The sequence below is a fragment of the Streptomyces sp. NPDC005181 genome, from assembly GCF_040608395.1.
Lineage (GTDB): Bacteria > Actinomycetota > Actinomycetes > Streptomycetales > Streptomycetaceae > Streptomyces.
Window position 1 is genome coordinate 1 of sequence record NZ_JBEXID010000011.1, and the last position, 115,343, is coordinate 115,343.

Below are 115,343 nucleotides of genomic sequence, written 5' to 3' on the forward strand. Positions count from 1 at the left end.
TGACACCCCCGCTCCGACAGCCGCTGACCACTCGGTCACCAGCCGTCACCACACACCCGAAACCGTCACACGCTGCGGTCGCACTGAATGTTTGCCAACGAAGGCGTCGGCGACGGCCAACCGGGGCGAGACCTTGGCCAGTTGCTCCTGCACCTCGGGGCCCGGGCGGTAGGAGAGGGCGAACGGGAGATCGAGCTCGGCAACGTCGATGAGGTCGGTCTCGATGCCCGGGTGGTCTGCGGTGCGGGAGAGAAACCAGTCGGCGATCACGGGGGCGAAGCGGCCCTCGCGGTTGCTGGCGAGGATGACCGCGGCCTTCAGGGGCGCAGCGGTGACGGATGCGGCAGGGACAGGTGTCATGAGGTCCATGCAGCGAGACTCATATGTCAACCATGGTTGAGGTCAAGCGTCATCGCTCACCCCTTCAGCATACGGTGGAACACATGACGACCGCCGCACCCCTGTACGCCGAGTTCAACGGACACGCCGCGACGGAGGCGGATCTCCGGATCCCTGCCTTCTCCAACTACGGCCACTTCACAGCCATGCAGGTCAGGGACGGAAGGGTACACGGCCTCGCGCTCCACCTGGCCCGGCTGGACTCCGCAAACCAGGAGCTGTTCGACCACGGTCTGGACGGGGAACGGATCCGCGAGCTCATCCGGCACGCGCTCGACGGCGCGGGGGTGCGGGACGCCTCGACGCGGGTGTACGCCTTTCTGCCGCCCGGCGACACGGAGACGACGCTCATGGTCACGGTGCGCGGACCGGCGCAGAAGTCCCCCGAGCCGCACAGCCTGATGTCCGTTCCGTACGTCCGCACCGTGCCGCACATCAAGCGCCCCGGCGAGTTCGGCCAGACGTATTACGGACGGCTCGCCGCGCGCTCCGGCTTCGACGAGGCGCTGCTGACCGCGCCGGACGGGACGGTGACCGAGGGGGCTATCACCAACATCGCTTTCTGGGACGGCACTTCGGTCGTCTGGCCCGCCGCACCGGCACTCCACGGCATCACCATGGCCCTATTGGAACAGGAGCTTCCGGAGGCCGGACTGGCGTCCGCACGACGACCGGTGACACTGGACGGGATCGGCGCCTTCCGGTCGGCGTTCCTCACCAACTCACAGGGCATCGCACCGATCCGACGGATCGACGACATGGAGTTCACCGTCGACGAAGAGCTGATGAAACAGGTGGGACTGGCGTACGAGGCCGCGCCCTGGGACACCGTCTGAGGCCGCCCACGCGACGGGTCCGGGGCGCCCGGCCGACGGCGTCGCGGTCGGCCGGACCGCGCAGCTTCGTCCCAGGAAAACCGCCTCCATCGGGCCCAGTGGGGGTGGGCCCGATGGAGGCGGCGGCCGGGCGGCCGGAGGGAGCCGTCCCGTGGGGGGGTGATGTGCGTGTGCCCGGGGCCGGCGAGGCCATGCCTGTGACGTACACCACGCGCACATCGAAGGTCGTCACCCAATCGGCACGGCGTGTCGCGGGACGGGCCAAGCCCTCCTCAATCGGGGCTTTGACCTGCAGATATACCTTCCGGCAAGGAGGCGGGGCCGGACCGATCGAGTGAAAGCTGACTCGACGTCAGCAGGCGTGGGTGGCGGGCCGCCCGTTAGCTCGGAGTCAGGAGACACCAGCCAGCGCCTTCGCTCGGAGGAACCCCCCATGCCCAGTCCTGCCCGCCTCGTGACCGGCACCGCAGCCGCAGCTCTCACCGTTGCTGCGTTCGGCCTCTTCACCGCCGCACCGTCGGCGTACGCAGGCGACCTGGGTTCACTGGAGATATCTCCGGCCGGCGTGCCTCCGGGGAGCACGGTCACGGTGAAAACCACCGCCTGTGGGAGCGATGCGAAGGCCACCGGACATGCGAACGTGTTGGAGGCAGGGGTATTCACGCTGGCACCGTCCACCGGTAGGGAGGCGCTCGTCGGCATGTTCAAGGTGCCGACGAAGGCCGACGCAGGCCCGTACAGCGTCGGCGTGTCCTGCGCGAACGGAAAAAGGATCACCGGAGGTGTCGCGGTGACGGCCGCAGGCACCGGTCAGAGCGCCGGGAAGGCCATCGGACGGGACGACGGCAAGGACACCGGGCAGGACAACGCCTCCGGCGACGACCCGGGCACCGGATCCGGGGTGCCTTCTCTGGACGACCTGGCCGCCAGGGGCGAGAGCCTCCTGGGGAACCAGAACCCGTTCGGGCTCGGTAACTCCGCCGGGCGCGACACCGGAAACGAGGCCGAGCGCGACACAGGGGACGGGGACGGCGGACGCGACACAGGAAACGGCAACAGCGGACGCGACACAGGGGGCGGGGACGGCGGACGCGACACAGGAAACGGCAACAGCGGACGCGACACAGGGGGCGGGGACGGCGGACGCGACACAGGAAACGGGGACGGCGGTGGCGACACCGGGGGCGGGGACGGCGGACGCGACACAGGAAACGGGGACGGCGGTGGCGACAGCTTCGACTCGCCCACCGGTCCTTCCGGGCACGTCAAAACTGGTGTAGGCGGCTCCGTCCGCTCGGACACCACCCAGATCGCGGCGGGCGCCGGCGTTCTCGCCGCATCCGCCGTCGGCGGAGCCTGGCTCCTGCGTCGCCGGGCGAGCGGCACGCAGGCCGGCAGCTGACGGGGCGTATCCACGCCCCGTCACCGCCAGGATTCCGTCCCGGTGGCCTCGCGCCACCGGGACGGGACCCATTTCCACCTTCCCCACCCCGGAGGACAACCGTGTCCCAGAAGGCCAAGGGCTGGCTGGTCGCCGTCGGAGTGCTGGCCGGTATCTGGCTGATCCAGAACGGCGCCGAAACCCAGCTGGTGCCCCCGCAGCCGACCGCGGCCCAGGCTTTCGCGGCCGGTCCCGAAGTGCAGCCCGGCTCACCGGTCGCCGAACCGCTGCGCCCTTCGACACCCGTCCGCCTCCGTATCCCCAGCATCAGTGTGGACACCCCGATGATCCGGCTCGGGCTCAGGGCCGACGGCAGTCTCGACGTACCGCCGGCCGAGAACCGTAACGTCGTCGGCTGGTACAAGGACGGCACCCCGCCCGGCGCCAAGGGCACCGCGCTCGTCGCCGGTCATGTCGACAACGCACAGGGGCGGTCCGTCTTCTACAACCTGGGGTCCCTGGCGAAGGGCAGCACCATCGAGGTGGACCGCCGGGACGGGCACACCGCCGTCTTCTCGCTCGACGCCATCGAGGTGTACGCGAACAAGGACTTCCCCGACCAGCGGGTGTACGGCGCCTCGCCGAACGCCTCGCTGCGGCTGATCACCTGCGGCGGCGGCTTCTCGCCGACCACCGGCTACCAGGGCAATGTGGTGGCGTACGCGCACCTCACCGGCGTGCGGTGAACCCCGCCCGCACCCTTACGACCACTGGTCGAAGGCGAGTCTCGCGACCAGCGACAACACCACGACCAGCAGGACGCCCCGGACGAACTCGCTGCCCTTCCGGAGCGCCGTCCGCGCGCCGAGCAGCCCGCCCGCCAGGTTGAACACCGCCATCAGCGCAGCCAACTGCCACATCACATTGCCCTGGAAGGCGAACATCACGAGGGCTCCGCCGTTGGTGCAGACGTTGACGATCTTGGCGGTGGCGGACGCCGTCACCAGATCGAGGTGGAGCACGGCGGTCAGCGCGAGCACCAGAAACGTGCCGGTGCCGGGCCCGAACAGCCCGTCGTAGAAGCCGATGCCGCCGCCGACCAGCACGATCGCGGTGACGGTACGAGCCGGAGTGACCTTGCGGTCCGTGGCCTCGGCGGCCTCCTTGCCGAACTGGGGCCGCAGCATCACGAACGCCGCAACCGCCAGCAGCACCACCATGATCACCGGGCGCAGCACGTCACTGCTGATCCCGGCGGCGAAGAAGGCTCCGGTCATCGATCCGGCCAGCGCCATGAGCCCGATCCGGACGGCCGTCCCGACCTTTACCGGCGCCTTGCGCGCGTAGGTCACGGCGGCGCCCGCCGTGCCGACGATCGCGACCGCCTTGTTGGTGCCGAGGACATGCGCGGCCGGGACGTGCGGCAGGCCCAGCAGCAGCGCGGGCAGCAGAAGCAGCCCGCCGCCGCCGACCACCGCGTCGATCCAGCCCGCGGCGGCAGCGGCGAGGCAGAGGACTACAAGGGTGGTCAGCGTGATGTCGGGCATGGTCGCGACTGTAAGGACGAGATACGTGTCCCGTCCAACTGTCTCGTCCGGATCCCCGGAAAGTTGAGCCAACTCTGAGGTTCCCGGACCGCGACGCCCTCACAGACCGCTTCCGGAGGCGCTGAGCGCAAGGTTCCTCCCGGGAAACAGCGGGGATCCGGTCGGGTAACACCCGCCGCACAGGCTGCTCACCATGACGAACAAGACGGCGGACGCGGCACATGTGGTGGTGATCGGCGCAGGGATGGCGGGCGCGCGGCTCGCCGCCCGGGTGCCCGGTGTCACCGTCATCGGCGAGGAGACGCACGCCCCCTACAACCGGGTGCTGCTGGCCGAGGTGCTGGCCGGACGGTACGCGGCCCAGGTCATCGCCCTGCCCCCGGCCGAGGTGTGGCGCGGGGTACGGGCGGTGCGGATCGACCGGGCGGACCGGCTGGTCCACTGCGACGACGGAAGCGTGGTGCGGTACGGGCGGCTGGTGCTGGCCACCGGGTCGAACCCGGTGCTGCCACCGCTGCGCGGGCTCGGCAGCACGATGCCGGACGGGGTGCATGCGTTCCGTACGCTCGACGACTGCCTTGCGCTGCGGGAAGCGGTGCGGGCCGGCACCGGAACTGTGCGCGCCGTCGTCATCGGCGGCGGCCTGCTCGGCGTGTCCGCCGCCCGGGCGCTCGCCACATCCGGTGCGCAGGTGGTGCTGGCCCAGCAGGGCGAGCACCTCATGGAGCGGCAGCTGGACACCGAATCGGCCGGGCTGCTCCGGCGCCACCTGGAGGGTCTCGGCGTGGAGGTCCACACCGAGTGCCGGGTCCGCGGGCTGCGCTGCGCCGACGGCGCGGTGCGGGCGGTGGAGCTCGCCGACGGCTACGAGCTGGCGGCTGAGATCACCGTGCTGGCCTGCGGTGTCCGTCCCAGGACCGGGCTCGCCCAGGCAGCCGGCCTGGACGTGCGCAAGGGCATCGTCGTCGACGACGAACTGCGAACCGGTGATCCGTACATCCATGCGGTCGGCGACTGCGCCGAGCACCGCGGCACCGTGTACGGCCTGGCCGGCCCGGCGCTGGAGCAGGCCGACGTGCTCGCCGAGGTGCTGGCCGGGCGGCCCGCCCGCTACGAAGGCACCCGCGCCTTGACGCGCCTCACGCTGCACGGTCCGGCCGCCGGCCCTGCGGGCCCCTTCGATCTGGCCGCGTTCGGGGAGTCCCGGCCGCTGCCCGGCGACGACGTCATCCGGCTGGCCGACGCCACGCGTGGGGCGTACCGCTCGGTCGTCGTGCGCGGCGACCGGCTGGCGGGCGGCGTGCTGCTCGGCGATCTCGCCGCGGTCGGCACGCTCGCCCGGACCTGGGAGGACGACGAACCGCTCCCCGCCGAAACGTCCCTGCTCCATCTGCTCACCAACGACGGAGGCTTCTGAGATGCCGGTGTCCACTCCCCCGACCGACCACACCGTCCCGGTGCCCACGATCGTGGTCGTCGGACACGGCATGGTCGGCCAGCGGTTCCTCGAGGCGCTCGCCGACCGCGGACTGACCGCGACCGCGGGCACCGCCCGGGTCGTCGCCCTCTGCGAGGAACCCCGCGCCGCCTACGACCGGGTCCAGCTCACCTCGTACTTCGCCGGGCGGACGCCGGACGAGCTGTCGCTCGCCGAGCCGGACTTCATGGACCGGCACGGCTTCGAGCTGCATCTCGGCAACCCCGCCGAGAGCGTGGACCGCGAGGCCCGTACGGTCACCGCACGCTCCGGGGAGACCTTCGCGTACGACACGCTGGTGCTGGCCACCGGCTCGTACCCGTTCGTGCCGCCGGTCCCCGGCAAGGACGCCGCGGGCTGCTTCGTCTACCGCACCATCGAGGACCTCCTCGCGATCGAGGAGTACGCGAGGACGGCGACCACCGGTGCGGTGGTCGGCGGCGGGCTGCTCGGGCTGGAGGCGGCGGGCGCACTGAAGGGGCTCGGGCTCGACACGCACGTCGTGGAGTTCGCGCCCCGGCTGATGCCGGTGCAGGTCGACGAGGGCGGTGGCGCGGCGCTGCTGCGCACCATCGAGTCCATGGGCCTCACCGTGCGCACAGGCGTCGGGACGCAGGAGGTCACCGCGGGCGAGGACGGGGCGGTGAACGGCATGGCGCTCTCCGACGGTTCGTCGCTCGCCACCGACCTGGTGGTCTTCTCGGCGGGGGTACGCCCCCGGGACCAGCTGGCCCGCGACTGCGGTCTGGCGGTCGGGCAGCGCGGCGGAATCATCGTCGACGAGGAGTGCCGCACCTCCGACCCGGCGGTCTTCGCGATCGGCGAGTGCGCACTGGCCTCGGACGGCCGGGTGTACGGACTCGTCGCGCCCGGTTACGAGATGGCGCAGACGGCCGCCGAGGTGATCGCGGGCAAGGAGGCGGCGTTCACCGGCGCCGATCTGTCGACGAAGCTGAAGCTGCTCGGGGTGGACGTGGCGTCGTTCGGCGACGCGCACGGCACGACCGAGGGCTGCCTCGACGTGGTGTACGCGGACTCCCGCACCGGCGTCTACAAGAAGCTGGTGATCAGCCGGGACGGCACCCTGCTCGGCGGGGTTCTGGTCGGGGACGCCGAGCAGTACGGCACGCTGCGGCCGATGACCGGTACGGTCCTGCCGGTCGCCCCGGAGCAGCTGGTGCTGCCGGCCGGTGCGGGCGGCCCGGTCACGCTCGGCCCGTCCGCGCTGCCGGACGACGCGGTGATCTGCTCCTGCCACAACGTCACCAAGGGCGCGATCTGCGAGCACACCACGCTGCCCGAGGTGAAGAAGTGCACCAAGGCCGGCACCGGCTGCGGCAGTTGCGTGAAGGTGATCGGACAGCTGCTGCCGCAGAGCCAGGACAAGGGCCTGTGCAGCTGCTTCTCGTACACCCGCAGCGAGCTGTACGAGATCGTCCGCACCCTCGGAATCACCTCGTACGCAGAACTGCTCGACGCGCACGGCCGTGAGGCCGCCCGCGGCGGGGACGGCTGCGAGATCTGCAAGCCGACGGTCGGTTCGATCATCGCGTCGCTGGCTCCGACGCTCGGCGCGAGCGGCTATGTGCTGGACGGCGAGCAGGCGGCGCTGCAGGACACCAACGACCACTTCCTGGCCAACCTCCAGCGCAACGGCTCGTACTCGATCGTGCCGCGCATCCCGGGCGGCGAGATCACCCCGGAGAAGCTGATCGTGATCGGCGAGGTCGCCCGCGACTTCCGCCTCTACACGAAGATCACCGGAGGTCAGCGGATCGATATGTTCGGCGCCCGCGTCGACCAGCTTCCGCTGATCTGGACGCGTCTGGTGGACGCCGGATTCGAGTCCGGGCACGCGTACGGAAAGTCGCTGCGTACGGTCAAGTCCTGTGTGGGGCAGACCTGGTGCCGGTACGGCGTGCAGGACTCGGTGAAAATGGCGATCGACCTGGAACTGCGCTACCGCGGGCTGCGCTCGCCGCACAAGCTGAAGTCGGCGGTCTCCGGCTGCGCCCGGGAATGCGCGGAGGCCCGCGGCAAGGACTTCGGGATCATCGCCACCGCGGGCGGCTGGAACCTGTACGTGGGAGGCAACGGCGGCGCCGAACCGCGCCACGCCGACCTGCTCGCCCAGGACCTCTCCGATGCCGAACTGGTGCGTCTCATCGACCGGTTCCTGATGTTCTACATCCGTACCGCGGACCGCCTGGAGCGCACCTCGACGTGGCTGGACCGCATCGAGGGCGGTCTCGACCACGTACGGGACGTCGTCGTCCATGACTCGCTGGGTCTCTGCGACGAGCTGGAGCGGCTGATGGCCGACCATGTCGCAGGCTACCGGGACGAATGGGCCGAGACCATCAACGACCCGGAGCGGCTGCGCCGGTTCGTCACCTTCGTCAACGCACCCGACGCACCGGACCCGTCGGTGAAGTTCGTCCCGGAACGCGACCAGGTCAGGCCCGACCTGGACATCCTCGCCGGACCGGTGCTCGCTGTCCGCACTCTCGAAGGGACCTCCTCCCGATGACCGCACAGACGATGGAGACGGCGCAGCAGTCCCCGGTGGTCCAACTCGCCGATGGGGACAACTGGTTCACGGTCTGCGAGCTGTCGCGGCTGACTCCGGGGCGCGGCGTCGCCGCGCTGCTCCCGGACGGCAGGCAGGTGGCGCTCTTCGTCGACCGGGCAGGGCGTGCGTACGCGATCGACAACCGCGATCCGTTCACGGGGGCGTACGTCCTCTCGCGCGGCCTGGTCGGGTCCGCCGAGGGGCGGCCGTTCGTCGCCTCGCCCCTGCTGAAGCAGCGCTTCGACCTGGCGACGGGCGCCTGCCTGGAGGACGACGAGGTGTGCGTCCCGGTCTTCGCGGTGCGCGCCGCCTGACGAGCACGTACCGCAAGGACCGGGACGGGACCGCCCTCAGCCGATTCCGGCCGACGGGTTCCGGCCGTACGCTTGATCCATGACCCAGGGCTGGAACGCGAGCGACATCCCCGACCAGAGCGGCCGTACGGCCGTGGTCACCGGAGCCAACAGCGGCATCGGACTCGTCACGGCACGGGAGCTGGCGCGCCACGGCGCGCAGGTGCTGCTCGCGTGCCGTGACGAGAGCCGCGGCAAGGAGGCAGAGTCGCGCATCCGGGCGGAGGTGCCGGGCGCGCGGGTGGAGTTCGCCCCTCTGGATCTGGCCGATCTGTCCTCCGTACGGGAGTTCGCCGCGGCGTATCCGTCCGACCGGCTGGATCTGCTGATCAACAACGCGGGTGTGATGGCCCTGCCGTACGGGCGGACGGCCGACGGCTTCGAAACCCAGTTCGGCGTCAACCACCTCGGGCACTTCGCCCTCGCCGGCCTGCTGGTACCGAAGTTGCTCGACACCCCCGGGGCCCGGGTGGTGAGCGTGTCCAGCGCTATGCACGCCGCGGCCAACATCGACATCGGCGATCTCAACAGCGAGCGCAACTACCGCCGTTGGATCGCGTACGGCCGCTCGAAGACCGCGAACCTGCTCTTCGTCCATGAGCTGGCGCGCCGGTTGGCAGCGTCCGGCTCCGACATCGTGGCCGCCGCCGCACACCCGGGTTACGCGGCGACCAATCTGCAGACCGCGGGGGTACGGATGGAGAACCGCAAGGCGGCGGAACGGGTCTTCGAGCTGGGCAACCGGATCGTTGCCCAGCCCGCGTCGTCCGGGGCGCTGCCGACGCTGTATGCGGCCACCGCGCCCGGCGTGCGTCCTGACTCGTTCACCGGTCCGAAGCTGCTGGGCTGGCGAGGTGCGCCCGCCCCGTCCTGGCGGGCGCGCTGGACGCTGAACGATGTGGCGGGCGAACGGCTGTGGATGGCGTCCGAGCAGCTCACGGGGGTCACCTGGCCGGACCTCAAGTCCTGACCGGGCCCGGGCCCGGCGCTGCGGCTCGGCCCGGGACGGCTCAGTCCTGGCTCTGGACTGCAGCCGGGTCCATCCACATGACCTCCCAGATGTGGTGGTCCGAGTCCTGGAAGGACCGGCCGTACATGAACCCGTGGTCGATGGGGTCATTGGCGGGCGATCCCCCGGAGGCGAGTGCCGCGTCGGCCAGCTCGTCGACCTTCTCGCGGCTCTCGGCGCTGAGCGCGATGATCGCCTCGGTGGTCCTCGAGGCGTCGGCGATCTCCTTCTTGGTGAACTCCTTGAAGCGCGGCTCGCTGATCAGCATGACGAAGATCGTGTCGCTGATGACAAGACACGCGGTGCTCTCGTCGGTGAACTGCGGGTTGCACGAGAAGCCGAGCTTGCCGAAGAAGCCCTTGGCCGTCTCCAGGTCCTTGACCGGCAGGTTCACGAAGATCATCTGGGGCATGTCCGTCTCTTCTCCTCGGTGGCGCTCCGTGCGAGCGCTGTCGAGGGGTAGACGGCGGGGCGGCGCGGAACTCATCGCGGACGGCAGGAAATCTTCCGGAGCGGTCCCCCCGGCTCTGGGGCGGCCTGCCCCCACCCGTCGAGCCGGCCGTCCCCACCTGTCATGAGAGCGCGAGCGGTGCGCCTCCTCTGAGGAGCGAGCCGCCCAGCGGGGTGAGCGTGTGCAGGACCGAGCTGCCGTGCCGCAAAGTGAGCACGAGCCCCGCCTCGCGCAGCACGCACGCATGCTGACTGGCGGAGGCGAGGGACACCCCGGCCCGGCGGGCGAGCTCACTGGTCGTGCAGCCCGTCCCGATGGCCTGGAGGACCGTCGAGCGGGTGTTGCCGAGGAGCCGGCCGAGCCAGGGGCCCGGTCCCGGCTCGGCAAAGACCGGGGCGGCGGAGTGGGTGACCGGGTACACGAGGACGGGCGTGAGCTCCGGGTTGCGGTAGACGACCGGGGTGGAGCGGCAGAAGAACGACGGCTGGAGCAGTAACCCCCGCCCGCCCAGGTGCAGTTCACGGTCGACGGGATAGTCCGCCTCCAGCACCGGGGCTCGCCAGCGGATCATGGACGGGAGGGAGGCGAGAAGTTCGTCGGCGCCGCCGTCGAGGAGGGCCCGGCCACGGACGGCCCGGTCGGCCTCGATGCTGGCCTGGATGTGCGCCCAGTACGGCTCGACGGCGGCGCGGTGATAGCCGCGCAGGGCGGTGATGAGCCGCCCGAGAGGCTCGGTCCGCCCCTCGGAGAGCGCGTCCAGCCGGACGGGCGGCACCGGCCGGCCGTCCCCCGGCCGGCCGCCCGCGGGCCGTACGCCACCGGACCGCACCCCGCGCCCGGAGCCGTGCCCGCCGCAGTGCCGCCCGCCCAGCGACAACGGCCGTCCGGGCGCGCGCAGCAGGCCCAGTTCGGCGTGGAGCCGCTCGGGCGGGGTGTCGCGCAGCGCCTCCATTCCGGCATCGAAACTGTGCGGCTCACTGCCTTCCCGGGAGGGCGTCAGAAAGTCCGGGAAATAGCCGCGGGGTGGCACGAGGGCTGCCAGCAGGCGTGTCTCACCATTCAACCGGGGCCGGGTTTCCGTACGCCATTTCCCGAACACCGTGGAAGCGCGCCGGTCCCTCAGCCGGTGAAAACTCAGAATGGTTTCCCACAATGCGTCCGGCCGTGTGGCCATCCGCACCTTGGAAAGGTCCATCCCGGACACATGGATACGCAGCACCGAACCCCCACCTGTTGCATCCGCAATTACCCGCACCCAAGGGTATGCGCACCGTCACAGGACGTCACCACGGGGTTTCGGCCAGAGGTGAAACGTCTCGCCGAACCCCACCGTCACCGGAAAAGCTGTACGACGTCGGGCACGAACCTGAGCCGACCGTAAGAGCGAGTGAAGGCCGTGGGGGGTTTTGCTCGTTCGGCGGCGGTCGGCGGACGGTGCGGCTCCATGTCCGACGGGGGTAAGCCGGGTGCGGCCCATGGGTGGGGATCCATGGGCCGCACCCCGGTCCGTTCACCGCCTATATCTTTGCGTATTGAACGATGCAATGGGCCGATGAGTGAACGGCGAACACCGAAAGCGCTTGTGCCCTTTTTTCTTTGCGCGAGGCCGAGTGACCCATTCGCCCACGGCCACTCACGACCGACCGTTTCCGCACACTGTCCGTCCTACGGAACCCGGCACCCGCCCTGGCGGCTGCCGGACATGACGAAGCGGCGGCACCCCCGCACAGGGTGCCGCCGCTTCCGGGTGGCCCGGGGCTGTCGTCGAGTCGGTGAGGGTCCGGGTGAGCCGACGACAGCCCTGGAGTCCGGGATGGATTCAGGTCAGCGGCTGTCGCTGCCCTTCGACTCGGCGGCAGCCCTGCCCGCCTCCAGACGCGCCACCGGGATCCTGAACGGCGAGCAGGAGACGTAGTCGAGGCCCACCTCGTGGAAGAAGTGCACCGACTCCGGGTCGCCGCCGTGCTCGCCGCAGACGCCGAGCTTGAGGTCCGGGCGGGTGGCCCGGCCGGCCGCGACCGCGCTGCGGACCAGGGAGCCCACACCGTCCCTGTCGATCGTCTCGAACGGCGACACCCCGAAGATGCCCTTCTCCAGGTACGCGGTGAAGAACGAGGCCTCCACGTCGTCCCGGGAGAAGCCCCACACCGTCTGGGTCAGGTCGTTCGTACCGAAGGAGAAGAACTGTGCGGCCTCGGCGATCTGACCGGCGGTCAGCGCGGCGCGCGGCAGCTCGATCATCGTGCCGATGGTCAGCTTCAGCGCGGTGCCGGTGGCCGCCTCGACCTCGGCGATGACCTGGTCGGCCTCCTCGCGGACGATCTCCAGCTCCTGAACCGTGCCGACCAGCGGAATCATGATCTCGGCGCGCGGGTCGCCCTTGGCGTTCTTGCGGTGCGCGGACGCCTCCGCGATCGCCCGGACCTGCATCGCGAACAGGCCGGGGATGACCAGACCGAGCCGTACGCCGCGCAGACCGAGCATCGGGTTCTGCTCGTGCAGCTTGTGCACGGCCTGCAGAAGACGCAGGTCGTTCTCGTTGGCGTCCTTGCGGGACTCGGCGAGCGCGACGCGTACCGACAGCTCGGTGATGTCCGGCAGGAACTCGTGCAGCGGCGGGTCGAGCAGCCGTACGGTGACGGGCAGTCCGTCCATCGACTCGAACAGCTCGATGAAGTCGGCCTTCTGCAGCGGAAGCAGCGCGGCCAGCGCGGTCTCGCGCTCCTCGTCCGTGTCCGCGAGGATCAGCTTCTCGACCATCTCGCGGCGCTCGCCGAGGAACATGTGCTCGGTGCGGCACAGGCCGATGCCCTGGGCGCCGAAGCGGCGGGCCCGCAGCGCGTCCTCGGCGTTGTCGGCGTTGGCCCGCACCCGCAGCCTGCGGACCCGGTCGGCGTACGCCATGATCCGGTGCACGGCGGCGACCAGTTCGTCGGCGTCGTCGGCGCCCGCGTGCATCCGGCCCTCGAAGTACTCGACGACCGGGGACGGGACGACGGGGACCTCACCGAGGTACACCTTGCCGGTGGAGCCGTCCACGGAGACGATGTCGCCCTCCTCGACGACGGTCCCGCCGACGGTGAGCCGACGCCGCTTGGTGTCGACCTCGATCTCCTCGGCGCCGCAGACACACGTCTTGCCCATGCCGCGGGCGACGACGGCGGCATGCGAGGTCTTGCCGCCGCGGGAGGTCAGGATGCCCTCGGCGGCGATCATTCCGTCGAGGTCGTCGGGGTTGGTCTCCCGGCGGATCAGAATGACCTTCTCGCCGGAGCGGGACCACTTGACGGCGGTGTACGAGTCGAAGACCGCCTTGCCGACCGCGGCGCCCGGCGACGCGGCGATGCCACGGCCGAGGAGCTGCGTCTTGGCGTCCTCGTCGAAGCGCGGGAACATCAGCTGCGCCAGCTGCGCCCCGGTGACCCGCTGCAGCGCCTCGGCCTCATCGATGAGCCCCTGGTCGACCAGCTGCGTGGCGATCCGGAAGGCGGCACCGGCGGTGCGCTTGCCGACCCGGGTCTGGAGCATCCACAGCTGGCCGCGCTCGATGGTGAACTCGATGTCGCACAGGTCCTTGTAGTGCGTCTCGAGCGTCTTCATGATCTGCATCAGCTGGTCGTACGACTTCTTGTCGATCGACTCCAGCTCGGCGAGCGGCACGGTGTTGCGGATACCGGCGACGACGTCCTCGCCCTGCGCGTTCTGCAGGTAGTCGCCGTACACGCCGGCGTGGCCGCTGGCCGGGTCGCGGGTGAACGCGACACCCGTACCCGAGTCCGGGCCGAGGTTGCCGAAGACCATGGAACAGACGTTGACGGCCGTGCCCAGGTCGCCGGGGATGCGCTCCTGGCGGCGGTAGAGCTTGGCCCGGTCGGTGTTCCACGAGTCGAAGACGGCCTTTATGGCCAGGTCCATCTGCTCGCGCGGGTCCTGCGGGAAGTCGCGTCCGGCGTCCCGCGTGACGATCTTCTTGAAGTGCTTGACCAGCTTCTTCAGGTCGGCCGCGTCGAGATCCACGTCGACGGTGACGCCCTTGGCCTCCTTCGCGGCCTCCAGCGCCTCCTCGAAGAGGTCACCGTCGACGCCGAGGACGGTCTTGCCGAACATCTGGATGAGGCGGCGGTACGAGTCCCACGCGAACCGCTCGTCGCCGGCCTGGGCGGCGAGGCCGACGACGGACGCGTCGGAGAGGCCGATGTTGAGGACCGTGTCCATCATGCCGGGCATCGAGAACTTCGCGCCGGAGCGGACGGAGACCAGCAGCGGGTCGTCGGCCTGGCCGAGCTTCTTGCCCATCCGCTTCTCGAGGGCGTCGAGGTGCGCACTGACCTCGTCGCGCAGCGCCGTCGGCTCGTCGCCGCTGTCGAGGTAGACCTTGCACGCCTCAGTGGTGATGGTGAAGCCCGGAGGGACGGGCAGCCGGAGGTTGGTCATCTCGGCGAGGTTGGCGCCCTTCCCGCCGAGCAGGTCCTTCAGATCCTTGTTGCCCTCGGTGAAGTCATAAACGAACTTCTGACCCTGGAGCTCCGGGGTGGATACGTGGGGATCTTTGTTTTCCGACACGGGTCTCGACTCCTCGAGGACGCGGGTGGCTGCCCTGACGGCGAGGAACATACCCAGATCGAAGGTGTCTGGGTACGTCCACTTGCGCGTCATGCGGCCTTAACCACTCGTCCGCCAGCAGATCGAAAGTTGCGTACGGTTCCGCCCGTCGAACACATCCGTTCGACTCTTGAACTCATTACCACTCAACGCGTCCAAGATGCCGCAGATTCAGCACGGAACGTAGCGGATGGGTCGATCGATCAAAGTAAAGTCGGGTGGCACCGAGTGCCATCATTTGAGAAATGCAGTCCCCAAAATCCCGCTCATCTGAGCAATAGAGACCTCAGGGGTGGCGAGAATCACGCCGCATCATGCGCTCAGATGTCACCATCCGGACGCCCCGATACCTACGTACGGTGACACAGCGACCGCACGGGGCGAGTGAAATGGGAGCAGCGCGCCCCCCTCGTCAGCCACAGCACCCCACACCGCCCGGTTCGCAGTCACCCCGCATCCGATCGACGCTCAAATGAGCAGGGCTAAGGGGGGCACCCGGTGCCTGGTGCCGGAGATGCGAAAGGGCCCGCGGGGACGGAGTGCCGCCCTCCCCGCGGGCCCTGTCCGAACCGGAGCCGTCGCCTCAGCCGCCCGACGTGTCGAGCTCTGCCTCCGCGCTCACGCCCGAGCAGTCGTAGGGGTCCTTCAGCCAGCCGTCCGGCAGCACCACGCGGTTGTTGCCCGAGGTGCGCCCGCGCGGCCCGTCGGCCCCGTCCGGCCACGCCTGATCCAGGTCGAGCTCGTGCAGCTGCGTGCCCAGCTCGTCCAGCGACGAGGTGACCGCGAGCTTCTTGCGCATCTCGGAGCCGACCGAGAAGCCCTTGAGGTACCACGCCACGTGCTTACGGAAGTCGATCACGCCACGGGTCTCGTCGCCGATCCACTCCCCCAGCAGCGTCGCGTGCCGCAGCATGACGGTGGCGACCTCCCGGAGCGTCGGCGCCTGCCGCGTCTGCGTGCCCTCGAAGGCGCTCACCAGGTCACCGAAGAGCCACGGGCGCCCCAGGCAGCCGCGGCCCACGACCACGCCGTCGCAGCCGGTCTCGCGCATCATCCGGCGGGCGTCGTCCGCGCACCAGATGTCGCCGTTGCCGAGGACAGGGATCTCCGGGACGTGCTCCTTGAGGCGGGCGATCGCGTCCCAGTCGGCGGTGCCGCCGTAGTGCTGGGCTGCGGTCCTGCCGTGCAGTGCGACGGCCGTGACACCCTCCTCGACCGCTATCCGGCCCGCGTCGAGGTAGGTGAGGTGGTCGTCGTTGATGCCCTTGCGCATCTTGATGGTGACCGGCAGGTCGCCCGCGTTGGACACCGCCTGGTTCAGGATCGCGCGCAGCAGCGGCCGCTTGAACGGAAGCGCCGAGCCACCGCCCTTGCGGGTCACCTTGGGGACCGGGCAGCCGAAGTTCAGGTCGATGTGGTCGGCGAGGTTCTCGTCGACGATCATGCGGACGGCCTTGCCGACCGTGACCGGGTCCACTCCGTACAGCTGGATCGAGCGCGGGGTCTCGCTCGCGTCGAAGTGGATGAGCTGCATGGTCTTCTCGTTGCGCTCGACCAACGCTCGCGTCGTGATCATCTCGCTGACGAACAGCCCCTTGCCGCCGGAGAACTCCCGGCACAGGGTGCGAAACGGTGCGTTGGTGATGCCGGCCATGGGTGCGAGCACCACCGGCGGCTGCACGGTGTGCGGGCCGATCCGGAGCAGCGGGAGCGAGGGGGCGAGCGTGGTCATTGCTCCATTGTCGCGTACGGCGGAAGCAGCTCCTGCAGGCACCGCAGAACGGGCGGCGGCAGCGGCGGCGGCGGCAGCGGTGAACCGACATACCGGCAGCGCGGGCCGGGGCGTCCCGGCAGCGGCAGTCGTTAGTTAACCGTACTATCTATGTATGCCCGAGCTCAGCCACCGCCGACAGCAGTTGATTCTTGCGATCTGCTGCATGAGTCTGCTGATCGTCAGTCTCGACAACACCGTCCTCAATGTCGCCCTGCCCACCATGCAGCGGGAGTTGCACGCCACGGTCGCCGGCATGCAGTGGACGATCGACGCCTACACCCTCGTCCTTGCTTCGCTGCTGATGCTGGCGGGCTCCACCGCCGACCGGATCGGACGGGCGAAGGTCTTCAAGATCGGTCTCGTCCTCTTCACCCTCGGCTCGGTGCTCTGCTCCGTCGCGCCGAACCTGCAGTCGCTGGTGGCGTTCCGGATGGTGCAGGCGGTCGGCGGCTCGATGCTCAACCCCGTCGCGATGTCGATCATCACCAACACCTTCACCGACCCGCGCGAGCGGGCCCGCGCCATCGGTGTGTGGGGCGGTGTCGTCGGCATCTCCATGGCGGCGGGACCGGTGGTCGGCGGCCTGCTGGTGGACTCGGTCGGCTGGCGGTCGATCTTCTGGATCAATCTGCCGGTCGGTCTCGCCGCGCTGCTGCTCACCTGGCGGTACGTCCCCGAGTCCCGTGCCCCGAAGCCGCGCCGTCCGGATCCCGTGGGGCAACTACTGGTGATCGCACTGCTCGGTTCACTGACGTACGCGATCATCGAGGCGCCCTCGGCCGGCTGGACCTCGACCCGGATCCTGGTCTTCGCGGCGCTCGCCGTGTGCTCCGTGATCGGACTGCTGCTGTACGAGCCCAGGCGCGCCGAGCCCCTCATCGACCTGCGGTTCTTCCGCAGCGCCCCGTTCAGCGGCGCCACCGTCATCGCGGTCTGCGCCTTCGCCGCCCTGAGCGGCTTCCTCTTCCTGAACACGCTGTATCTGCAGAACGTGCGCGGTCTGAGCGCCCTGCACGCCGGTCTGTACATGCTGCCGATGGCCGCGCTGACCTTTGTCTGCGCCCCGGTGTCGGGGCGGCTCGTCGGCAGCCGGGGGGCGCGCCTCCCACTGCTCGTGGCGGGTGCGGCCATGACGGCGTGCGGGCTGATGTTCGCGGCGTTCGACGCCGAGACGCGGAACGTGCTGCTGTTCACCGGCTATGTGCTGTTCGGTCTCGGCTTCGGCATGGTGAACGCACCGATCACCAACACCGCCGTCTCCGGGATGCCGCGCTCCCAGGCGGGCGTGGCGGCCGCGGTCGCCTCGACCAGCCGGCAGATCGGCGGAACGCTGGGCGTGGCCGTGATCGGCGCGGTGCTGGCGGCGGGCGTGGCGGGTAGCGGTTCCCCGCGCGGCGCCGCGTATGCCACCGCCTTCGTGGATGCGAGCAAGCCCGCCTGGTGGATCATCACCGGCTGCGGTCTGGCCGTCCTGCTGGTGGGGGCGCTGACCAGTGGGCGGTGGGCCCGCGAGACGGCTCGGCGCACCGCCGAACGGCTGGAGGTCCCGGCCGGGGTCGGATCCGGGCCGGAAGCCGGGTCCGGGGCCGGGGCCGGGGGTCAGGCTTCGGCGAGCGCCACTGCGTGAAGGCGCTCGAGCCGCTCCCGGGACTCCTCGTCGGCGGGGACGTACGTCACCAGGCGCGGACCGGTCGACGGGCTGAGCCAGAGGTCGGTGTGGTCCAGGCGCACCAGTCCGACCCGGGCGTTGCGGAAGATCTTGGTCCGGCCGCCGGGACCGACGACCTCGTGGCGCGCCCAGATCTCCCGGAATTCCGGTCCTTCTTGTCCTCGGCGGCCGGCTCGGCGACACGGCCGGCCGGCGCCGGCTCTTCCTCACCGGCATGGCGGCCTTCGCGCTCACCTCACTGGCCTGCGGGCTCGCCCCGGACGCCTGGACGCTCGTCGGGGCGCGGGTGGCGCAGGGCGCCTCGGCGGCGCTGATGCTGCCGCAGGTGCTCGCCACCATCCAGGCCGCCACCACCGGGCACCGGCGGGCGCGGGCGATGAGCCTGTACGGGGCGACGGCCGGGCTCTCGATGGTCGCCGGCCAGATCCTCGGCGGCGTACTGGTCGCCGCCGCGCCGCTGTCGTCGGTGTTCGGCGAGAGCGCGGGCTGGCGGTCGGTCTTCCTGGTCGACGTGCCGGTGGCGGCGGTGGGGCTGGTCCTGGCCGCCCGCGCGGTGCCGGAGACCCGCTCGGACCGGCCCGCGCCCATCGACGTACCGGGGACGCTGCTGCTCGCCGTTTCGCTGATGACGCTGCTGGCGCCGCTGACGGAGGGACGGGCCGTGGGCTGGCCGGTGTGGACCTGGATCTCCCTCGCGCTGTTCCCGGTAGCCGCGACCGCCTTCTACCGGGTCGAACGGCGGGCCGACCGGCGCGGACAGGTCCCGCTGATCCCGCCGAGCCTGCTGCGGCTGGACTCGCTGCGGCGCGGTCTGGCGCTGGTGCTGCCGTTCTCGCTCGGCTTCGGCGGCTTCATGTTCGTGATCGCGGTGGCGCTGCAGCAGGGCCTGAAGCTGGGTCCGGCGGCCGCCGGGCTGGCGTTGGCGCCGATGGCGGTGGCCTTCTTCGCGGCCTCGCTGGCCGGCCCGCGGCTGGTACGGCGGTTCGGCAGCCGGGTCGTGACGGCGGGCGGGCTGATCCAGGGCGCGGGCGTCGCGGTGCTCGCGCTCACCGTGTGGCTCGGCTGGCCCGACCTGGGACTGCCGGCGCTGCTGCCGGGTGTCGCGATCGCCGGTCTCGGCCAGGGGCTGCAACTGCCGGTCCTGTTCCGCATCGTGCTCTCCGACGTGCCGACCGAGCGGGCCGGGGTGGGCGGCGGCGTGATGACGACGACCCAGCAGGCCGCGCTGGCACTGGATGTGGCGACGCTCGGGACGCTGTTCCTCGCCCTGGTCCCCGGCTCGGGCATGCGGGACGCGCTGATCGTGGCACTGCTGGTGCAACTGGGGGCTGTGGCGCTCACGACGCTGCTGAGCCTGCGGCTGCCGCGCGCGGTGGCGTGAGCGCGGGAGGCGGACGGGGCACGGTTCAGGTACGGGTGTGGGCCCGGATCACTCGACGTGATTCGGGCCCACGGTCGTACGGGTGTCGAGAAGGAGTCAGCTCTGCGCCGCGGAGTCGTCCTCGGGAGTCGTCGTCGCGGGCTGCCCGGACCGGGCGCGCTCCCGCATCTTGCGCAGCAGCTCCTGCTTCTGGTCGGCCGCGCTCTTGCGGTCGGCGTCACGGGCAGTGCCTGCGCCCTGCTGCTCGGCGCGGGACAGCTTCTTGCGCTGTCCGCCGACGCCGAGAAGGTTGTTGCGGCTCTTGGCCACGGGCTTCTCCCATTCATGGTGAGTCGTGAGGTCGTGAGCGACCTGGGATCGATCCGATGGGCGGCGGGCGGAGAGGCCCGCCGCGCTCTCACTCGTAGATCTGGAAGAACGAAGACATACGGGAACCGTACCCCGGCCGCAGCGGGCCCAGCACCCGATTTTCGGCCCGTCAGGTGAAGCGCCGCCAGGCCGGTGACGGCCCCGCGCTGTACGCGACCTCCATCGTGCTGATCGGCGAGAGCACGGTCGTCGAGGCGCACATCCGCGAACTGGTCGGCCGACTGCGGGAGTTCGCCGGGGGCATGCGCGGCGGGCAGTTCGCGCCGGGCGGTCCGGCGGTCGCCGCGCAGGCGGCCTTCGACGTGACGGCACGCCTGCACGACCCGGCGTACGCCGGGTCGTGGCAGAATCCCGCCGTCGCCGCCGGGTCCACCGCCGTCTCGGACCTGCTGCTGCACGGCCTGCGCGCGTAACCGCCCTGCACAGGGCCGGGTCACGTCAGGCAGCCGTCGGGCTCAGGCCGTCGGGTCGACCGTGGCCTGGTGGACCTCGGCGAGGTGTTCCTCGGCCTTGAGCCAGGGCAGGAACTGCACGCCCTTGCGCCAGTCGCAGGTGTCGCAGCTCAGCTGCCGCTGCATCCCCGACTTCCGCACATGGACGACATGTTCACGGCCGTGCTGATCCCATCTGCTGACCTTGCTCGTGGTCATGGACGGCATCCGAGCCTCCTGTTGACGCGTGGTCGCGTGTGCCCAGTGTGCAACGCAGCCCCCGGCTCCGTACAAGGAACCGGGGGCATCGCCGTGGAACCGTGATGCGTCAGCAGCCCAGCAGCCGGGCACCGAGGTACGCCTGGATCTGGTCCAGTGAAACGCGCTCCTGCTTCATGGTGTCGCGCTCACGCACCGTCACCGCGTTGTCGTCGAGGGTGTCGAAGTCGACGGTGACGCAGAACGGCGTACCGATCTCGTCCTGACGACGGTAGCGGCGGCCGATGGCGCCCGCGTCGTCGAACTCGATGTTCCAGTTCTTCCGCAGGTCGGTGGCGAGGCCCTTGGCCTTCGGCGACAGCTGCGGGTTGCGGGAGAGCGGCAGCACCGCGACCTTGACCGGCGCGAGGCGCGGGTCAAGGCGCATCACGGTGCGCTTCTCCATGACGCCCTTGGCGTTGGGCGCCTCGTCCTCGATGTAGGCATCGAGGAGGAAGGCGAGCATCGAACGGCCGACACCGGCCGCGGGTTCGATGACGTACGGAGTCCAGCGCTCGCCGGCCTCCTGGTCGAAGTACGACAGGTCCGTGCCGGAAGCGGCGGAGTGGGCCTTGAGGTCGTAGTCCGTGCGGTTGGCGACGCCCTCCAGCTCGCCCCACTCGCTGCCGCCGAAGCTGAAGCGGTACTCGATGTCAGCGGTGCGCTTGGAGTAGTGGGAGAGCTTCTCCTTCGGGTGCTCGAACCACCGCATGTTCTCCTCGCGCAGGCCCAGGTCCGTGTACCAGTTCCAGCGCTGCTCCATCCAGTACTCCTGCCACTGCTCGTCCTCGCCCGGCTTGACGAAGAACTCCATCTCCATCTGCTCGAACTCGCGAGTGCGGAAGATGAAGTTGCCCGGAGTGATCTCGTTCCGGAAGGACTTGCCCATCTGCGCGATGCCGAACGGCGGCTTCTTGCGCGAGGCCTGCTGCACCTGACCGAAGTTGGTGAAGATGCCCTGCGCCGTCTCGGGGCGCAGGTATGCGACCGAGCCGGAGTCCTGGGTCGGGCCGAGGTGCGTGGAGAGCAGACCCGAGAACTGCTTGGGCTCGGTGAAGGTGCCCTTGTTGCCGCAGTGGGGGCAGTTGAGGTCGGCGAGGCCGTTGACGGGCGGCTTGCCGTGCTTCTCCTCGTACGCCTCTTCCAGGTGGTCCGCACGGAAGCGCTTGTGACAGGAGGTGCACTCGGTCAGCGGGTCGGTGAACGTGGCGACGTGGCCGGAGGCGACCCACACCTCGGGGGCGAGGATGACGGACGAGTCGATACCGACCACGTCTTCGCGCGAAGTGACCATGTAGCGCCACCACTGGCGCTTGAGGTTCTCCTTGAGCTCAACGCCCAGCGGCCCGTAGTCCCAGGCGGCCTTCTGGCCGCCGTAGATCTCACTGCAGGGGTAAACGAAGCCACGGCGCTTGCTCAGGCTGACGATGGAGTCGATCTTGTCGGCGGCCACGGTGCTCTCTTCATTACGACGACGACGAACGGCGAATGCTTCAGATTACCGGCGGGCACGCCCCCTGGATCAAATCGGTGTCCGGACAGATGGTGAGCAGGGCCTCTCACCGAGCTTGTTGACAATCGTTTCCATTTTTGTTGAAAATGAGTGTCATGAACGTACGCCGCCTCATACCCACCGCCGCCGTCGCCGGAGCCGTCGCTCTCGGTCTCACCGCGCTCTCCGCCTGCTCCGCCTCCGAAGCCGCCGACGGGAAGAACGGGGACAAGCTGGATGTGGTGGCCTCGTTCTATCCCATGCAGTTCCTGGCCGAGGAGATCGGCGGAACCCATGTCTCGGTCACCACGCTGACCAAGCCGGGCGTCGAGCCGCACGATCTGGAACTCAGCCCGCGGCAGACCGGGGGGCTCGGCGACGCCGACTACATCCTGTATCTCAAGGGTATCCAGCCCGCCGTCGACGACGCGATCGCACAGTCCGGGGTCAGGAACTCCGTGGACGCGGCGAAGCTCACCACGCTGGAGGACCACGGCACGGAGACCGGCGGCGACGAGCACGGCCATGCGCACGAGGGCGAGGGGGCCGGGGCCGACCCGCACATCTGGCTGGACCCGGTGAAGTACGCCGAGGTCGCCAAGGGGGTCGGAAAGTCCCTGGAGAAGGCCGACCCGAACCACGCCGCGGACTACCGCACCAACACGGACGCCCTGGTCAAGAAGCTCGACGCGCTGAACACGTCGTACGAGAAGGGCCTGAGCGACACCGCCACCAAGACGTTCATCACCACCCACTCCGCCTTCGGGTACCTCGCCGAGCGCTACGGGCTCATCCAGGAGGGCATCGCCGGCGTCGACCCCGAGAGCGAGCCCAGCCCCGCCCGGGTCAAGGACATCCACACCATCGCGGAGAAGAACAAGGCCACCACCGTCTTCTTCGAGACGCTCGCCAGCGACAGGACCGCGAAGACCGTCGCCAGGGACACCGGCCTGAAGACCGACGTCCTCGACCCCCTCGAGGGAATCACCGCCAAGTCCAAGGGCGATAACTACATCGAGGTCATGCAGTCCAACCTCGCCGCGCTCCAGAAGGCGCTCGGCGCGAAGTGACCCACGCAACACTCGCCACAGCAGTATCGGAGGCACTCATGCCCGAGCCCCGGAGCACCCAGCCCGACCCCGTGATCACCCTGCGCGGGGCCACGGCCACACTCGGCGCGCGCCCCGTACTGCGCGGCATCGACCTCACCGTGCGCCGCGGAGAGGTCGCCGCCCTGCTCGGCGCCAACGGCTCCGGCAAGTCGACCGCCGTCCGGTCCGTCATCGGCCAGGTCCCGCTCACCAGCGGCTCGGTCGAGCTGTTCGGCACCCCCCTGCGCCACTTCCGCACCTGGGCGCGGATCGGCTACGTACCGCAGCGCACGACGGCGGCGAGCGGGGTTCCTGCCACCATCCGCGAGGTCGTCTCCGCAGGGCGGCTGTCCCGTACGAAGCTGGGTCCGCTGCGCAAGGCGGACCGGGACGCCGTCGACCGGGCCATCGAGCTCGTGGGCCTCAGCGACCGGGCCAAGGACTCGGTGAGCGCCCTCTCCGGCGGGCAGCACCAGCGCGTGCTCATCGCCCGCGCGCTCGCCGCCGAACCCGAGCTGCTGATCATGGACGAGCCGATGGCGGGCGTCGACCTGGCCAGCCAGGAGATCCTCGCCGAGACGCTGCGCGAGCAGGTCGCCACCGGCACCACCGTGCTGCTCGTGCTGCACGAGCTGGGTCCGCTGGAGCCCCTAATCGACCGCGCGATCGTGCTGCGCGACGGCTGCGTGATGCACGACGGGCCGCCCCCGAAGGCCCTGGGCCAGCACGCGCTGCCCGGCCACGACCACGTACACCCCCACGCGGCTTCCGAGCCCGCCCGGACGGGACTGCTGACCTGATGACGGAATTCCTCCAGCCCCCCTTCATGCAGCGGGCCCTGCTCGCCGCGGTACTCGTCGGCATGATCGCCCCCGCCGTCGGCATCTACCTCGTGCAGCGCCGCCAGGCCCTGATGGGCGACGGAATCGGCCACATCGCGATGACCGGTGTCGGCCTCGGCTTCCTGCTCTCCACCAGCCCGGTCTGGATGGCCACGGCCGTCGCCGTAGTCGGCTCGGTCGTCATGGAACTGGTCCGCTGGTACGGGCGTACGCGCGGCGACATCGCGCTGGCCATGCTGTTCTACGGAGGCATGGCGGGCGGTGTGCTGCTGATCAACCTCTCCGACACCGGCTCCAACGCCAACCTCACCTCGTACCTCTTCGGCTCGCTGTCCACGGTCTCGTCCGAGGACATCACCGCGATCTGCCTGCTGGCCGCCTTCGTGCTGCTGGTGACGCTGGGGCTGCGGCGCCAGCTGTTCGCAGTCAGCCAGGACGAGGAGTTCGCGCGGGTCACCGGGCTGCCGGTGCGCGCCCTGAATCTGCTGATCGCCGTCACGGCGGCGGTGACCGTCACCGTCGCGATGCGGGTCGTCGGTCTGCTGCTGGTCAGCGCGCTGATGGTGGTGCCGGTCGCGGCCGCGCAGCAGATCTCGAAGTCCTTCAAGGTGACGTTCGTACTGTCCGTCGTCATCGGTACGGCGGTGACCCTCGCCGGCACCGTCACCTCCTACTACCAGGACGTGCCGCCCGGCGCGACGATCGTGCTGCTGGCCATCGGCGTCTTCGTCGCCCTGACCCTGCTCGCCGCACCGCTGGCCGCACGACGCGCCCGCCGCAGCGAAACGGCTACGGCGCAGTGCACCCTGGAAGGGAAGACTCCGGACGTACCGGCTGCCCGCCCCGCCACGGACGACGTCCGGGTTTGACCCCGGCGCACGGGCGGGCTGGCACAATGGCCCGACACATGTACGGGCGACACGAGGAGGCACCTGTGGCGACGGCGCCGATCAGTGGAACGAACGCATCCCCGGTACGCGGCCGGTCGACCCGGCAGCGCACCGCGGTGGCCGCTGCGCTCGACGAGGTGGACGAGTTCCGCAGCGCCCAGGAGCTGCACGATGTCCTCAAGCACCGCGGTGACTCGGTCGGGCTGACCACGGTCTACCGCACCCTGCAGTCCCTCGCCGACGCGGGCGAGGTGGACGTTCTGCGCACCACCGACGGCGAGTCCGTGTACCGGCGGTGCTCGACCGGGGAGCACCACCACCATCTGGTGTGCCGGGTCTGCGGCAAGGCCGTCGAGGTCGAGGGACCGGCGGTGGAGCAGTGGGCGGCGACGATTGCTTCGCAGCACGGGTTCGTGAACGTGGCGCACACGGTGGAGGTCTTCGGTACGTGTGCGGAGTGCGCGGAGTGCCCGACGGCGGGGTGACCGCTTCCGGGCTCCACCCCCGGGCCCCCGCTCCTCACGTGCCGGAGGTGCTTGATCCGGCCCGCTTCAGATGGCGGTCGAAGATCTCGCGCAGGCGGTCCACGTCGGACGGGTCCTGGGCGCCGCGCTTGGCCATCACGGTGACGCCGACGGCGTTCTTGTCGTCGCTGAGCAGCACGAAGAGATGCTCCGTCTCCACATAGCGCGGCTGTGCCCGCCACGCCACGACCGCGGTGGAGTTGTCGGTGGCGACGGTGACGCCGGACTCCTCGACCCGTACCCGGAACTCGCCCTGCCGTCCCACGAACCGGAACAGCTGACGCGCCATCAGCCATGGGCTCATGAGCAGCACCGGGCCGCAGAACAGCAGCGCCACCAGCAGCGGCAGCGGGACGTCGCCGTCCGTCACCAGGGTCAGTACGGCGGTCGCGACCCCGCACGCGGTCGCGACCGCCCCCAGGACCTGCTGCCGCCGGCCCGCCGCACTGATCCGGTTGCGTGCGCGGAGCGCCGCCGAGTAGTCCTGCAGCACCGGCCGGTATCTCAGCTCGACCGCACCGTGCACGGTCCCTTGTTCCTCGCTCATGGCCCCTCCCCAAGTTGTGAAGAGCCGTGATCGTACCGGCAGGATCAGGCCGTCGGTTCCGCCTTTTCCGACGCTTCCACCGAGCCGCCGAAGCGCCGGTCGCGCTGGGCGTACTCCAGGCAGGCCCGCCACAGGTCGCGGCGGTCGAAGTCCGGCCACAGCACGTCCTGGAAGACCATCTCGGCGTACGCGCTCTGCCAGATCAGGTAGTTGGAGGTGCGCTGTTCACCGCTGGGTCGGACGAAGAGGTCCACGTCCGGCATGTCCGGGTAGTAGATGTACTTCGCGAAGGTCTTCTCGTTGACCTTCGCGGGGTCCAGCTTTCCGGCCGCGACGTCCTCGGCAATGCGCTGCGCGGCATCGGCGATCTCGGCGCGGCCGCCGTAGTTGACGCAGAAGTACAGCGTCATCTTGTCGTTGTCCTTCGTCTGCTCCTGGGCGACCTGTAGCTCCTGGACAACGGACTTCCACAGCTTCGGCATCCGCCCCACCCAGCGGATGCGGATGCCCAGTTCGTCCATCTCGTCGCGACGGCGGCGGATGACGTCCCGGTTGAAGTTCATCAGGAACTTCACTTCTTCCGGCGAACGCTTCCAGTTCTCGGTGGAGAAGGCGTACAGGGAGAGGTTCTTGACGCCCATCTCGATGCAGCCCTTGAGGACGTCCAGGACGACGCCCTCGCCGACCTTGTGGCCTTCGGTGCGCGGGAGGCCCCGTTCCTTGGCCCAGCGGCCGTTGCCGTCCATCACGATGGCGACGTGCTTGGGCACCAGCTCGCCGGGGATCTTCGGGGGCGTGGCCCCGGAGGGGTGCGGCTCGGGGGTCTTGTATGTGCGCCTGTTACGGCCACCGAGGATCCCGCGTACTGCCATGAGCTGTCTCGTCTCCCTGTGCCTGCTGTGCCGGTGTCGGTGTCGGTTACTTCTCTACGTATCGCAGCGAGCGCAGTCCGCGCTCCAGATGCCAGTGCAGATAGGCGGACACCAGCCCGCTCCCCTCCCTGACATGCCGCGCCTCGCACGCGTCGGCCGTCTCCCAGTCACCGGTGAGCAGCGCGCTCAGCAGGGCGACGGCCTCTGCTGAGGGTACGACGCTGCCGGGCACCCGGCAGTCGCCGCATATGACGCCGCCCGCCGCGACGGAGAAGAAACGGTTCGGTCCGGGCATTCCGCACTTGGCGCAGTCCTCGAAGCTGGGTGCGTAACCGTTGACGGCGAGGGAACGCAGCAGGAAGGCGTCGAGGATCAGGTTCGGGGCGTGTTCCCCCCGGGCGAGGGTCCGCAGTCCGCCGACGAGCAGCAGATACTGCTGGACCGCGGGCTCGCCCTCGTGGTCGGTGAAGCGCTCGGCGGTCTCCAGCATCGCGGTGCCCGCGGTGTACCGGGCGTAGTCGGCGACGATGCCGCCCCCGTACGGCGCGATCGTCTCGCTCTGGGTGCACAGCGGCAGACCGCGGCCGATCAGTTCGCTGCCGCGCGCGAAGAACTGCACGTCCACATGGGAGAACGGTTCGAGGCGGGCACCGAACTTCGACTTCGTACGCCGCACACCGCGGGCGACGGCCCGTACCCGGCCGTGGCCGCGGGTCAGGATCGTGATGATCCGGTCGGCCTCGCCCAGTTTCTGCGTGCGCAGCACCACGCCGTCGTCCCGGAACAAGCTCATGCGCCCATTGTCCTGTACGCACGCACCGGAGCGGGCCCGCCCCCGGAGACCGTACGGTTCAGCTTCCGTCGGCCGCGCCCCCGGCCGGTACCGCGAGCCCCGACTCGTACGCCACGATGACCAGCTGCGCCCGGTCCCGGGCGCCCAGCTTGCCCACGATCCGGCTGACATGGGTCTTGGCGGTGAGCGGGCTGAGGCCCAGGGTCCCGGCGATCTCGGTGTTGTTGAGTCCGCGCGCGACCAGGCCGAGCACCTGCCGCTCCCGGTCCGAGAGACAGTCCGGACCGCCCGGGGCACCCCGGAACGGCATCTCCGGGCGGCGCAGCAGGCGGGAGATCAGCCGGGCGGTCGGGCCGGGCGAGAGCAGGGCCTCGCCCGCCGACACCGTTCTGATCGCGGCGAGGAGCTCGGCGGGCCGGGTGTCCTTGACGAGGAAACCCGAGGCGCCCGCGCGCAGGGCCTCGACGACGTGCGACCGTCCGTACGCCGGGCGACAGGCCGGCCCCGGCGACCGCCGCGGCCGCGTACCCGATCCCGGTCAGCAGCGTGCGCAGCGGCCGGCCGGTCACCGCCACGGTGTAGAGGGCGATCCAGGTCTGCGGCATCGGCGCCGCGTGTGCGTTGTCGAGCGCGTGGTACGGCACCAGGAGCGGAATCATGGCGAGCAGTGCGAGCAGCGGGCTGCGCCGCCGCCACACGATCGGCACGGCGCTCGCGACAAGCAGCGCCCAGCCGAGTGCGTGGGGCGTCCGGGCCTGGTCGGTGGTGAGGGTGAGTGCGACGGAGAGCGCACCGGCGCCCCCCGCGATGAGGGCGTCGGTGCGCGTCTTGTGCGGCGCGTGCATGAGGTCGCGGTTGACGACCGCCAGGATGCGCTCGCGTCGGCGCGTGGATCGGGACACGGTGCCATCCTCCGGTACGGGTACGGGCACCGTCAGCGGGTCCGTACGAGTTCCGGTTCGCGCGGTCCGGGAGCGGTGGGCGTCCGGCTGAGCCTCCCCGGCCACCAGATGTTCCGCTGCAGGGCCACGCTCGCCGAGGTCACCAGGTAGGTGCGGACGAGGAAGGTGTCGAGGAGGACGCCGACGGCGATGACGAAGCCCATCTCGACCAGGCTGACCATCGGCATGTTCGTCAGGACCGCGAAGGTGGCGGCGAGCACCGACCCGGCCGAGGCGATGACGCCGCCGGTGGTGCGCAGTGCGGTGAGCGCGGCAGCGGTCGGTTCGGCGCCGGAGAGCGCCTCTTCGCGCACCCGGTGCATCAGGAAGATCCCGTAGTCGACGCCGAGCGCCACCAGGAAGACGAAGGAGAGCAGCGGCAGTCCGGGATCGGCGCCGTTCAGTCCGAGAACCGGTTCGAAGACAAGCCCGCCGATGCCGAGGGAGGCTCCCCAGACGGCGACGACGGCGGCGACCAGCAGCAGCGGGACGACGAGGCTGCGCAGCAGCGCGATCAGGATCAGCAGGACGGAGAGGAGGACGAGCGGGACGACGACCCTCAGATCCCGGGCACTGGCCGTCTCCAGGTCCATCTGCTGGGCGCTGGGCCCGCCGACGTGGCTGCCGTCCAGACCGTCGCGCAAGGCCTTGATGGTGGCCTGCTCGCCCGCCGATTCGGGTGGTCGGCGGCGGCGACGGAGAGTTCGGTCCAGCCGCCGCCGCTGCGGCCGCGTTCGACGGCGGCGACACCGTCGGTGGTACGGGCCTTCGCCAGGGTCTCGGCGGCCCGGTCGGCCGACGTCATCACGGTGATCGGCCGGGTGGAGCGCTCGGGGTAGGCGGCGGCGAGGGTTTCCATCGCGACGACCGAGTCCGGTCTGCTGGTGAAGGAGTCCTCCTGTTTGAGGTCGCCGGGCATGTTGAACGCACCGAGCGCCAGCGCCCCCAGCAGCACGCCGCCGCAGGTGAGTACGGCGACGGGCCGGTGCACGACCGAGCTGCCCATCGCGGCGAAGAGCGACCGCCGCTGCCTGGGCGCGCTGCCGTACACGGGGACGAGCGGCCAGAACACCCGGCGGCCGAGCAGCACGAGGAGCGCGGGCAGCAGCGTCGTCATGGCGAGCAGTGCGCACAGCACGCCGACGGCGGCGATGGGGCCCATCCCACGGCTGCTGGTGAGGTCGGCGGCGAGCAGGCAGCACAGGCCGGCGGCGACGGTGCCGGAGGAGGCGAGAACGGCGGGCCCGCAGCCGCGCAGGGCGGCGGCCATCGCGTCGTACGGCCGTGCGGCGCGGCTCAGCTCCTCGCGGTAGCGGGAGACGAGCAGCAGGGCGTAGTCGGTGCCCGCGCCGAAGACGAGGATGGTCATCACGGCGGAGCTCTGGCCGGTGACGGTGACGGAGTCGGCGCTCGCCGGCAGGTAGTCGACGGCCCGGTTGGTCTGTACGTCGGCGAGCCTGCCCGCCAGAGGCCCGGCGAGCGCGATCACGGCGACCCAGAGCGCGAGGACCGCCCAGGGCAGCATGCGCCTCCGGTTGCCCGGTCGCGGCTGTGTGCCGCCGTCTTCCCTTACGGCCCTCATCGCGGGCCCCCCTTCGGCCGGTCGTCCGGTACTTGTCCAGACTCCCGGCCGCCGGGGGCCGATTCATCGCGCCGGGGGCCGACTTCGCGGCTACTGCGGAGGTGGGCGTGGAGACGCGAGTACTCCCGCGGGAGTACTCGCCCGGAGCACGTGGGGCGTTCGATCGGGCGGTTACGCGCCGCGGGGCACGGGAAGTCGCCGCTCAGCAACGGGGTGCGTGCCGGGGCACGGGAAGCAGCCGCTCAGGACGGGGTGCGCGCCGCCGCGGCAAGCAGCCGGGCCGTGTCGTCCGCGCAGAGCTGCAGCGCCGCCCCGACCGTGGTCAGCACCTCGCGCTCGGCCTGGCTGTACGGGCCGTCGGCGAGCGCGATCCTGGCACCTTGCAGCAGGATCGATTCACGTCCCGCGGGCGCCAGATGCGGGGCGAGGGGTTCCAGCGCCTCGTGGAGCTCGATGGCGAGGGCGGCGCCGCACGCCTCGGCCGCGGCGTCGAAGGCGGAGCCGTGACCGATGTCGGCGGCGAGCACCTCGACGACGGTGGAGAGTTGCTCCTCGGTGCAGTCGTCGAACCCGGCGCTGCGCACGGTGGCCACCGCGGTCTCCAGGACCGTACGCGAGGTGGTGCCACCGGCGGCGAGGATGCCGAGGGCGACGGTGTGGACGGCGTCCCGGAGCATCGCGGAGAACCGGGTGGTGGTGGGGTGGTCGAGCGCCTCGGTGTCGAAGTGCGCGCGGCAGGCGGCGCATTCGACGACGGGGCCGACAGTGCCGCGGCGCAGCAGCGGCACACCGAGCACGGCGAAACGCCGACGGCCGGTGAGACGGCGGTAGTTGCGGTCACCGCCGCAGCCGGGGCAGAAGAACTCGCCGTCGGCGACGGCGTCCCAGATGGTGCGGATGCCGCAGATACGCAGCTTCATGGCGCGTTGTCCCAGGGCTGACCGCACGTCGCACACCTCCGTAACGCTCCGGCAACATTGCCGTGTCGACGTGATGTTAACCACAGCCACGATGTGACGTCAGCACCTCGGTCGTCACAACCGTCGGGAGATGGCCGACCCCGCCCCCCGGGAACCGGGTGGACGGGGTCCGTCGATCATGCGCCTGTGCGCCCTTTCGGGCGCCGGGTCAGCGGGTCGCGCGGTTGACCGCGGAGACGACCGCCTTCAGCGAGGCCCGCGTGGTGTTGGCGTCGATGCCGATGCCCCACAGGACCTTTCCGTCGATCGCGCACTCGATGTACGAGGCGGCCTGGGCGCTCGCACCCTCGCTCATCGTGTGCTCGGTGTAGTCCAGCAGACGGGCGTCGATGCCGATGGCCTGCAGCGCTTCGAAGAACGCGGAGATCGGACCGTTGCCGGATCCGGTCAGCACGGTCTCCGTGCCGTCCACGGTCGCGTCGACGGTGATCGTGTCCCGGCCGTCGGAATCGGTCGTCGTCTGACCGGAGCGGATCTGTACGCGGCCCCAGGCGTTCTCAGGGTTGGGCAGGTACTCGTCCTGGAACGTGGACCAGATCTGCGTCGGCGTGACCTCGCCGCCCTCTGCATCGGTCTTGGCCTGAATGATCCGGGAGAACTCGATCTGCATCCGGCGCGGCAGGTCCAGCTTGTGGTCGTTCTTCAGGACGTAGGCGATTCCGCCCTTGCCGGACTGCGAGTTGACCCGGATGACGGCCTCGTACGAGCGGCCGACGTCCTTGGGGTCGATCGGCAGGTACGGCACCGCCCACTCGATCTCGTCGACGGTCTTGCCCTTGGCGGCCGCGTCGGCCTCCATGGCGTCGAAGCCCTTCTTGATGGCGTCCTGGTGGGAGCCGGAGAAGGCGGTGTAGACCAGGTCGCCCGCGTAGGGGTGGCGCGGGTGGACCTCCATCTGGTTGCAGTACTCGCTGGTGCGACGGATCTCGTCGATCTGCGAGAAGTCGATCTGCGGGTCGACGCCCTGCGAGAACAGGTTCATGCCCAGCGTCACCAGGTCGACGTTGCCGGTGCGCTCACCCTGGCCGAACAGGCAGCCCTCGATCCGGTCCGCGCCGGCCATGATCGCCAGTTCGGCGGCGGCGACGGCGGTGCCGCGGTCGTTGTGCGGGTGGACCGACAGGCAGACGTGCTCGCGGCGCGACAGGTTGCGCGACATCCACTCGAACCGGTCCGCGTGCGTGGACGGCGTCGAACGCTCCACGGTGGCGGGCAGGTTGAGGATGATCTCGCGGCCCTCCTCGGGCTGCCAGACGTCACAGACGGCCTCGCAGACCTCCAGGGCGAAGTCCAGCTCGGTGTCGGTGAAGATCTCCGGGCTGTACTGGTAGCCGAAGATCGTCTCGTCGCCGAGGATCTTCTCCGCGTACTCCATGACCAGCCGGGTGCCGTCCACCGCGATCTGCTTGACCTCCTCCTTCGAACCGCGGAAGACCACGCGGCGGAAGGTGGGGGCGGTGGCGTTGTACAGGTGCACGGTGGCCCGGCGGGCGCCGCGCAGCGACTCGACGGTCCGCTCGATCAGTTCCTCGCGGGCCTGGGTGAGGACGGAGATCGTCACGTCCTCGGGAATCGCCCCCTCTTCGATGATGGAGCGGACGAACGCGAAGTCGGTCTCACCGGAGGACGGGAAACCGACCTCGATCTCCTTGTAGCCCATGCGTACGAGCAGGTCGAACATCTCGCGCTTGCGAGCCGGGGACATCGGGTCGATCAGCGCCTGGTTGCCGTCACGCAGATCGGTGGACAGCCAGCGGGGCGCCACGGTGATCCGGTTGGCCGGCCAGGTGCGGTCGGGGATGTCGACGGCCTCGTACCGGCCGTACTTGTGGATCGGCATCCCGGACGGCTTCTGCAGCGCGGTGGCGTTGGTGATCGGCGTGGGGCGGCCCACGGAGTTCTCGGCGGAGGTCCGGGCGGGATTCACGGCGGTCATGGCGTACGGCTCCTCGGGGTCCAGCAATGGGACGGCCGACTGTGTCGCTGCAGCACCAGACTCCGCGGGGAGGGGGTCGGCCTACGACTACAGGCCCTCGCCGCGGCAGCTAAGGAGAAGCAGCCCGAAACGCATGATGGGACGAGACTAACCGAGAGGCGCCTGGGACGTCGGTCCGTATCAGTATGCGGGACCGGACGCCGGTAACGGGTAAAGCGTGATCAATCACTCCATTTCGTCAATCCTGATGGCAACCAGTGACACAACCGTGACGCAGTGCCACAGTCGACCCCATGCAGCCTCGACCTCAGCACAGGTTCCACCCCGTCTTCTGCACGATCGTGCCGCCCCATGTTCTCGACAAGTTGTCACAGGCCGACGACCCCGGTCTCTCCGGTCCGGCCCGCCGCACCCTGGAGGGCGACGCCGCCCGGCGCACCCGCCGCCAGATGACCACCCTCGTCCCCTCCGTGCCCACCGTGGTGACGGGGACGGAGTCCGACAAACCCGAGCGCACCCTGTACGACTGTCGGCACGGCACGCAGCTGCCCGGCTTCAAGGTCCGCTCCGAGGGCGGGCAGCCGACGCAGGACGCGAGCGTCAACCGGGCGTACGCGGGGCTCGGCGCCACCTTCGAACTGCTGCTCACGGCGTACGGCCGCCGTTCGATCGACGGCAACGGGCTGCCGCTGATCGGCTCCGTGCACTACGACGAGCAGTACAACAACGCGTTCTTCGACGGCGAGCAGATGGTCTTCGGCGACGGGGACGGCGAGATCTTCCTCGACTTCACCGTCGCCATCGATGTGATCGCCCACGAGCTGACGCACGGCCTCACCCAGCACACGGCCAACCTGAGCTATTTCGGCCAGTCCGGCGCACTCAACGAGTCCATGTCGGACGTCTTCGGCTCCCTGGTCAAGCAGTACTCGCTGGGCCAGACCGCGGACCGGGCCGACTGGCTGATCGGCTCCGGCCTGCTGGCCCCCAGGGTCCAGGGGGACGCACTGCGCTCGATGAAGGCGCCGGGAACGGCGTACGACGACGATGTGCTCGGCAAGGACCCGCAGCCCGCGTCGATGGAGGACTACATCCACACCACCGAGGACAACGGCGGTGTACACCTGAACTCCGGCATCCCCAACCGCGCCTTCTACCTGCTGGCCACGGCGCTCGGCGGCAACGCGTGGGAGCGGGCGGGCCAGCTCTGGTTCGACGTACTCACCGGCGACCGGCTCGCCGGGGACGCGAACTTCTCGGACTTCGCCCGCCTGACGGTCGAGGCAGCGAAGGACCGCTACGGCGAGGGCGACGAACGGGAGGCGGTACGGAAGGCCTGGTCGGAGGTCGGCGTGCCGTCTGCGTGATCAAGCCCCTCGAGGGCCCCTCATGCCCTTGAGGCCAGGGGGGAGATTGAGGAGCGGGGTACGGGGCAGAGCCCCGGAAACAACCCGAGAGGAGTCGGACCTTGCGCATCCAGGTATGCCGCACCGGCGGTTTCGCCGGCATCGCACGCCGTCGCGAGGTCGACACCTCGGGCCTGGCCGACGCCGCCGACTGGGAGGCCCTGGCCGAATCCGCGCTCGCGGTCGGCCAGGGCACCCCGCCGCCCGGGGTACCGGACGGCTTTCAGTACCGGATCACGGTCGGCGACCGCACCGTCCACTGTGCGGATCCGCATCTGACCGACGCGCAGCGCGCACTGATCTCACGCGTCCTCAAGGAGGGCGCGTGAGATCGATGCGCAGTTGACCCGCCTCAGAATCCGAGCTTGCGCAGCTGCTTGGGATCGCGCTGCCAGTCCTTGGCGACCTTCACATGCAGGTCCAGGAAGACCGGCGTGCCGAGCAGCGCCTCGATGTGCTTGCGCGACTTCATGCCGACCTCCTTCAGCCGCTTGCCCTTCGGGCCGATGATGATGCCCTTCTGGCTGGGCCGCTCGATGTAGACGTTCGCGTGGATGTCGAGCAGCGGCCTGTCCGCGGGACGGTCCTCGCGCGGCAGCATCTCCTCGACGACGACCGCGATGGAGTGCGGCAGCTCGTCACGTACGCCTTCGAGCGCGGCCTCCCGGATCAGCTCCGCGACCATGACCATCTCGGGCTCGTCGGTGAGGTCGCCCTCCGGGTACAGCGGCGGGCTCTCGGGGAGCAGCGGGGCGATCAGGTCGGCGAGCAGGTCGACCTGGCTGTCCTTCACGGCGGAGACCGGGATGATCTCGGCCCACTCGAAGCCGAGCTCCTCGCCGAGGCGGGAGACGGCGAGCAGCTGTTCGGCGAGCTGCTTGGAGTCGACCAGGTCGGTCTTGGTGATGATCGCGATCTTCGGGGTCTTCTTGATGCCCGCGAGTTCCTTGATGATGAACTTGTCGCCGGGGCCGAGCTTCTGGTCGGCGGGCAGGCAGAAGCCGATGACATCGACCTCGGCCCAGGTGGTGCGTACGACATCGTTGAGCCGCTCGCCCAGCAGGGTGCGCGGCTTGTGGAGGCCGGGGGTGTCGACCAGGATCAGCTGCGCATCCTCGCGGTGCACGATGCCGCGCACCGTGTGCCGGGTGGTCTGAGGCCGGTTGGAGGTGATCGCCACCTTCTGGCCGACCAGAGCGTTCGTAAGGGTGGACTTGCCCGCGTTGGGGCGGCCCACGAAGCAGGCGAAGCCGGCGCGGTGCGGCGCCTCGGATCCAGGAGTGTGAACGCTCATGCGGGCCATTCTCCCCGATCCGCGGCGCCCTCACGTACCGCGCACCCCTGCCGCGCCGTCGCCGTCACGTACCGTGCGCGTCCGGTGCCGTACCCGCAGCCACCCCGCGGCGCCCGCGGCCCCCCGCCGACAGGGCGGCCGCGGCCGTCCAGGGCGGCACGAAGAAGGAGGCGCCGGCGGTCTCGCGTACGTCCCGGGCGCGGGCCGTGACGGTGGCCTCGCCCCAGTCGAACTGAGGCGCGCCCGCCCATCGCCCGGTGAGCCGGATCTTCTGGCGCGGCAGCCGCTCGCCGGGGATCTTCGTCAGATCGCGGGCCAGGAGCGTACGGCCGAAGAGGCCTTCGGCGCGCACACGGCGGAGCCGCACCTCATGCTGCGGGAACGGGGCCTCAGCCGGCCGGGATCGTGAGACGTACCGCACCGTCCGGCCCGGCCAGCAGCACCGGGGTCGCCGGCCCGCCCAGGTCCCGTACCGCCGCACGGTCCGCGTCCGACGGGGCCGCGGCCTCGGAGACGATCGCGGCCGCCTCCAGCGAAGTGGCGCCGCTGGCCACCGCCATCGCGACGGCGGTCTGCAGCGCGCTGAGCTTCAGCGACTCCAGCTGTACGGTCCCCGCGACATACGTACGCCCGGTCTCGTCCCGTACGGCCGCGCCCTCCGGCACTCCGTTGCGGGCGCGGGCGCTGCGCGCCAGGGTGACGATCTTGCGGTCCTCGGGGCCGAGGTCGGTGCTCTGGAGGTCGGTGCTCTCGGTCATGGCCAGAGCATAGGCCAGGGCCAGGACCTCAGGCCCGCTCGGTCAGGGCCGGTCAAGGCGGAGCCGCTCCGCCCGCGGCAGCCCCGCCACCACCAAGTCGTACGAGTCCTCGACCAGCTCCCGCAGCAACCGCCTCGGCACCCCCGACACCGTCACCGTGTTCCAGTGCCGTTTGTTCATGTGCCAGCCCGGCACAATCGCCGCGTACTCCTCGCGCAACCGCGCCGCGTCATCCGGATCGCACTTCAGATTGACCGTCAGCGGCCGTGCGTCCAGCGCGCTGAGCGCGAACATCTTGCCGAGCACCTTGAACACCGAGGTCTCCGGTCCGAACGGAAACTCCTCGACGCTCGCGTTGAACTCGAGGCAGAACGCCCGCAGCTCCTGCGGAGTCATTCCGCCTTCGCCTCCTCCGGCCCCACTGGCTCCACCAGCACCGTGACAATCTTGTTCCGGCGCCCCGCCGGAGACTCCGCCGTCAGCCGCAGCCGACGCCTGTCGGGCAGGTCGACGACCGACGACGCCCCGGCAATCGGTACCCGGCCCAGCGCCTTCGCAAGCAGCCCGCCGACCGTTTCCACATCCTCGTCGTCGTACTCGTCGAGGCCGAACAGGTCTCCGAGGTCGCCGATGTCGAGCCGGGCGGTCACCCGGAAGCAGCCGTTCTCCAGTGCCTGGACGGGCGGCAGTTCGCGGTCGTACTCGTCGGTGATCTCGCCGACGATCTCCTCCAGGATGTCCTCGATCGTGACGATCCCTGCCGTACCGCCGTACTCGTCGATGACGACGGCTACGTGGCTGCGGTCCTGCTGCATCTCGCGCAGCAGATCCCCGGCGTTCTTCGTGTCCGGCACGAACGCGGCCGGCCGCATCGCCGTGGAGACCAGATCGGCTTCCGACTCCCGGTTGATGTGCGTCTTGCGGACGAGGTCCTTGAGGTAGACGATCCCGACGATGTCGTCCTCGTTCTCCCCGGTGACCGGGATCCGCGAGAACCCGGAGCGCAGGGCCAGGGTCAGCGCCTGTCGGATCGTCTTGTACCGCTCGATGCAGACCAGGTCCGTCCGCGGCACCATCACCTCGCGTACGAGCGTGTCGCCGAGCTCGAAGACGGAGTGCACCATGCGCCGCTCATCGTCCTCGATCAGCGACTCCTGCTCGGCGAGGTCGACCATCGCCCGCAGTTCGGCCTCACTCGCGAACGGGCCCTGGCGGAAACCCTTGCCGGGCGTGAGTGCGTTGCCCAGCAGGATCAGCAGTTGCGGGATCGGGCCCATGATCCTGGCCAGCGGCAGCAGGACGTAGGCCGCGGCCGTCGCCGTGTTCAGCGGGTGCTGCCGGCCGATGGTGCGCGGCGAGACCCCGATGGCGACATAGGAGACGAGGACCATCACGCCCATCGCGACGGCCAGCGCCTCCCAGGTCTCCTGGAACTCCTTCAGGCAGGCGTACGTGACGAGCACCCCGGCCGCCATCTCGCAGGCGACCCGCACCAGCAGGGCGACATTGAGATAGCGGGTCGGGTCGGCCGCGACCTGTTCCAGCTTGTCGCTGCCGCGCCGCCCGGACCGGACCGCCTCGGCGGCCCGGAAGCTCGACGTCCGGGCGATGCCCGCTTCGGCGCAGGCCGCCAGCCAGCCGGCGACGATCAGCAGCACGGCTCCGGTGATGAGGGGGACGCTCACGACACGGTCGGGGCGGGCGACGGACCGGTCAGGCCGTGCTCGGCACGCCAGCCGTCGACGATGGCCGCCTGGAGACCGAACATCTCGGCCTTCTCGTCCGGCTCCTCGTGGTCGTACCCGAGAAGATGCAGCACTCCGTGGACGGTGAGGAGCTGGAGCTCCTCGTCCATGGAGTGCTGGGTCTCCGCGTCCTCGCCCTGCTTCTTCGCCACCTCGGGGCAGAGCACGATGTCGCCGAGGAGGCCCTGCGGGGGCTCCTCGTCGTCCTTGGCCGGCGGACGCAGTTCGTCCATCGGGAAGGACATGACATCCGTCGGACCCGGCAGGTCCATCCACTGGATGTGGAGCTGCTCCATGGCGTCGGTGTCCACCACGATCACCGAGAGTTCGGAGAGCGGGTGGATCCGCATCCGCGCGAGCGCGTAGCGGGCGATGCCGAGGATCGCCTGCTCGTCGACCTCGGTTCCGGACTCGTTGTTGACGTCGATCGACATGGTGCGCTGCGACTACTTCCCGTTGTGGCTGTCTCGGTTGTCGTACTTCTCGTACGCGTCGACGATACGGCCGACCAGCCTGTGCCGGACGACATCCTGGGAGGTGAGCCGGGAGAAGTGCACATCCTGGACACCGTCGAGGATGTCCTGGACCTGGCGCAGACCGCTCTTCGTGCCGTTCGGCAGGTCGACCTGGGTGACGTCACCGGTGACGACGATCTTCGAGTCGAAGCCGAGACGGGTCAGGAACATCTTCATCTGCTCGGCGCTGGTGTTCTGCGCCTCGTCGAGAATGATGAACGCGTCATTGAGCGTGCGGCCCCGCATGTACGCCAGCGGCGCCACCTCGATCGTGCCCGCCGCCATCAGCCGCGGGATCGAGTCGGCGTCGAGCATGTCGTGCAGCGCGTCGTAGAGCGGGCGCAGATACGGGTCGATCTTGTCGAAGAGCGTGCCGGGCAGGAAGCCGAGCCGCTCCCCCGCTTCGACGGCGGGCCGGGTCAGGATGATCCGGCTGACCTGCTTGGACTGCAGGGCCTGGACCGCCTTCGCCATGGCCAGATAGGTCTTGCCGGTACCGGCGGGTCCGATACCGAAGACGATCGTGTGCTTGTCGATCGCGTCCACGTACCGCTTCTGGTTGAGCGTCTTGGGGCGGATCGTGCGACCACGGCTGGAGAGGATGTTCTGGGTGAGCACCTCGGCGGGTGTCTCGCCCTGCGGCTCTCCCTGGCCGTTGCCGCTCGCCCGGAGCATGGCGATCGAGCGTTCCACTGCGTCCTCCGTCATCGGCTGCCCGGTGCGGAGCACGAGCATCATCTCGTCGAACAAGCGCTGGATCAGGGCGACATCGACTGCGTCCCCGATGGCGCTGATCTCATTGCCCCGGACATGGATATCGGCGGCCGGGAACGCCGTTTCGATCACGCGCAGCAGCGAGTCTCCCGATCCCAGGAGCATCACCATGGGGTGTGCGGCCGGGATCCTGATCTGGGCACGCGCCTGCGGCTGTGTGGGTGTCTGAGTCATGGGCCGGCCCTCGGGCCTGCACATACCTCCCGTTGCAGGGTTCTCGCTGCTCGACAACCTCTGGATTACCAAGCGTACGACTCCGCACGGACAACACCGAGGGCTTTTTCGTACGCATGACGAACGCGCGTACCCATGCGGCCCTGTGTCATGCCGGGCTGCGGAAGCCGATCGTGGGTACGGCCCGGCGCAGCGGCCAGGGCCGGGCGGCCGCGGGCAGCAGGCCCTCAAGGAACGCGTACCGCTGCAGCGCCGCCGGATCCTGGCCGTCGCAGGTGCGGACCCGCTGCCACCAGGCGGCGATCTCCGCCCAGCCCGGCGCCGACAGGGACCCACCGAACTCCTGCACGGAAAGTGCCGCGGTCAGTCCGGCGAAGGCCAGCCGGTCGGCCAGCGGCCAGTCCGCCAGGGTGCCGGTGACGAAACCGGCGACGAAGACATCGCCCGCCCCGGTCGGATCGAGCGCCTCGACCTCGATCGCGGGCACCTCGGCGGTGACGCCGGTCGCCGCGTCCACCGCGTAGGCGCCCTCCGCACCGAGCGTGACCACGGCGAACGGCACCCGCTCGGCCAGGGCATGGGCGGCGGCGCGCGGGCAGTCGGTGCGGGTGTAGCGCATCGCCTCCTCCGCGTTGGGCAGGAAGGCCCGACAGTGCTCCAGGTCGGGCAGCGCGTCCAGGTCCCAGCGGCCGGTCTCGTCCCAGCCGACGTCGGCGAAGATCCGGGCACCGTGCCGGGCCGCGGTGGCGACCCACGGTTCGCTGCGGCCGGGGGTCAGTGAGGCGACGGCGGCGCGGGCGCGCGGCGGACAGTGCGGAAACGTCCGGTTCGCCGGGGTGGCGGGCGGCGGGGCCTCGTGGCCGTGCGACACCATCGTCCGCTCGCCCTCGTAGGCCATCGACACGGTCACCGGCGAATGCCAGCCGCGGACGGTGTGCGACATCGAGAGGTCGATGCCCTCGCCCTGCTCGAGGGCGTCCCAGCAGTATTCCCCGTAGTGGTCGTCGCCGAATGCCGCGGCGAGCGAGGTGTGCAGTCCGAGTCTGGCCAGTGCGGTGGCCATGTTGGCGACCCCGCCGGGGCTGGAGCCCATGCCGCGCGCCCAGGACTCGGTGCCGCGCACCGGGGCGCTGTCCAGGCCGGTGAAGACGATGTCGAGGAAGACCGTGCCGGTGAGGAACACATCGCAGTCCGGGTCCTGCGGGGCGCGCAGCCCGTCCAGTGGGTCGATGCCTGGATTGTCTGTACTCACCTTGCACTCCCCGGTCGTGGCAGATCTGGCCAGTGTGCCCGATACGCGTTCGCATCCGGAGGGTCCGCGCCGCCGCGTCGGGAGGGCGGGCGGCGGGTCTGCGCGTACAGACGCTGACCTGCGTAAACATTCGCTGTTACCCGGCACGTAAGACCGTAAACACATAAGTGACCCAGATCACACAGGGGTGCCTTTCGGTCGGCTGTGCGCACTTGATACAAATTGGCCCGCGAGCACCGTTGTCGACGTCACCGACGAGTGTGCTGCCTCCCCCGCATTTCCCCCATTGCCCTCCCCTGCCTTCTTCGGCATGTCTTCAGGAACGCCCATGTCCTCGCGCCCGCGCGCCGCGTGGCCCCTGGTCGCCGTGTTCACCGCCGGTTACCTCGCCGCCTATCTGCTCCCCACCCTCGTCGGCAGGCTCTCCACCCATCTGGGTCTCAGCGCGGCCCAGGCCGGACTCGTCGGCAGCGCGCTGCTGCTGAGTTCGGCCACCGCCGGGTTCTCGCTGGCGGGCCGGGTCGAGGTGTACGGGCTGCGGAGACCGGCACGGCTCGGGCTGGTCCTGGCCATGGCGGGGTACGGCTGCGCCGCGCTGACGGGCTCCGTGCCGCTGGTGGTCATGGGCGCGATGATCGGCGGCTTCGGCTCCGGTACGGCGACGGCGGTGGCCGCGGCCGGCATCGCCGCGCAGCGCGATCCGCACCGCACCTCGTCGCTGGGCCTGCTCAGCGTCTCCGCGACCGCGGGCGCCCTCTATCTGACGATGCCGCACCTGAGCCACGGCCACCGGCTGCCGTTCGCCTCGATCGCGCTGGTCGCCCTGCTCGTCTGGCCCGCCACCGCACGGCTCGGCGGATCGGCGCCCACCGGTGCCGGCGCGCCCGCCTCCGGCCGGCTGCCGCACCGCCGCTCCGGTCTGGTGCTGGCGGGCGGCATGCTCGTCTGGTCCATGGCGCAGAACGCTCTGTGGGGGGTCAGCAGCCGGATCGGTGTGGTCCAGGCCGGACTCTCCGAGGTCACCGTCGGCGCGGTGTTCGCCGCCGCGCTCGGTGCCGCGCTGCTCGGCGTGATGGGCGCCGGGGTGCTGGGCGCACGGCTCGGCCGGGCCGTGCCGATCGGTCTCGGGACGGTGATCATCGCGGCCAGCATCGTGCTCAGCTCGTCGGCGGACGGCCTCGGTTCGTTCGCCGCCGGTGAGATCACGTGGAACACCGTCTACCCGGTGGTCCTGTCGTACCTGATCGGCCTGGCCGCGGCGCTGGACGTGCGCGGACGCTGGGCGGTCCTGGCGGGCTCCGCGTCGTCCGTCGGCGTGGCCTGCGGTCCGGTCCTCGGCAGTGTGCTGTCCGAGGCGGCCGGCTATCCGGTGATGGGCCTGATCCTGGGTGCCGTGACGGTGCTGGTCGCCGCCCCGGTCACGGCCGTCGCCCTGCACACCGGTGGCCGTCCGCTGGTGCCCGGTGCGGTCCGCCGCCGGGGTGGCGCTCCCGCGGCCCTGCTCGCCGCCACCACCGGCACGCTGCCCGGTGCGGTGCCGAAGGTGGGCTCGCCCGAACAGGCCGTCACGGAGATCAGCGTGCCCGCGCTGCGCCGCAGGCGCCTCGGCAGGAACGCGTTCCGGACGGCCGGTCCGTCGGGCGCGGGCGCTCAGTCGAACGCGTACGCCTCGACCTCCGACAGATAGCGCGACCTGCGCTCCTCGTCGTGGTCGAGGAAGGCCGCCTCGAAGGAGTTGCGGGCCAGCGTGCGCAGCTGCTCACGCTCCAGGCCGAGCGCCTCGTGGACGGCGTGGAAGGTGTCTCCGACGTATCCGCCGAAGTAGGCGGGGTCGTCGGAGTTCACCGTGCACAGCAGTCCGGCGTCCAGCATGGCCCGCAGCGGGTGGTCCTCCAGGGTGTCGACGGCGCGCAGCCGCACGTTGGACAGCGGGCAGAGCGTGAGCGGCACCCGCTCGGCGACGAGCCGCTTCACCAGGTCCGGGTCCTCCATGCAGCGAAGCCCGTGGTCGATGCGCTCGACCCCCAGGATGTCGAGCGCCTCCCGGATGTACTCGGGCGGGCCCTCCTCGCCGGCGTGCGCGACCTTCCGCAGCCCGAGCGCCTCGGCCGCCTCGTACACCTCACGGAACTTCGCGGGCGGATGCCCGACCTCCGCCGAGTCGAGGCCGACGGCGCTGATCCGGTGCAGACAGGGCTTCGCGGCGTCGAGGGTCTCCAGGGCCGACGCGGCGGACTGGTCGCGCAGGAAGCACATGATCAGCTGGGTGGAGATGCCGTGCTTCTCCTCGCTGCGGTCGAGCGCCCGGCCGAGTCCTTCGACGACGGTGCCGATCGGGACACCGCGGGCGGTGTGCGCCTGCGGGTCGAAGAAGATCTCCGCGTGGCGGACGCCCTGGGCGGCGGCGCGGGTGAGATAGGCGTCGGCGAGTTCCTCGAAGTCCTGCTCGGTGCGCAGGACGGCCATCAGCGCGTAGTACAGGTCGAGGAAGGTCTGCAGATCGTCGAAGAGGTAGGCCGTGCGCAGCTCTTCGGTGTTCGCGTACGGCAGCTCCACGCCGTTGCGTGCGGCGAGGGCGAAGGCCAGCTCGGGTTCAAGGGTTCCTTCGATGTGGAGGTGGAGTTCGGCCTTGGGGAGATGCACGGGTTTCTCGCTAACGAATGGTGTTGCTGTTGATGTCACCGCTGCTGATGGCGGGTGGGGACAGGAACGCTCATCAGGTCCTGGGCAATGGTCAGTTCGCCCTCGAACCCGGCGGCGCGGGCCTGGGTGGCGAAGACGTCCGGGTCTGCGTACCGCTGCGAGAAGTGCGTCAGTACGAGATGCCGTACGCCCGCCTCCTGGGCCACCCGGGCCGCCTGTCCGGCGGTGAGATGCCCGTGGTCGGTGGCGAGACGTTCGTCCTCGTCGAGGAAGGTCGACTCGATGACCAGCATGTCGCACCCCTCGGCGAGCGTGTACACGCCGTCGCAGAGCCTCGTGTCCATGATGAACGCGAAGCGCTGTCCGCGCCTGCGCTCGGAGACCTCGTCGAGGCCGACGCCGTCCAGCGAGCCCTCGCGCTGGAGCCGGCCGATGTCCGGCCCGCCGATCCCGTGCTCGGCGAGCCGGTCGGGAAGCATGACCCGCCGGTCGGGCTCGACGAGGCGGTAGCCGTACGACTCGACGGGGTGCGAGAGCTTGTGGCTGTGCAGGGTGTACGCGTCCGTCTCGGCCAGGATCCCGTCGGCGGCGACCGGGGCCTCGGTCAGCTCGACGGACTCGCGGTAGGCGGTCGCGTACCGCAGCCGCTCGAAGAAGTGCCGGCCGCTCGCCGGGTAGTGCGCGGTGACGGGGTGCGGCACCTGGTCGAGGTTGATCCGCTGGATCACCCCGGCCAGGCCGAGCGAGTGGTCGCCGTGGAAGTGCGTGACGCAGATCCGGTTGATGTCGTGCGCGGCGACTTTGGCCCGCAGCATCTGGCGCTGGGTGCCCTCGCCCGGGTCGAAGAGGATGCCCTCGCCGTCCCAGCGCAGCAGATAGCCGTTGTGGTTGCGGTGCCGGGTGGGGACCTGGCTGGCGGTGCCGAGGACGACGAGCTCTCGTACGGACATGGTGCGGCGGCCTGTTATCCGGGGGGCCACTGCATTCCGCGGCCGCCCAGGACGTGGGCGTGCGCGTGGAAGACGGTCTGTCCGGCACCGGTACCGGTGTTGAAGACGACCCGGTAACCCGTGTCGGTGATCTTCTCGTCGGCGGCGACGCGCTCGGCCTCCAGCAGTATGTCGGCGGCGATCTGCGGTTCGGCGGCGGCGAGGGCGGCGGCGTCGCGGTGGTGGACGCGGGGGATGACGAGGATGTGGGTGGGGGCCTGGGGGTTGATGTCGCGGAAGGCGACGGTCGTCCCGGTCTCGCGGACGATGGTTGCCGGGACCTCTCCCGAGACGATCTTGCAGAACAGGCAGTCGGGCTGCGGTTCTCCCGCCATGGCCGGGCTCCTCGGTCGCGTGGTTGATCCGTACACGGGCATGCTATCGGGCGCGGCCTGCCCGTTCCCGCGACCGGAGCGCTGCTGCCCCGGTCGCAGGAACGGGCAGGCAGGGGAACAAGCCCCTGCCCCCTACCCCGGCAGACCCGGTGCCGTCTTCGCCGGGCTCTCCGCAAGCCCCTCCAGCGCGATCCGGATCGCCGCATCCAGCTGCGGGTCCCGCCCCGCCGCGTGGTCCTGCGGCGCCATCACGACCTCCACATCCGGGTCCACCCCGTGGTTCTCGACACCCCAGCCGTACCCCTCCAGCCAGAACGCGTACTTGGGCTGCGTGACCAGTGTGCCGTCGACCAGCCGGTACCGGCTGTCGATGCCCACCACGCCGCCCCACGTCCGCGTACCGACCACCGGCCCGATCCCGAGGGCCTTGATCGCGGCGTTCACGATGTCGCCGTCCGAGCCGGAGAACTCGTTCGCCACGGCCACCACCGGACCGCGCGGCGCGTCCCCGGGGTAGCTGTACGGCTGCATGCCGCGCGGCAGGTCCCAGCCGACGATGCGACGGGCCAGCTTCTCCACCACCAGCTGTGACGTGTGGCCGCCGCGGTTCTCCCGAACGTCCACCACCAGCCCCTCACGGGCCACTTCGACCCGCAGATCGCGGTGGAGCTGCGCCCAGCCGGAGCCGACCATGTCAGGGACGTGGAGGTAGCCGAGGCGCCCGCCGGACTGCTCGTGCACATACGCCCGCCGGTCCGCCACCCACGCGTGGTAGCGCAGCGCCTCCTCGTCCGCGGTCGGTACGACGACGACATGACGCAGATTGCCGCCGTCCACCGGCTCGACGGTCAGCTCGACCGGCTTGCCCGCCGAGCCGGTGAGCAGCGGTCCGGGCCCGGTCAGGGGGTCGACCTCCTGCCCGTCGACGGCGAGGATCGCGTCCCCGGCGCGGACCGCGACGCCGGGCTCGGCGAGCGGCGAGCGGGCTGCCGGGTCGGACGTCTCGGACGGCAGGATCCGGTCGATGCGCCAATAGCCGTCGTCCGCACGGGAGATGTCGGCCCCGAGCAGCCCCTGTCGGCTCGGGTCGTCGTGCCGGCCGCCCGGCGGCGTCACATACGCATGCGAGGTGCCGAGCTCCCCCTGCACCTCCCAGAGCAGGTCGACAAGGTCGTCATGGGTGGCGACGCGCGCCAGCACCGGCCGGTAGCGGTCGAGGACCCCGTCCCAGTCGACGCCGCCCATGTCGGGCCGCCAGAAATTGTCGCGCATGATGCGGCCGGCCTCGTCGTACATCTGGCGCCATTCGGCGGCCGGTTCGACGGTCCGCCGGATCCGGGAGAGGTCGACGGTGACGTTGTTGTCGCCGCCGCCGTCGTGGTCGTCGTCGGAGTCCGCCGGGACACGGCTGTCGGCGGGCACGACGCGCAGCTTGCCCCGGGTGTGCAGGACCAGCCGCTTGCCGTCGCCGCTGACGGCGAACCGGCTGACATCGGAAGCGAGTTCGTCGCTGCGCAGCTTCTCCAGGTCGTACCGCTCCAGGACGGTCTCCGGCCCCCGGGAGTCCGGCGTCGCCCCTGCCGTACCGAGCACGCCCGTCACCGGGTGCCGCAGCCACAGCAGTCCGTCCTTCGCCGCGCGCAGCGAGGAGTAGCGGGCGGCCTCGACGGGCAGCGGCACGATCCGGTCGGCGAGCCCTTCGAGGTCGATCCGGGTGACGGGCAGCGCGGTGGGGTTGTCCTGGTCGCCGTCGCCGGAGCTCTTCTCCTTCTCGGTCGGGCGGCCGTGGCGCTGCGGACCGAACGGGGAGGGTGTGGTGGCGGCGAGCGTCAACAGGTGCGGGCGGCACGCGCCGACGAAGGCCAGGTCGAAGACGTGCGCATCGTAGACCGGGTCGAAGGCCCGCTCGGAGAGGAAGGCGAGGTGCTTGCCGTCGACGGTGAACGCGGGGGCGTAGTCCCGGAAGCGGAGCGGCGTGGCCTCGGCGACCGACAGATCGGCGAGGTGCGCGAGCTTGAGCTGGCTCAGCGGCTCGGGCCCGGGGTGGGACCAGGCGAGCCATGCCGAATCGGGCGAGAAGACGAGCCCGGCGGCGTCGCCGTGCTCGCTCCGGTCGACCTCGTGGATCTCGCCGCTCTCCCGCTCGACGATCAGGATCCGGCCGTCGTGCGAAGCGACGGCGAACCGGCTGCCGTCGGGGGCCGCCGCCAGGTCGAGCACCCTGCCCAGCCGGCCGGCGGCCAGCCGGCGCGGTGCGGTGCCAGGGGCGATTCCGGTGGCGGGTGCGCACTCGAGGGCGTCGTCGCCCTCCGCGTCGGTGACCCAGACGACGTGCTGATCGCCGTCGGCCTGGAACGTGCGGGGCAGTCTGGCCCGTACCCCGGGTTCGACGGCCAGTGCACGGGCCGGGCCCTCACGGTGGGTGACCCAGTGGACGGCGCCGCGCGTCCCGACGGCGCTGCCGCGGCCGGTACGGTCCGGGGACGCCGAGTCGAGGTGGCTCCCGGCGTGCACGAGGTGCGGCTGGAGGTCGGCGCGCTGGCCGCCGAGCCGGATGTCGAGACGGCGGGGTACGGCGCCTTCGAGGTCGTCGAGCAGCCACAGCTCACCGGCCGAGGCGTAGCTGACACGGGTGCCGTCGGTCGTCGCGTGGCGGGCGTAGAAGCCGCCGGCCTCGGTGTGCCGGCGCAGGTCGGAGCCGTCGGGGAGCGAGGAGTAGAGGGCGCCGACGCCTTCGTGGTCGGAGAGGAAGGCGAGACGGTCGCCGACCCACATCGGGCATTCGATATTGCCGTCGAGGCCCTCGTGGATCCGTACGAAGTCGGTGGCGCCGTCCGGTCCCTGGCCTTCCCCGGGTACGTACGCAAGCCACAACTTGCCCGCCGTGCCGCCCCGGTAGCGCTTCCAGGTGGCGGCCTCGCGCCCCATGGTGGCGGAGAGCAGCAGGATCCGTCCGCCGGGTCCGTACGCGAGAGAGCCGACCGGCCCGTACGGCAGGGTCCGCGCGGGCCCGCCGTCGACCGGGACCGCCCGGGCCCAGCTGCGGCGCAGCGACACCTGCCCGTGGGTGCTGATGACCAGTACGTCACCTTCAGGGGTCCAGCCACGCACGGAGGTTCGGGCGTCGCCCCAGTAGGTCAGCCGCTTCGAGGGGCCGCCGTCGACGGGCGCGAGGTGCACCTCGGGGGCGCCGTCCCGGGTGGATGTCCAGGCGACGTGGGTGCCGTCGGGCGAGATGCGCGGCTGGCCGACGGGCCGGTTGTCGGCGCTGACCCGCCAGGCCCGGCCGCCGTCGAGCGGCGCCAGCCAGACATCGTCCTCGGCGGTGAAGGCGATCAATTCACCCTGGACATGGGGGTACCGGAGATAGGCAGGCTGTGTCACATCGATCACCCTAGGCTGCGGTCGCGCTGCGGGGAACGGGGTTGGCCGGAGTCCGCCCACGCCTGCGGGTCGGACACACTCACTTGCCCTGGGGATAGTCGGTCACCGTGACGGTCACGGTGACCGTCGGCCGGGCCCCGGCACCGCCACCGCCGCTTCCACCGCCGCCACCGCCCGTCGGCGGTGTCACGCCGCCGATCGAGGGGGCGGCGTCGCAGTCGCCGAGCACATCGGCCCGCAGGACGGTCCTGTCGCCGACCTTCCCGGTCAAGTCGCCCCGTACACAAAGCCCGTTGACCTCCTTCGTGACCTTGCCGGCGATCGTGATGTCCTTGCCGCCCGCGGTCCGGCCGCGGCAGTCGACCTGCGCCACCTGCCGCACGGACGCGGAGGGTGAGGGCGAGGACGACGTCGCCCCGCCGCTCTCGACCTCGGCCGTGCAGTTCAGCCACTGCACATCGACCCCTTTGCGCTCCAGCGCCGCGGTGCTGGTCCGGTCGGTGGTCAGGGCGACGGACGCGGAGTTCAGCCCGTCGATCGGCTCGCAGGCGACGGCCCCCGCAACCGCCGCACCGACGAGGCACAGTACGGCCGGAATACGACGGGTCCGGCCGTGACCCCATGGACTCGATGCCCTCAATGTCCCCATACGTGAAATCGTCCCACCACTCCCCACAGTGCGGTAGACCGCTTGCAGCCACACCGGACATGCGGTAAAGGGTGGTTACGCCCAGCGGCCGGTGCGTCCCAGCAGCAGCGCCGTCGCTGCGGTGCCCGCCGTCGAGGTGCGCAGTACGCTCCGGCCGAGTCGGCAAGTCCGGGCGCCGGCCTCGGCAAAGGCTTCCAGCTCGTCCGGCGAGACACCGCCCTCGGGCCCCACGACCAGCATGATCTCGCCCCCGACGGGGAGTCCGACGGTGGCCAGCGGCTCACTGTCGTACTCCCGCTCCTCGTGCAGGACGGCCGCGAAGTCCGCGTTGGCCAGAAGCGCGGCAACCTGTTTGGTCGTCATTGCGTCCGTCACGTCCGGGAACAGCACCCGGCGCGACTGCTTGCCCGCCTCGCGGGCCGTGTTCCGCCATTTCGCCAGGGACTTGAGACCGCGGTCGCCCTTCCACTGGGTGATGCAGCGCGAGGCCTGCCACGGCACGATCGCGTCGACACCGGTCTCCGTAAGGGTCTCGACGGCGACCTCACCGCGATCCCCCTTGGGGAGCGCCTGGACCACGGTGATACGGGGCGCGGGCCGGGGCTCCTCGTGGACCGTGCCGAGGTCCGTCAGGACGAGCCGGTCCTTGCCCTCGGCGGCCTGTACGACGCCTTCCACCCACCGGCCGTGCCCGTCCGTCAGGACGACGCCCTCCCCGGCGTGCAGCCGTTTCACCGATACGGCGTGCCGCCCCTCGGGCCCTTCCAGGACGAACCGCGGGCCGCTGGGGACCTGCTCGACGACGAAGACCGGTGCGGTCACTGCGTGCTCCTTGTGCTCACTGCCGCGCGTGCGGCGTCCAGTTCTTCGGCGAGCAGCCCCATCAGCCGGCCGGCCGGCAGCTCGCGCGCCATCCGGTGGCCCTGGCCCGCCCACAGGGCCATGCCCTGGGCGTCCCCGGCCTTGGCTGCGGCCTTGCGCAACCCGCTGGTGACATGGTGCACCTGCGGGTAGGCCGCGGGGGCGTACGGCCCGTGCTCGCGCATGAAGCGGTTGACGAGGCCGCGGGCCGGTCGCCCGGAGAACGCCCGGGTCAGCGCCGTCCGTACGAACAACGGGTTGGTCAGCGCCTGCTTGTGCAGCAGATGGGCACCCGACTCGGGGCAGACCAGGAAAGCCGTGCCGAGCTGCGCCGCCTCCGCACCCGCCGCGATCACCGCTGCGATCTGGGAGCCGCGCATGATGCCGCCCGCTGCGATGACCGGCACCTGGACGGTCTCGCGGACCTGGGCCACCAGGGAGAGCAGCCCTATGCCGGTGCCGTCGGTCTGCGGGTCGTCGCGGTGGGTGGACTGGTGGCCGCCCGCCTCGATGCCCTGGACACAGACCGCATCGGCGCCCACCCACTGGGCGGTCTGCGCCTCCTCGGGCGTGGTGACCGTCACGACGGTGTACGTACCGGCTCCGGCGAGCGCTTCAAAGGTGTCGCGGGTGGGGCAGCCGAACGTGAAGGAGACCACCGGAACCGGGTCCTCCAGAAGGATGGCGAGCTTTGCCTCGTATCCGTCGTCACCGCACGAGTCCGGGTCGCCGAGCGGAGTCTCGTACCAGGCGACCTCACCGGCCAGTTGCTGCTGGTACACCTCGACGGCGCTCGGGTCGGCGAGGCTCGGCTGCGGCATGAAGAGGTTGACGCCGAACGGCTGACGGGTCAGCCGGCGCAGCTGTTTGACCTCGTTGTACATGCTGTCCGCCGTCTTGTACCCGGCAGCGAGGAAGCCGAGCCCGCCCGCTTCGGCGACGGCCGAGACCAACTGCGGACAGGACACACCGCCCGCCATCGGGGCCTGCACGATCGGATACCGGCAGAGATCGGTCAACGCGGATGGCATGGCCGCATCGTGTCACGTCCCATGCACCGTGCCGAATCAGCCATGAGGCGGCCGGAAAGATATCCGAAGCGGGATCCGAAAGGGCAGCCGAAGGGGGATCCGAAAGGTGCCGGGAAGTGTTACCGCCAAATGCGCACCGCCCGTCGGTCCGGGACCGGCGGGCGGTGCGATGCACAGGGCGGTGACGCGACGGGACGGCCCTCAGCGGCCGTTGAACGCGTCCTTCAGCCGGGAGAACAACCCCTGCTGTCCTGGCTGGAACTGACCGGTGGGCCGCTCCTCGCCGCGCAGCTTCGCCAGCTCCCGCAGCAGTCGCTCCTGCTCCGGGTCCAGCTTCGACGGGGTCATCACTTCGACGTGCACGATCAGATCGCCGCGCCCGCCACCCCGCAGGTGCGTGATGCCGCGCCCGTGCAGCGGGACCGACTGGCCGGACTGGGTGCCCGGCCGGATGTCGACCTCCTCCAGGCCGTCGAGCGTCTCCAACGGCACCTTGGTGCCGAGCGCGCCCGCCGTCATGGGGATCGTGACGGTGCAGTGCAGATCGTCGCCGCGGCGCTGGAACACCGCGTGCGGCAACTCGTGGATCTCGACGTACAGGTCGCCGGCCGGGCCGCCGCCGGGTCCGACCTCGCCCTCGCCCGCGAGCTGGATGCGGGTGCCGTTGTCGACACCGGCGGGGATCTTCACGGTGAGCGTGCGCCGCGAGCGGATGCGGCCGTCACCGGCGCACTCCGGGCACGGGGTCGGCACGATCGTACCGAAGCCCTGGCACTGCGGGCAGGGCCGCGAGGTCATGACCTGGCCGAGGAACGACCGGGTGACCTGGGAGACCTCACCGCGGCCGCGGCACATGTCACAGGTCTGGGCGGAGGTGCCGGGTGCGGCCCCCTCGCCGCTGCAGGTCGTACAGACGACGGCCGTGTCGACCTGGATGTCCTTGGTGGTGCCGAACGCGGCCTCGCCGAGATCGATCTCCAGCCGGATCATCGCGTCCTGGCCGCGCCGGGTGCGCGAACGGGGTCCGCGCTGCGACGCCGTACCGAAGAACGCGTCCATGATGTCGGAGAAGTTGCCGAAGCCACCCTGTCCGAATCCGCCCGCGCCACCGCCGCCGGAGGCGGACAGCGGGTCGCCGCCGAGGTCGTAGACCTGCTTCTTCTGCGGGTCCGACAACACCTCGTAGGCGGCGTTGATCTCCTTGAACCGCTCCTGGGTCTTCGGATCGGGGTTGACATCCGGATGCAGCTCGCGTGCGAGCCGCCGGAAGGCCTTCTTGATCTCGTCCTGAGATGCGTCGCGGCGCACGCCGAGTACGGCGTAGTAGTCCGTGGCCACTTACGACTCCGCCAGGATCTGTCCGACGTAACGTGCCACTGCGCGTACCGCTCCCATCGTTCCGGGGTAGTCCATGCGGGTCGGTCCGACCACGCCGAGTTTGGCGACTGCCTCGTCGCCCGAACCGTAGCCGACCGCGACGACGGACGTGGAGTTGAGCCCCTCGTGGGCGTTCTCGTGCCCGATACGTACGGTCATGCCCGAGTCCTTGGCCTCGCCGAGCAGCTTCAGCAGCACGACCTGCTCCTCCAATGCCTCCAGCACCGGCCGGATCATCAGAGGGAAGTCGTGCCCGAAGCGGGTGAGGTTGGAGGTGCCGCCGATCATCAGCCGCTCCTCCGTCTCCTCGACGAGGGTTTCGAGCAGGGTCGAGAGCACGGTGGACACGGTTCCCCGGTCCTCGCTCTCGAAGGATTCCGGCAGGTCCTGCACCAGCTGCGGGACGTCCGAGAAACGGCGTCCGACGACCCGGCTGTTGAGCCGGGCCCGCAGATCGGCGAGAGAGCTCTCACCGAACGGCGCGGGGCAGTCGATCATGCGCTGCTCGACCCGGCCGGTGTCCGTGATCAGCACGAGCATCAGCCGGGCGGGCGCCAGCGACAGCAGCTCCACATGCCGCACCGTCGACCGGGTCAGCGAGGGGTACTGCACGACGGCGACCTGCCGGGTCAGCTGCGCGAGCAGCCGTACGGTGCGGCCCACGACGTCGTCGAGGTCGACCGCGCCGTCGAGGAAGTTCTGAATGGCCCTGCGCTCCGGCGACGACAGGGGCTTGACCCCCGCCAGTTTGTCGACGAAGAGCCGGTAGCCCTTGTCCGTCGGGATGCGTCCCGCGCTGGTGTGGGGCTGGGCGATGAAACCCTCGTCCTCCAGCACCGCCATGTCGTTGCGGACCGTCGCCGGGGAGACCCCCAGCTTGTGCCGCTCGGTGAGCGCCTTGGAACCGACGGGCTCCTCGGTGCCGACATAGTCCTGGACGATGGCGCGCAGCACTTCGAGTCTGCGTTCGCTGAGCATGGCGCGCACCTCCAGCTGTGTCACTCGGTGGATCCCGGTCGTTTCGGTCATTCCTCGAAGAGCCCTGGCACTCGATGCGTCCGAGTGCCAGTAATCCCCCGCCAGTGTACGGCGGTCGGGTGGGGCCCTAGCAAGGGCGACCGGCCACGCTACCCCGAGACTGCGCAGGTCGTTGCCGATAGCGTCGCTGTATGGACGCCTCTTGGGAAGAGTTCGGCTGGGAGCGACTCGGCAACGGTGTGGGCCGGCGGCGGCTTCCCGGGTGGGACGCGACGGTCGCACTGGTGGTCGGGGCGGACGGGGCCCTGCTCTTCGACACCGGATCGACGCTGCGCGAAGGAGCGGAAGTCCGGGCCCAGGTGCAGGCACTGACCGGCCGGAGGGTGACGCATATCGCACTCAGCCACCCCCACTTCGACCATGTGCTCGGCACCGCGGCCTTCTCCGGGGCCGAGGTGTACGGTGCGGTCGGAGTGACGGATCTCCTCACCCGCGGAGCGGACGAGCTGCGCGCCGACGCGGTGCGCCACGGGGTGCCCCAGGAGGACGCGGCGCAGGCGGCCGACGTGCTGGTGGCGCCGCACCACCAGGTGTGCGGCGAGTGGACCCTCGACCTGGGCGGTGACCGCCAGGTGCTGCTGGCGAACGTGGGCCCCGGCCACACCGGCCACGATCTCGCGGTCCTGGTGCCCGGCTCCCCCACCGTCGTGCTCTGCGGCGACCTGGTCGAGGAGTCCGGCGAACCGCAGGCGGGCCCGGACGCGATCCCGTCGCGCTGGCCGGCCGCGCTGGACCGGCTGCTGGCGTTGGGCGGCGAGCACGCGGTGTACGTGCCGGGGCACGGTGCGCTCGTGGACGCCTCGTTCGTGCGTGCGCAACGTGACCATCTGTCCACTGCATTCGGCGTGTCGTGACGCGTTCCCGTCCTATCGTCGTCCGATGCGCAGCTACCACCCGGATCTGACCCCACCGTGGAAGAAGTCCGCCCCCGTCCCCGAGGTCCCCGCCGAGCCCGATCTGGTCGTGGAGGAGGTCTCCACCGGCTTCTGCGGTGCGGTGATCCGCTGCGAGAAGACGGCCCAGGGCCCGACCGTGACCCTTGAGGACCGTTTCGGCAAGCACCGCGTGTTCCCGATGGAGCCGCGCGGCTTCCTCCTGGAGGGCCGGGTCGTCACCCTCGTACGCCCGTCGGCGCCCGGTCCCCTCCGTCCCACCCGCACGGCCTCCGGCTCGGTCGCGGTCCCCGGGGCGAGGGCGCGGGTGGCACGGGCGGGCCGGATCTATGTCGAGGGCCGGCACGACGCGGAGCTGGTCGAACGGGTCTGGGGCGACGACCTGCGCATCGAGGGCGTGGTCGTCGAGTATCTGGAGGGCATCGACGACCTCCCGGCCATCGTCCGCGACTTCGCCCCCGGCCCGGACGCGCGACTGGGCGTCCTGGTCGACCACCTGGTCCCCGGCTCCAAGGAGTCGCGGATCGCGAGCGAGGTCACGGACGCGAACGTCCTGGTGGTGGGCCACCCCTACATCGACGTCTGGGAGGCGGTGAAGCCGTCGTCGGTGGGCATCGCGGGCTGGCCGGTGGTGCCGCGCGGCCAGGACTGGAAGACGGGCGTGTGCCGGTCGCTGGGCTGGCCCGAGAACACGGGGGCGGCGTGGCAGCGCATCCTGTCCACGGTCCGCTCGTACCGGGACCTGGAGCCGGCGCTGCTGGGCCGGGTGGAGGAGCTGATCGACTTCGTCACGGCGCCGCGGGAGTAGACGGGGCTGCGGCGACTGCCCCCGAGCCCGGTCGCCCGCCGGGCGGGCGGCTTTCAGCCCGTCCGGCGTCTGAGGACCGGGGGGCCGGGACAGAGCCCCCGGGCAGGAGCGGGCAGGGAACAGGCCCGCCGCGGGCACACCCGCCGCCCGCCCCGTCAGTCCACCAGGTCCCTGACCACCGCATCCGCAAGCAGCCGACCCCGCAGAGTCAGTACGGCCCGCCCCTCCGCGTAGGGCGCCGCCTCCAGCAACCCGTCCGCCACCGCGCGCCCGGCCGCGGCCAGCCCGGCCGGAGCCAGCAGCGACAGCGGACAGCCGTCGACCAGCCGCAGCTCCAGCAGGATCCGTTCGACGCGGCGGTCCTCCTCGGAGAGCACCTCGCGTCCCGCGCCCGGCGACCGCCCCTCCGCCAGGGCCTGCGCGTACGCACCGGGATGTTTGACGTTCCACCACCGCACCCCGCCCACATGGCTGTGCGCGCCCGGCCCGGCGCCCCACCAGTCGGCGCCCCGCCAGTACAGCTCGTTGTGCAGGCAGCGCCCCTCGGGCGTCCGGGCCCAGTTCGACACCTCGTACCAGGAGAAGCCCGCCGCGGCCATCGCCTCGTCGGCGATCAGGTAGCGGTCGGCGTGGACGTCGTCGTCCGTCATCGGAACCTCGCCGCGCCGGATCCGCCGCGCCAGCTGCGTCCCCTCCTCGACGATCAGCGCGTACGCGGACACATGGTCCGGCCCCGCCCCGATCGCCGCGTCCAGCGAGGCCCGCCAATCGTCGTCGGACTCCCCGGGGGTGCCGTAGATCAGGTCGAGGTTGACATGCTCGAAGCCCGCAGCCCTCGCCTCGGCGACGCATGCCTCGGGCCGCCCCGGCGTATGCGTACGGTCGAGGATCTTCAGCACGTGCTGCCGCGCACTCTGCATCCCGAACGAGATCCGGTTGAAGCCGCCTTCCCGCAGCTCCGACAGATACGCCGGGTCGACGGACTCCGGATTGGCCTCGGTCGTGATCTCCGCGTCGTCGGCGAGCCCGAACTCGTCACGGATCGCCGCCAGCATCCGTACGAGGTCCCCGGCGGCCAGCAACGTGGGCGTGCCGCCGCCGACGAACACCGTACGGACCGGCCGCGGGTCGTCGCCGAGCACCTTGCGGGCCTGCCGGACCTCGCCGATCAGGTGGGTGGCGTAATTGTCCCGGGAGGCCAGCGCACCGCCGGAGCCGCGCAGCTCGGTCGCGGTGTACGTGTTGAAGTCGCAGTAGCCGCAGCGGGTCGCGCAGTACGGCACATGCAGGTAGAAGCCAAGCGGCCGGTCGGCGGCGCCTTCCAGGGCATGGCGGGGCAGCGCCCCGTCGTCGGGCACGGGTTCACCATCGGGCAGTACGGAAGGCATACCGTCCATTGTCACTCGCCGCCGGTCGTTCCCGGCCCACGCTCACTGGGCCTGCAGCACGACCAGAGCCAGATCGTCGTCCGGCGGCCGCTCGGCGAACTCGTGGACGGCCCGTTTGATCCGGTCCGCGATCCCTTCCGCGGTCAGCCCGGCGCAGCCGGCCAGTGCGCGGGCCAGACCGTCCCCGTCGTCGAACATCAGCGGCCCGGAGCGCCGCTCCGTCACGCCGTCCGTGACGCACAGCAGGCTGTCGCCCGGCGCCAGGTCGAAGCTCTGGCTCTCGTACGCGACGTCCTCGACGACCCCGAGCAGCACCTGCGGCTCGGCGGCGGGCCGCACGGTGCCGTCCGGGCGCAGCAGCAGCGGCAGCGGATGGCCCGCACTGGCCAGCGTGCAGCGCACGCCGCCGCCGGGCAGCGGCACCATCTCCCCGTACAGCAGGGAGAGGAACCGGGGCTGCCCGCCGTCCGACAGCTGCTGACCGCCCTCCGGCAGGTGCTGCCCGCCCGCCGCCGCGACCATGAGGGCGGCGGCCTCGGCGGTCTCCATCGCGTCGTCGAGGAGCAGCCGGTTGAGCCGGTCCAGCACCTCCCCGACGCGGAAGCCCTCCCGGGCCAGCAGCCGCAGCCAGGGCCGGGCGAGGCCGGTGACGACGGCAGCCTCGGGACCGCTGCCCTGGACGTCGCCGAGGATGAAGCACCAGCGGTCGCCGGGGCACGGGAAAATGTCGTAGAAGTCACCACCGACGACGCCGTCGTCGCTGGGCTCGTACACCAGTGAGCTGGTGACTCCGGGGATGTCGGCGACCTTGCTGGGCAGCAGTCCCCGCTGCAGGATGCGGCTGATGGTGGCCTGCCGGGTGTAGGCGCGGGCGGCGCCGACGGCGAGGCCGACGCGGCGTACGAAGTCCTCGATCAGCGCGGTCACCCCGTCGGGGACGCGGGCGATGCCCTCCCGCCCCAGAAGTACGGCTCCGAGCGTGCGGCCTCCGGCGGTTATCCGATAGGCGAGCGCGGCCCCCGCACGGCCGCTGGAGCTCTCGTCGGCGCCCTGGCCGGCCCCGTCCTCGTCGGTCCCGGGCCACGGCATGGAGACGGGCCCGGTACCCACCCGCTCCGGCAGCCGGATCGGGTCCTGCTCCAACACCGTGCGCAGCTGCCCGGTCTCGTCCTCGTCACGGTGCCAGAGGCTCGCGAGCCGGGGGACGGCCGCGGGCCCGCCGTTCTCCGGTTCCAGCCAGATCGCGCACCAGTCGGCGAGTCTGGGCACCAGTAACTGCCCGGCGAGCGCCGCCACGATGTCCTCGTCGAGCTGGCCGGCGAGCAGGTCGGAGGCCTCGGCGAGGAACGAGAGCGCACCGCGGCCCGCCCAGTCCGCGTCGTCGCGCAGAGCGCGCCGCGCGGTAGGGGCGAGCAGCTCGGCGGTGCGCAGCCCGCTCCGGAGTTCCGGCTCGGCTGCCGGCTCGGGCAACGCGGTCCAGTCGTCGACGGGCAGCCGGGCCCAGACGGTCTTCAGGCCGGTGCGGTACGTGATGCCCCAGCGCTCGGCGAGTGTGGCGACAACCTGCAGCCCGCGCCCGTCCTCGGTCGGGTCGTCCGGGTCCGCCGCGGACACGGGGCCGGGGCGTTCGCTGCGTACGGAACGGGCAGGGTGATGGTCGGCGACCTCCAGCACCAGGGCTGCGGCCTCGTCCCCGGCCGCTTCCTCCAGCCGGAAGAGCAGCTCGACGGTGGTCCCGGCGTGCACGACGGCGTTGGTGACGAGCTCATTGGCAACGATCACCGCGTCGTCGGCCAGCCGGTCGCTGAAGCCCACGGCCGCGGGTAGCCCGAGCCCGGCCCACTCGGCGAGGGCGGCCCGGACGAACCGGCGCGCGGCAGCCGGCGCGAGGAGATTCCCCGGCAGGCCGGTCCGGGCGACCGGCTGCGCGTCCGCCCGCCCGACGTGGGTGCCGGGACGCTGAACGGTGTCCCGCTGCAAGGGAATGGGCCCCATGGCGCCGCTCCTGACCTGTTCTCGCACGGCCTGTTTCGCGCCGTGTGCCGCTGACGACACGGACAGAGTGACAGACCGACCCTCCCCAGAAGCACCGAGTTACCGAAGTGGAGGAGAAGACGCAGGAACCACGATCAGGAACGGGGATCAGGAACAGTGGTGCGGACGGGGCAGTCCGCCCCGTCCACACCATGGGCCGCGCCTACGCCTCGCGCGCTCCCGCGTACATCTCGTCGATGAGGCTCTTGTACTCGCGTTCGACGACCGGCCGCTTGAGCTTGAGGCTCGGCGTCAGCTCGCCGTGCTCGACATCGAGGTCGCGCGGCAGCAGCCGGAACTGCTTGATGGTCTGCCAGCGCTGCAGCCCTCCGTTGAGCCGCTTCACATAGCCGTCGATGAGCTCCACGACCTTCGGGGACGCCACCACTTCGGCGTACGGCCTGCCTGCCAGGCCGTTCTCGGCGGCCCAGCCGAGGATGGTCGGCTCGTCGAGGGCGATCAGGGCGGTGCAGAAGTTACGGTCCGCGCCGTGCACCAGGATGTTGGAGACGAACGGGCACACCGCCTTGAACTGTCCCTCGACCTCCGCCGGGGCGACGTACTTGCCGCCCGACGTCTTGATCAGGTCCTTCTTGCGGTCGGTGATCCGCAGGTAGCCGTCCACGGACAGCTCGCCGATGTCACCGCTGTGCAGCCAGCCGTCGGCCTCCAGCACCTCGGCGGTCTTCTCCGGCTGCCGGTGGTAGCCCTGCATGATGCCGGGGCCGCGCAGCATGATCTCGCCGTCGTCGGCGATCCGTACCTCGGTGCCGGGGAGCGGCTTGCCGACCGTGCCGGTGCGGTAGGCCTCGCCCGGGTTGACGAAGGAGGCGGCGCTGGACTCGGTGAGTCCGTAGCCCTCCAGGATGTGGATGCCGGCGCCGGCGAAGAAGTAGCCGATCTCGGGGGCGAGCGCCGCGGAGCCGGAGACACATGCGCGCAGCCGGCCGCCGAAGGCCTCACGGATCTTGGCGAAGACGAGGGCGTCGGCGACCTTGTGCTTGGCTCCGAGGGCGAACGGAACGGAGGCCGTGCCGGTGCGCCGGAAGTTGTCCTGGGACACCTTCGCGTGCTCGCGGGCGACCCCGGCGGCCCACTGGAAGATCTTGTACTTCGCGCCGCCACCGGCCCGCGCCTTGGACGCGACCCCGTTGTAGACCTTCTCGAAGATACGGGGCACGGCGGCCATGTACGTCGGCTGGACGACCGGCAGATTCTCGATGATCTTGTCGATCCGGCCGTCGACGGCGGTGACATGGCCGACCTCGATCTGACCCGAGGTGAGGACCTTGCCGAAGACGTGCGCGAGCGGCAGCCAGAGGTACTGGACGTCGTCCTCGGTGATCAGGCCGGTCGCCACGGTGGCCTTGGCCATGTACGACCAGTTGTCGTGCGGCAGCCGTACACCCTTGGGGCGGCCGGTGGTGCCCGAGGTGTAGATCAGGGTGGCGAGCTGCTCGGCGGTGATCGCGTCGACCCGCTCCTTGACCGCGCCCGGGTTCTTCGCCAGGAGTTCGGCGCCACGGACCTCCAGATCGGCCAGCGTGAGCACCCAGCCCTCGGGGTCGGCCGCGTCGGGCTCTGCGCCGTCCGGGTCGATGACGACCACATGGGCGAGGTTCGGCAGCTCGGCGCGGCGCTCGCGGGCCTTGGCCAGCTGGCCGGCGTCCTCGGCGATCAGCACACGGCTCTCGGAGTCGGCGAGGATGAACGACGACTCCTCGGCGTTGGTCGACGGGTAGATCGTGGTGGTCGCGGCGCCGGCGCACATCACGCCGAGGTCGGCCAGGATCCACTCGACGCGGGTGGCGGAGGAGAGCGCGACCCGCTCCTCCGGCTCCACGCCGAGACCGATGAGCCCGGCGGCGATCGCGTACACGCGCTCCGCGGCCTGTGCCCAGCTCAGCGACTTCCACTCGTCGGCGCCCTGTCCGGTGGCCGAGGGGACCGGGTAGCGGTAGGCCTCCCCGTCCGGAGTGGCCGCAACGCGGTCGATGAAGAGGCTCGCCACGGAGGGCGGTCGGTTATCGATCAGGGTCTGTGTGTCGCTCACGACATCCTCCGGGCCTGCGGCAGTGCTTCACGACCGGTTGTTTGGTTGCTGCGTGCTGCTGCTTGTTCCTGCTTATGTGCGTCCGTCTGCGTGCTGATCCTGCGTGCGTGATTCCGCTTGTTTAACTGGCGAGTAACTACGAAGTCGTGATCAGGGTAGAGCGCGCACGTCCGTCGCGTAAGAGGCAATCGGACGCCGGTTCATAACAAACGGACCCCCACGCCGCAGGGTGCTGCGACGCAGGGGTCCGTTGGGGCTACCGCCGAGTAGAGGTGGTGTGGCTCAAGCCGGGACAGAAGCGAAATTCCGCCGGGAACTACTTCTTGCCCTTGCTCTCCCCGCCCGACTCGTCGGTGGACAGCACGGCGATGAAGGCATCCTGCGGCACCTCCACGTTGCCGACCATCTTCATCCGCTTCTTGCCTTCCTTCTGCTTCTCCAGCAGCTTCCGCTTACGGGAGATGTCACCGCCGTAGCACTTGGCGAGCACGTCCTTGCGGATGGCGCGGACGGTCTCACGGGCGATGACCCGGGAGCCGATGGCCGCCTGGATCGGCACCTCGAAGTTCTGCCGCGGGATGAGCTCGCGCAGCTTGGCGACGAGTCGCACGCCGTACGCGTACGCCTTGTCCTTGTGCGTGACCGCGGAGAACGCGTCGACCTTGTCGCCGTGCAGCAGGATGTCGACCTTGACGAGCTGGGCGGACTGCTCACCGGTGGGCTCGTAGTCGAGCGAGGCGTAGCCGCGGGTCTTGGACTTCAGCTGGTCGAAGAAGTCGAAGACGATCTCGGCGAGGGGCAGGGTGTACCGGATCTCGACCCGGTCCTCGGAGAGGTAGTCCATGCCGAGCAGGGTGCCGCGCCGGTTCTGGCAGAGCTCCATGATCGCGCCGATGAACTCGCTGGGGGCGAGGACGGTGGCACGTACGACCGGCTCGTGCACCTTGTCGATCTTGCCTTCGGGGAACTCGCTCGGGTTGGTGACGATGTGCTCGCTGCCGTCCTCCATCTCGACGCGGTAGACCACGTTCGGGGCGGTGGCGATGAGCTCCAGACCGAACTCGCGCTCCAGGCGCTCGCGGATCACGTCGAGGTGCAGCAGCCCGAGGAAGCCGACACGGAAGCCGAAGCCGAGGGCCGCGGAGGTCTCCGGCTCGTACACCAGGGCGGCGTCGTTGAGCTGGAGCTTGTCGAGGGCCTCGCGCAGGTCGGGGTAGTCCGAGCCGTCCAGCGGATACAGACCCGAGAACACCATCGGCTTGGGGTCCTTGTACCCGCCCAGCGCCACGGTCGCCCCCTTGTTCAGGGAGGTGATCGTGTCACCGACCTTGGACTGCCGGACGTCCTTCACACCGGTGATGATGTAGCCCACTTCGCCCACACCGATGCCGTCGGCCGGGGTCATCTCCGGGGAGGAGACACCGATCTCCAGCAGCTCGTGGGTGGCGCCGGTGGACATCATCCTGATGCGCTCGCGCTTGTTGAGCTGACCGTCGACGACACGGACGTACGTGACGACGCCGCGGTACGAGTCGTAGACCGAGTCGAAGATCATCGCGCGGGCCGGGGCATCGGCCTTGCCGATCGGCGCCGGGACGTCCTTGACCACCCGGTTCAGCAGGGCGTCCACGCCGACACCGGTCTTCGCGGAGACCTTGAGGACGTCCTCGGGCTGACAGCCGATGAGGTTGGCCAGCTCCTCGGAGAACTTCTCGGGCTGCGCGGCCGGCAGGTCGATCTTGTTGAGCACCGGGACGATGGTGAGGTCGTTCTCCATCGCCAGGTAGAGGTTGGCCAGCGTCTGGGCCTCGATGCCCTGCGCGGCGTCGACCAGCAGGACCGTGCCCTCACAGGCGGCGAGCGAGCGGGAGACCTCGTACGTGAAGTCCACGTGGCCCGGGGTGTCGATCATGTTGAGGATGTGGGTGCTGCCCTCGCCCTCGCCCGTGGTGGGCGCCCACGGCAGACGGACCGCCTGGGACTTGATGGTGATGCCGCGCTCGCGCTCGATGTCCATCCGGTCGAGGTACTGAGCGCGCATCTGCCGCTGGTCGACCACGCCCGTCAGCTGGAGCATCCGGTCGGCAAGGGTCGACTTGCCGTGGTCGATGTGCGCGATGATGCAGAAGTTGCGGATCAGCGCCGGGTCGGTACGGCTCGGCTCGGGCACGTGGGTAGGAGTCGCGGGCACGCAGGGTCCTGATTCTTGAGACGCCGAACGCCGTGTCTCGGGTCGATGTCGGGTCGGTCGGATCGATACGTAGCTTCTATCGTCCCACGGCTGCGGGGCAGAGACCGGTTTGGGCCGGTCGGAGCACGGCTGGTACCGTTGACAGCTGTGCCTCGTGGCTCTTACGGGCAGCGGGGCGCACATCGAAGATCCAACGAACCTGAAAAGGCTCTTTCGTGGCGAACATCAAGTCCCAGATCAAGCGGAACAAGACGAACGAGAAGGCGCGCCTGCGCAACAAGGCCGTCAAGTCCTCGCTCAAGACCGCGATCCGCAAGGCCCGTGAGGCTGCCGCAGCGGGCGACGTCGAGAAGGCCACCACGGCCGTTCGCGACGCTTCGCGCGCGCTCGACAAGGCTGTCTCGAAGGGCGTCATCCACAAGAACGCCGCCGCCAACAAGAAGTCGGCGCTGGCCTCCAAGGTTGCCGCCCTCCAGGGCTGAGCTTTCTGATGTAACTGCCGGAACGGACCAGCGGGCCCTCTCTCCCGCCCCTGCCCGGCCCCCGCGCCGCACACCGAACCTGCGTTCGCCACGCGGGTGCGGCGCACCGAGCGCAATCCGAGGCCCCGGCCCGCCACCCTCCCCAGGGCGACGAACCGGGGCCTTCGGCATATCCGCTCACGCCCGGCGGGCGCCATCAAGCCCGTCGAGGGGTCCCCCCATGCGCGCGAGGCCAGGGGAGAGACGGCGGACGGCAGGGCAACCGGACACGGCCGGCACCCGCCCCGCACCGTCCCACACAGTTACCGGCCGCTCCGCGCCGCCCGCGCAACGGCAACCACGGCCTTCTCAAGGGCGTACTCAGGGTCGTCCCCACCGCCCTTCACCCCCGCATCCGCATCCGCGACCGCCCGCAGCGCCGCCGCCACCCCGTCCGGTGTCCACCCCCGCATCTGCTGCCGCACCCGGTCGATCTTCCATGGCGGCATCCCCAGCTCACGCGCAAGATCCGCAGGCCGCCCCCCGCGCGCCGAGGACAGCTTGCCGATGGCCCGTACGCCCTGCGCGAGCGCACTGGTGATCAGCACAGGCGCCACCCCGGTCGACAGCGACCAGCGCAACGCCTCCAGCGCCTCCGCCGCCCGCCCCTCCACCGCCCGGTCGGCAACGGTGAAGCTGGACGCCTCCGCACGGCCGGTGTAGTAGCGCCCGACCACCGCCTCGTCGATCGTGCCCTCGACATCCGCGACGAGCTGCGACACGGCACTCGCCAGCTCCCGCAGATCACTGCCGATGGAGTCGACTAGCGCCTGGCAGGCTTCGGGGCTCGCGGAACGCCCCAGTGCCCGGAACTCCGACCGGACGAACGAGAGCCGCTCGGCGGGCTTGGTCGTCTTCGGGCAGGCGACCTCCCGCGCACCCGCCTTGCGCGCCGCGTCCAGCAGCGCCTTGCCCTTGGCGCCGCCCGCATGGAGCAGGACGAGCGTGATCTCCTCGACCGGCGCACCCAGGTACGCCTTGACGTCCTTCACCGTGTCGGCGGAGAGATCCTGCGCATTGCGCACGATCACCACCTTGCGCTCCGCGAAGAGCGAAGGGCTCGTCAGCTCGGCAAGAGTGCCCGGCTGGACCTGGTCGGAGGCGAGGTCGCGGACGTCCGTGTCGGCGTCGGACGCACGGGCCGCCGCCACCACCTGCTGCACCGCACGGTCGAGGAGGAGGTCCTCCTGGCCCACGGCGAGCGTGAGGGGGGCGAGCGGATCGTCGGTGGAATTCCTTCTGGTGGCCATCGCCGTTCAGCATCCCACGCCCCACTGACAGCCCGGCTTCGACCGCCTGTCCCCGCATCCGTCCCCGTACCGGAGAATGGGCAGGTGAGCGATGTGAGACATGTGCTGGTGCTGCCCGACCGCGATACGGCGGAGGAGGTGGCCGGAGAGCTCGCCGACCGTTTCGGTGTCGCCGAGGAGCCGCAGCTCGTGCGCGACGCGCTGGCCGGCGAGGACGACGCCGAGGACGCCCAGTGGCTGGTGGTCGTCGAGGACCCGGCCGGCCGGGTGGACTCCGCGGCGCTCGACGCGTTCGCCGCGGAGTACGAGGGATGGCTCGAAGTGCCTTAGCGGCGGCGCCCCGGTCACCGGGCGCCCCGGACTCAGCGCTTGGGGACGATCTGGATGTCCATGTCGATGGCGATGCTGGGCCCGACGACGGCGATACCGCGGGCCAGCATCGTCTGCCAGGTCAGGGTGAAGTCCTCACGGTGCAGCTCGGTGGTGGCCCGGCACGCCGCTCGGGTCTCGCCCTCAAGGCCGTTGCCGATACCCAGGTACTGGGTGTCCAGCGTCACCGTACGGCTGACGCCGTGCAGGGTCAGCGCGCCGCTGACGCCCCAGCGGCTGCCGCCCCGGTGAACGAATCGGTCGCTGTAGAACTCGAGCGTCGGGTAGCGACCGACGTCGAGGAAGTCGCTGGAGCGCAGATGGTCGTCGCGCATCTGCACGTTCGTGTCGATCGACGCGGCATCGATGATGACGTGCATGGCGGAGTCCTCCATGCGGTCGGCGATCCGGACCGCACCGGCGAACGTGTTGAACCGGCCGTGGATACGGGCCAGTCCGATGTGACGGGCGGTGAACCCGATCTGTGAGTGGTTCGGCTCGATCTCCCAGTCACCGGGGGCGGGCAGCTGCGGAGGCGCGGAGACCTGAAGCATCACGTCGCCGAGGCCCGCGTGGCCGCTCTCGCTGACGGTGGCCGAACCATGGAACGGAGTGAAGCCCTCCGCCGTGACGGCCAGCCGGTAGTCGCCCGCCGGGACGGTGGCGAGGACATTCCCGTACGGGTCCGTCTCGCCGCCGACAACCTTGCGGCCCGCACTGTCCGTGACCACGAACTCGGCCTGCTGAACAGCCACGTTGACCGGATCGAGCACACGGCAGCTCAGCACTCCCGCAGTGCGCGGCACCGCGAGTCCGGCGAGTGGGCCGCCGCCTGCTGCATGCGTCGTCTTCTTGCTTCCCAGCCAACGGCCGAACATCTTCAGTACCCCCGGGGGAGATTCACCATAGGGCCTGACGGCTGGACGTCGTTGTCGGAGCAGCGGCCCGCCGACGATCATGCATTCGATCACCCTTGGGGCGTTCGAGGCAAACGGAAGGTCTGGGCGGGGCTTGGGTGGAGGTGTTACCGAAGGTCCGAATTGAACGTTCCGCTTGTGTGCGTCGGCTGTTCGGTCCTTACACGCCTGTCCTGCACAGCGTGGGCAGCCGGTCGAGCCGCAGCCCGAAGTGCTCACGGTAGGCGGCAAGCACCTCGGCGTCGGTGGCCAGCGGCACTTCATGTCGCTCGCCACCCACCGTCGTGACGAGGGTGCGACCGCTGAGCGTGACCCTGCCCACGCCGGTGAGCCGGGAGCAGACCAGGGACCGGGTGAAGTGCGAATCGGGCGAGGTGCGGTGGTACCAGGCGCCGCCCCGGAAGTCCGCGAGAGCCCGGGGCCGCAGATCGAGGCGGTACTGGGGCATCCCGTCACGCAACACATCGAGATCACCGGCCCCGGCACCGTCGTTGGCATCGGGCGTCTCCCGGATCCGGTACGTACCCCGCGGGTCCTCCTGGTCCGTACGGTCGTCTAGCGCGAGCGGAAAGCGGGCGTGGTCGCCGAAGCCGACATCGGCGAGCCAGGGTCCGGTGCCGTCGTCGGTCTCGACGCGCAGCGCGAGATGGTCGTACGGAATTCCGAGCCGTCCGCCGTCCCCGTAGACGCGGGCCTGGAGCAGGGTGACGCGGAAGCCGAGGGCTTGCAGCAGTGCAGCGAAGGCGCCGCCCAGTTCGTAGCAGAAGCCGCCCCGCCGAGCGCCCACCACCTTGTCGAGGAGCGCCTTCTCCTCCAGCACGATGTCTTCGCCGAGGTGGATCGACAGATTCTCGAAGGGTACGGCCGTGAGGTGCCGCACCTGCAGGTCGCGCAGGGCAGCGGCGTCGGGGCGCGCGGGACGGACGGCGCCGATGCGGTCCAGATAGGCGTCGACGGTCTGCGGCGATTGCGGATCCATGGCCGCAGTCTGTCCCGGTGCGCCGGCCTGCGCCATGAGCCGGTGGTCCTAGGACCGCCGACCGAGGTGCGCGGTTGCGCGCACTCGCTAGCGTGCGGAACATGACGAATCCGGAGCCGGCGCGCAGCCGGGAGCAGCGCAAGCAGGATGTGCTCAGCCGCTTGGAGAAGGACAACGACGCCTGGGTGGCGACCGCTTCGGCGGACGGCGTGCCGACACTGGTGCCGCTGTCGTTCGTGTGGGACCGGGGGACGCTGCTGATGGCCACCCGGCGCTCCAATCCGACCGCGCACAATGTGACGTCGACCGGACAGACCAGGATCAGCCTGGGCCACACCCGCGATGTGGTACTCATCGACGCGACCGCCGAGGTCGTGGAGGACACCGGACTGTCCACGGGATCGGGCGACGCCTTCGCGGCGAAACTCAACTGGGACCCGCGTGGCCGCACGCCCTGGGTGTACCTCCGCTTCACGCCGTACGCAGTCAGGGCATGGCGGGAGGAGAACGAACTGACCGCGCGTGAGCTGATGGCCGACGGCAGGTGGCTGATCTGAGACGGGTGCGATCGGCCGGACAGGAGTCATGAGCGTCCGACCGCCCGCAGCCCCGGCCCGGCACCCGTTACCGCGATCGCGCCGTCCAGGTCCGTGCGCAGCACCACCGCTCCCCCGGCCCTGAGCGCCTCGACGGTACGGGCCGCCGGGTGTCCGTACGGGTTGTCCTTGCCCACGCTCACCAGCGCGAGTCGCGGGTGAGCACTGCGTAGCAACGCGGGGTCCTGGTGGGCGGAACCGTGATGGGCGACCTTGAGGACGTCCACCCGCGGCAGCGCCGGGTACTGGCGTAACAACCCTTGCTGAGCCGGTGGTTCGAGATCGCCGAGGAGCAGCAGGGTCAGTCCGCCGGTCCGGACGAACAGCGTGACACTGGCGTCGTTGGGCTCCTCCGTCCCGAAGGCTGCGGTCGCTCCGCCGGCGGGCCACAGGACCCGCCAGTCGAGCGGCCCGATGCGGCGCCGCTCTCCCGCGGCAGCCCGCATCACAGGGACCCTCGCGACGGCGGCCGTTCTCCGTACGAACGCAGCCTGGTCCGGCGGTTCGTCCAGACTCGTCGTCTGGATCGCGCCCACCGCTCTGCCCCGCAGCACGCCGGGCAGGCCCCGGACATGATCCGCGTGGAAGTGCGTGAGGAGCAGCAGTGGCACCCGGGTGATGCCCAGGTCGCGCAGGCAGCGGTCGGCGAGCCGTGGATCGGGCCCGGTGTCGATGACCACACCTTCGCCGTCCCCCGCCGCGAGCACCATGGCGTCCCCCTGGCCCACATCGCACATCGCGAACGCCCAGTCCGGCGGCGGCCATCCCGTCAGCACCCGGGTCAGCGGCGCCGGTCGCAGCACCACGAGGATCAGCAGCAGCGCCACGGCCGAACAGGCCCAGGGGTGACGCGCCATGCGCCGGGCGGACAGCGCCGCGAGCGCCGTGAGGGCGGCGAGCAGCACCGCTCCCCGCCAGCCGTCGGGCCAGTCGGCCTCCGCCCCGGGGAGGGCCGCTCCGGTGCGGGCCACGAAGGCGATCCACCCGGCCGGCCATCCCGCGATCCTGGCGAACAGTTCGGCCACCGACATGGCCACCGGCGCCAGGGCGAGCGCGGCGAACCCGAGGACCGTGGCAGGTGCCACCGCGAACTCGGCCAGCAGATTGCACGGAATCGCCACCAGGCTGACCCGCGAGGCCAGCACGACGACGACCGGTGCGCACACCGCCTGCGCCGCGGCAGCCGCGCCCAGAGCCTCTGCGAGCCGGGGCGGCACCCGGCGCCGCCGCAGCGCGGCACTCCATCGCGGCGCGACAGTGAGCAGTGCCCCCGTGGCCAGGACGGAGAGCACGAAGCCATGACTGCGGGCCAGCCACGGGTCGTACAGCACCAGAAGCAGAACGGCGGCCGCCAGTGCGGGGATCAGCGAGCGGCGACGCCCGGTGCCGATGGCCAGCAGCGTGATCAGCCCGCAGACCGCGGCCCGCAACACGCTCGGCTCCGGCCGGCAGACGAGGACGAAGGCGAGAGTGAGTCCCCCGCCGAGCGTCGCGGTCATCCGCAGCGACATACCCAACCGAGGTGCCAGACCACGGCGTTCGACCCGGAGAGCCGTGCCGGGCGGTCCGATGAGCAGCACGAGCAGAATCGCCAGATTGGCGCCGGAGACCGCCATCAGGTGCGTGAGATCGGCCGCTTGGAACACATCGTGCAGTTCGGGGGTGACCCGTGAGGTGTCACCGACGACCAGCCCCGGCAACAGCGCACGCGCATCGGGCTCCAGCCCTTCGGTCGCCGTACGCAGCCCGGCACGCAGATCACCCGCCGCGAGCTGGAGAAGGGTGGGAGGCCCGATGACGCGGGGCGGGCCGTTGCCGTCCGGCCGCAGGACGGCGGCGCTGCGCTCCCCCCTGTGCAGAGGCGGTGAGAGACGGCCGCTCAGGCGCAGCCGCGTGGACGGCAGCAGCCGCTGCCACTGCGCCGCCGAACTGCCGGGGGACACGATGACCAGCACCGGGACACGGAGCCGGGCGACGGCACCGTCGGGCGCCGTCAGCCGGGTGATCTCGGCGTCCAGGAGAAAGGCGACCGGGGTGCTGTGATCACCGCGGACGTGGGTCCGGGTCTGCCGTGCGTCGGACGTGACGGTCGCCTCCGCCTCGACCTTCGCGAAGCCCTGCGCGAGACCATGGACCGGCTCCTGCCGTACGTAAGCGCTGTGCAGCCCGGCGGCCGTCGCCCCGGCCGCCGCGCACAGCAGCGCGGCAGCTGCCGCGGTGGCGTGCAGTCGCCGGCGCTTCCGTACGGCGCTCTCCCCGCCGCCCCGAGCGTCCCCCTCGCCGACCGGCCGGGCACATGTGGCCCGGGCCTCCGATGCCCGTGACACGCCCAGGAGCACCAGGCCGGCCACGAGACAGATCACCGTCCCCACGGCCGTCCAGCGCCCCGGCGCCCCCACTGCGAGGGCCGTGGCGGCCCAGGTCGCCAGGGCCGGCGGGACGAGCCGCAGATCGACCGGGCCTTCCTGTTGCGGGTCGGAGATACCCAGCCGTCGGCCCGACACCGTATGGACGTCCTGATGGGTGTCTGGATGGACTTCTGGATGGACGTCCGGTCGCGTGTCCTCGGCGCGGCTCACGGACGCACCAACGGTTGAAGATCGGCGAACCGGCGGTCGCCGATCCCGTTGACCTCACGGAGTTCGTCGACGGACCGGAAGCCGCCGTGCTGCGTGCGGTAGTCGATGATGTGCTGGGCGAGAACGGGGCCGACACCGGGCAGGGTGTCCAGCTGTTCCACCGTCGCGCTGTTGAGGCTGACCGGCCCGGTCGTGGGGCCGCCGGCGGCGCCCGCAGCACCCCCTCCAGTGACAGCTCCTCCTGTGGCGCCGAAGACCAGCGGGCCGGGTGGCGCGCCCACCACGATCTGCTCCCCGTCCATGAGTACCCGCGCCCGGTTGAGGCCGGTGAGATCCACACCGGTCCGGGCTCCGCCCGCCGCCCGCAGCGCGTCGGCGACCCGCGCACCGGACGGTAAGGGGTAGATGCCGGGCCGGCGCACCTTGCCGCTCACATCGACGACAATCCGTCCGCCCGGTCCTCCGGCGGACGGCGGTCCGGGTGACGGATCGGGGGTGCGGGCCCGGTCCAGGCCCCGGTCCATGGACAGGTCCGATGCCGGAGCATGCGCGCCCTCGTTGACCGGATCGGGGGCGCGGACGGACTGTGGGCGTGCGGACCAGAAGTGGACGGCGGCGAAGGCCGCGGCAGCGACCAGGACGACGGCGAGCGCGGCGAGGGTTCTCGGCTCCAGACCGCACCTGAGCTGCAACCACATCGGGAGCCGCTCCCGCATGGCCGGAACCACGCGCTCCCACCGCCCTGGCGCGGCCGGAGCCGTCGCCACCGTCGGCACGCTCTCCTCTGCCGGAGCCGACTGCGGTACCGGAGGCGGCGCCAGGCCGACCACGGGCCGGGCGACGCGTCCCCCGCCTGCACCGGCCAGGAGAGCGTCCGCGCGGCGCCGCGAAGCCGCCGCGACCGCAGCGGCACGCCCCCGCGACAAGCGTCGCCGCCCGGGTCCCGGTCCAGGTCCGGAGCTGGGCCCCGAACCGTATCCGGGGCCGGGGTCGCCGCCCTGGCCCGCACCGGACCCGCGCCGGGTGCGCACGTCCGACGCCGCAGCGCGGCCGGGTCCACTTCCACTGGTTGCACGGTGTGCGCGAGGTGCACGATCTGATCGGGGAGCCATGCCTCACGACGCTAGGCACATGCGCCCGAACCCGCTGAGCAGGTCCAATTCCCGTGGAAAACCGACCCGTTGTGGATAACTCACTCACTCCCGCGAGTGAGATCAGCGAGGTGAAACCACTGCTCCGAGCAGGCCGGGGCCGGTGTGCGCGCCGATCACCGCGCCCACCTCGCTGACATGCAGATCGACGAGCCCCGGCACGCGCTCACGCAACCTCTCGGCCAGCCGCTCGGCCCGCTCGGACGCCGCCAGGTGGTGCACGGCGATGTCCACCCGGCCGGTGCCCGCCCGCTCGGCGACGATCTCCTCCAGCCGCGCGATCGCCTTCGAGGCCGTCCGCACCTTCTCCAGCAGCTCGATCCGGCCACCGTCCAGCTGCAGCAGGGGCTTCACCGCGAGCGCCGACCCCAGCAGGGCCTGCGCCGCGCCGATGCGTCCGCCGCGGCGCAGATAGTCCAGCGTGTCGACGTAGAAGTACGCGGAGGTGCCCGCGGCCCGCTTCTCGGCGGCCACGACCGCCTCGTCCAGGCTGCCGCCCGCCTCCGCCGTCTCGGCCGCGGCCAGGGCGCAGAACCCCAGGGCCATGGCGACCATGCCGGTGTCCACCACCCGTACCGGCACCGGAGCATCCTTCGCGGCGAGCAGCGCGGCGTCGTACGTGCCCGAGAATTCGGCCGAGAGGTGCAGCGAGACGATCCCGGCGGCGCCGGCGTCGGCTGCCGCCCGGTACGCGGCGGCGAAGACCTCCGGACTGGGCCGGGACGTCGTCACGGAGCGGCGCTTCTGGAGCGCCAGCGCGAGGGAGCGGGCCGAGATCTCGGTGCCTTCCTCCAGCGCCTGATCGCCGAGGACGACAGTCAGCGGCACTGCGGTGATGCCATGCCGCTCCATCGCCTGGGGCGGCAGGTAGGCCGTGGAATCGGTGACGATCGCGACATGGCGGGACATGAGCGGGAGATTACCTCCCGAGGCCGTCGCTCGGCAGTCCGACCCCGACCGAATGATCACTTCCGATCGCTTCAGGCCACATCTTGCCATGACCGATCACATCAGTTCGAGCCCGGGGCTTCGGCCCGTCCCACCTGCTCAATTGGTCGTTTCGGGCCGCACCGTCTTCTGCCAGGGGTAACCGGTCTGCGCCCGGGGGTCCCGGGCCGTGAGCGCCTCCGGACCTTCCTCGCCGACCTGCGCACTCCGCGACCGGTCGCTCCCACGCCCATCTGCGCCCGAGCCCGCACCACCAGCACCAGCACCAGTCGCAGGCTCCTCCACCGTCCAGTGCCGCAGCGCCCCCGCCTCCACATCGATCTGCGTGTTCAGCGCCGCCAGATCGTCGTCGGCGAACTGCCGCGCCCGGTCGCGCGCGGCCCACCGCAGCGACTCCGCCGAGTGCGTGATCCGCTCCGTACGCTGCTTCAGGCCCGGCAGCAGCGAGGCGACCGTCGCCCGGTCGGGCTCACGCTCCAGCCTCTTCAGCTCGTCGTCGAGCTCCCGCCCGTGCACGCTCAGCCGCTGGAACAGCCCCAGCGACTCCGACAGCGAGGCATCTTCGGCCACGCCCGCCTGCAACGCGTCCTGCGTAGCCCGCATCGACGTCCGCAGCGAGAGCCGCAGCTGCGCCAGCTCTCCGGCCACCCCCACCTGGCCGAAGCTCTTCGCCCGCAGCGTGGTCTCCTCGACCGTGCGGCGCGCCTGCGTGATCGTGCGGTCCACGCCACGCTTCGCCGCGCCGATGATCTTGACGCTCACATAGATGCCCAGGGCCATGAACGCGACAAAGAGCAGCCCCAGGATCAGGATCACGGTCTCCATGACGCCCCTTGGATGTCGATTCGGCTGCCGACCACCGGCCTCCCTTAACCGTAAACGGAACGGGCAGGCCGAGGGTTCCTTCGGAACCCCCAACCTGCCCGTAGGGGAAAGCCCTCACACCGTCGTGAGGCGATCGGCGGCTAGCCGGAGATCGTCACGCAGGGACGATGTTGACCAGCTTCGGCGCCCGCACGATCACCTTGCGGATCCCGGCCCCGTCCAGCGCCGCGACCACTGCGGGGTCGGCCAGGGCCAGCGCCTCCAGCTCCTCGTCCGTGATTGACGGGGAGATCTCCAGCCGCGCCTTGACCTTGCCCTTGACCTGCACCACGCAGGTCACGGTCTCGTCCATGACGTATGCCGGGTCGGCGACCGGGAAGTCCTGGTGCACGACCGAATCGGTGTGGCCCAGCCGGCGCCACAGCTCCTCGGCGATGTGCGGCGCCAGCGGCGCCACCAGCAGCACCAGCCGCTCGGCGACGGACCGCGACAGCGGGCCGCCCACCTTGGTCAGGTGGTTGTTCAGCTCGGTGACCTTGGCAATGGCGGTGTTGAAGCGCATCCCGGCCATGTCCTGGCCTACGCCGTCGATGGCCTTGTGCAGCGCACGCAGCGTGTCCTCGCCGGGCTCGGTGTCCACGACGGTGACCTCACCGGTCTCCTCGTCGACGACGTTGCGCCACAGCCGCTGCAGCAGCCGGTACTGGCCGACGACGGCACGGGTGTCCCACGGCCGCGATACGTCCAGGGGGCCCATCGCCATCTCGTACAGACGCAGCGTGTCCGCCCCGTACTCGGCGCAGATCTCGTCGGGCGTGACGGCGTTCTTCAGGGACTTGCCCATCTTGCCCAGGACGCGGCTGACCTTCTCGCCCTGGTAGTAGAACGCCCCGTCACGCTCCTCGACCTCGGCCGCCGGAACCGCGATACCGCGGCTGTCCCGGTAGACGAACGCCTGGATCATGCCCTGGTTGTACAGCTTGTGGAACGGCTCGGCCGAGGAGACGTACCCCAGGTCGTGCAGGACCTTGGACCAGAATCGCGCGTACAGCAGGTGCAGTACGGCGTGCTCGGCGCCGCCCACGTACAGGTCGACGCCACCGGTCGGCCGGCCCTCGCGCGGACCCATCCAGTACTGCTCGATCGCCGGGTCGACCAGCTGCCGGTCGTTGTTCGGGTCCAGGTAACGCAGCTCGTACCAGCAGGAACCTGCCCAGTTGGGCATGGTGTTGGTCTCTCGGCGGTACTTCTTCGGGCCGTTGCCGTCGCCCAGGTCCAGGGTGACGTTGACCCAGTCGGCGTTCCGCGACAGCGGGGTCTCGGGCTGGGTGTCGGCGTCGTCCGGGTCGAAGGTGCGCGGCGAGTAGTCGTCGACCTCCGGCAGCTCCAGCGGCAGCATCGACTCGGGCAGCGGGTGGGCGACGCCGTCCTCGTCGTACACGATCGGGAAGGGCTCGCCCCAGTAGCGCTGACGGCTGAACAGCCAGTCGCGCAGCCGGAAGTTGACGGTTCCCTCGCCCAGGCCCTTCGCCTGCAGCCATGCAGTGATCTTCGCCTTGGCGTCGACGACACCCAGGCCGTCCAGCGAGATCTCGTCGCTCGCGGAGTTGACCAGCTTCGCTTCGTACGAGGCGAACGCGTCGTCCCAGGTGGAGGGGTCCGTGCCGCGGTCGTCCGACGGCTCGACGACACAGCGCATCGGCAGCTCGAAGGCGCGCGCAAAGGCGAAGTCGCGCGCGTCGTGCGCCGGGACGGCCATGATCGCGCCGGTGCCGTAGCCCATCAGGACGTAGTCGGCGATGAAGACGGGCACTTTTTCGCCGCTGACCGGGTTGGTCGCGTACGCGCCGGTGAAGACGCCGGTCTTGTCCTTGGCTTCGGCCTGCCGCTCCACGTCGGACTTGGCGGCGGCCTGCTTGCGGTACGCGGTGACGGCCTCGGCCGGGGACGCGTGTCCGCCGGTCCACACCGGGTGGGTGCCCTCGGGCCAGGCAGCCGGAATGATCCGCTCCACCAGGTCGTGCTCGGGCGCCAGCACCATGTAGGTGGCGCCGAACAGGGTGTCCTGGCGGGTGGTGAAAACGGTGATGTTCCCGGCGCCGTCGACCGGGAAGTCGACACGCGCGCCCTCGGAACGTCCGATCCAGTTGCGCTGCTGCAGCTTGATCGCCTCGGGCCAGTCCAGTCCGTCCAGGTCGTTCAGCAGCCGGTCGGCGTAAGCGGTGATGCGCATGTTCCACTGGCGCAGCTTGGCCTTGAAGACGGGGAAATTGCCGCGCTCGGAACGCCCGTCGGCCGTCACCTCTTCGTTGGCCAGGACGGTGCCCAGCCCCGGCGACCAGTTGACGGGCGCGACGGAGGCGTACGCCAGGCGGTAATGGCCCAGGACGTCGGCGCGCTCGACGGCGCTCAGCGCGCTCCAGTCACGGCCGTCCGGGGTCGGACGCTCACCGTTCTCGAACTGCGCGACCAGGTCGGCGATCGGCCGGGCCCGGTCCGCCTCGGTGTCGTACCAGGAGTTGAAGATCTGCAGGAAGATCCACTGGGTCCACTTGTAGTAGTCCGCCTCGATCGTCGCGAACGAGCGGCGCTTGTCGTGGCCCAGGCCCAGCCGGCGCAGCTGGAACTTCATGTTCTCCATGTTGGCCTCGGTGGAGGCGCGCGGGTGCGTACCCGTCTGTACGGCGTACTGCTCCGCCGGCAGACCGAAGGCGTCGAAGCCCAGGGTGTGCAGCACGTTGTGCCCGGTCATGCGCTGGTGACGGGCGAAGACATCGGTGGCGATATAGCCCAGCGGGTGACCGACGTGCAGGCCCGCACCCGAGGGGTACGGGAACATGTCCATGATGAACTTCTTCGGCTTGGCGGCCAGTTCCGGATTGTCCGCCAGATCGCCGGTCGGGTTCGGCGCCTCGTACGTGCCGTGGGCGTCCCAGAAGTCCTGCCATCGTGCCTCGATGTCGGCAGCCATTGCCGCCGTATAGCGGTGCGGCGCAGCCACCTCGGCTGCGGAATTCGTCTCGCTCATGATCCTCAAAGCTCCATCGATCGTCATCTGCCAGCGCTTACGAAAACGAAAAAGCCCCTCGCACAGGAGGGGACGCCGCGCCGATTCCAACCAGGCATTCACACCGGTCGGGACTGATCAGCGCGGCTCGCTAAGCAGAAGGCGTACGGCACGCATGGCGCCAGGGTACCGCACGGGCCCGGACCTCAGCCGGACGCTTCCGCTCCGTGGACGAGGACCAACGACGGAGCCCCCGGCACGGCCCGCGGAGAGCCTGTGGAGGACCCCGGAAAGCGGCGGCGGATCGTCCGCAAGGTCACTGCCGGCCCTCCGCGAGGCGGCGGCGGAAGGTCCGGGAAGCGGGGGTTACTCCGCGTACCGCCCTCTATCGGGGCAACCGCTCAAACCCCGTACTGGCCGGTATGGAGCGCCTTAGCATGCCGCAACGGGACCGCTTTGCCGAACCATTCGGAGTCGCCCCAATGAACCCTCATCGCAAGATCCGCTCATCCCCCACCTTGAGCGCCGGACCGAACCGCTCGGTACAGGGCGGGCTCACCGTCGCCGTGCTGGTTCTCATCCCTCTGCTCGCCGTCGCAGGGAGCGACGACTTGCGCGCCGCACTCGATTTCACCACCGGTGTTCTGTCACTGGTCTCGCTCACCGCCGCGGTGGCCTGGGGCCTGATCGCCACCGACCGGCTGTTCCTGTCCTCACGGCAGCGCCTGCTCGGCCAGGGCATCCACCGGGCCGCCGCCTCCGCCTCGCTCGGCTTCCTGCTCCTGCATGTCACCGTGAAGGTCGCGCTCGGACATGTGGCACTGCTGGGCGCCCTCGTACCCTTCGGCCTCGGTGTGAGCGGCACGGCCGGGCTGATCGGCTTCGGCTCGCTGGCCGGGCTGCTGATGGTCGTCGCCGCCGCAACGGGCGCGCTGCGCAGCGCCTTCGCCACCCCGGGCCGCGTAGCAGGCCGCTGGCGCGCGCTGCACGCCCTGTCCTATCCGGCCTGGTGTGCTGCGCTGATCCACGGTCTGTACGCGGGCCGGCCACCCGCGACCTGGGTCGTCGTGATGTACAGCCTCTGCCTGGTCGCGGTGGCCGCCGCCCTGTGCCTGCGACTGCTGCCGCCGCCGGCGAAACGCCGGATCACCGGTCTGATCGCCGCTCTGATCAAGCCCGATGCCTTCCCCTCCGAACTGGATCCGATGCCCCGCGAGGCCTCGCTGCCCGGTGCGGAGCACGTACTTCCGCTCGGGCGGGAAGAACTGGGCCGGGAGGAGCTGGGCCGGGAACGCGCCTACGGCGGGCTCGGCCGGGATCTGCGAGGCACCCCGCTGCCGTCGTCGTTCGACCGCCCGCGCATGCCTCTCTCCGCACCCGTCCCACCGCTGTACGAGGCCCCGTACGAGACTTCGTACGGGGCTCCGCCCCGCAGCTCCGACCGTCTGGCCACGAGCCCCGACACCGGACCCATCGGGGGCTCAGGACCCCTCCGTACGGGCCCCGACCCCGGAATCTCCGCCGCCTACCGTGCGGTCTCGCGGGCCGCCGAGAACGCGGTTCCGGTCCCCGGGCCGAGCCCCCAGCAACCGGCCGGACGCTGGCCCGCTCCCTCACCCGCACCACCGGCCCAGGCACAGACCCAGACGTTCCGTCCCCCGTACGAGCCCGCCCAGGAACACCCGTACGACCCGTACGGAACCGACATGCCGACCGGCCCGCTGCCCGCCGTCGACGAGACCGCACCGCTGCCGGGGCCGCTCTACCCGCCCCCTGCCGGAGAACCCTGGCAGGCACCCGCAGGAGACCGACCGTGAACCTCCCCCTCCCCGACGTGCCCGAAGTCCGCGTCGTCGGCCTCCCTCAGCTGACCACCGGGTTCGACCTGGTGGAGCGGCTAGACCTCCCCATGCATCTGAAGGTGCACGGACCTCTCGAACCGATGACCGGAGAGCGCCTGGCCGAACTGACCGAATCCATCTCACTGCGTGGCCGCGGCGGTGCGGGCTTCCCCTTCGGAAAGAAGCTGCGGGCCGTCGCCAAGGCGTCCATCCGACGCGGGGTACGCCCCGTCGTCGTGATCAACGGCAGCGAGGGCGAGCCGGCCTGCCGCAAGGACACCGTCCTGCTGAACCGCGCACCGCACCTGATCCTGGACGGCGCGCTGCTGGCGGCGGAGGCGCTCGGCGCCCGCACGCTGATCGTCGCCGTCACCCGTAACTCCACGGAGATCTCCATACGCAGCGCTCTCGCCGAGCGTGGCCTGTCCGACCGGCGCGGGCAGCAGCTGCGCGCCCGCGTGGTGCGCACCCCCGAACGGATGGTCTCCGGCGAGGCCTCCGCGGTCATCAGGGCGGCGGGCGGTGGCCCCGCGCTGCCGCCGGGCCGTCGCGAGCGGGCGGCCGAGTCGGGCGTCGGCGGCGCCCCGACACTGCTGTCGAACGCCGAGACGTACGCGCAGCTCGCCGTCGCCGCCCGGATCGGCGCCCGCCGCTACGGGCACACCGGACTGCCCGACGAGCCCGGCACGGTGCTGCTCACCCTCTCCGGTGCCGTCTCGCGCCCGATGGTCATCGAGGTGCCCACCGGTGTGCCCCTGCGGTACGTACTCCAGCTCGCCGGCGCGCCGCCGCTGCCCCAGGGCGTGCTGACCGGCGGCTACCACGGCAACTGGATCGACGCGATGGCCACGCACGACGCCGTCGTCTCCCGGGCTTCCCTGGCGGCGGCGGGCGGCGCGCTGGGCGCAGGCGCGATCCTGCCGATCGGGCCCGAGACCTGCCCGCTCGGCGAGTCGCTGCGGATCGCGAACTGGCTGGCCGCCGAGACTGCGGGCCAGTGCGGCCCCTGCAAACTGGGGCTGCCGGCCGCGGCCGGCGGACTGTCCGACCTGCTGAACGGCGGCGGGCCCGCAGCCCTGGAGGCGCTGCGCGAGGTGACGCAGGCGGTGAAGGGCCGGGGCGCCTGCAAACATCCGGACGGCTCAGCCCGCTTCCTGACCTCGACCCTGTCCGCGTTCACGGACGATCTGGCCGCCCATGTCCTGAACGGCGGCTGCGGCCGGGAGACGGTCGGGGTCCTGCCCCTGCCCGCGCCCGGCTACCAGGACCTGGAGGAGTCCATTCCGAGCGGCGAGAAGCTGGCGGTGGACTGGACGCTCTGCAAGGGCCACGGGCTCTGCGCGGACATCGTCCCGGAGCTGATCAGGCTGGGCCCCGATGGTTACCCCGCACTCGCGGATGCCGCGGTTCCGGTGCATCTGCGGGGACGCGCGCAGCGCGCTGTGCGACGGTGCCCCGCGCTGGCACTCCGTATCGAGCAGGCACCCGCGGAACGTCCCGCGCTGCCGCCGGGCGCCGGGCGCAAGGCCCTTGGCAGTGGCCGGAGTTGACCTGCACAAACAAGCCCTGCATCGACAAGAAGCGGGTCATCCGATTCGGATGACCCGCTTCTTGTTACTTCCCTGTGGAGCTAAGGAGAATTGAACTCCTGACCTCCTGCATGCCATGCAGGCGCTCTACCAACTGAGCTATAGCCCCGTGCTGTTTTCCGCCCGGTCTCCCTGGCGACATCGAGAACATTACACGGTCCCCCCGGCCCACCACCAAATCGATTCCCCTTGGTGCCGATATAGCCCGTTTTGGAACGCTTATCGGCGTGGCGCTCAGGCGGTGGCGAAGGAGTAGAAGCGCTTGAGGGTGCAGTGGTCCTCCAGGAGCCGCCCGTAGATCGGCTCCCCCTCCAGCTCCCGATACGTCTCGATCGGGTCGCCTTTTATGATCAGCGCCCGCGCACACTCCTCGCACCAGTACTGGTACTCGAGGTTGATCGGGTCCATGTCCCTGACAATGGGCGTACCACTGCCGCACCAGTCGCACTTCCGCCTGTGTGCACCCATGAGTCAGCCGACGCCGCCTTCGGGGAACTCGGAGGCCTCGGGGGCTTCGAACACGCGGGAAACTCCGGGAAAAAGGGGCAGGTCCGCGACCTCGTGGCGGCTCGCAGGCATCGCGCGCTCCCTCCCGTTCGGTCCGTCTCCCCCTCCGGCGGTCCGATTCTGCCATGGCCCCGCAAGGGGGTCAGCCCTGCTGAGAATCGACCGGCTGCCGACGCCGTACGAGACCGGCCGACGTACCCGCGATCGCGGCCACCAGGAGTGCGAGGGCGCATACCCGCAGCGCGTCCGCGGACCCGTGCGCCCCTGGCGTATCAAGGTGGTTGAGGAAGAACATGGCCTGCGCCCATGACCACCAAAGCCGCATACAGCCTGAGTCCGCCTCCCCGCCGTCGCGCATCACGAGCCCGAAGGCCACTGAAGCGACGGCCGCCAGGACGAATCCGCCCGGAACCAGGACCTTTTGGAGTCCTGCGGGCCACCGCCGCCAGGTCATTCCGACCGCTCCGAAGACCACCGCGGTCGGCCCGAACATCAGCCCGGCGCGCAGCGCCGAGTGGCCGAGACCGCCCTGGACATGCAGCGTCATTGCGAAGAGGAAGCCCGCGTTGATCGCCATCACCAGCAGAATGCGCACGGCCGCCCGGGCGATGCCGGGGATACGCAGCACTCCGCCGACCACCTGCCCGGCAGCTGCCCCGGTGACCAGAACCGCGCTGTAGGCACCGAGCGCCCGGATGCGCGCCGCGCCGGTCAAGTGCCGCTGGATGAGGCTGAGTACCTGCGGAACCATCACCGCCGTACCTGCGCCCTGGATCAGCCGGAAGGCGATCAACTGCCCGGTGTCCGCAGCCAGTCCGCAGGCGAGCAAGGCGGCGGTGAAGACCGCAGGCCCGACGAGATGGGCCCGGCCGCGTCCGAACAGACCTCCGAGCCTGGCGCCGGTGATCAGCAGGACGGCGTACGAGATGGTGCGGCCGGCCACAAACAGCTGCAACCCGGCACCGGACGCGCCGAGTTCGGTACGGATCGTCGGGGCGGCAAGGCCGTCCCATCCGCTCCGGGGCGTCCAGCCGGAGCGTACGCGCCACGGTCTCCAGGACCTGCGGTCGTTCGTGGACCGGCTCTCGGCGGCCAGTCCCTCCTTCGCCGAGCTCTGGCAGAGGGGGACGTCGCCCCGCCGGGTCCGCGGGCGAAGACATTCCGGCACTGGGCAGCTGACTCCGAGATACGGATGACGTCCGTGTCGCTGTCCGTCAATGGGCTGCCGGAGCCGGATCGTGGCATACACCCCGGCCGACGAGGAGAGGGGGCAGCAGTTGGCGGCGCTGCGCCGACGCCGGGAGGGGTGAGCCGGGAACGCGAAGATCCCGCCCCCTGACGGGGACGGGATCCTGATTGTGGAGCTAAGGAGAATTGAACTCCTGACCTCCTGCATGCCATGCAGGCGCTCTACCAACTGAGCTATAGCCCCTCTGTTCGCTGTGTTTCCCTGCGTTTCCGCGCTGCGAACAAGAAGAACTTTAGCCTGTGACCAGCCAGAAAGTGAAATCCGGCCGACGCCGCCCGGAGGCGGCCTCCGGGCACCGTCCCGGCGCGCCCCGAAGGGGGGCTAGGCGTCATCGCCGAGCACGGGCTCGGGCAGTGTGCCGGCGTTGTGCTCCAGCAGGCGCCAGCCGCGTGCGCCCTCGCCCAGCACCGACCAGCAGCAGTTGGAGAGTCCGCCGAGCCCTTCCCAGTGGTGCGCCTCCAGGCCGAGCAGCCGCCCGATGGTCGTGCGGATCGTGCCGCCGTGGCTGACCACGACGAGCGTGCCGCCGTCGGGCAGCTTGTCGGCGTGATCGAGCACGACAGGGGCGGCCCGGTCGGCGACCTCGGTCTCCAGCTCGCCGCCGCCGCGCCGTACGGGCTCGCCGCGCTTCCACGCGGCGTACTGCTCGCCGTACTGCCGGACGATCTCCTCATGGGTGAGGCCCTGCCAGGCACCCGCGTAGGTCTCGCGCAGTCCCGCGTCATGGGCGATCTCCAGCCCGGTGATCGCGGCGAGCTCGGCGGCCGTGGCCGCCGCCCGTCGCAGATCGGAGGCGACGATCGCGTCCGGCTTCAGCGAGGCGAGCAGCCGGGCGGCCCGGTGGGCCTGCCCGACGCCGGTCTCGGTCAGCTCAATGTCCGTGGAGCCCTGGAATCGGCGCTCCAGGTTCCACGCCGTCTGGCCGTGTCGCCAGAGGACGATCCTGCGGCCCCTGCCGCTGCTGCTGCCGTTCAGCTCTGGTCACCTTCCGTGCTGCCGGTGAGCTGGGCGTGCTCCTCGGCCTTGCCGCGAGTCTTGACGGCGTCCTCGGGGAGCGCGATCTCGGGGCAGTCCTTCCAGAGGCGCTCGAGCGCGTAGAAGACACGCTCCTCGCTGTGCTGGACGTGGATCACGATGTCGACGTAGTCGAGGAGGATCCAGCGGGCGTCGCGGTCACCCTCGCGGCGTACCGGCTTGGCGCCGAGCTCCTCCTGGAGCCGCTCCTCGATCTCGTCGACGATCGACTTGACCTGGCGGTCGTTGGGGGCCGAGGCCAGCAGGAAGGCGTCCGTGATCGACAGCACGTCGCTGACGTCGTACGCAATGATGTCGTGCGCGAGCCGGTCGGCGGCCGCCTGAGCGGCGGCGTTGATGAGCTCGATGGAGCGGTCCGTGGCGGTCACAAGCAGGCTTTCGTCGGCGGTCAGATCAACCTCTAGGGTCTCACGGACCGCCGACAGCCCACGCAGCGATCTTTCGAAGATCCATCTCGAAGATCGTTCAGGGCGTGGAGCCCCAACTATTTGATCTTGTAGTCCTGGCCGAGGACAACGGACACATCGGCGTTCGCGGCAGGCTTGCCCTGCTTCACCGCGCTCGCCGGCAGGCCCAGGGTCTTGGCGACCTGGGTCGCCTTCTCCTTGTCGGCCGCGGCCTTGTAGACGACCGCGGACGACACCGCGGTGTCGGTGTTGCCGCTGCCGACGAAGGCATAGCCACCGTTGACCAGCCTGATCCGGGCGGACTCCGTACCGTCCTCGTTCCCGGTGCCGTTCTTGACGCCGACCCGCACGGCCGCGTCCTGGTCCGGGGCCTTCACCGTGCCGCCCAGGATGTCCTTGACGACGCTCTCTGTGGCCGCGTCGGTGAGGGTGCCGTCCGGCTGCACCGGCAGCAGTGCCGTCTTGTAGTCGCCTATCTTGGCGTGCTCGGCAAGCTTCGCCAGGGACGCGCCGAGATCCTTCTCCGGCAGCGACGGGTCCAGGATCTGCGCCAGCGTCTGCACGGTGATCGTGGCGGCCTTCGGATCGTCCGAGACCTTCCGCAGCACTCCGCGCATGACCTGCCCGAACCGCATGAGCTGCTTCGTCTCGGCCTCACCGGGGCCCCGGTAGGTGGCGTACGCGACGGCCATCTGGCCGCTCAGGGTCTGCGCCTTACCCTTCTTGACCACGGGCGACGCACCCTTCTTGGTGTCCGGCACATCGGTGTCCGTGTCGACCTCGATGTTGCCGACCAGGTCGACGAGGTTCTCCAGGTACGGGGTGTCGAGCCGCCACGTGCCGCTGATCTTTGTGCCGAGCAGCGTGTCGATGGACTCGCGGGTGCCGTTGGAGCCGTCCTCGTCGACGGACTTGCCGAGGGTGGTCGTGTTGCCCTCGTCGTCGGCGACTGCGAGCGAGTTGGGCAGCAGGACCGTGGTCCCCTGCTTGGTGGTCACGTTGTCGACGAGCAGCGCCGTGGAGGTGCCGCCCTTCTTGGTGTTGTGCAGATGGACCACGATGACGTCGCGCTGCTGCGGACCCGTCGTCGCGGTGTTCTCCTTCTCCGAGCCGCCGAGCCCCGGGATCTTGCCCGCGGACCAGAGGTAGCCGACACCGCCGACCACGACCAGGACCACCACGACGATCAGCGCGACCATCCGGTTGCGGCCGCGGCGCCGTGCCTCCTCACGCCGCTCGCTGCGGCTCTCGGTGAACTTCAGCCAGTCGATGACGTCTTCGGAGTCCTCGTCGGGCTCCTCGATGAAGGAGAACTGCCCGGTGCCGGAGTCACGGTCCGCGCGGCGCTGCTCGCGTACGACCGGCTCCGGCTCGAACTCCGGCTCCCGCTGCTGCGGGGCGGGCGCCGGGGCGGGGGGCTGCTGCGGGATGTTCCACTGCGCCGTGGTGTCGACCGCGGCCGGCTGCTGGCCGGTGTCGTAGCCGTATCCGTCGTAGCCGTAGGTCTGCTGCTGAGGCTGCTGGGAGGCGTACGGGTCGTACTGCTGGGGCTGCTGGGGCTGGGTGTACGGGTCGTATCCGTACCCCGGCTGAACCGGCTGCCCCTGCCCCTGCCCCTGCCCCTGCCCCTGCTGGGCGTACGGGTCGTACTGCCGCTGGGGCTGCTGGTGTTGCTGTTCCTGCTGCCCGGGCTGCTGATACACCGGCTGCCCGTACTCGTCGTAGCCGACGATCTGCGGCTGCTGGTAGTACGGGTCGTACGGGTTCTGTCGGTCGTTCACCGGTGCCCCTCTCCGTGGCTCATTCGCCGCGGTACAGCTGGCGCTTGTCGATGTAGCGGACCACACCGTCCGGCACCAAGTACCAGACCGGTTCCCCCTGCGCGACTCTCGCACGACAGTCCGTGGACGAGATCGCGAGCGCCGGGACCTCCACGAGGGAGACACCGCCCTCCGGCAGTCCGTCGTCCGTGAGCACGTGCCCAGGCCGTGTCACACCGATGAAGTGGGACAGCGAGAACAGCTCCTCGGCGTCCCGCCAGGTGAGAATCTGCGAGAGAGCGTCGGCGCCGGTGATGAAGAAGAGGTCCGCGTCGCCATGGATCGCGCGCAGGTCCCGCAGCGTATCGATCGTGTATGTCGGTCCGCCACGGTCGATGTCACTGCGGCTGACCGAGAACTGCGGATTGGACGCCGTCGCGATGACCGTCATCAGATAGCGGTCCTCGGCCGGGGAAACCCCCTTGTGGCTCTTCTGCCACGGCTGCCCGGTCGGAACGAAGATCACCTCGTCGAGGTGGAACTGGGCGGCCACTTCGCTGGCCGCCACCAGGTGTCCATGATGAATCGGGTCAAACGTCCCGCCCATCACACCGAGTCGGCGTTTGCCGCGGCCGGTAGGCACTTTCTGCTCTCCCATGCGTGCAGAGCCTACTGGCACAGCTGTACGCCTTCGCCTCAGCGGTCGCGGTTGAAGCGGGTGGTGATCCACAGCAGGAGCAGAAGTGTGACGACCGCACCGCCTCCGGTGAGGTACGGGCTGAGGCTTTCGTGGTTACCACCGTGCTCGCCGCCCTCGGCGGCGAGAGTGACCAGCTGGTGTGCGGTGCTCGTGAGGCTCATCTTCGGCAGGACCTATCGATCGGAAGTCGGAAGGAAGACGTCGCGCACATCGTATGCGGGGGCCCCGGGCACGCTCACGCCGACTCAGTCGTTGTTGTCGTCGTTGCGGTATCCGCGCAGCAGGAACCAGGCGAGCAGCGCCGCGCCGATGAGCGCGGCGAGCAGCACGATCCGAAGGGTGTTGCCCGGGCCCTGGTCCTCGGATGCGGCGGCGAGCAGAGCAACGGTGTGCGGCATGTTGGGCGTCTCCTCAGTTATCCACAGCCCCCCGCACACCGTAGCCCCAGCGCCTACGCTGGGATTTGTCAGGGGGCGAGCGACGTCTCGTACGAACAGGGGGCCCAATTCATGACCGACAACAGCCATGCGAGTCACGAGCGCGTGCCGAGCAGGCAGCGCAGGCGTTTCTCGGGCATCTCGTCCCGGGCGTACGAACACCCGGCGGACCGGTCGGCTCTGGTGGCCCTGCGCAAGCTGAGCGGTTTCGACACGGTGTTCAAGGCGCTCAGCGGTCTGCTGCCCGAGCGCAGTCTGCGGTTGCTCTTCCTCTCCGACTCCGTCCGGGTGAGTGACGCCCAGTTCGCCCATCTCAACGACATGCTGCGCGACGCCTGTTACATCCTGGATCTGGAAAAGGTCCCGCCGATGTATGTGAACCAGGACCCGCAGCCGAATGCCATGTGCATCGGTCTCGACGAGCCGATCATCGTGGTGACGACGGGGCTGGTGGAGCTGCTCGACGAGGAGGAGATGCGGGCGGTCGTCGGGCACGAGGTGGGGCACGCCCTCTCCGGTCACGCCGTCTACCGCACGATTCTGCTGTTCCTCACCAATCTCGCCCTGAAGGTCGCCTGGATCCCGCTCGGCAATGTGGCGATCATGACGATCGTGATGGCGCTGCGCGAGTGGTTCCGCAAGTCGGAGCTGTCCGCGGACCGGGCGGGGCTGTTGGTGGGCCAGGACCTCAAGGCCTCCATGCGCGGTCTGATGAAGATTGCCGGTGGCAATCATCTGCACGAGATGAATGTGGACGCCTTCCTCGCGCAGGCCGACGAGTACGAGAAGGGTGGCGATCTGCGCGACTCCGTACTCAAGATCCTGAATGTGCTGCCCCGCTCCCACCCGTTCACCACGGTGCGCGCGGCCGAGCTGAAGAAGTGGTCCGAGAGCCGCGACTACCAGCGGATCATGGACGGCCACTACCCGCGGCGCGAAGACGACAAGGACACGTCGGTGACGGACTCGTTCCGGGAGTCCGCCACGCACTACGCCGACTCGGTGCGCACCAGCAAGGACCCGCTGATGAAGCTCGTCGGCGACATAGCCGGGGGCGCCGGGGACCTGGGCGGCAAGCTCCGCGACAAGTTCACCGGCGGCGGTGCGGCAGGCAAGGGTGGCGCTACGGATGACTCCGGGGCGACCCGGCAGTCGGGGACGGAGGACCCGGGGAGCCCTCAGGGGCCCGGGCCGACCGGGAGCTGACCTCCAGCGTCCCGCAGAGCGCCGCCGTGGGCCGGCCCGTCGCATACGGGTCGGTGCCCGCCGGCCCGCGGGTGGCCGCGCGCTCACCGGCGAGCAGCGGGCGCAGGGTGCCGGTCGTGTCCGACGAGCAGGCCTGCGGCCCGGCCTGGACGTAGCTGGTCCGCAGTTCCAGCCGGTGCAGCCGCAGGTCCTCCCGGTCGAAGCGGAAGTGCAGCTCGCGCCGTACGGTGAACAGCGAGACTCGACCCGCTTGTTGGGGGCCCGAGACGGCCGGGCGCAGGGCGTACGTGAAGGTGTGGTCCGATACCACCTCCAGGGTGTCGGACCCCGCCTCGGAGTAGGCCAGAGTGCCCTGGACCCGAATGTCCGGATCGGCCAGCGCCACCTTCGCCGGATCGAACCGCACCAGCCAGCCGGTCGCGGCATGCTGCCCGTCGTCGGCCGATCGGGTCACGCTCCGGTCGAACTGGTTCGTCTGGTCCGGGTCGAGCAGCAGCTCCACCGGCCGCACCGAGCCGCCGGTGAGGACGTCGGGGTCGAGGGAGGATGCCACCAGGTAGTCCTTGACCGTGGTCAGGGCGGTGGTCACCTGACTGTCCGAGAAGTTGTCGGTCCGCCGGGTCATCGGAAGGTTGATGCCTGCGGCACCTGTCCGGAAGTGGGCGGCGGGACTCGTGCCGAAGAGGTCAGCGGCCTTGCCGCCGGGGACGGCGCCGTGGGGCGCCAGGGGTATGACGGTCGACCGGAGCGGCTCGGCGCGTCTGCCGACGGGTGGCTGGTACGGATTGCTGAGGCCCATGTAGATGGCCGTGGCGAAGGCAATGGCTATCAGGACGATCAGGGCGATGACGGCCCGGGATCCGGTGCGGAAGTGCCGGGCCGGGAGGCTGCGTACGGCGCGGGCGTGCTCGCCCATGCGCTCCTGAGCGGAGAATTCCTGGAGCCGGGCAGCGCGGACGAACGACTCGTCGAAGACGACGGACCGGTACTCGTCCTCACCACCGCCGGGGAGCCCCTCGGGTGCTCCTTCTGGCGGTTCTCCACGGCCTGTCATGACTTCTCCCGACTCCACGTCACCGGCCGAGGCCGACACGCTACGCTCTGCTTCGGCCGAAAGGCCTCGGGCAGGGCCTGTCCGCCATGAGTTCGCATGTGCGGACGAGTGAGAAGCCCCCTCCGGGGGAGGGGTCACACCTTCAGAGTAGGTCGATTGCCGCGAACGTAAACGCTCTGGCGTGTGCGAACTCGGTCCGAGTGCGCACACGCCAGGGCGACCGCGTATCAGGGTGTGCGTGGGACCGCAGAGACCGCGGGGCGGAAGTACTCGGCGGAAGCGGATGGGGCGACACCGGATCCGGGTGCGCTGTCCACGCCGGTCGTGGCGGGTGAGGGGATCTGGTCCTGACGGTTGGCGGAGGCACCCCGGTAGACGGCGCTGAAGGCCAGCGCGACCATGCCGATGCCCATCAGCAGCGCGAGCAGCCAGGCCACCGGGCGGTGCCACCGGGCGGCACCCCGGTACGGGCGCAGGGAGCCGCCGTGGCGCCCGTACGGGCCGTTGTCGTAGTCGTCGAGCCCGTCGGGGTCCAGCGGGTCGCCGTAGGGGCTCCCGCGGCCGTATGCGCCGCCCGGACCGTATCCGTCGTCGTACAGTTCGTCGTCGGCGGCGCCACCGCCGGCGCGGGCCCGGGCCGCCTCGGCCTCGGCGCGCGCCTGGGCAGCCGCCAACAGCCGCTCGACCGCGGTGGCTTCATGGAACTCGGCAGCCCGGACAAAGTCCTCGTCGAACACCACGGAGGCGAAGTCCTCGTCCGCGCCCCCGCGGTCGTCGTCGGGCTCCCAGCCGTCCGGAAACGGCCTGCCCCCCACGTCGTCCGGCACAGCTTCAGCGTAGCCCCGGTGGGTCGTTTTGGGCAGGGAGACTACAAACTCACCGAGGGCCGAAGATCACCGTACGTGACCGTCCCCGGTCACGATGTACTTCGTCGAGGTCAGCTCCGGCAGGCCCATCGGGCCCCTGGCGTGCAGCTTCTGGGTGGAGATTCCGATCTCCGCGCCGAACCCGAACTGCCCCCCGTCGGTGAAGCGGGTGGACGCGTTCACGGCGACCGTCGTGGAATCCACCAGTTGAGTGAACCGGCGGGCGGCAGCCTGCGACGTGGTGACGATCGCCTCGGTGTGGCCGGAGGACCAGAGCCGGATGTGGGCGACGGCCGCGTCCAGCGATTCGACGACGGCGGCCGCGATGTCGTACGAGAGGTACTCGGTCTCCCAGTCCTCCGGCGTCGCCGCCACGACGGTGGCCTTGGACCCCTCGGCGTACTCCAGTACCCGCTCGTCGCCGTGCACCGTCACCCCGGCGTCGGCCAGCGCGTCCAGCGCCCGGGGCAGGAACTCCGCGGCGATGTCCTTGTGGACCAGCAGCGTCTCGGCGGCGTTGCAGACGCTCGGCCGCTGGGCCTTGGAGTTGATGAGGATGTCGACGGCCATGCCGAGGTCGGTCTGCGCGTCCACGTAGACATGGCAGTTGCCGGTACCGGTCTCGATGACCGGAACGGTGGATTCCTCGACGACCGTGCGGATCAGGGAGGCGCCGCCGCGCGGGATGAGCACGTCGACGAGGCCGCGGGCCCGCATCAGTTCCCGTACCGAGTCGCGGTTCTCGCCCGGCACCAGCTGCACCGCGTCGGCCGGCAGGCCGGAGCCGCCGACCGCGTCGCGCAGCACCCGGACGAGTGCGGTGTTGGAGGCGTACGCGGAGGACGAGCCGCGCAGCAGAACGGCATTGCCCGACTTCAGGCAGAGCGCGGCGGCGTCCACCGTGACATTGGGCCGGGCCTCGTAGATGATCCCGACCACGCCGAGCGGCACCCGGACCTGGCGCAGGTCGATGCCGTTGGGCAGGGTCGAGCCGCGCACCACTTCGCCGACCGGGTCGGGCAGCGCCGCCACGTCCCGCACATCGGCGGCGATGGCCCGGATCCGCTCGGGGGTGAGGGTGAGCCGGTCGACGATCGATTCGCTGGTCCCTGCCGCGCGGGCGCGGGCGACGTCCTCGGCGTTGGCCGCGACGATCTCAGCCGTCCGCACCTCCAGCGCGTCCGCGATCGCCAGCAGCGCGTCGTCCTTCGCCGCGCGCGGCAGTGGCGCGATGTCGGCGGCGGCGGAGCGGGCCCGGTAGGCGGCCTGGGCGACCGGGGACATGTTGTCGTACGGCGAAAGCGTGGTCATGCCCGCAGGGTAGTGCGCACACTGCGGGCATCCCTCACGTATCCCGTGATGCGAGACGGCCGTCCCAACCGGAGCCGACCGGTCAGTACGGGTGCACGCCGACCGGTGCCGCCGGTGGCGGTCCATATCCCTCGGCGATGCGCAGGTGGTACGTCTCCCGGTCGATGACCTCCAGGCCGACGATCTCCCAGGGCGGCAGCTTGGCACTGGAGCGGTGCTCGCCCCACAGCCGCAGTGCGACCGCCGCCGCGTCGTGCAGGTCCCGTGCCTCTTCCCAGTAGCGGATCTCCGCGTGGTCGTTGGCGTACCGGCTGGTCAGCAGGAAGGGATGGTCGTTGGCGAGCTGTTCGAGACCGCGTCTGACCTCCTTCAGCGGTGTCTCGGTACCCGAGACGCTGAGCGTGATGTGCCACAGCTTCGACCGGGTGCGTTCCTCCTTCGCCACCACCGGCTCGGGGTCGGTGGTCCCGTCGGACGTCCGGTCGACGGACCGGACCTCGTCGAAGCCGACACCTGCTCCGACGCTGGTCAGGGCGCGGCCACCCGTTCCTCGGGGCGGCGCCCCCGGGCGCGCTCGTCTCACCGGCGGCCTCCTGTGAATGCGTTGCTGTGCTGTACCCCGCTGTGTCCCCGCTACAAAGTTGACCAGCCCGGGGCCTGGCGTGGGGCGGTTTTCATGAAGGTCTCTGCCCGAAGTCCGGACTTTCAGCCGTTTCAGGGGGCCGGTCAGTGGTGCAGGAGGACCAGATCGTCCCTGTGTACGACCTCGCGTTCGTACTCCGGGCCGAGCTCGCGCGCCAGATCACGGGTGGATCGCCCGAGCAGCTGCGGAATCTCCTTCGCATCGAAGTTGACGAGTCCGCGGGCCACGGGGCGGCCCTGGAGGTCGCGCAGTTCCACCGGGTCCCCCGCGGTGAACTCGCCCTCGACCGCGGCGATCCCGGCCGGCAGCAGCGAACTGTGGCGCTCGACGACGGCCCGTACGGCCCCGTCGTCCAGGGTCAGCGATCCCTGCGGAGTGGAGGCGTGGGCCAGCCAGAGCAGCCGGTCCGCCGAGCGGCGTCCGGTGCGGTGGAAGTACGTACCGGTGTCGCGGCCGGCGAGGGCGTCGGCCACGCGGCTCGCGGAGGTCAGGACGACGGGCACCCCGGCAGCCGTGGCGATCCGGGCGGCTTCGACCTTGGTGACCATGCCGCCGGTGCCGACGCCCGCCTTTCCCGCGCTGCCGATGGTGACCCCGGCCAGATCGGCCGGGCCGCTCACCTCGGCGATGCGCGAGGTGCCCGGGGTGCTGGGGTCGCCGTCGTAGAGGCCGTCCACATCGGAGAGGAGGACCAGCAGATCGGCGCGGACGAGATGGGCGACGAGCGCGGCGAGCCGGTCGTTGTCGCCGAACCGGATCTCGTCGGTGGCGACGGTGTCGTTCTCGTTGACGATCGGGAGCGCGCCCATCTCCAGGAGCTGGTCGAGGGTGCGGTAGGCGTTGCGGTAGTGGGCGCGGCGGCTGGTGTCGTTGCTGGTGAGCAGCACCTGGCCGACACGTACGCCGTAGCGTGCGAAGGAGGCGGTGTAGCGGGCGACGAGCAGCCCCTGGCCGACGCTGGCCGCGGCCTGCTGCCTGGCGAGGTCCCGGGGCCTGCGGTGCAGGCCGAGCGGGGCGAGTCCGGCGGCGATGGCTCCGGAGGAGACGAGGACGATCTCCTTCTCCCCGCCGCTCCTGACCTTGGCGAGGACATCGACGAGCGCGTCGACCCGGTCGGCGTCGAGGCCGCCGGCCGCGGTGGTGAGGGACGAGGAACCGACCTTGATCACGATCCTGCGCGCTTCGGTCACGCCCTGCCTTGCCCCTGCCACGTGCACGTTCCTGCCCTCGTCGTCTTCTTCGTCATCGGCTGCGTCTGCCTGGCCGTCAGGGTACGCGAGCGGGGTGGACCGTCGGACCGAACAGACGTTCCCGATAATCGGACTCCCGCTTTTCATCCTCCGGCCGCGGAGTAATGGCCGCACAGCCAGTGGGTGACATGAAAGCGAAAGTCACATCAAATGACTTACATATTCCGCACCGCTATGGGCGGTCTCCATCATTGAGCGCCAGTCCAATTAACCTTCGGGACATCTCATTCACCGGAGCCATGGGCGGCGACAATTCCCGTTAAATTGGCTGTCCCCATTCCGATCTGCCTCAAGCGCTACAACAAGGATGTGATCGCATGCGGCAGCTCTCCTTCCCCGGGGCCTGGGTGCATGAGCCCAAGCTCTTCCCGGACAGTCGCGGCAGCTTCCACGAGTGGTTCAAGAGGTCCGACCTCAACGACGCCGCCGGACACGGTCTGCAGCTGGCGCAGGCCAACTTCTCGGTCTCCAGCCGGGGAACCCTGCGCGGCATCCACTTCGCCGACGTGCCGCCGAGCCAGGCCAAGTACGTCACATGTGTACGGGGCGTGGTGCTCGACGTCATCGTGGACATCCGGGTGGGCTCCCCCACCTACAAGCAGTGGGAAGCCGTACGCCTCGATGACGTGGTTCATCACGCCGTCTACGTCGCCGAGGGGCTCGGCCACTCCTTCATGGCGCTGACCGACGACACAGCGGTCGTCTATCTCTGTTCCGAGGGCTACGCGCCCGGTCGTGAACGCGGCATCAATCCGCTCGACCCCGAACTGGGCATCGAATGGCCCGAGGGCATCACACCGCTGCTCTCCGGCAAGGATGCCGCCGCACCCTCGCTGGCCGAGGCCGAGGCACAGGGGCTGCTGCCGTCGTACGAGGCCTGTCAGACGTACTACGCGGAGCTGCGCGCCCGGGGCTGAACCGACCGGGACAGTGCGGGAAGTGCGGGCGACTCCCGGTGGAATTCAGCGGAGTGCAAGTCGGGGTCATCGCTGCGCGCCGCACCGTTCCGCTGCGAGCAGGGCCGGGAAGGCTTCTTCCAGCGCCGCCCGCCAGTCGCGGATCGGTTCCATCCCGGCCGCCGCCCAGCCGTCGTGACCGAGCACGCTGAACGCGGGCCGTGGAGCCGGCCGGACGAAGGCGTCGCTGGTGGTGGGGCGGACGCGCGCCGGGTCGGCCCCGAGCAGCCGGAAGATCTCCCGGGTGAGGCCGAACCAGGTCGTCTCCCCGCCGCTGGTGCCGTGGTAGATGCCCGCGGGGACGGTGCCCGCCAGGGCGGCCCGTCCGAGCCGGACGAGCAGGTCGGCCAGATCGGCAGTCCACGTGGGCTGCCCGCGCTGGTCGTCGACCACCTCGAGGGCGTCCTTGACGCCCTCCAGTTTGATCATCGTACGGACGAAGTTGGGGCCGTCCGCGCCGTACAGCCAGGCGGTACGGACGACGTAACCGGCGTCCGGGAGGGTGTCCAGCACCGCGCGTTCCCCGGCCAGCTTGGTCCGGCCATAGGCGCTGCGCGGGCCGGCGGCGGCGTCCTCCGGGTACGGCTTCTCGGCGTCCCCGGCGAAGACGTAGTCGGTGGAGACCTGGAGGAGCACGGCGCCGTGCGCACGGCAGGCCGCGGCGAGGACCTCGGGACCCGTGCCGTTGACCCGCAGCGCCGCCTCCTCCTGGGACTCGGCGTCGTCGACGGCGGTCCAGGCGGCGCAGTTCACCACGACGGCGGGACGGTGGAAATCGAAGGCGGCGTGCACCGCGGTGGGGTCGGCGATGTCGAGGGCCACGCGGTTCGCGGCGACCGCGGTGACGGACTCTCCGGCGAGCCGGGCCAGGACGTCCCGGCCGAGCATCCCGGCGGCTCCGGTGACCAGCCAGACGGGGCTCACAGTGCGGCCCTGTCCTTCAGCGGCTCCCACCAGGCGCGGTTGTCGCGGTACCACTGCACGGTCTCGGCGAGACCGGTACGGAAGTCCTTGCGGGGTTCGTAGCCGAGCTCATTGCGGATCTTCGTACAGTCGACGGAGTAGCGGCGGTCGTGACCCTTGCGGTCCTCGACATGGATGACGCCGGTCTCCCAGTCGGCGCCGCAGGCGTCCAGCAGCAGACCGGTGAGCTCCTTGTTGGAGAGTTCGGTGCCGCCGCCGATGTTGTAGACCTCACCGGCGCGGCCCTTTGTACGGACCAGTTCGATGCCCTGCACATGGTCGTCGATGTGCAGCCAGTCGCGGACGTTGGCGCCGTCGCCGTACAGCGGGACCGGCTTGCCGTCCAGCAGGTTCGTGACGAACAGCGGGATGACCTTCTCGGGGAAGTGGTGGTGCCCGTAGTTGTTCGAGCAGCGGGTCACGCGCACGTCGAGGCCGTGGGTGCGGTGGTACGAGAGGGCGATCAGGTCGCTGGACGCCTTGGCCGCGGAGTACGGCGAGTTGGGTGCCAGCGGGTCGGTCTCGGGCCAGGAACCCTCGTCGACCGAACCGTAGACCTCGTCGGTGGAGATGTGCACGAAGGTCTCGATGCCCGCCAGATGCGCGGCGTGGACCAGGGTGTGGGTGCCCATCACATTCGTGCGGACGAACTCGGCGCCGTCGTCGATGGAGCGGTCCACATGGGACTCGGCGGCGAAGTGCACGACCTGGTCGTGCTCGGACATCAGCTTGGCGACCAGCTCCGCGTCGCAGATGTCGCCCTGCACGAAGGCGAAGCCGGGATGGTCGCGGACCTCGTCGAGGTTGGCGGGGTTGCCCGCGTAGGTGAGCTTGTCGAGCACAGTGACGGCAACGTGTCCGGGCCCCTGCGGACCGAGCACCGTACGGACGTAGTGCGAGCCGATGAAGCCGGCCCCGCCGGTCACCAGGATGCGAGTGGTCATGAGGAGATCTGCACCTTGCTGTGGTCGCCGAGCACGAGTCGGTGGGCGGACGGGGAGCGGGGAGCGGGGGTCACTTCGACGTCATGGCCGATGAGTGACGCCTCGACGCGTCGGACACCGTCGATCGAGGCGCCCCGCAGGACGATCGAGTACTCGATCTCGCTGTCCTCGATCCGGCAGTCCTCGGAGACCGAGGTGAACGGACCGACATACGAGCCACTGATCACCGAGCGGGAGCCGATGATCGCGGGGCCGACGATCCGGCTGCCGCTGACCTTGGCGCCCGCCTCGATCCGGACCCGGCCGATGATCTCGCTTTCGTCGTCGACGTCGGCGCCCTCGACAGAGCGCTCGACGGTCTCCAGCACCGTCCGGTTGACCTCCAGCATGTCGGTGACATTGCCGGTGTCCTTCCAGTACCCGCGGATCGTGGTGGAGCGGACGTCGCGCCGCTGGTCGATCAGCCACTGGATGGCGTGCGTGATCTCCAACTCGCCCCGCCAAGAGGGTGTGATGGAGCGCACGGCCTCATGGACGGCAGGGGTGAAGAGGTAGACACCGACGAGCGCCAGATCGCTCTTCGGCTCCTTCGGCTTCTCCTCCAGCGCGGCCACCCGGCCGTCGCCGTCGAGTTCGGCGACACCGAAGGCGCTCGGGTCGGGCACCCGGGTCAGCAGGATCTGCGCATCGGGTCGGTCGGCGCGGAACTCCTCGACCAGGGCGGCGATCCCGCCCACGATGAAGTTGTCGCCGAGGTACATGACGAAGTCGTCGTCCTCCAGGAAGCGCCGGGCGATCAGCACCGCGTGCGCGAGCCCGAGGGGCTCGTCCTGCGGGATGTACGTGACCTCGATGCCGAACCGGGAACCGTCGCCGACGGCCGCGCGGATCTCTGCGGCGGTGTCGCCCACAATGATGCCGACCTCGGTGATGCCCGCTTCCGCGATGGCTTCCAGGCCGTAGAACAGCACCGGCTTGTTCGCGACCGGGACCAGCTGTTTGGCAGAGGTGTGCGTAATGGGACGGAGCCGGGTGCCGGCCCCACCGGAAAGTACGAGAGCTTTCATTTTGCCTGCCCGATGGTGAGATTCCGGTCATGTCGCGGCTGCGACCTTCGGGGCGATTTTACCGAGATTCATTGTCCGATCTGCCGCGAATGGGTCCATGGAATCGAGATGCGCCCGATTGACACCAGGAAACATTTTCCTGTGTCGCACACTTCTTCCACCGCGACAGAGGATTGTGGGAATTACCTTCCGCACCGATTGCGTTTCCGCACATATGAGGCCACCTGGGGGGACCCCTACGCCCAGGTCCACGCTCCATCGGCACGGACCGGCCTGCGACTGTCCGCACACAGCCGGCTGACGGGGTGTGCACAGCCGCACGTTCATCATCTAGAATGGTTGTACGAAGCTGCATATTGTTACATAGCCCTCACCTGAGCCACACAAGCGGATGACGTGCCTTCTCTACGGTGGGGGCGCATCACACCCACTTCCGGGGCCCCGGCCCTGGCGTACCAGCCGGCCCGATCACCGTGCCATCCGGCCGCAACCGCGCCCTGCGCGAGCTCGAGCTGCTTGGAGTCCCCCGAGTGCAACCTCTTCCCCTCACAGTGCGGCCTGCCGCGAAGCCCTTCCTGATCTTCGTGCTGGCCGCGTCGTTCGTCGCCCAGGCCACCGCCGCGCTCCTACCGAACGTCCCGCTGCTCATCGCAGCCACGGCAACCGGTCTCGCGACAGAAGCGGCCCTGCACCGCTGGCAGCCAGGCTTGAATTCGCAGTTCACCAAGGTCAGGGCCGATGTCACGGTCCGGCAGGTGCTGCGCGACCTCCTGCTCGTCGTGGGCGTGCTCGAGCTGGACAGCCAGCAGCAGGAGACGGCCTACCTCCCCCTCCTCTGCGGCCTGCTCCTCTTCTACGCGCTCCACTTCGCCGGCCACGCCGCAGCGATACTTGTGCGCACCAGCCGCACCATGCCCCTGCTCACGCGCAACATCGACGCCTCCGCCCTGCGGATCACCCCGGCGGCCCCTGCCCTGCTGGTGGGCGGGCCCGGACCGCGGCTGCTGCTGTTCGGTCTGCCCGCGACCGCGGGCCTGCTGGTGACGGCGGCGGCCGACGAGCCGGAGTTCGCCGCGGCCGGCATCGGGCTTTCGGTCCTCCTCGTCTGCGCCGGACTGGCCGTGCTGCTCTGGCGGCTGGCCCGCCGCCGTCCCGCCTCGCAGGAAGAGGTGCTCGACTGGTTCGACGCCTGGCTCGCCGAGTACCAGCCGACCGTCGGCATGTACTTCTCGGGCGGCTCCTCGTCCGCGTACCAGGCCAATATGTGGCTCGACACACTGGCCCGGACCGACGGCCGCCCGCTCATCGTGTTGCGCGAGCGCTTCATGATGCAGAAGATCGCCGCGACGGACATCCCCATCGTGTGCATCCCCAAGGTCGCCCACCTGATGCGCCTTGAGCACTCGACCCTCAAGATGCTGATCCACCCGGCGAACTCGGGCAAGACCTCGCAGATCCTGCGCATCCCGACGATCAAGCACGCCTTCGTCAACCACGGTGAGAGCGACAAGCTCTCCAGCTGCAATCCCTATGCGAAGGCGTACGACGAGGTCTGGGTCGCGGGACCGGCCGCACGGGAGCGCTACGCCCAGGCCGAGGTCGGTATCGACGACCGCGACGTGGTGGAGATCGGCCGTCCCCAGCTGGCGTCGATCGCCCCGTACGCGGGCCCGCCCACCGGCCCGTACACCACCGTGCTCTACGCCCCGACCTGGGAGGGCTGGGACGGCAACCCCGGCAACACATCGGTGATCCTGGCCGGCGAGAACATCGTCCGGGCGCTACTCGCCGATCCCGGGGTGCGGCTTCTCTACAAGCCGCATCCGATGACGGGTTCGGTCGATCCGCGTGCGGGAGCCGCGAACGAGCGCATGCAGGAGATGATCCGCGAGGCCAACCGTCGGCGCACCGGCCCCCGGCCCGGCCCCGAGGCCGCAGCCGCGCTGGCCCTGCGGACCACCGAGCTGGACAGGATCACCGCCTCCTCCTTCCGGAAGGGTTCGGACGACGCGGAGCGGATGCTGGCCCAGAACGCACCGGTTGCGGGCCGCGCCGAAGCGGTCGCCTCGGCCACGACCGCCTGGGAAGAGGCCTACTGGGAATCCCTGCCCGACTGGGAGCACCAGATCATCACGGCCCCGCAGCCCGCTCTGTATGCCTGCTTCAACCAGGCAGATCTGCTGATCAGCGATGTGTCGAGCGTGGTCACCGACTATCTGGCGGGCGAGAAGCCGTACGCCGTCGCGAACACCAGCGATCTGCCGGAGGACGCCTTCCGTGAGGCGTTCCCGACGGTCCGCGCGGCGACGATACTCACCCCGGACGCCGAGGGTGTGGCGGCGTTGCTCCACTCCGTGCGCAATCCGGAGCACGACGCGCTGGCCCGGAGCCGTGCCGAGCTGAAGCTTCATCTGCTCGGCCCCTCGGATCCGCCGTCGCTGGAGCGCTTCAACGAGGCGGCACGCAGTCTTTGCGCGGCGGCGGACGGTCACCGTGCGCGCATGGCGCAGCGGCTGCTGTCCATGATTCCGGCACCGCGCGGAGCCGTGGCCGAGGGAACGCAGACGGCAGTGGCGGGAGAGGCTTCGAAGTCCCTGGTGGATTCGAAGCCCCTGCTGAATGCGGCACCCGAGGCCTAGGCGTCCGGTTCGGCACAACGGCACAACGGCGAAGGGGCCCGCAGGTATGCGGGCCCCTTCGCCGTTGCTATTCGTTACGGGTGGTGGTGGAGCCAGCCCTGCCACGCGGAATCGATCATCTCGTCCACCCCGTACTTGGCGGACCAGCCCAGCTCCATCCGGATCCGGTCGGCCCCGGCGACCACGCGCGCCGGGTCGCCGGGACGGCGGGCCGTCACCTCCGGGGTGAGCTCGCCCCGGCCGGTCACCTTGAGGATCCGGTCGACCATCTCCTTCACGGAGCTGCCCTCACCGCGGCCGATATTGAGCGTGAGGTCGGTACCGCTCGCGGCCTCGTCGAGCCGGCGCGCGGCCGCAAGGTGCGCGGAGGCTATGTCCTCCACATGGATGTAGTCACGGATGCACGTGCCGTCGGGCGTCTCGTAGTCGTCGCCGAAGATCCGCGGGCCTTCGCCCGCCTCCAGCCGCTCGAAGACCATCGGGATGAGATTGAAGACTCCCGCGTCGGCGAGTTCGGGGGAGGCGGCACCCGCGACATTGAAGTAACGCAGCGAGGCGCAGCGCAGTCCGTGGGCACGAGCGGCTGCATGGATCAGCCATTCGCCGACGAGCTTCGTCTCGCCGTACGGGCTCATCGGCAGACACGGGGTGTCCTCCGTGACGAGATCCACGTCCGGCATGCCGTAGACGGCGGCCGACGAGGAGAACACGAGCCGGTCGACGCCCGCCTCGACCATGCTCTCCAGAAGTGTCTCCAGCCCGGTCACGTTCTCCCGGTAGTAGTGGAGCGGCCGTTCGACGGACTCGCCCACCTGCTTCTTGGCTGCGACGTGCACCACGCCTGTCACACCGTGGTCACGGATCGCCGCGTCGAGCTGCTGCCGGTCGAGCACGCTGCCGATCACCAGGGGCACCCCGGCGGGCACCTTCTCGGCGCTTCCCGTCGACAGGTCGTCATACACGACGACCGGCTGACCGACCGCGAGCATCGCACGCACGACGTGCGCGCCAATGTATCCCGCCCCACCTGTAACCATCCAGGCCATTTGCGCGTCTCCCTGTACGAGGTCATACCGTCGGCTTCACTCTACGTGCGGGAAATACGGAGTCGAGCAAATAGGGTCAATCAGCACTATCGTTCAATATGCCCCCTCGCGGGGGAGCTGCCGGGACGGACACCTCCAGGTGAAGTCCGGGTCAACACAGGGCCACAGCGAGCCAATGACGATCAATTACGCTGTCCGGGTGCTCCGGCGCCCTCCCGCCGTTCGGCGGACGAATCAGTGCCACCACACGGACCCCTCGACAGCTCTCAGGACTGGTGAAGGATGCCTCGACTGACACTCATCGTGCCTGCCTACAACGTGCAGGGATACATCAGGGAGTGCATCGACTCCGTACTGCAGCAGGACTTCACCGACTTCGAGGTCGTCGCCATCGACGACTGCTCACCGGACGGTTCCGGCGAGATCCTGGACGAGTTCGCCCGTCGCGACACCCGCGTGCGCGTCCTGCACCTCAGTGAGAACGTGGGCCTGGGCCGCGCCCGCAACACCGGCATCGAACAGGCGACCGGTGACTATCTGCTGTTCCTGGACAGCGACGACACCCTTGCACCCGGCTCCCTGAGTGCCATCGCACGGCGGCTCGACACGGCAGGCGATCCCGACGTCCTGATCTTCGACTACACCCGCGCCTACTGGGACGGCCGGCTCCTGCCGAACCAGCGCGCCGACCTGCTCGCCGAGACCGGCCCCGCGGCGTTCCCCCTGGCGGACCGGCCGGAACTACTGGACCTGCTGCAGATCGTATGGAACAAGGCATACCGACGCGACTTCATCACCCGGCACGGCTTCCAGTTCCCGCCCGGTTATTACGAGGACGCCCCCTGGACGTACTCCAACCTGATCGCTGCGGATCGTCTGGCGGTGCTCGACCGCACGTGCGTCTTCTACCGGCAGCGACGCGAGGGCGGCAACATCCTCCGTACCGTCAGCCGCAAGCACTTCGACGTTTTCGACCAGTACGACCGCGTTTTCGCCTATCTGGACAAACGCCCCGAACTCGACCACTGGCGCCCGGCACTCTTCCGGAAGATGGCCGACCACTATCTGACCATCATGGAAAAGCCGGGCCGGCTGCCGCGCAACGCACGGTCCGAGTTCTTCCACCGGGCGTCCGCGGACTACAGGCGAAGACTGCCGGACGGATTCGTACGCCCCCCGGGCGGCCGCGGCCACAAGTACGCACTGCTCGGCATGGGCTCCTATCCGGCGCTGGCCGCCGCCACCCGCGCCCGTCGGCTGCGCAACCGGTCCCGCCTGCGCAACCGCGAGCGCGTCAGCCGCGCCAAGCGCGCCGTCCTGGGTATGTTCTACCAGTCCCAGCTGAGGATGGGACTGGACGACAACCTGGCGGTGTTCTCCGCCTACTGGAGCCGCGGCTACTCGTGCAACCCCGCGGCGATCGACACCGAACTGGCCCGTCTGGCCCCGCACATCCGCCGGGTCTGGGCCGTCAGGGCCGACCAGGCCGGCCGGGTACCCAAGGGTGTCGAGGTGGTGGTCGTGGGCTCCCGTTCGTACTGGGCGGCGGTGGCCCGCGCCAAGTACCTGGTCAACAACGTGAACTTCGCCAACGCGGTGGTCAAGCGCGAGGGCCAGATCCATCTGCAGACCCATCACGGCACCCCGTTGAAGATCATGGGGCTCGACCAGATGAACTTCCCGGCCTCCACCAACATGGACTTCGAGGACCTGCTCAAGCGCTGTGACCGCTGGGACTACAGCCTCTCCGCCAACCGGTTCTCGACCACGGTGTGGGAGCGGGTGTATCCGTGCCGGTACACCTCACTGGAGACCGGCTATCCGCGCAACGACATCCTGATCAACGCAACTGCCGCGGACGTGGCAAGGGTTCGCCGGGAGCTCGGTCTCAAGGACGGCTCCAGCGTCTTCCTCTACATGCCGACCCACCGCGAGTACCAGAAGGACTTCTCCCCGCGACTCGACCTGCCACGGCTGGCCGATGATCTGGGCGAGGACGTCACCCTCCTGGTGCGCGGCCACTACTTCTACAAGCCGAACGGCCGGCTGGCCGAGCTCCAGACCAGCGGCCGCATCATCGATGTGTCGGCGCACCAGCGCGTCGAGGACCTCTACCTCGCCTCGGACGCCCTGATCACCGACTACTCGTCAGCGATGTTCGACTATGCGAATCTTGATCGGCCGATCGTGATTTTCGCCGACGACTGGGACACCTACAAGGCGGTCCGCGGTACCTACTTCGACCTGATGGCCGAGCCCCCCGGTGCCGTTGCGACCAGCCAGGCGCAGCTCACCGAGACGCTCAGGTCCGGCGAGTGGCGCAGCGAGAGGTCCGCCGCCTTCCGCAGCCAGTTCCGCGGACGCTTCTGCGACTACGACGACGGTCACGCGGCGGAGCGTGTCGTCCGCAAAGTCTTCCTGGGCGAGGAGAGCCTCCTTCCCGTCGTACCGCTTGCCGAACGCAAGCCGGCACCCTCCCCAGCCCAGGCGCTCGAACCGGTCGAGCGGGTCTGACCCGAAAGGAATCCTGAAAGACATGCCCTCCCGGCTCAGTGTCATCGTGCCCATCTACAACGTCGAGGCGTATCTGGAAGCCTGCCTCGACTCCGTGGCGACGCAGACGCTCACCGACCTGGAAGTCCTCATGGTCGACGACGGTTCGACCGACGGCTCCGCGGCCATCGCCGCCCGGTACGCCGAGCGCGACGCCCGGTTCCGCCTGGTGGCGCAGGAGAACGGCGGCCTGGGCTCGGCCCGTAACACGGGACTGGCACAGATGTCCGAGGAGAGCGAGTACTTCGCGTTCCTCGACAGCGACGACGTCGTTCCGCCGGACGCCTACCGGCTGATGGTCACCAGCCTGGACGAGACCGGATCGGACTTCGCCACCGGGAATGTCTTCCACCTCAAGGGCGAGCGGTCCTGGCAGGTACCGCTGATGAAGATGCTGGCCGGCGAGGCCCGCAGGCGCACCCACATCTCGGAGAACCCCAAGCTCGTCGCCGACCGCATCTCCTGCAACAAGGTGTTCCGCCGCGCCTTCTGGAACAAGCACGGTTTCGCCTTCCCCGAAGGCGTGCTCTACGAGGACATCCCCGTCATCCTGCGCGCCCACTATCTGGCCGAGGCCATCGACCTCATCGGCGAGCCCGTCTACTACTGGCGGCTGCGCGAGGGCGAGTCCGCACCCTCGATCACCCAGCGCCGTACCGACCCACAGGCTGTCCCGAACCGTGTCGCCGCCTGCGAGTCGATCGCGCAGTTCCTCGCCGGACGCCCCGGTGCCAAGTGGGCCGGGTTCAAGCGCGAGTACGACGCCCGTGTGCTCCGGGACGATCTGCGGATCTTCCTCAATGTCGTGCCGGACGGTGACGAGGAGTACCGCACGGCCTTCATCACCGCCGCGAACCGCTATCTCGCACAGGTCGACCCCCAGGTCCTCGACGAACTGCCCGCCGTGCTGCGCGTGCAGTACGCACTGGTGCGCCGTGGCGCGATTCCCGAGCTGATCGCTCTGCTGGCCGACCAGCGCCGGCGCGAGCCGGTCGAGGTGAGCGGCTTCATACGCAAGTACGCCGGTTTCAAGGCTCTGGAGCAGAGCGGGGTCACCCTCTCCAAGAAGACCCTGCGCATCGACAAGGACCTGGCCCTCAGGACTCCCCTGGTCGGTGTCGAATGGCACGACGGCAAGCTCGTTCTCACCGGCGATGCCTGGATAGACAAGATCGACATCCCGAACCGGCGCAGCATCGCGAAGTTCATCCAGATCAAGAAGGGCGGCTCGCGCCGCCGGCTGATCTTCCCCGCGAAGAATGTCTACCGTCCCGGCCGTACCTCCGACACCTGGCAGAAGCGCTACAACTACGACTGGTCCGGCTGGGAGTTCACCTTCGACCCGGCCAAACTCCGCCACAACGGGCAGTGGGAGGAGGGCCTTTGGCACATCGGTGTGATGGTGATGAGCTCCGGGCTGCTGCGCCGCAGGGGCATCCAGTCGAACGGCGGCAGCGCGGCCAACTTCCCGCCGTACAGCTGGCTCGACGAGAACTTCCGGATGCTGCCGAGCGTCGAGGGCGCCGCGCTCAAGCTGCGCGTCGAGCGGGTCAGCGCCCTGGTCACCGGGCGGGAGCTGAACGGCGATCAGATCGACATCCGCGGCGAGATCCGTACCCTGCTGAAGGACACCGACACCGTCGCGCTGGAGGTCTCCAACCAGCGGAGTGGTGAGGTCCAGCAGTATGCCGTCACCGTCGAGCCCTCCGCGGACGACACCGCCGCCTTCCGGGTGACGGTCCCGCTCGCCGACATCGCCCTGGTGACCTCCGAGACCACCGAGGGCCACGCCCAGCCCCGGGTGCGCAACTGGAGCACGGTCCTGCTGGTCACCGGCGCGGACGGGGCGGTCTCGCGCCGCCTCAGCGCCGTCGTGCAGGACGGCATCGAGGACGCCCGCTACCAGCTCCCCGAGTCCATGGGACCGCAGGCCGCCCGCCACGAGCTGGCCGTGATCGCCGGTCACAACGGCTATCTCAAGTTCCGTGGTCAGACCGAGCGTGCCGTGATGCACCAGGTCTCCGCGCGGGACGGCCGGATCGTCATCTGCGGCCGGGCCCCCGCCCACCTGGTCGGTTCCGAACTGGTGCTGAAGGCCAAGGAACGGTTCGACGAGCGCTTCGCCCCGATCGTCTGGCAGGCCGACGGGACGTACGAGACCTCCTTCGACCCGTCGACGCTGGGCGGCGCCCAGGGCGCCTTCCCGTTGAAGGCGGGCCGCTGGAACTTCCTCCTCCGCCCCGCCGACGGCCCCGACGTCGAGTTCGTGATCGACCGGCTCGCCACGGACCAGTTCCCGTTGCACACGGTGCTGGGCGGCCGGCGGTACTGGCTGGAATCGCGGTGGCACGACTTCCCGCAGCTCAACTGCCGTTCGGAACTGTCCGATGTGGAGCGCGGCCCGTTCCGCCAGGCCCAGCTGCGCCGCGATGTGTACGAGGCCAAGAGCCGTGAGCCGCTGCGTGACCAGGTCTTCTACCTGAGCTACAACGGCAAGCAGTACTCGGACAGCCCCCGCGCGATGCACGAGGAACTGGTGCGCCGCGGCGACGATCTGAGACACCTGTGGGCCGTCCGTGACGGTCAGGTCGAGCTGCCTCCGACGGCCGAGAAGGTCCGCATGTGGGGCACCGAGTGGTTCGAGGCGCTCGCCTCCAGCAAGTACATCGTGACCAACGCCCACCTTCCCGAGTGGGTGATTCGCCGCCCCGGGCAGGTCATCATCCAGACCTGGCACGGCACGATGCTGAAGAAGATCGGTCACGACATCGACACGCTCCACTTCGACAAGGAGTACCAGAAGCGTCTCGAACTGGAGGCGAAGAACTGGAGCATGCTCGTCTCCTCGAACCGCTTCAGCACGCCGATCCTCAAGCGCGCCTTCTCGTACGACGGGGAGATCCTGGAAGCCGGCTATCCGCGGAACGACTACCTCTACTCCCCCGAGCAGGAGAAGCTGGCCAAGGAGATCAGGAAGCGGATCGGTCTGCCCGAGGGCAAGAAAGTCGTGCTGTACGCACCGACCTGGCGTGACGACCAGTCGCACCGGGCCGGCCAGTACTCCTTCGACCTCCGTCTCGACCTGGAGGGCGCCCGCCGCCGGCTGGGCGACGACCACGTCCTGCTGATCCGGCGCCACTCCAACGTTGTCGACCAGGTGCCGGGCGCCGGCAACGGCTTCGTCTGGGACGTCTCCGAGTACCCGGACATCGCCGATCTGTATCTGGCCTCGGACATCATGATCACCGACTATTCGTCCGTGATGTTCGACTATGCGCATCTCAAGCGGCCGATGCTGTTCTTCACGTACGACCTGGAGCACTACCGCGACACCCTGCGCGGTTTCTACTTCGACTTCGAGAAGGACTCGCCCGGTCCGCTGGTCCGCACGTCGGCCGAACTGATCGACTCGATCCGGGACATCGACAGCGTCTGGCCCCGGTACAGCGAGCGTTTCGACCGCTTCCACCACCTGTTCTGCGACCTGGACGACGGCCGGGCGTCGCAGCGGGTCGTCGACCGCATGCTGCAGCAGGCGGTCGAGCTGGCCGAGGAGAAGTAGCCGCACACGCACGTAGGGGGCGGGCCCCGGAACTGTCTTCGGGGCCCGCCCCCTACGCTGTCCTGCGCTGCCTCCGGTCGGTCGCTACGACCGCACGTCCACTGTTTTGAACGCAAGTTGCGACCGGGCCGTGTAGTACGGCCTGATCTCGACCGCGGTGACGGGAGGCGTCGTCGGCCGTCCGCGCCTGACCAACCTGCCCAGTCGGCTCACCGCCTTCGCCGGCAGCGAACGTCCGGGCTCGGGCAGCACGCGCAGCACCGGCCGGGGGAAGGTGAACACACCGATCGGCCGCAGCACATCGGTGGCCAGCTTGCCCACCTGCACCCGCGCGGCACCCTGGGCCGGCCGCAGCCATACGTCCCAGATCTGCTCGGGTCCCTGATGCTCCCGCACCAGCAGGTGGCAGTCGACCCGGGCCCTGACCCTGAGGCCGTCCGCGGCCGAGACGGGGAAGGTCAGCACGCGTTCGCCGTCCTGGCGGTGCACGGCTTCCAGCGTCGCTCCCCGGCCCAGCCCGCCACCCCAGTAGGCTGCCTCCACCTCGACGGTCCTGGTGTCGACCGCCAGTGCGTCGACCTCCACGTGGGAGTCGCGCACCACACTGCGGATCCGGAGACGTCCGTTCTCGTCCCGGTGCGGCAGCAGCAGTTCGAGAGCCGGGGCCCCGTTCTCGCGCGGCAGCGGAACGTTCAGCAGATCGCGCACGTCGCAGTCGAGACCGCCCATGGTCAGCGGCACCTCGTACCCCGCTGACGTGCGCAGCGACAGCTCCCATACGCCTTCCGGCAGTCCGGCGCGCCAGGGCACCAACGCGGTGCCCTCGGGCGCGATCTCGAACCGTCGTTCCGCATGGCCCGCCCCGCCGGTGAGGCGGCAGACCACCTCGGCTCCGTGTACCCCCTCGGGCAGCTCACCGACATCCACCCGGACCGATCCTTCGGAGTCCACCTGCGTGGTGGCTCGCGTCCGCAGCGCCTTGCGTGCGAAGGCATCGCGCAGAATCGCCTCGAAGCGCTCGCAGCTGGCCGGTTCGTGGAAGCGCGCGGCGTTGCGGACCGCGGCCTCGCTCATCCGCTTGCGTCGCTCGTCGTCCTCGATCAGCGCGAGGATGGACTTGGCCATGGCCTCGGTGTCGCCGGGCGGAACGAGGAAGCCGTCCTCACCGTGGGTAATGATGTTGCGCGGTCCGTGGTCCGCGTCCGTACTGACGACGGGCAGTCCCGCCGCCATGGCCTCGACAATCACGTTTCCGAACGCCTCCCGCTTGGACGGGAGCACAAAGATCGAGCCTTTACTGAACTCCGGGGAGACCGGGACGGCGGGGCCCATCAGCGTCACGGCGTTGTGCAGGCCGAGGCTCTCGATCTGTTTGCGCAGATTGGCCTTCTCGACGCCGTCGCCGTACAGACGCAGTCGCCAGTCGGGATATGAGCGGGCCACGACGGCGAAGGCATTCACGGCGGCCGCGAAGTTCTTGTTCTCTTTCAGGAGACCCGCCGCGATGATGACCTTGTTCGTGCTCCTGGACCGCACCGCGGCGGCCGGCACGCAATTGGGCATGACGGCGAGCCGGTTACGGATGCCGGGCACCTGCCTGCCGATGCTTTCGGCTTCCTCGGGGGTGAGAGCGGTGAGCGCGTCCAGCGAGTGGTAGGCCTGGAACAGCCGGCCCTGGTAGTACTTCGCGTAGATCGAGGGCATCGAGTGCTCCTGTGTGACTTTCAGGTAGTCACCTGTCGCATACCCGAGCATGATCGTGTTTCGCGGGCTGGAACTCACCACGGCATCCGTGTCGGTGGTGGCGAGGAACTCCAGGAGGCGCAGCTCCGCCAATCGGCTGACCACAGGCTTCTTCTCCGCCGGGTCGACCGGGTACAGCATCGGAAACACCGCGGTCAGCGGATTGTCCAGGTCGCACACCGGAGAGTTCTTGCGCAGGTCCGTGAGGACGCGGACGGACACCCGTGAGTCGAGCGGAAAATGCGACTCGTCCCGCACCTTGCGCAGACAGACGATCTCCACGTCGTGCCGCGCCGCCAGCGCGCCCGCCAGATTCTGAGTCGCGCTGACGACTCCGCCCACATGACACAGGTCGCGCACCAGAAAAGAGATCTTCATGTGCATCTTTCGGCTGGGCTGCGACTCTCGACAATCCCCGGCGGTCTCCTGCGCATCACAGTTCTCCCCCTGCGTCGCTGATGCGGGGCGCGCCCTGCGTCCCCTCTCAGAGCGACCCACAAAAGCGTCAAAGGGTTGCACACACGACGAATACTTAGGAGTTTCATCGCCCAAGCATTGCCGCATAACGTCGCAGATTTTACGGAAGCAGCATAAATCACCTGTCTGCTCGCGGCGTTCTCCGAAACAGCCCGAACGCACGATCCCGGCCCCCTGATTCAGTGGGGGCCGGGATCGGAGACGGCTGTCCGGCAGCGACGTCATTCACGGGGCAGCACCGAAGGCTGCCGAGGCGTACTACGAGAACGGGTCGAATTCCTCGTACAGCTTGCCCGCTTCGTCCCGCTCCGACTCACGGTCGCGACGGCGCTGAGCGGCCGGACGCGGCGCTTCGAGGCGGTGGTCCTCGCCACGGCGTCCGAGCATCTCCGCACCCGCCGCCATGGTCGGCTCCCAGTCGAAGACGACCGCATTGTCCTCTGCGCCGATGGCTACGCCGTCGCCCGCCCGGGCGCCGGCCTTCATCAGCGCGTCCTCGACACCGAGACGGTTGAGACGGTCCGCCAGATAGCCGACGGCCTCGTCGATGTTGAAGTCGGTCTGCCGCACCCAGCGCTCCGGCTTCTCGCCGCGCACCCGGTAGATGCCGTCCTCCTCCAGCGTGACGGTGAAGCCCGCGTCGTCCACGGCCTTCGGGCGGATGACGATGCGGGTCGCCTCCTCCACGGGCCTGGCGGCACGCGCCTCGGCGATCACACCGGCGAGCGCGTAGGAGAGCTCCTTGAGGCCGGTACGGGCGACGGCGGACGCCTCGAAGACGCGGTAGCCGCGCTCCTCCAGTTCCGGTCGGATCAAGTCGGCGAGGTCCTGGCCGTCCGGGATGTCGATCTTGTTGAGGACGACGATGCGGGGCCGGTCGTCCAGACCGCCGTACTGCTTCAGCTCCTCCTCGATCATGTCGAGGTCGGAGACCGGGTCGCGGTCGGACTCCAGCGTCGCCGTGTCCAGCACGTGCACGAGGACCGAGCAGCGCTCGACGTGCCGCAGGAACTCCAGGCCGAGGCCCTTGCCCTGGCTGGCGCCCGGGATCAGGCCCGGGACGTCGGCGATGGTGTAGACGGTGCTGCCCGCGGTGACCACGCCCAGGTTCGGGACGAGCGTGGTGAACGGGTAGTCGGCGATCTTGGGCTTGGCCGCGGACAGAACCGAGATCAGCGAGGACTTGCCGGCACTCGGGTAGCCCACCAGAGCCACGTCGGCGACGGTCTTGAGCTCCAGGACGATGTCCCGGGACTCGCCCGGCTCGCCGAGCAACGCGAAGCCGGGGGCCTTGCGGCGGGCGGAGGCGAGTGCGGCGTTGCCGAGGCCACCGCGGCCGCCCTGGCCGGCCACGAACGTGGTGCCCTGACCGACCAGGTCGGCGAGCACGTTGCCGTTCCTGTCGAGCACGACCGTGCCGTCGGGGACCGGCAGGACGAGGTCCTGGCCCTCCTTGCCGGTGCGGTGGTCGCCCGCGCCGGGCTGGCCGTTGGTGGCCTTGCGGTGCGGACTGTGGTGATAGTCGAGGAGCGTGGTGATGTCCTGGTCGACGACCAGGGTCACATCGCCGCCACGGCCGCCGTTGCCGCCGTCCGGGCCGCCGAGCGGCTTGAACTTCTCACGGTGAACGGAGGCACAGCCGTGGCCTCCGTTACCCGCGGCGACATGCAGCTCGACGCGGTCCACGAAGGTGGTCATGGTGGGAACCTCCAGTTACATACATGCAGAAATGTTTCAAGCTCATGCTGTCTCTCTTAGGAGAAACACGCGAAAGGCGGACCCGCTTCCCATACGGGAAGTGAGGTCCGCCTCCGCAGAAACCGCTCGACGAGCGCCGAAATTACTTGGCGATCGGAACGATGTTCACGACCTTGCGGCCACGGTGGGTGCCGAACTCGACCGCACCAGCGGCGAGCGCGAACAGCGTGTCGTCGCCGCCACGGCCGACGCCCGTGCCCGGGTGGAAGTGGGTGCCGCGCTGGCGGACCAGGATCTCACCGGCGTTGACCGCCTGGCCGCCGAAGCGCTTGACGCCGAGCCGCTGAGCGTTGGAATCGCGCCCGTTCCGGGTGGACGATGCGCCCTTCTTGTGTGCCATCTTCTCTCAGTCCCTTACTTCGCAGCCGCGGGGATACCGGTGACCTTGATCGCCGTGTACTGCTGGCGGTGACCCTGGCGACGGCGGTAGCCGGTCTTGTTCTTGTAGCGAAGGATGTCGATCTTCGCGCCCTTGTGGTGGTCCACGACCTCGGCCTGGACCTTGATCCCGGCCAGCACCCACGGGTCGCTGGTCACGGCGTCGCCGTCGACCACGAGCAGGGTCGAGAGCTCGACCGTGTCGCCAACCTGGGCAGTGGAAATCTTGTCAACCTCAACGATGTCACCGACAGCAACCTTGTGCTGGCGGCCACCGCTGCGCACGATGGCGTACACGCGGATCTCACTCTCGCTCGGAACGGAAACCCCTGATGCCAGCCGCTCACACGGGTCCGAAGACCCGCGACGATCCGGATTGGATGAGCGGCCTCTCCCGTACGGAGCGGGAGGTCAGTGCTCAGAGGTGTGGCGAACAAACGCCGACGGTCAAGGCTACGGGGCCTTGGACAGCCGGTCAAACCGGGCCCCTGATTCAGGCCTCGACAGCCTTCACGTACTCGGCGTAGGCATCCCGGATCCCGTCCGCGGACAGGTTCAGGTGTTCCAGGATCGTGTAGCGCCCCGGCCTGGTCTGAGGAGCGAATTCGACCACCGAGACGAACTCGTCCGCAGTGAAGCCGATCTCCTCGGCCAGCACGGGCAGGCCGTGGCCCCGCAGCGTCTGGGCCATCTGTACGGACTCCTCGCGGGCACCGCGCAGATGCATCGCGAACGCCGCGCCCAGACCGCACTGCTCGCCGTGGCTGGCGGCACGCCGAGGGAAGAGCAGATCGAAGGCGTGGTTGATCTCGTGGCACGCGCCGGAAGCGGGGCGGCTGTCGCCCGCGACCGACATCGAGATACCGGTCATCACCAGCCCCTCTGCCAGCACCTGCAGGAAGCTGTCGTCCCCGATGCCGCCGGGGTGGCGCAGCACCGCCTCACCGGCCTGGCGGGCCATCGCGGCAGCGAGGCCATCGATGTCCTCGCCCTTGACCTGATGGGCCAGCTCCCAGTCCGCGACCGCAGAGATGTTGGACAGTGCGTCGCCGATCCCGGAGCGCACGAACCGAGCCGGCGCCTCGCGGATTATGTCGAGGTCGATCAGGACCGCGATCGGATTCGGGACACCGTAGGAGCCACGGCCCGCGTCGTTGTCCAGTGTGGCGACCGGCGAGCAGAGACCGTCGTGGGAGAGGTTCGTCGCCACCGCGACCAGCGGCAGCCCGATACGCGCCGCGGCGAACTTCGCACAGTCGATGATCTTGCCGCCGCCGAGGCCGACCACGGCGTCGTAACGCCCGGACTTCATGGCCTCGGCGAGCTTGACCGCGTCCCCGAGAGAGCCGCCGCCGACCTCGAACCAGGAAGCGCTCGGCAGGCTCGGCGACAGCCGCTCACGCAGCGCCTGACCGGACCCTGCGCTGATCGCGACCGCCAGCTTGCCCGAGCTGGAGATCCTCTGGTCCGCGAGGACGCTCGCGAGGTCGGCCAGGGCACCCGCGCGGATATCGACGACGATCGGTGCCGGTATGAGGCGGGTCAGTACTGGCACGCGATCGTCCTGCCCTTGGCAAGGTCCTCGTGGTTGTCGATCTCGACCCACTGGATGTCGCCGATCGGAGCCACGTCGACCTTGAAGCCCCGGTTGACGAGCTCCTGGTAGCCGTCCTCGTAGTACAGGTCCGGGTCGCGCTCGAAGGTCGTCCGCAGCGCGTCCGCGAGCTCGTCGGCCGCGTCGCCCTCGATGAGGGTGACACCGATGTACTCGCCCGTGGCGTCGGCCGGGTCCATCAGCTTGGTGATCCGCTGGACGCCCTTCTCGGGGTCCACGACGACCTTCATCTCCTCGTCGGCGAGCTGCTTCACCGTGTCGAGGGCAAGGATGATCTTCTTGCCGTCACCACGGGCGGCCAGCAGCGTCTTCTCGACGGAGACCGGGTGCACGGTGTCGCCGTTGGCGAGGATCACGCTGTGCTTGATCGAGTCGCGGCCGCACCAGAGGGAGTACGCGTTGTTCCACTCCTCGGCCTTGTCGTTGTCGATCAGCGTGATCGTGACGCCGTACTTCGCCTCAAGAGCCTCCTTGCGGGCGTACACGGCCTCCTTGCGGTAGCCCACGATGATCGCGACCTCGGTCAGCCCCACCTCCGCGAAGTTGCCCAGCGTCAGGTCGATGACGGTGAGGCTCTCCTCGTTACCCTCGGGGCCCACCGGCACCAGGGCCTTCGGAAGGGTGTCGGTGTACGGGCGCAGACGCCGTCCGGCACCGGCTGCGAGTATCAGGCCGATCATGAAGGTTCTCCTTGCTTCCTGGTTCTTGTTCTCTACGGGCTCATTGTCCGGTCGCGGCGCGTCCACCGACGGCCCGAGGACAGCTGCCTCGGTCACTTGAGCGAGGCCGGGCCGGGTTCCGCGCAGTCTCCGAGGACCGGGGCGGGTGCGGCAGGTCCGCCTGAGGCACCCGACCGGCCGCGCGTACGGGGCCGTCAGCCATGCGTCGGCTGCTGCAGAGGTCGGGCCCGGCGGGCCCGACCTCTGGAAAGCCTGCGGCGACTACTGCTCCGCCGCCGCCGTCTCCTTCGCCGCCGCCTTCTTGGCCGTCGTCTTCTTCGCGACGGTCTTCTTGGCAGCCGTCTTCTTGGTGGCTGCCTTCTTGGCAGTGGCCTTCTTGGCGGTCTTGCGGGCCGTCTTCTTGGCCGGGGCCTCGGCCTCCGCGGTCTCCGCGGCTTCCGGGGCAACGGCGGTGGCGTCGGCCGGGGCCGGCTCGGCCTCGGGCTTTGGCTCGGTGGAGCCCGTCACCACGACGACCTCCGCGCCGTCCGTACCTGCGGGCGAGCCCGCAGGGGCGGTGACCTTGCGGGTCACCCGACGGCGGGCACGCGGCGGGGCGGCCACCTCCTCGGGTGCGGCCTCGACCACCGGGGCCTCGACCACCACGGCCTCGGCGGCAACCACGTCCGCGACAGGCAGCGGCGCCTCGACCGGCTCGGCCGCGGCCGGCGAGCCCGCCGGAGCGGTCGCCTTACGGGTCGCCCGACGGCGTGTACGGCCCTGCGGAGCCTCGGCCACCGGGGCCTCGACGACCGGTTCGGGCTCGGTCACCGGCTCCGGCTCCACGACCGGGGTGGGCTCGGGCGCCGTCCTCGGGGCGCCGGCCGGGGCCGATGCCTTGCGGGTCGCACGCCGACGGCCACGGCCGCGCGAAGCGGCTGCCTCGGCCTCCGCCGGGCTGCTGTACAGCTCCTCGTCCGGTACGAACTCCGGCTCGGGAAGCGCCACCGGAGCGGCGACCTCGGCAGCCACCTCGGCCTCGGTCTCCGCCTCGGCCTCTACGTGCTCGTGCTCGTGCTCGTGCTCGACGAGAGCCTCGGGCTGCTCACCGACGCCACCGCGGCCGCGCTTCTTCGCCCGCTTGCCGTTGCCGCCGCCGCCGACCGAGGTCGGCTGCTCCATGTGCACGATCACGCCGCGCCCGTTGCAGTGGACACAGGTCTCGGAGAAGGACTCCAGCAGACCCTGGCCCACCCGCTTACGGGTCATCTGAACCAGGCCCAGCGAGGTGACCTCGGCGACCTGGTGCTTCGTACGGTCGCGACCCAGGCACTCCAGCAGGCGCCGCAGCACCAGGTCCCGGTTGGACTCCAGAACCATGTCGATGAAGTCGATGACGACGATGCCGCCGAGGTCGCGCAGCCGCAGCTGGCGCACGATCTCCTCGGCCGCCTCCAGGTTGTTCCTGGTGACGGTCTCCTCGAGGTTGCCGCCCTGACCGGTGAACTTGCCGGTGTTGACGTCGACGACGACCATCGCCTCGGTCTTGTCGATCACCAGCGAGCCGCCGCTGGGCAGCCAGACCTTGCGGTCCAGTGCCTTCATCAGCTGCTCGTCGATCCGGTAGGTCGCAAAGATGTCGACCTCGGAGGTCCACCTCGACAGCCGGTCCGTCAGGTCGGGGGCGACGTGGTCGACGTAACCGTGGATGGTCTCCCACGCGTCGTCACCACTGACGATGACCTTCGAGAAGTCCTCGTTGAAGATGTCGCGGACGACTCGGACCGTCATGTCCGGCTCGCCGTAGAGCAGCGTCGGCGCGTTGGCACTGCCGTTGCTCTTCGACTTCTTCTGGATGTCCTCCCACTGCTGCTGCAGCCGCTCGACATCGCGGCGCAGCTCGTCCTCGCTCGCACCCTCGGCGGCGGTGCGCACGATGACGCCCGCGTCCTCGGGGACGATCTTCTTGAGGATGGTCTTCAGCCGGGCGCGCTCCGTGTCGGGCAGCTTGCGGCTGATACCGGTCATCGAGCCCTCGGGCACATAGACCAGGTAACGGCCGGGCAGCGAGACCTGGCTGGTCAGGCGGGCGCCCTTGTGGCCGATCGGGTCCTTCGTCACCTGGACGAGGACGGACTGGCCGGACTTCAGCGCGGTCTCGATCCGGCGCGGCCCATGGGCCATGCCGAGCGCCTCGAAGTTGACCTCACCGGCGTACAGGACGGCGTTGCGGCCCTTGCCGATGTCGACGAAGGCAGCCTCCATGGACGGCAGTACGTTCTGCACCTTGCCCAGGTAGACGTTGCCGACGTAGCTGCTGGCCTGCTCCTTGTTGACGTAGTGCTCGACGAGCACGTCGTCCTCGAGGACGCCGATCTGGGTGCGTTCGCCGTTCTGACGGACGACCATCACGCGCTCGACGGCCTCGCGGCGGGCCAGGAACTCCGCCTCCGTGATGATCGGGACGCGACGGCGGCCCTGCTCACGGCCTTCGCGGCGGCGCTGCTTCTTCGCCTCCATACGGGTCGAGCCCTTGATGGACTGGACCTCGTCGAAGCCGGTGCCGGGCTCGCGCTCGGCCTCCTTCTTCCGGGGCTCACGGACCTTGACGACCGTACGCTCCGGGTCGTCCGGACCGGCTTCGGCCTCGGGCGAGGCGTCACCGCTGCGACGACGACGGCGACGGCGACGGCGACTGCTGCTGGAACCGGACAGCTCGTGGTCCTCTTCCTCCTCCTCGTCGCCCTCGTGAGCACCCTCGTGCTCGTCCTCGGACGTGTCGGCGGCGTGCTCGTCGGCGTGCTGCTCCGCGGCTTCTTCCGCCTCGGTCGACTCACCACGGCGACGGCGACGGCCACCGCGACGGCGACGGCGCGAGGGCCTGTCCCCGTACTCGTCCGACTCGTCGCCCTCGGCCTCGCCTTCGCCCTCCAGCTCGTGCTCGGCCTCGGCCGGCTCCTCCGCCGGGGCGGCGGGGGCGGGCGTCCGCTCGGCGGCCGGCTCGGTCTCGGCGGCCTCGCCGCGACGGCGGCGACGACGGCGGGAACCGGCCTGCGGCGCGGGCTCGGCGACCGGGGCCGCCTCGGCAGCGGCCTCGTCGGTCGCGGCGGTCTCCTCGACCGTCTCGATCTCATCCTCGGCCTCGTCGTAGCGCGAGGTGGTGCCGGCGGCCGCGGCGGCCGCGGCGGTCTCCGGGGTCTGGAACATCGGCTCGGCGAAGACCGGCGCCTGGAAGACGGCCACGGCCGGGCGCGTCGCGCGACGGCTCTTGCTGGCGGGCTCCTCGACCTTGCCGGTGAACTCCGGCCTGCCCGCGGCGGCGGTGGCCCGGCGGCGCTGACGGCCACGCGGCGCGGCGCTCTCGGCCGCCTCCTCCGGCTCTGCGGCCGGCTCCT

The 115,343-nt window shown here is 70.1% G+C and carries 93 protein-coding genes, 2 tRNA genes and 7 pseudogenes (1 of these 102 running past the window's edge); 30 read left to right on the plus strand and 72 right to left on the minus strand.

Annotated features, from left to right (window positions below; translation table 11 throughout):
* Window positions 1-96: 96 nt before the first annotated feature.
* A pseudogene (locus tag ABZV38_RS10365) lies at window positions 97-369 on the minus strand (NAD(P)H-dependent oxidoreductase); the annotation flags it as partial.
* A 74-nt stretch (window positions 370-443) separates the two neighbouring features.
* Here ABZV38_RS10365 and ABZV38_RS10370 point away from each other — a divergent pair.
* From ABZV38_RS10370 to ABZV38_RS10380, 3 genes are all read left to right on the plus strand, one after another.
* A complete protein-coding gene (locus ABZV38_RS10370) occupies window positions 444-1,235 on the plus strand; it encodes an aminotransferase class IV family protein (protein WP_356326363.1) in 792 nt (263 codons plus the stop codon).
* A gap of 433 nt (window positions 1,236-1,668) precedes the next feature.
* Window positions 1,669-2,637, plus strand: coding sequence for a hypothetical protein (locus tag ABZV38_RS10375; protein ID WP_356326475.1), 969 nt, complete (start codon window positions 1,669-1,671; stop codon window positions 2,635-2,637).
* 101 nt (window positions 2,638-2,738) lie between these two features.
* Entirely contained in the window at window positions 2,739-3,362 is a 624-nt protein-coding gene (locus ABZV38_RS10380) for a class F sortase (RefSeq protein ID WP_356326364.1), read from the plus strand.
* A 15-nt stretch (window positions 3,363-3,377) separates the two neighbouring features.
* Here ABZV38_RS10380 and ABZV38_RS10385 read toward each other — a convergent pair whose 3' ends face one another.
* Entirely contained in the window at window positions 3,378-4,163 is a 786-nt protein-coding gene (locus ABZV38_RS10385; RefSeq protein ID WP_356326365.1) for a TSUP family transporter, read from the minus strand.
* A gap of 193 nt (window positions 4,164-4,356) precedes the next feature.
* Here ABZV38_RS10385 and ABZV38_RS10390 point away from each other — a divergent pair, with 193 nt between their 5' ends.
* The 4 genes from ABZV38_RS10390 (at window position 4,357) to ABZV38_RS10405 (ending at window position 9,535) form a co-directional block, all read left to right on the plus strand.
* A complete protein-coding gene (locus tag ABZV38_RS10390; protein WP_356326366.1) occupies window positions 4,357-5,580 on the plus strand; it encodes an FAD-dependent oxidoreductase in 1,224 nt (407 codons plus the stop codon).
* Between the two features lies 1 nt (window position 5,581).
* Window positions 5,582-8,170, plus strand: a complete 2,589-nt coding sequence (nirB, locus tag ABZV38_RS10395) for a nitrite reductase large subunit NirB (protein ID WP_356326367.1) — start codon at window positions 5,582-5,584, stop codon at window positions 8,168-8,170.
* Window positions 8,167-8,526 carry a nitrite reductase small subunit NirD gene (gene nirD, locus ABZV38_RS10400; RefSeq protein ID WP_356326368.1) on the plus strand — a complete coding sequence of 120 codons (360 nt, stop codon included), beginning with the start codon at window positions 8,167-8,169 and terminating at the stop codon, window positions 8,524-8,526. Before nirB ends, nirD begins: the two co-directional genes overlap by 4 nt.
* A gap of 79 nt (window positions 8,527-8,605) precedes the next feature.
* Complete coding sequence (locus ABZV38_RS10405) at window positions 8,606-9,535, plus strand: oxidoreductase (protein ID WP_356326369.1); 930 nt, start codon at window positions 8,606-8,608, stop codon at window positions 9,533-9,535.
* Window positions 9,536-9,575: 40 nt separating this feature from the next.
* Here ABZV38_RS10405 and ABZV38_RS10410 read toward each other — a convergent pair whose 3' ends face one another.
* The 4 genes from ABZV38_RS10410 to dusB form a co-directional block, all read right to left on the minus strand.
* Window positions 9,576-9,986, minus strand: a complete 411-nt coding sequence (locus ABZV38_RS10410; protein ID WP_356326370.1) for a VOC family protein — start codon at window positions 9,984-9,986, stop codon at window positions 9,576-9,578.
* 160 nt (window positions 9,987-10,146) lie between these two features.
* Entirely contained in the window at window positions 10,147-11,244 is a 1,098-nt protein-coding gene (locus ABZV38_RS10415; RefSeq protein WP_356326371.1) for a helix-turn-helix domain-containing protein, read from the minus strand.
* Between the two features lie 605 nt (window positions 11,245-11,849).
* Complete coding sequence (gene ppdK / locus ABZV38_RS10420; RefSeq protein ID WP_356326372.1) at window positions 11,850-14,681, minus strand: pyruvate, phosphate dikinase; 2,832 nt, start codon at window positions 14,679-14,681, stop codon at window positions 11,850-11,852.
* Between the two features lie 529 nt (window positions 14,682-15,210).
* A complete protein-coding gene (gene dusB, locus ABZV38_RS10425) occupies window positions 15,211-16,359 on the minus strand; it encodes a tRNA dihydrouridine synthase DusB (RefSeq protein ID WP_356326373.1) in 1,149 nt (382 codons plus the stop codon).
* Between the two features lie 154 nt (window positions 16,360-16,513).
* On the opposite strand from dusB, the gene ABZV38_RS10430 reads away from it, so the two are divergent.
* Window positions 16,514-18,028: an MFS transporter gene (locus ABZV38_RS10430; protein ID WP_356326374.1), complete on the plus strand. Its 1,515-nt coding sequence runs from the start codon at window positions 16,514-16,516 to the stop codon at window positions 18,026-18,028.
* Here the strand turns inward: ABZV38_RS10430 and ABZV38_RS10435 are convergent.
* Window positions 18,001-18,219, minus strand: a pseudogene (locus ABZV38_RS10435) (XRE family transcriptional regulator); the annotation flags it as partial. The gene ABZV38_RS10430 and the pseudogene ABZV38_RS10435 sit on opposite strands and share 28 nt — an antisense overlap.
* Here ABZV38_RS10435 and ABZV38_RS10440 point away from each other — a divergent pair.
* Window positions 18,219-19,451, plus strand: a pseudogene (locus ABZV38_RS10440) (MFS transporter); the annotation flags it as partial. The pseudogenes ABZV38_RS10435 and ABZV38_RS10440 sit on opposite strands and share 1 nt — an antisense overlap.
* A gap of 96 nt (window positions 19,452-19,547) precedes the next feature.
* On the opposite strand, the gene ABZV38_RS10445 reads toward ABZV38_RS10440, so the two are convergent.
* Complete coding sequence (locus tag ABZV38_RS10445) at window positions 19,548-19,760, minus strand: DUF6243 family protein (protein WP_356326375.1); 213 nt, start codon at window positions 19,758-19,760, stop codon at window positions 19,548-19,550.
* A 173-nt stretch (window positions 19,761-19,933) separates the two neighbouring features.
* Here ABZV38_RS10445 and ABZV38_RS10450 point away from each other — a divergent pair, with 173 nt between their 5' ends.
* Window positions 19,934-20,233: a hypothetical protein gene (locus ABZV38_RS10450; protein ID WP_356326376.1), complete on the plus strand. Its 300-nt coding sequence runs from the start codon at window positions 19,934-19,936 to the stop codon at window positions 20,231-20,233.
* A gap of 42 nt (window positions 20,234-20,275) precedes the next feature.
* On the opposite strand, the gene ABZV38_RS10455 is transcribed toward ABZV38_RS10450, so the two are convergent.
* Both ABZV38_RS10455 and ABZV38_RS10460 read right to left on the minus strand, forming a co-directional pair.
* Entirely contained in the window at window positions 20,276-20,479 is a 204-nt protein-coding gene (locus ABZV38_RS10455) for a hypothetical protein (RefSeq protein ID WP_356326378.1), read from the minus strand.
* A 100-nt stretch (window positions 20,480-20,579) separates the two neighbouring features.
* On the minus strand, window positions 20,580-21,962 hold the full coding sequence (locus tag ABZV38_RS10460; protein ID WP_356326379.1) for a glycine--tRNA ligase: 1,383 nt from the start codon (window positions 21,960-21,962) through the stop codon (window positions 20,580-20,582).
* Between the two features lie 155 nt (window positions 21,963-22,117).
* Between ABZV38_RS10460 and ABZV38_RS10465 the strand changes: the two genes are divergently transcribed.
* The 4 genes from ABZV38_RS10465 to ABZV38_RS10480 all read left to right on the plus strand — a co-directional run bounded on the left by ABZV38_RS10465 (window position 22,118) and on the right by ABZV38_RS10480 (window position 25,309).
* Entirely contained in the window at window positions 22,118-23,071 is a 954-nt protein-coding gene (locus ABZV38_RS10465; RefSeq protein WP_356326380.1) for a metal ABC transporter substrate-binding protein, read from the plus strand.
* A gap of 38 nt (window positions 23,072-23,109) precedes the next feature.
* Window positions 23,110-23,892: a metal ABC transporter ATP-binding protein gene (locus tag ABZV38_RS10470; RefSeq protein ID WP_356326381.1), complete on the plus strand. Its 783-nt coding sequence runs from the start codon at window positions 23,110-23,112 to the stop codon at window positions 23,890-23,892.
* Window positions 23,889-24,803 carry a metal ABC transporter permease gene (locus ABZV38_RS10475; protein WP_356326468.1) on the plus strand — a complete coding sequence of 305 codons (915 nt, stop codon included), beginning with the start codon at window positions 23,889-23,891 and terminating at the stop codon, window positions 24,801-24,803. The genes ABZV38_RS10470 and ABZV38_RS10475 overlap by 4 nt, the downstream gene beginning before the upstream one ends.
* A 65-nt stretch (window positions 24,804-24,868) precedes the next feature.
* Window positions 24,869-25,309 (plus strand): Fur family transcriptional regulator, encoded by a 441-nt coding sequence (locus tag ABZV38_RS10480; RefSeq protein WP_356326382.1) that lies wholly within the window; start codon window positions 24,869-24,871, stop codon window positions 25,307-25,309.
* A gap of 34 nt (window positions 25,310-25,343) precedes the next feature.
* Here the strand turns inward: ABZV38_RS10480 and ABZV38_RS10485 are convergent, their stop codons facing one another.
* The 7 genes and pseudogenes from ABZV38_RS10485 to leuA form a co-directional block, all read right to left on the minus strand.
* Window positions 25,344-25,895, minus strand: a complete 552-nt coding sequence (locus ABZV38_RS10485) for a YcxB family protein (protein ID WP_356326383.1) — start codon at window positions 25,893-25,895, stop codon at window positions 25,344-25,346.
* 44 nt (window positions 25,896-25,939) lie between these two features.
* Window positions 25,940-26,767, minus strand: coding sequence for an isoprenyl transferase (locus tag ABZV38_RS10490; RefSeq protein WP_356326384.1), 828 nt, complete (start codon window positions 26,765-26,767; stop codon window positions 25,940-25,942).
* A 46-nt stretch (window positions 26,768-26,813) separates the two neighbouring features.
* Window positions 26,814-27,560: a DNA repair protein RecO gene (gene recO / locus ABZV38_RS10495; protein WP_356326385.1), complete on the minus strand. Its 747-nt coding sequence runs from the start codon at window positions 27,558-27,560 to the stop codon at window positions 26,814-26,816.
* Window positions 27,561-27,618: 58 nt separating this feature from the next.
* A pseudogene (locus ABZV38_RS10500) lies at window positions 27,619-28,032 on the minus strand (response regulator transcription factor); the annotation flags it as partial.
* 462 nt (window positions 28,033-28,494) lie between these two features.
* Window positions 28,495-30,026: pseudogene (locus tag ABZV38_RS10505) on the minus strand (MMPL family transporter).
* Between the two features lie 299 nt (window positions 30,027-30,325).
* Window positions 30,326-31,003: a TerB family tellurite resistance protein gene (locus tag ABZV38_RS10510; RefSeq protein ID WP_356326386.1), complete on the minus strand. Its 678-nt coding sequence runs from the start codon at window positions 31,001-31,003 to the stop codon at window positions 30,326-30,328.
* A 208-nt stretch (window positions 31,004-31,211) separates the two neighbouring features.
* Entirely contained in the window at window positions 31,212-32,999 is a 1,788-nt protein-coding gene (gene leuA / locus ABZV38_RS10515) for a 2-isopropylmalate synthase (protein ID WP_356326387.1), read from the minus strand.
* A gap of 293 nt (window positions 33,000-33,292) precedes the next feature.
* Between leuA and ABZV38_RS10520 the strand changes: the two genes are divergently transcribed.
* Window positions 33,293-34,366, plus strand: a complete 1,074-nt coding sequence (locus ABZV38_RS10520; RefSeq protein WP_356326388.1) for a M4 family metallopeptidase — start codon at window positions 33,293-33,295, stop codon at window positions 34,364-34,366.
* A 101-nt stretch (window positions 34,367-34,467) separates the two neighbouring features.
* Window positions 34,468-34,734, plus strand: a complete 267-nt coding sequence (locus tag ABZV38_RS10525; protein ID WP_356326389.1) for a protealysin inhibitor emfourin — start codon at window positions 34,468-34,470, stop codon at window positions 34,732-34,734.
* 23 nt (window positions 34,735-34,757) lie between these two features.
* Here the strand turns inward: ABZV38_RS10525 and era are convergent, their stop codons facing one another.
* The 8 genes and pseudogenes from era to ABZV38_RS10565 form a co-directional block, all read right to left on the minus strand.
* Window positions 34,758-35,708, minus strand: a complete 951-nt coding sequence (gene era, locus ABZV38_RS10530; RefSeq protein ID WP_356326390.1) for a GTPase Era — start codon at window positions 35,706-35,708, stop codon at window positions 34,758-34,760.
* A gap of 21 nt (window positions 35,709-35,729) precedes the next feature.
* Window positions 35,730-36,051: pseudogene (locus ABZV38_RS10535) on the minus strand (DUF916 domain-containing protein); the annotation flags it as partial.
* Window positions 36,052-36,088: 37 nt separating this feature from the next.
* Window positions 36,089-36,457 carry a cytidine deaminase gene (locus tag ABZV38_RS10540; protein WP_356326392.1) on the minus strand — a complete coding sequence of 123 codons (369 nt, stop codon included), beginning with the start codon at window positions 36,455-36,457 and terminating at the stop codon, window positions 36,089-36,091.
* A gap of 42 nt (window positions 36,458-36,499) precedes the next feature.
* Window positions 36,500-36,853: an MmcQ/YjbR family DNA-binding protein gene (locus ABZV38_RS10545; RefSeq protein ID WP_356326393.1), complete on the minus strand. Its 354-nt coding sequence runs from the start codon at window positions 36,851-36,853 to the stop codon at window positions 36,500-36,502.
* On the minus strand, window positions 36,850-38,142 hold the full coding sequence (locus ABZV38_RS10550; RefSeq protein WP_356326394.1) for a hemolysin family protein: 1,293 nt from the start codon (window positions 38,140-38,142) through the stop codon (window positions 36,850-36,852). The genes ABZV38_RS10545 and ABZV38_RS10550 overlap by 4 nt, the downstream gene beginning before the upstream one ends.
* Entirely contained in the window at window positions 38,139-38,636 is a 498-nt protein-coding gene (gene ybeY / locus ABZV38_RS10555) for an rRNA maturation RNase YbeY (RefSeq protein WP_356326395.1), read from the minus strand. Before ybeY ends, ABZV38_RS10550 begins: the two co-directional genes overlap by 4 nt.
* A gap of 12 nt (window positions 38,637-38,648) precedes the next feature.
* Complete coding sequence (locus ABZV38_RS10560) at window positions 38,649-39,665, minus strand: PhoH family protein (protein WP_356326396.1); 1,017 nt, start codon at window positions 39,663-39,665, stop codon at window positions 38,649-38,651.
* Window positions 39,666-39,813: 148 nt separating this feature from the next.
* Window positions 39,814-40,917: a PfkB family carbohydrate kinase gene (locus tag ABZV38_RS10565; RefSeq protein ID WP_356326397.1), complete on the minus strand. Its 1,104-nt coding sequence runs from the start codon at window positions 40,915-40,917 to the stop codon at window positions 39,814-39,816.
* Between the two features lie 328 nt (window positions 40,918-41,245).
* Between ABZV38_RS10565 and ABZV38_RS10570 the strand changes: the two genes are divergently transcribed.
* On the plus strand, window positions 41,246-42,604 hold the full coding sequence (locus tag ABZV38_RS10570; protein ID WP_356326398.1) for an MFS transporter: 1,359 nt from the start codon (window positions 41,246-41,248) through the stop codon (window positions 42,602-42,604).
* Here the strand turns inward: ABZV38_RS10570 and ABZV38_RS10575 are convergent.
* The 9 genes from ABZV38_RS10575 to hrcA form a co-directional block, all read right to left on the minus strand.
* Window positions 42,568-43,560 carry an adenosine deaminase gene (locus tag ABZV38_RS10575; protein WP_356326399.1) on the minus strand — a complete coding sequence of 331 codons (993 nt, stop codon included), beginning with the start codon at window positions 43,558-43,560 and terminating at the stop codon, window positions 42,568-42,570. The genes ABZV38_RS10570 and ABZV38_RS10575 overlap by 37 nt on opposite strands.
* 35 nt (window positions 43,561-43,595) lie before the next feature.
* A complete protein-coding gene (locus ABZV38_RS10580) occupies window positions 43,596-44,510 on the minus strand; it encodes a ribonuclease Z (RefSeq protein WP_356326400.1) in 915 nt (304 codons plus the stop codon).
* Between the two features lie 14 nt (window positions 44,511-44,524).
* Complete coding sequence (locus ABZV38_RS10585; protein ID WP_356326401.1) at window positions 44,525-44,884, minus strand: histidine triad nucleotide-binding protein; 360 nt, start codon at window positions 44,882-44,884, stop codon at window positions 44,525-44,527.
* Between the two features lie 132 nt (window positions 44,885-45,016).
* On the minus strand, window positions 45,017-48,268 hold the full coding sequence (locus tag ABZV38_RS10590; protein ID WP_356326402.1) for a S41 family peptidase: 3,252 nt from the start codon (window positions 48,266-48,268) through the stop codon (window positions 45,017-45,019).
* A gap of 79 nt (window positions 48,269-48,347) precedes the next feature.
* Complete coding sequence (locus ABZV38_RS10595; protein ID WP_356326403.1) at window positions 48,348-48,917, minus strand: hypothetical protein; 570 nt, start codon at window positions 48,915-48,917, stop codon at window positions 48,348-48,350.
* A gap of 75 nt (window positions 48,918-48,992) precedes the next feature.
* A complete protein-coding gene (locus ABZV38_RS10600) occupies window positions 48,993-49,739 on the minus strand; it encodes a 16S rRNA (uracil(1498)-N(3))-methyltransferase (RefSeq protein WP_356326404.1) in 747 nt (248 codons plus the stop codon).
* Window positions 49,736-50,809, minus strand: coding sequence for a nitronate monooxygenase (locus ABZV38_RS10605; protein WP_356326405.1), 1,074 nt, complete (start codon window positions 50,807-50,809; stop codon window positions 49,736-49,738). The genes ABZV38_RS10600 and ABZV38_RS10605 overlap by 4 nt, the downstream gene beginning before the upstream one ends.
* 201 nt (window positions 50,810-51,010) lie before the next feature.
* Complete coding sequence (gene dnaJ, locus ABZV38_RS10610) at window positions 51,011-52,147, minus strand: molecular chaperone DnaJ (protein ID WP_267005251.1); 1,137 nt, start codon at window positions 52,145-52,147, stop codon at window positions 51,011-51,013.
* Window positions 52,148-53,164: a heat-inducible transcriptional repressor HrcA gene (hrcA, locus tag ABZV38_RS10615; protein WP_356326469.1), complete on the minus strand. Its 1,017-nt coding sequence runs from the start codon at window positions 53,162-53,164 to the stop codon at window positions 52,148-52,150.
* Window positions 53,165-53,355: 191 nt separating this feature from the next.
* Between hrcA and ABZV38_RS10620 the strand changes: the two genes are divergently transcribed.
* Window positions 53,356-54,078: an MBL fold metallo-hydrolase gene (locus ABZV38_RS10620; protein WP_356326406.1), complete on the plus strand. Its 723-nt coding sequence runs from the start codon at window positions 53,356-53,358 to the stop codon at window positions 54,076-54,078.
* 25 nt (window positions 54,079-54,103) lie between these two features.
* On the plus strand, window positions 54,104-54,925 hold the full coding sequence (locus ABZV38_RS10625; protein ID WP_356326407.1) for a DUF3097 domain-containing protein: 822 nt from the start codon (window positions 54,104-54,106) through the stop codon (window positions 54,923-54,925).
* A 155-nt stretch (window positions 54,926-55,080) separates the two neighbouring features.
* Here ABZV38_RS10625 and hemW read toward each other — a convergent pair whose 3' ends face one another.
* From hemW to lepA, 4 genes are all read right to left on the minus strand, one after another.
* Entirely contained in the window at window positions 55,081-56,322 is a 1,242-nt protein-coding gene (hemW, locus tag ABZV38_RS10630; protein ID WP_356326408.1) for a radical SAM family heme chaperone HemW, read from the minus strand.
* Between the two features lie 33 nt (window positions 56,323-56,355).
* A complete protein-coding gene (locus ABZV38_RS10635; RefSeq protein WP_356326409.1) occupies window positions 56,356-58,308 on the minus strand; it encodes an ATP-binding SpoIIE family protein phosphatase in 1,953 nt (650 codons plus the stop codon).
* Window positions 58,309-58,510: 202 nt separating this feature from the next.
* Window positions 58,511-60,400, minus strand: a complete 1,890-nt coding sequence (locus ABZV38_RS10640) for an AMP-binding protein (protein ID WP_356326410.1) — start codon at window positions 60,398-60,400, stop codon at window positions 58,511-58,513.
* Between the two features lie 316 nt (window positions 60,401-60,716).
* Window positions 60,717-62,591, minus strand: a complete 1,875-nt coding sequence (gene lepA / locus ABZV38_RS10645; protein WP_356326411.1) for a translation elongation factor 4 — start codon at window positions 62,589-62,591, stop codon at window positions 60,717-60,719.
* A 215-nt stretch (window positions 62,592-62,806) separates the two neighbouring features.
* On the opposite strand from lepA, the gene rpsT reads away from it, so the two are divergent.
* Window positions 62,807-63,073 (plus strand): 30S ribosomal protein S20, encoded by a 267-nt coding sequence (rpsT, locus tag ABZV38_RS10650; protein WP_030921110.1) that lies wholly within the window; start codon window positions 62,807-62,809, stop codon window positions 63,071-63,073.
* A gap of 302 nt (window positions 63,074-63,375) precedes the next feature.
* Here the strand turns inward: rpsT and holA are convergent, their stop codons facing one another.
* Complete coding sequence (holA, locus tag ABZV38_RS10655; protein ID WP_356326413.1) at window positions 63,376-64,362, minus strand: DNA polymerase III subunit delta; 987 nt, start codon at window positions 64,360-64,362, stop codon at window positions 63,376-63,378.
* A gap of 84 nt (window positions 64,363-64,446) precedes the next feature.
* On the opposite strand from holA, the gene ABZV38_RS10660 reads away from it, so the two are divergent.
* Window positions 64,447-64,692, plus strand: coding sequence for a hypothetical protein (locus ABZV38_RS10660; RefSeq protein ID WP_356326414.1), 246 nt, complete (start codon window positions 64,447-64,449; stop codon window positions 64,690-64,692).
* Window positions 64,693-64,724: 32 nt separating this feature from the next.
* On the opposite strand, the gene ABZV38_RS10665 is transcribed toward ABZV38_RS10660, so the two are convergent.
* Both ABZV38_RS10665 and ABZV38_RS10670 read right to left on the minus strand, forming a co-directional pair.
* Complete coding sequence (locus ABZV38_RS10665) at window positions 64,725-65,609, minus strand: YceI family protein (RefSeq protein ID WP_356326415.1); 885 nt, start codon at window positions 65,607-65,609, stop codon at window positions 64,725-64,727.
* Window positions 65,610-65,808: 199 nt separating this feature from the next.
* Window positions 65,809-66,627, minus strand: a complete 819-nt coding sequence (locus tag ABZV38_RS10670) for an arylamine N-acetyltransferase (RefSeq protein WP_356326416.1) — start codon at window positions 66,625-66,627, stop codon at window positions 65,809-65,811.
* A 101-nt stretch (window positions 66,628-66,728) separates the two neighbouring features.
* Between ABZV38_RS10670 and ABZV38_RS10675 the strand changes: the two genes are divergently transcribed.
* Entirely contained in the window at window positions 66,729-67,184 is a 456-nt protein-coding gene (locus ABZV38_RS10675; protein ID WP_356326417.1) for a pyridoxamine 5'-phosphate oxidase family protein, read from the plus strand.
* A gap of 26 nt (window positions 67,185-67,210) precedes the next feature.
* Here the strand turns inward: ABZV38_RS10675 and ABZV38_RS10680 are convergent, their stop codons facing one another.
* The 5 genes from ABZV38_RS10680 to leuS all read right to left on the minus strand — a co-directional run bounded on the left by ABZV38_RS10680 (window position 67,211) and on the right by leuS (window position 75,754).
* Window positions 67,211-69,712: a ComEC/Rec2 family competence protein gene (locus ABZV38_RS10680; protein WP_356326470.1), complete on the minus strand. Its 2,502-nt coding sequence runs from the start codon at window positions 69,710-69,712 to the stop codon at window positions 67,211-67,213.
* A gap of 86 nt (window positions 69,713-69,798) precedes the next feature.
* Window positions 69,799-70,914 carry a ComEA family DNA-binding protein gene (locus tag ABZV38_RS10685; RefSeq protein ID WP_356326418.1) on the minus strand — a complete coding sequence of 372 codons (1,116 nt, stop codon included), beginning with the start codon at window positions 70,912-70,914 and terminating at the stop codon, window positions 69,799-69,801.
* Between the two features lie 102 nt (window positions 70,915-71,016).
* A complete protein-coding gene (locus ABZV38_RS10690) occupies window positions 71,017-71,862 on the minus strand; it encodes a DegV family protein (protein WP_356326419.1) in 846 nt (281 codons plus the stop codon).
* A 138-nt stretch (window positions 71,863-72,000) separates the two neighbouring features.
* Window positions 72,001-72,726, minus strand: coding sequence for a hypothetical protein (locus ABZV38_RS10695; RefSeq protein WP_356326420.1), 726 nt, complete (start codon window positions 72,724-72,726; stop codon window positions 72,001-72,003).
* A 154-nt stretch (window positions 72,727-72,880) separates the two neighbouring features.
* A complete protein-coding gene (gene leuS, locus ABZV38_RS10700) occupies window positions 72,881-75,754 on the minus strand; it encodes a leucine--tRNA ligase (protein WP_356326421.1) in 2,874 nt (957 codons plus the stop codon).
* 461 nt (window positions 75,755-76,215) lie between these two features.
* Here leuS and ABZV38_RS10705 point away from each other — a divergent pair, with 461 nt between their 5' ends.
* Both ABZV38_RS10705 and ABZV38_RS10710 read left to right on the plus strand, forming a co-directional pair.
* Window positions 76,216-77,550, plus strand: coding sequence for a hypothetical protein (locus ABZV38_RS10705; RefSeq protein WP_356326422.1), 1,335 nt, complete (start codon window positions 76,216-76,218; stop codon window positions 77,548-77,550).
* Window positions 77,547-79,124 (plus strand): NADH-ubiquinone oxidoreductase-F iron-sulfur binding region domain-containing protein, encoded by a 1,578-nt coding sequence (locus tag ABZV38_RS10710; RefSeq protein ID WP_356326423.1) that lies wholly within the window; start codon window positions 77,547-77,549, stop codon window positions 79,122-79,124. The genes ABZV38_RS10705 and ABZV38_RS10710 overlap by 4 nt, the downstream gene beginning before the upstream one ends.
* Window positions 79,125-79,199: 75 nt before the next feature.
* On the opposite strand, the gene ABZV38_RS10715 is transcribed toward ABZV38_RS10710, so the two are convergent.
* The 3 genes from ABZV38_RS10715 to ABZV38_RS10725 form a co-directional block, all read right to left on the minus strand.
* A tRNA-Ala gene (locus tag ABZV38_RS10715) sits at window positions 79,200-79,272 on the minus strand.
* A gap of 125 nt (window positions 79,273-79,397) precedes the next feature.
* Window positions 79,398-79,631, minus strand: coding sequence for a hypothetical protein (locus tag ABZV38_RS10720; protein ID WP_356326424.1), 234 nt, complete (start codon window positions 79,629-79,631; stop codon window positions 79,398-79,400).
* Between the two features lie 181 nt (window positions 79,632-79,812).
* Window positions 79,813-80,766: an MFS transporter gene (locus tag ABZV38_RS10725; protein WP_356326471.1), complete on the minus strand. Its 954-nt coding sequence runs from the start codon at window positions 80,764-80,766 to the stop codon at window positions 79,813-79,815.
* On the opposite strand from ABZV38_RS10725, the pseudogene ABZV38_RS10730 reads away from it, so the two are divergent.
* Window positions 80,741-80,980, plus strand: a pseudogene (locus ABZV38_RS10730) (transcriptional regulator); the annotation flags it as partial. The gene ABZV38_RS10725 and the pseudogene ABZV38_RS10730 overlap by 26 nt on opposite strands.
* Window positions 80,981-81,029: 49 nt before the next feature.
* Here the strand turns inward: ABZV38_RS10730 and ABZV38_RS10735 are convergent.
* From ABZV38_RS10735 to ABZV38_RS10765, 7 genes are all read right to left on the minus strand, one after another.
* Window positions 81,030-81,102 (minus strand) — tRNA-Ala (locus ABZV38_RS10735).
* 138 nt (window positions 81,103-81,240) lie between these two features.
* The gene (locus tag ABZV38_RS10740) at window positions 81,241-81,894 is read right to left on the minus strand and encodes a histidine phosphatase family protein (protein WP_030921157.1); all 654 of its coding nucleotides are present in this window, start codon (window positions 81,892-81,894) and stop codon (window positions 81,241-81,243) included.
* A complete protein-coding gene (rsfS, locus tag ABZV38_RS10745; RefSeq protein ID WP_356326425.1) occupies window positions 81,891-82,322 on the minus strand; it encodes a ribosome silencing factor in 432 nt (143 codons plus the stop codon). The genes ABZV38_RS10740 and rsfS overlap by 4 nt, the downstream gene beginning before the upstream one ends.
* A 116-nt stretch (window positions 82,323-82,438) precedes the next feature.
* A complete protein-coding gene (locus ABZV38_RS10750) occupies window positions 82,439-84,142 on the minus strand; it encodes an LCP family protein (RefSeq protein WP_356326426.1) in 1,704 nt (567 codons plus the stop codon).
* A 19-nt stretch (window positions 84,143-84,161) separates the two neighbouring features.
* Entirely contained in the window at window positions 84,162-84,779 is a 618-nt protein-coding gene (gene nadD / locus ABZV38_RS10755) for a nicotinate-nucleotide adenylyltransferase (RefSeq protein WP_356326427.1), read from the minus strand.
* Between the two features lie 38 nt (window positions 84,780-84,817).
* On the minus strand, window positions 84,818-84,982 hold the full coding sequence (locus ABZV38_RS10760) for a hypothetical protein (RefSeq protein WP_356326428.1): 165 nt from the start codon (window positions 84,980-84,982) through the stop codon (window positions 84,818-84,820).
* Between the two features lie 84 nt (window positions 84,983-85,066).
* Window positions 85,067-85,219 (minus strand): hypothetical protein, encoded by a 153-nt coding sequence (locus ABZV38_RS10765; RefSeq protein ID WP_176902209.1) that lies wholly within the window; start codon window positions 85,217-85,219, stop codon window positions 85,067-85,069.
* Between the two features lie 111 nt (window positions 85,220-85,330).
* Here ABZV38_RS10765 and ABZV38_RS10770 point away from each other — a divergent pair, with 111 nt between their 5' ends.
* The gene (locus ABZV38_RS10770) at window positions 85,331-86,464 is read left to right on the plus strand and encodes a M48 family metallopeptidase (RefSeq protein ID WP_356326429.1); all 1,134 of its coding nucleotides are present in this window, start codon (window positions 85,331-85,333) and stop codon (window positions 86,462-86,464) included.
* On the opposite strand, the gene ABZV38_RS10775 is transcribed toward ABZV38_RS10770, so the two are convergent.
* The 5 genes from ABZV38_RS10775 to proB all read right to left on the minus strand — a co-directional run bounded on the left by ABZV38_RS10775 (window position 86,382) and on the right by proB (window position 91,528).
* Window positions 86,382-87,518: a hypothetical protein gene (locus ABZV38_RS10775; RefSeq protein ID WP_356326430.1), complete on the minus strand. Its 1,137-nt coding sequence runs from the start codon at window positions 87,516-87,518 to the stop codon at window positions 86,382-86,384. The two genes, ABZV38_RS10770 and ABZV38_RS10775, sit on opposite strands and share 83 nt — an antisense overlap.
* A 227-nt stretch (window positions 87,519-87,745) precedes the next feature.
* A complete protein-coding gene (locus ABZV38_RS10780) occupies window positions 87,746-88,345 on the minus strand; it encodes a hypothetical protein (protein WP_356326431.1) in 600 nt (199 codons plus the stop codon).
* Window positions 88,346-88,411: 66 nt separating this feature from the next.
* Complete coding sequence (locus ABZV38_RS10785) at window positions 88,412-89,695, minus strand: glutamate-5-semialdehyde dehydrogenase (protein WP_356326432.1); 1,284 nt, start codon at window positions 89,693-89,695, stop codon at window positions 88,412-88,414.
* 82 nt (window positions 89,696-89,777) lie between these two features.
* Window positions 89,778-90,278, minus strand: coding sequence for a hypothetical protein (locus tag ABZV38_RS10790; protein ID WP_356326433.1), 501 nt, complete (start codon window positions 90,276-90,278; stop codon window positions 89,778-89,780).
* Window positions 90,279-90,421: 143 nt separating this feature from the next.
* Window positions 90,422-91,528 carry a glutamate 5-kinase gene (gene proB, locus ABZV38_RS10795; RefSeq protein ID WP_356326472.1) on the minus strand — a complete coding sequence of 369 codons (1,107 nt, stop codon included), beginning with the start codon at window positions 91,526-91,528 and terminating at the stop codon, window positions 90,422-90,424.
* A gap of 377 nt (window positions 91,529-91,905) precedes the next feature.
* On the opposite strand from proB, the gene rfbC reads away from it, so the two are divergent.
* Window positions 91,906-92,505, plus strand: a complete 600-nt coding sequence (gene rfbC, locus ABZV38_RS10800) for a dTDP-4-dehydrorhamnose 3,5-epimerase (RefSeq protein ID WP_356326434.1) — start codon at window positions 91,906-91,908, stop codon at window positions 92,503-92,505.
* 66 nt (window positions 92,506-92,571) lie between these two features.
* Here the strand turns inward: rfbC and rfbD are convergent, their stop codons facing one another.
* From rfbD to ABZV38_RS10815, 3 genes are read right to left on the minus strand one after another with little or no spacing between them, the layout of a single operon-like run.
* The gene (gene rfbD, locus ABZV38_RS10805; protein WP_356326435.1) at window positions 92,572-93,468 is read right to left on the minus strand and encodes a dTDP-4-dehydrorhamnose reductase; all 897 of its coding nucleotides are present in this window, start codon (window positions 93,466-93,468) and stop codon (window positions 92,572-92,574) included.
* A complete protein-coding gene (gene rfbB, locus ABZV38_RS10810; protein WP_356326436.1) occupies window positions 93,465-94,451 on the minus strand; it encodes a dTDP-glucose 4,6-dehydratase in 987 nt (328 codons plus the stop codon). Before rfbB ends, rfbD begins: the two co-directional genes overlap by 4 nt.
* Window positions 94,448-95,518: a glucose-1-phosphate thymidylyltransferase gene (locus ABZV38_RS10815; protein ID WP_356326438.1), complete on the minus strand. Its 1,071-nt coding sequence runs from the start codon at window positions 95,516-95,518 to the stop codon at window positions 94,448-94,450. Before ABZV38_RS10815 ends, rfbB begins: the two co-directional genes overlap by 4 nt.
* 530 nt (window positions 95,519-96,048) lie before the next feature.
* On the opposite strand from ABZV38_RS10815, the gene ABZV38_RS10820 reads away from it, so the two are divergent.
* Window positions 96,049-98,157, plus strand: coding sequence for a hypothetical protein (locus ABZV38_RS10820; protein WP_356326439.1), 2,109 nt, complete (start codon window positions 96,049-96,051; stop codon window positions 98,155-98,157).
* Between the two features lie 74 nt (window positions 98,158-98,231).
* Here ABZV38_RS10820 and galE read toward each other — a convergent pair whose 3' ends face one another.
* Complete coding sequence (galE, locus tag ABZV38_RS10825; RefSeq protein ID WP_356326440.1) at window positions 98,232-99,203, minus strand: UDP-glucose 4-epimerase GalE; 972 nt, start codon at window positions 99,201-99,203, stop codon at window positions 98,232-98,234.
* Window positions 99,204-99,485: 282 nt separating this feature from the next.
* Here galE and ABZV38_RS10830 point away from each other — a divergent pair, with 282 nt between their 5' ends.
* On the plus strand, window positions 99,486-101,717 hold the full coding sequence (locus tag ABZV38_RS10830; protein WP_356326441.1) for a CDP-glycerol glycerophosphotransferase family protein: 2,232 nt from the start codon (window positions 99,486-99,488) through the stop codon (window positions 101,715-101,717).
* 22 nt (window positions 101,718-101,739) lie between these two features.
* Window positions 101,740-105,318: a CDP-glycerol glycerophosphotransferase family protein gene (locus ABZV38_RS10835; RefSeq protein ID WP_356326442.1), complete on the plus strand. Its 3,579-nt coding sequence runs from the start codon at window positions 101,740-101,742 to the stop codon at window positions 105,316-105,318.
* Between the two features lie 84 nt (window positions 105,319-105,402).
* On the opposite strand, the gene ABZV38_RS10840 is transcribed toward ABZV38_RS10835, so the two are convergent.
* The 7 genes from ABZV38_RS10840 to ABZV38_RS10870 form a co-directional block, all read right to left on the minus strand.
* The gene (locus ABZV38_RS10840) at window positions 105,403-107,439 is read right to left on the minus strand and encodes a glycosyltransferase (RefSeq protein ID WP_356326443.1); all 2,037 of its coding nucleotides are present in this window, start codon (window positions 107,437-107,439) and stop codon (window positions 105,403-105,405) included.
* A 357-nt stretch (window positions 107,440-107,796) separates the two neighbouring features.
* Window positions 107,797-109,236: a GTPase ObgE gene (gene obgE / locus ABZV38_RS10845; RefSeq protein ID WP_356326444.1), complete on the minus strand. Its 1,440-nt coding sequence runs from the start codon at window positions 109,234-109,236 to the stop codon at window positions 107,797-107,799.
* A gap of 142 nt (window positions 109,237-109,378) precedes the next feature.
* Window positions 109,379-109,636 carry a 50S ribosomal protein L27 gene (gene rpmA, locus ABZV38_RS10850; RefSeq protein ID WP_356326445.1) on the minus strand — a complete coding sequence of 86 codons (258 nt, stop codon included), beginning with the start codon at window positions 109,634-109,636 and terminating at the stop codon, window positions 109,379-109,381.
* 14 nt (window positions 109,637-109,650) lie between these two features.
* Window positions 109,651-109,971, minus strand: a complete 321-nt coding sequence (gene rplU / locus ABZV38_RS10855) for a 50S ribosomal protein L21 (RefSeq protein WP_030921216.1) — start codon at window positions 109,969-109,971, stop codon at window positions 109,651-109,653.
* Window positions 109,972-110,167: 196 nt separating this feature from the next.
* Window positions 110,168-111,229 (minus strand): iron-containing alcohol dehydrogenase family protein, encoded by a 1,062-nt coding sequence (locus ABZV38_RS10860; protein ID WP_356326446.1) that lies wholly within the window; start codon window positions 111,227-111,229, stop codon window positions 110,168-110,170.
* A complete protein-coding gene (locus ABZV38_RS10865) occupies window positions 111,217-111,969 on the minus strand; it encodes a phosphocholine cytidylyltransferase family protein (RefSeq protein WP_356326447.1) in 753 nt (250 codons plus the stop codon). The genes ABZV38_RS10860 and ABZV38_RS10865 overlap by 13 nt, the downstream gene beginning before the upstream one ends.
* Before the next feature lie 261 nt (window positions 111,970-112,230).
* Window positions 112,231-115,343: the 3' portion of an Rne/Rng family ribonuclease gene (locus tag ABZV38_RS10870; protein ID WP_356326448.1), read on the minus strand. The gene runs 922 nt beyond the window's last position; only the last 3,113 of its 4,035 coding nucleotides appear in the window; its start codon lies beyond the right edge, outside the window; its stop codon occupies window positions 112,231-112,233.

Excerpts from the sequence above, each read along its gene's own strand:
- ABZV38_RS10370 (WP_356326363.1), top strand. The coding sequence starts at position 444 with ATGACGACCGCCGCACCCCTGTACGCCGAGTTCAACGGACACGCCGCG.
- ABZV38_RS10375 (WP_356326475.1), top strand. The coding sequence starts at position 1,669 with ATGCCCAGTCCTGCCCGCCTCGTGACCGGCACCGCAGCCGCAGCTCTC.
- ABZV38_RS10385 (WP_356326365.1), bottom strand. The coding sequence starts at position 4,163 with ATGCCCGACATCACGCTGACCACCCTTGTAGTCCTCTGCCTCGCCGCT.
- ABZV38_RS10390 (WP_356326366.1), top strand. The coding sequence starts at position 4,357 with ATGACGAACAAGACGGCGGACGCGGCACATGTGGTGGTGATCGGCGCA.
- nirB (WP_356326367.1), top strand. The coding sequence starts at position 5,582 with ATGCCGGTGTCCACTCCCCCGACCGACCACACCGTCCCGGTGCCCACG.
- nirD (WP_356326368.1), top strand. The coding sequence starts at position 8,167 with ATGACCGCACAGACGATGGAGACGGCGCAGCAGTCCCCGGTGGTCCAA.
- ABZV38_RS10405 (WP_356326369.1), top strand. The coding sequence starts at position 8,606 with ATGACCCAGGGCTGGAACGCGAGCGACATCCCCGACCAGAGCGGCCGT.
- ABZV38_RS10410 (WP_356326370.1), bottom strand. The coding sequence starts at position 9,986 with ATGCCCCAGATGATCTTCGTGAACCTGCCGGTCAAGGACCTGGAGACG.
- ppdK (WP_356326372.1), bottom strand. The coding sequence starts at position 14,681 with ATGACGCGCAAGTGGACGTACCCAGACACCTTCGATCTGGGTATGTTC.
- dusB (WP_356326373.1), bottom strand. The coding sequence starts at position 16,359 with ATGACCACGCTCGCCCCCTCGCTCCCGCTGCTCCGGATCGGCCCGCAC.
- ABZV38_RS10430 (WP_356326374.1), top strand. The coding sequence starts at position 16,514 with ATGCCCGAGCTCAGCCACCGCCGACAGCAGTTGATTCTTGCGATCTGC.
- ABZV38_RS10455 (WP_356326378.1), bottom strand. The coding sequence starts at position 20,479 with ATGCCGTCCATGACCACGAGCAAGGTCAGCAGATGGGATCAGCACGGC.
- ABZV38_RS10465 (WP_356326380.1), top strand. The coding sequence starts at position 22,118 with ATGAACGTACGCCGCCTCATACCCACCGCCGCCGTCGCCGGAGCCGTC.
- ABZV38_RS10470 (WP_356326381.1), top strand. The coding sequence starts at position 23,110 with ATGCCCGAGCCCCGGAGCACCCAGCCCGACCCCGTGATCACCCTGCGC.
- ABZV38_RS10485 (WP_356326383.1), bottom strand. The coding sequence starts at position 25,895 with ATGAGCGAGGAACAAGGGACCGTGCACGGTGCGGTCGAGCTGAGATAC.
- ABZV38_RS10490 (WP_356326384.1), bottom strand. The coding sequence starts at position 26,767 with ATGGCAGTACGCGGGATCCTCGGTGGCCGTAACAGGCGCACATACAAG.
- recO (WP_356326385.1), bottom strand. The coding sequence starts at position 27,560 with ATGAGCTTGTTCCGGGACGACGGCGTGGTGCTGCGCACGCAGAAACTG.
- ABZV38_RS10510 (WP_356326386.1), bottom strand. The coding sequence starts at position 31,003 with ATGAAGCTGCGTATCTGCGGCATCCGCACCATCTGGGACGCCGTCGCC.
- leuA (WP_356326387.1), bottom strand. The coding sequence starts at position 32,999 with ATGACCGCCGTGAATCCCGCCCGGACCTCCGCCGAGAACTCCGTGGGC.
- ABZV38_RS10520 (WP_356326388.1), top strand. The coding sequence starts at position 33,293 with ATGCAGCCTCGACCTCAGCACAGGTTCCACCCCGTCTTCTGCACGATC.
- era (WP_356326390.1), bottom strand. The coding sequence starts at position 35,708 with ATGGCCCGCATGAGCGTTCACACTCCTGGATCCGAGGCGCCGCACCGC.
- ABZV38_RS10540 (WP_356326392.1), bottom strand. The coding sequence starts at position 36,457 with ATGACCGAGAGCACCGACCTCCAGAGCACCGACCTCGGCCCCGAGGAC.
- ABZV38_RS10545 (WP_356326393.1), bottom strand. The coding sequence starts at position 36,853 with ATGACTCCGCAGGAGCTGCGGGCGTTCTGCCTCGAGTTCAACGCGAGC.
- ybeY (WP_356326395.1), bottom strand. The coding sequence starts at position 38,636 with ATGTCGATCGACGTCAACAACGAGTCCGGAACCGAGGTCGACGAGCAG.
- ABZV38_RS10560 (WP_356326396.1), bottom strand. The coding sequence starts at position 39,665 with ATGACTCAGACACCCACACAGCCGCAGGCGCGTGCCCAGATCAGGATC.
- ABZV38_RS10570 (WP_356326398.1), top strand. The coding sequence starts at position 41,246 with ATGTCCTCGCGCCCGCGCGCCGCGTGGCCCCTGGTCGCCGTGTTCACC.
- ABZV38_RS10580 (WP_356326400.1), bottom strand. The coding sequence starts at position 44,510 with ATGTCCGTACGAGAGCTCGTCGTCCTCGGCACCGCCAGCCAGGTCCCC.
- ABZV38_RS10585 (WP_356326401.1), bottom strand. The coding sequence starts at position 44,884 with ATGGCGGGAGAACCGCAGCCCGACTGCCTGTTCTGCAAGATCGTCTCG.
- ABZV38_RS10595 (WP_356326403.1), bottom strand. The coding sequence starts at position 48,917 with ATGGGGACATTGAGGGCATCGAGTCCATGGGGTCACGGCCGGACCCGT.
- ABZV38_RS10605 (WP_356326405.1), bottom strand. The coding sequence starts at position 50,809 with ATGCCATCCGCGTTGACCGATCTCTGCCGGTATCCGATCGTGCAGGCC.
- hrcA (WP_356326469.1), bottom strand. The coding sequence starts at position 53,164 with ATGCTCAGCGAACGCAGACTCGAAGTGCTGCGCGCCATCGTCCAGGAC.
- ABZV38_RS10620 (WP_356326406.1), top strand. The coding sequence starts at position 53,356 with ATGGACGCCTCTTGGGAAGAGTTCGGCTGGGAGCGACTCGGCAACGGT.
- ABZV38_RS10625 (WP_356326407.1), top strand. The coding sequence starts at position 54,104 with ATGCGCAGCTACCACCCGGATCTGACCCCACCGTGGAAGAAGTCCGCC.
- hemW (WP_356326408.1), bottom strand. The coding sequence starts at position 56,322 with ATGGACGGTATGCCTTCCGTACTGCCCGATGGTGAACCCGTGCCCGAC.
- ABZV38_RS10635 (WP_356326409.1), bottom strand. The coding sequence starts at position 58,308 with ATGGGGCCCATTCCCTTGCAGCGGGACACCGTTCAGCGTCCCGGCACC.
- holA (WP_356326413.1), bottom strand. The coding sequence starts at position 64,362 with ATGGCCACCAGAAGGAATTCCACCGACGATCCGCTCGCCCCCCTCACG.
- ABZV38_RS10665 (WP_356326415.1), bottom strand. The coding sequence starts at position 65,609 with ATGTTCGGCCGTTGGCTGGGAAGCAAGAAGACGACGCATGCAGCAGGC.
- ABZV38_RS10670 (WP_356326416.1), bottom strand. The coding sequence starts at position 66,627 with ATGGATCCGCAATCGCCGCAGACCGTCGACGCCTATCTGGACCGCATC.
- ABZV38_RS10675 (WP_356326417.1), top strand. The coding sequence starts at position 66,729 with ATGACGAATCCGGAGCCGGCGCGCAGCCGGGAGCAGCGCAAGCAGGAT.
- ABZV38_RS10685 (WP_356326418.1), bottom strand. The coding sequence starts at position 70,914 with ATGGCTCCCCGATCAGATCGTGCACCTCGCGCACACCGTGCAACCAGT.
- ABZV38_RS10690 (WP_356326419.1), bottom strand. The coding sequence starts at position 71,862 with ATGTCCCGCCATGTCGCGATCGTCACCGATTCCACGGCCTACCTGCCG.
- ABZV38_RS10695 (WP_356326420.1), bottom strand. The coding sequence starts at position 72,726 with ATGGAGACCGTGATCCTGATCCTGGGGCTGCTCTTTGTCGCGTTCATG.
- leuS (WP_356326421.1), bottom strand. The coding sequence starts at position 75,754 with ATGAGCGAGACGAATTCCGCAGCCGAGGTGGCTGCGCCGCACCGCTAT.
- ABZV38_RS10705 (WP_356326422.1), top strand. The coding sequence starts at position 76,216 with ATGAACCCTCATCGCAAGATCCGCTCATCCCCCACCTTGAGCGCCGGA.
- ABZV38_RS10720 (WP_356326424.1), bottom strand. The coding sequence starts at position 79,631 with ATGGGTGCACACAGGCGGAAGTGCGACTGGTGCGGCAGTGGTACGCCC.
- nadD (WP_356326427.1), bottom strand. The coding sequence starts at position 84,779 with ATGGGAGAGCAGAAAGTGCCTACCGGCCGCGGCAAACGCCGACTCGGT.
- ABZV38_RS10760 (WP_356326428.1), bottom strand. The coding sequence starts at position 84,982 with ATGAGCCTCACGAGCACCGCACACCAGCTGGTCACTCTCGCCGCCGAG.
- ABZV38_RS10765 (WP_176902209.1), bottom strand. The coding sequence starts at position 85,219 with ATGCCGCACACCGTTGCTCTGCTCGCCGCCGCATCCGAGGACCAGGGC.
- ABZV38_RS10770 (WP_356326429.1), top strand. The coding sequence starts at position 85,331 with ATGACCGACAACAGCCATGCGAGTCACGAGCGCGTGCCGAGCAGGCAG.
- ABZV38_RS10775 (WP_356326430.1), bottom strand. The coding sequence starts at position 87,518 with ATGACAGGCCGTGGAGAACCGCCAGAAGGAGCACCCGAGGGGCTCCCC.
- ABZV38_RS10785 (WP_356326432.1), bottom strand. The coding sequence starts at position 89,695 with ATGACCACGCTTTCGCCGTACGACAACATGTCCCCGGTCGCCCAGGCC.
- rfbC (WP_356326434.1), top strand. The coding sequence starts at position 91,906 with ATGCGGCAGCTCTCCTTCCCCGGGGCCTGGGTGCATGAGCCCAAGCTC.
- rfbB (WP_356326436.1), bottom strand. The coding sequence starts at position 94,451 with ATGACCACTCGCATCCTGGTGACCGGCGGGGCCGGCTTCATCGGCTCG.
- ABZV38_RS10815 (WP_356326438.1), bottom strand. The coding sequence starts at position 95,518 with ATGAAAGCTCTCGTACTTTCCGGTGGGGCCGGCACCCGGCTCCGTCCC.
- galE (WP_356326440.1), bottom strand. The coding sequence starts at position 99,203 with ATGGCCTGGATGGTTACAGGTGGGGCGGGATACATTGGCGCGCACGTC.
- ABZV38_RS10830 (WP_356326441.1), top strand. The coding sequence starts at position 99,486 with ATGCCTCGACTGACACTCATCGTGCCTGCCTACAACGTGCAGGGATAC.
- ABZV38_RS10835 (WP_356326442.1), top strand. The coding sequence starts at position 101,740 with ATGCCCTCCCGGCTCAGTGTCATCGTGCCCATCTACAACGTCGAGGCG.
- ABZV38_RS10840 (WP_356326443.1), bottom strand. The coding sequence starts at position 107,439 with ATGAAGATCTCTTTTCTGGTGCGCGACCTGTGTCATGTGGGCGGAGTC.
- obgE (WP_356326444.1), bottom strand. The coding sequence starts at position 109,236 with ATGACCACCTTCGTGGACCGCGTCGAGCTGCATGTCGCCGCGGGTAAC.
- rpmA (WP_356326445.1), bottom strand. The coding sequence starts at position 109,636 with ATGGCACACAAGAAGGGCGCATCGTCCACCCGGAACGGGCGCGATTCC.
- ABZV38_RS10865 (WP_356326447.1), bottom strand. The coding sequence starts at position 111,969 with ATGATCGGCCTGATACTCGCAGCCGGTGCCGGACGGCGTCTGCGCCCG.